Annotated in this window: 142 protein-coding genes and 1 other RNA gene (1 of these 143 only partly in view); 139 read left to right on the top strand and 4 right to left on the bottom strand. The window is 33.0% G+C overall.

Annotated features, from left to right (window positions below; genetic code table 11):
* From B7E07_RS09215 to B7E07_RS09455, 51 genes are all read left to right on the top strand, one after another.
* Window positions 1–317: the 3' portion of a M23 family metallopeptidase gene (locus B7E07_RS09215; protein WP_080845582.1), read on the top strand. The gene continues 265 nt to the left of window position 1, outside the view; only the last 317 of its 582 coding nucleotides appear in the window; the start codon falls outside the window, past its left edge; it ends in the stop codon at window positions 315–317.
* 230 nt (window positions 318–547) lie between these two features.
* Window positions 548–979 (top strand): helix-turn-helix domain-containing protein, encoded by a 432-nt coding sequence (locus tag B7E07_RS09220; RefSeq protein WP_176215141.1) that lies wholly within the window; start codon window positions 548–550, stop codon window positions 977–979.
* Window positions 980–1,062: 83 nt separating this feature from the next.
* Complete coding sequence (locus B7E07_RS09225) at window positions 1,063–1,245, top strand: DUF7394 family protein (protein ID WP_080845584.1); 183 nt, start codon at window positions 1,063–1,065, stop codon at window positions 1,243–1,245.
* Between the two features lie 345 nt (window positions 1,246–1,590).
* On the top strand, window positions 1,591–2,865 hold the full coding sequence (locus tag B7E07_RS09230) for a hypothetical protein (protein WP_080845585.1): 1,275 nt from the start codon (window positions 1,591–1,593) through the stop codon (window positions 2,863–2,865).
* A gap of 11 nt (window positions 2,866–2,876) precedes the next feature.
* Window positions 2,877–5,096, top strand: coding sequence for an FtsK/SpoIIIE domain-containing protein (locus B7E07_RS09235; RefSeq protein ID WP_080845586.1), 2,220 nt, complete (start codon window positions 2,877–2,879; stop codon window positions 5,094–5,096).
* On the top strand, window positions 5,097–5,246 hold the full coding sequence (locus B7E07_RS23620; protein ID WP_176215142.1) for a hypothetical protein: 150 nt from the start codon (window positions 5,097–5,099) through the stop codon (window positions 5,244–5,246). It abuts the gene before it with no gap.
* Window positions 5,247–5,356: 110 nt separating this feature from the next.
* A complete protein-coding gene (locus B7E07_RS09240; RefSeq protein WP_080845587.1) occupies window positions 5,357–5,545 on the top strand; it encodes a helix-turn-helix domain-containing protein in 189 nt (62 codons plus the stop codon).
* Window positions 5,546–5,556: 11 nt separating this feature from the next.
* Window positions 5,557–7,779 (top strand): AAA family ATPase, encoded by a 2,223-nt coding sequence (locus tag B7E07_RS09245; protein ID WP_080845588.1) that lies wholly within the window; start codon window positions 5,557–5,559, stop codon window positions 7,777–7,779.
* A complete protein-coding gene (locus B7E07_RS09250) occupies window positions 7,769–8,680 on the top strand; it encodes a hypothetical protein (protein WP_080845589.1) in 912 nt (303 codons plus the stop codon). Before B7E07_RS09245 ends, B7E07_RS09250 begins: the two co-directional genes overlap by 11 nt.
* 176 nt (window positions 8,681–8,856) lie before the next feature.
* Window positions 8,857–9,606: a hypothetical protein gene (locus B7E07_RS09255; RefSeq protein ID WP_080845590.1), complete on the top strand. Its 750-nt coding sequence runs from the start codon at window positions 8,857–8,859 to the stop codon at window positions 9,604–9,606.
* 1,495 nt (window positions 9,607–11,101) lie between these two features.
* Window positions 11,102–11,323, top strand: coding sequence for a hypothetical protein (locus B7E07_RS09260; protein WP_080845591.1), 222 nt, complete (start codon window positions 11,102–11,104; stop codon window positions 11,321–11,323).
* On the top strand, window positions 11,320–11,607 hold the full coding sequence (locus B7E07_RS09265; RefSeq protein ID WP_080845592.1) for a hypothetical protein: 288 nt from the start codon (window positions 11,320–11,322) through the stop codon (window positions 11,605–11,607). The genes B7E07_RS09260 and B7E07_RS09265 overlap by 4 nt, the downstream gene beginning before the upstream one ends.
* Window positions 11,608–11,690: 83 nt before the next feature.
* Window positions 11,691–12,074: a hypothetical protein gene (locus B7E07_RS09270; RefSeq protein WP_080845593.1), complete on the top strand. Its 384-nt coding sequence runs from the start codon at window positions 11,691–11,693 to the stop codon at window positions 12,072–12,074.
* Window positions 12,075–13,172: 1,098 nt separating this feature from the next.
* A complete protein-coding gene (locus B7E07_RS09280) occupies window positions 13,173–13,373 on the top strand; it encodes a hypothetical protein (RefSeq protein WP_080845595.1) in 201 nt (66 codons plus the stop codon).
* A gap of 62 nt (window positions 13,374–13,435) precedes the next feature.
* Window positions 13,436–14,959: a TOTE conflict system archaeo-eukaryotic primase domain-containing protein gene (locus B7E07_RS09285; RefSeq protein WP_080845596.1), complete on the top strand. Its 1,524-nt coding sequence runs from the start codon at window positions 13,436–13,438 to the stop codon at window positions 14,957–14,959.
* A gap of 295 nt (window positions 14,960–15,254) precedes the next feature.
* The gene (locus B7E07_RS09290; RefSeq protein WP_080845597.1) at window positions 15,255–15,500 is read left to right on the top strand and encodes a hypothetical protein; all 246 of its coding nucleotides are present in this window, start codon (window positions 15,255–15,257) and stop codon (window positions 15,498–15,500) included.
* 48 nt (window positions 15,501–15,548) lie between these two features.
* Window positions 15,549–15,746, top strand: a complete 198-nt coding sequence (locus tag B7E07_RS09295; protein WP_080845598.1) for a hypothetical protein — start codon at window positions 15,549–15,551, stop codon at window positions 15,744–15,746.
* A gap of 137 nt (window positions 15,747–15,883) precedes the next feature.
* Window positions 15,884–16,195, top strand: coding sequence for a hypothetical protein (locus B7E07_RS09300; RefSeq protein ID WP_080845599.1), 312 nt, complete (start codon window positions 15,884–15,886; stop codon window positions 16,193–16,195).
* A gap of 139 nt (window positions 16,196–16,334) precedes the next feature.
* Window positions 16,335–16,568: a hypothetical protein gene (locus tag B7E07_RS09305; protein WP_080845600.1), complete on the top strand. Its 234-nt coding sequence runs from the start codon at window positions 16,335–16,337 to the stop codon at window positions 16,566–16,568.
* Between the two features lie 138 nt (window positions 16,569–16,706).
* Window positions 16,707–16,892, top strand: coding sequence for a hypothetical protein (locus tag B7E07_RS09310; protein ID WP_080845601.1), 186 nt, complete (start codon window positions 16,707–16,709; stop codon window positions 16,890–16,892).
* 165 nt (window positions 16,893–17,057) lie between these two features.
* Entirely contained in the window at window positions 17,058–17,237 is a 180-nt protein-coding gene (locus B7E07_RS09315) for a hypothetical protein (RefSeq protein WP_080845602.1), read from the top strand.
* Window positions 17,226–17,292: hammerhead ribozyme type II (locus tag B7E07_RS09320), an RNA gene on the top strand. Before B7E07_RS09315 ends, B7E07_RS09320 begins: the two co-directional genes overlap by 12 nt.
* A gap of 32 nt (window positions 17,293–17,324) precedes the next feature.
* Window positions 17,325–17,522: a hypothetical protein gene (locus B7E07_RS09325; RefSeq protein WP_080845603.1), complete on the top strand. Its 198-nt coding sequence runs from the start codon at window positions 17,325–17,327 to the stop codon at window positions 17,520–17,522.
* 62 nt (window positions 17,523–17,584) lie between these two features.
* Window positions 17,585–17,725 (top strand): hypothetical protein, encoded by a 141-nt coding sequence (locus B7E07_RS23625; protein ID WP_176215143.1) that lies wholly within the window; start codon window positions 17,585–17,587, stop codon window positions 17,723–17,725.
* Window positions 17,726–17,937: 212 nt separating this feature from the next.
* Window positions 17,938–19,812, top strand: coding sequence for an LPD29 domain-containing protein (locus B7E07_RS09330; protein WP_080845604.1), 1,875 nt, complete (start codon window positions 17,938–17,940; stop codon window positions 19,810–19,812).
* Between the two features lie 67 nt (window positions 19,813–19,879).
* Window positions 19,880–21,481: a DUF4942 domain-containing protein gene (locus B7E07_RS09335; protein WP_080845605.1), complete on the top strand. Its 1,602-nt coding sequence runs from the start codon at window positions 19,880–19,882 to the stop codon at window positions 21,479–21,481.
* Window positions 21,482–21,825: 344 nt separating this feature from the next.
* Complete coding sequence (locus B7E07_RS09345) at window positions 21,826–22,023, top strand: hypothetical protein (protein WP_080845607.1); 198 nt, start codon at window positions 21,826–21,828, stop codon at window positions 22,021–22,023.
* A 127-nt stretch (window positions 22,024–22,150) separates the two neighbouring features.
* A complete protein-coding gene (locus B7E07_RS09350; protein ID WP_080845608.1) occupies window positions 22,151–22,984 on the top strand; it encodes a hypothetical protein in 834 nt (277 codons plus the stop codon).
* A 222-nt stretch (window positions 22,985–23,206) separates the two neighbouring features.
* The gene (locus tag B7E07_RS09355) at window positions 23,207–23,404 is read left to right on the top strand and encodes a hypothetical protein (RefSeq protein ID WP_080845609.1); all 198 of its coding nucleotides are present in this window, start codon (window positions 23,207–23,209) and stop codon (window positions 23,402–23,404) included.
* 38 nt (window positions 23,405–23,442) lie between these two features.
* The gene (locus B7E07_RS09360) at window positions 23,443–23,688 is read left to right on the top strand and encodes a hypothetical protein (RefSeq protein ID WP_080845610.1); all 246 of its coding nucleotides are present in this window, start codon (window positions 23,443–23,445) and stop codon (window positions 23,686–23,688) included.
* 46 nt (window positions 23,689–23,734) lie between these two features.
* Window positions 23,735–24,178 (top strand): hypothetical protein, encoded by a 444-nt coding sequence (locus tag B7E07_RS09365; RefSeq protein WP_080845611.1) that lies wholly within the window; start codon window positions 23,735–23,737, stop codon window positions 24,176–24,178.
* Between the two features lie 32 nt (window positions 24,179–24,210).
* Window positions 24,211–24,588 carry a beta barrel domain-containing protein gene (locus tag B7E07_RS09370; RefSeq protein WP_080845612.1) on the top strand — a complete coding sequence of 126 codons (378 nt, stop codon included), beginning with the start codon at window positions 24,211–24,213 and terminating at the stop codon, window positions 24,586–24,588.
* Window positions 24,589–24,699: 111 nt separating this feature from the next.
* Window positions 24,700–24,891: a hypothetical protein gene (locus tag B7E07_RS09375; protein WP_080845613.1), complete on the top strand. Its 192-nt coding sequence runs from the start codon at window positions 24,700–24,702 to the stop codon at window positions 24,889–24,891.
* Between the two features lie 42 nt (window positions 24,892–24,933).
* Entirely contained in the window at window positions 24,934–25,152 is a 219-nt protein-coding gene (locus tag B7E07_RS09380) for a hypothetical protein (RefSeq protein WP_080845614.1), read from the top strand.
* Between the two features lie 31 nt (window positions 25,153–25,183).
* On the top strand, window positions 25,184–25,333 hold the full coding sequence (locus B7E07_RS23630) for a hypothetical protein (protein WP_176215144.1): 150 nt from the start codon (window positions 25,184–25,186) through the stop codon (window positions 25,331–25,333).
* 41 nt (window positions 25,334–25,374) lie between these two features.
* A complete protein-coding gene (locus tag B7E07_RS09385; protein ID WP_080845615.1) occupies window positions 25,375–25,572 on the top strand; it encodes a hypothetical protein in 198 nt (65 codons plus the stop codon).
* A 239-nt stretch (window positions 25,573–25,811) separates the two neighbouring features.
* On the top strand, window positions 25,812–26,162 hold the full coding sequence (locus tag B7E07_RS09390; protein WP_080845616.1) for a hypothetical protein: 351 nt from the start codon (window positions 25,812–25,814) through the stop codon (window positions 26,160–26,162).
* A 46-nt stretch (window positions 26,163–26,208) separates the two neighbouring features.
* On the top strand, window positions 26,209–26,505 hold the full coding sequence (locus B7E07_RS09395) for a hypothetical protein (RefSeq protein WP_080845617.1): 297 nt from the start codon (window positions 26,209–26,211) through the stop codon (window positions 26,503–26,505).
* A gap of 35 nt (window positions 26,506–26,540) precedes the next feature.
* Window positions 26,541–26,735: a hypothetical protein gene (locus tag B7E07_RS09400; RefSeq protein WP_080845618.1), complete on the top strand. Its 195-nt coding sequence runs from the start codon at window positions 26,541–26,543 to the stop codon at window positions 26,733–26,735.
* A gap of 43 nt (window positions 26,736–26,778) precedes the next feature.
* Window positions 26,779–27,054: a hypothetical protein gene (locus tag B7E07_RS09405; protein ID WP_080845619.1), complete on the top strand. Its 276-nt coding sequence runs from the start codon at window positions 26,779–26,781 to the stop codon at window positions 27,052–27,054.
* Between the two features lie 39 nt (window positions 27,055–27,093).
* Window positions 27,094–27,594 (top strand): hypothetical protein, encoded by a 501-nt coding sequence (locus B7E07_RS09410; RefSeq protein WP_080845620.1) that lies wholly within the window; start codon window positions 27,094–27,096, stop codon window positions 27,592–27,594.
* Window positions 27,595–27,646: 52 nt separating this feature from the next.
* The gene (locus tag B7E07_RS09415) at window positions 27,647–27,832 is read left to right on the top strand and encodes a hypothetical protein (protein ID WP_080845621.1); all 186 of its coding nucleotides are present in this window, start codon (window positions 27,647–27,649) and stop codon (window positions 27,830–27,832) included.
* A gap of 14 nt (window positions 27,833–27,846) precedes the next feature.
* A complete protein-coding gene (locus B7E07_RS09420) occupies window positions 27,847–27,954 on the top strand; it encodes an anti-repressor SinI family protein (RefSeq protein ID WP_080845622.1) in 108 nt (35 codons plus the stop codon).
* A gap of 28 nt (window positions 27,955–27,982) precedes the next feature.
* A complete protein-coding gene (locus tag B7E07_RS09425; RefSeq protein ID WP_080845623.1) occupies window positions 27,983–28,348 on the top strand; it encodes a hypothetical protein in 366 nt (121 codons plus the stop codon).
* Window positions 28,349–28,393: 45 nt separating this feature from the next.
* Window positions 28,394–29,500 carry a DUF5677 domain-containing protein gene (locus B7E07_RS09430; protein ID WP_080845624.1) on the top strand — a complete coding sequence of 369 codons (1,107 nt, stop codon included), beginning with the start codon at window positions 28,394–28,396 and terminating at the stop codon, window positions 29,498–29,500.
* A 63-nt stretch (window positions 29,501–29,563) separates the two neighbouring features.
* Window positions 29,564–29,899: a hypothetical protein gene (locus tag B7E07_RS09435; RefSeq protein WP_080845625.1), complete on the top strand. Its 336-nt coding sequence runs from the start codon at window positions 29,564–29,566 to the stop codon at window positions 29,897–29,899.
* A 30-nt stretch (window positions 29,900–29,929) separates the two neighbouring features.
* Window positions 29,930–30,118 (top strand): hypothetical protein, encoded by a 189-nt coding sequence (locus tag B7E07_RS23635; protein WP_218970408.1) that lies wholly within the window; start codon window positions 29,930–29,932, stop codon window positions 30,116–30,118.
* The gene (locus B7E07_RS09440; protein ID WP_080845626.1) at window positions 30,115–30,300 is read left to right on the top strand and encodes a hypothetical protein; all 186 of its coding nucleotides are present in this window, start codon (window positions 30,115–30,117) and stop codon (window positions 30,298–30,300) included. The genes B7E07_RS23635 and B7E07_RS09440 overlap by 4 nt, the downstream gene beginning before the upstream one ends.
* Before the next feature lie 34 nt (window positions 30,301–30,334).
* Window positions 30,335–31,060 carry an HNH endonuclease gene (locus B7E07_RS09445; RefSeq protein WP_080845627.1) on the top strand — a complete coding sequence of 242 codons (726 nt, stop codon included), beginning with the start codon at window positions 30,335–30,337 and terminating at the stop codon, window positions 31,058–31,060.
* A 256-nt stretch (window positions 31,061–31,316) separates the two neighbouring features.
* A complete protein-coding gene (locus tag B7E07_RS09450; protein ID WP_080845628.1) occupies window positions 31,317–31,640 on the top strand; it encodes a hypothetical protein in 324 nt (107 codons plus the stop codon).
* Window positions 31,641–31,655: 15 nt separating this feature from the next.
* Window positions 31,656–31,847 carry a hypothetical protein gene (locus B7E07_RS09455; RefSeq protein WP_080845629.1) on the top strand — a complete coding sequence of 64 codons (192 nt, stop codon included), beginning with the start codon at window positions 31,656–31,658 and terminating at the stop codon, window positions 31,845–31,847.
* Between the two features lie 100 nt (window positions 31,848–31,947).
* On the opposite strand, the gene B7E07_RS23640 is transcribed toward B7E07_RS09455, so the two are convergent.
* Window positions 31,948–32,109 carry a hypothetical protein gene (locus B7E07_RS23640; RefSeq protein ID WP_176215146.1) on the bottom strand — a complete coding sequence of 54 codons (162 nt, stop codon included), beginning with the start codon at window positions 32,107–32,109 and terminating at the stop codon, window positions 31,948–31,950.
* Window positions 32,110–32,254: 145 nt separating this feature from the next.
* Between B7E07_RS23640 and B7E07_RS09460 the strand changes: the two genes are divergently transcribed.
* From B7E07_RS09460 to B7E07_RS09525, 17 genes are all read left to right on the top strand, one after another.
* On the top strand, window positions 32,255–32,947 hold the full coding sequence (locus B7E07_RS09460) for an XRE family transcriptional regulator (RefSeq protein ID WP_176215147.1): 693 nt from the start codon (window positions 32,255–32,257) through the stop codon (window positions 32,945–32,947).
* Window positions 32,948–33,053: 106 nt separating this feature from the next.
* On the top strand, window positions 33,054–33,212 hold the full coding sequence (locus B7E07_RS23320; protein ID WP_218970409.1) for a DUF503 domain-containing protein: 159 nt from the start codon (window positions 33,054–33,056) through the stop codon (window positions 33,210–33,212).
* 111 nt (window positions 33,213–33,323) lie between these two features.
* Window positions 33,324–34,469 carry an AimR family lysis-lysogeny pheromone receptor gene (locus B7E07_RS09465; protein WP_080845631.1) on the top strand — a complete coding sequence of 382 codons (1,146 nt, stop codon included), beginning with the start codon at window positions 33,324–33,326 and terminating at the stop codon, window positions 34,467–34,469.
* A 30-nt stretch (window positions 34,470–34,499) separates the two neighbouring features.
* Window positions 34,500–34,655, top strand: coding sequence for a hypothetical protein (locus tag B7E07_RS23645; RefSeq protein WP_176215148.1), 156 nt, complete (start codon window positions 34,500–34,502; stop codon window positions 34,653–34,655).
* A gap of 129 nt (window positions 34,656–34,784) precedes the next feature.
* The gene (locus B7E07_RS09470; RefSeq protein WP_080845632.1) at window positions 34,785–34,973 is read left to right on the top strand and encodes a hypothetical protein; all 189 of its coding nucleotides are present in this window, start codon (window positions 34,785–34,787) and stop codon (window positions 34,971–34,973) included.
* Window positions 34,974–35,320: 347 nt separating this feature from the next.
* Complete coding sequence (locus B7E07_RS23650) at window positions 35,321–35,497, top strand: hypothetical protein (RefSeq protein WP_176215149.1); 177 nt, start codon at window positions 35,321–35,323, stop codon at window positions 35,495–35,497.
* Between the two features lie 30 nt (window positions 35,498–35,527).
* Entirely contained in the window at window positions 35,528–36,106 is a 579-nt protein-coding gene (locus B7E07_RS09480) for a sigma-70 family RNA polymerase sigma factor (RefSeq protein ID WP_080845634.1), read from the top strand.
* 41 nt (window positions 36,107–36,147) lie between these two features.
* Window positions 36,148–36,870 carry a DNA polymerase beta superfamily protein gene (locus tag B7E07_RS09485; RefSeq protein WP_080845635.1) on the top strand — a complete coding sequence of 241 codons (723 nt, stop codon included), beginning with the start codon at window positions 36,148–36,150 and terminating at the stop codon, window positions 36,868–36,870.
* Between the two features lie 19 nt (window positions 36,871–36,889).
* Window positions 36,890–37,663 (top strand): Rha family transcriptional regulator, encoded by a 774-nt coding sequence (locus B7E07_RS09490; RefSeq protein WP_176215150.1) that lies wholly within the window; start codon window positions 36,890–36,892, stop codon window positions 37,661–37,663.
* Between the two features lie 33 nt (window positions 37,664–37,696).
* Window positions 37,697–38,083, top strand: a complete 387-nt coding sequence (locus B7E07_RS09495; protein WP_080845637.1) for a hypothetical protein — start codon at window positions 37,697–37,699, stop codon at window positions 38,081–38,083.
* A 40-nt stretch (window positions 38,084–38,123) separates the two neighbouring features.
* Window positions 38,124–38,384 (top strand): hypothetical protein, encoded by a 261-nt coding sequence (locus B7E07_RS09500; protein WP_080845638.1) that lies wholly within the window; start codon window positions 38,124–38,126, stop codon window positions 38,382–38,384.
* Window positions 38,385–38,431: 47 nt separating this feature from the next.
* Window positions 38,432–38,626 (top strand): hypothetical protein, encoded by a 195-nt coding sequence (locus B7E07_RS09505; RefSeq protein ID WP_080845639.1) that lies wholly within the window; start codon window positions 38,432–38,434, stop codon window positions 38,624–38,626.
* Window positions 38,627–38,821, top strand: a complete 195-nt coding sequence (locus tag B7E07_RS09510) for a hypothetical protein (RefSeq protein WP_080845640.1) — start codon at window positions 38,627–38,629, stop codon at window positions 38,819–38,821.
* A 190-nt stretch (window positions 38,822–39,011) separates the two neighbouring features.
* Window positions 39,012–39,173 (top strand): hypothetical protein, encoded by a 162-nt coding sequence (locus tag B7E07_RS23655; protein ID WP_176215151.1) that lies wholly within the window; start codon window positions 39,012–39,014, stop codon window positions 39,171–39,173.
* The gene (locus tag B7E07_RS09515; protein ID WP_080845641.1) at window positions 39,163–40,236 is read left to right on the top strand and encodes a tyrosine-type recombinase/integrase; all 1,074 of its coding nucleotides are present in this window, start codon (window positions 39,163–39,165) and stop codon (window positions 40,234–40,236) included. The genes B7E07_RS23655 and B7E07_RS09515 overlap by 11 nt, the downstream gene beginning before the upstream one ends.
* Before the next feature lie 83 nt (window positions 40,237–40,319).
* The gene (locus B7E07_RS09520) at window positions 40,320–41,654 is read left to right on the top strand and encodes a DNA sulfur modification protein DndB (RefSeq protein ID WP_080845642.1); all 1,335 of its coding nucleotides are present in this window, start codon (window positions 40,320–40,322) and stop codon (window positions 41,652–41,654) included.
* Between the two features lie 34 nt (window positions 41,655–41,688).
* A complete protein-coding gene (locus tag B7E07_RS09525; RefSeq protein WP_080845643.1) occupies window positions 41,689–42,648 on the top strand; it encodes a site-specific integrase in 960 nt (319 codons plus the stop codon).
* Window positions 42,649–42,951: 303 nt separating this feature from the next.
* Here the strand turns inward: B7E07_RS09525 and B7E07_RS09530 are convergent, their stop codons facing one another.
* Window positions 42,952–43,167, bottom strand: a complete 216-nt coding sequence (locus tag B7E07_RS09530) for a helix-turn-helix domain-containing protein (RefSeq protein WP_080845644.1) — start codon at window positions 43,165–43,167, stop codon at window positions 42,952–42,954.
* Between the two features lie 217 nt (window positions 43,168–43,384).
* Here B7E07_RS09530 and B7E07_RS09535 point away from each other — a divergent pair, with 217 nt between their 5' ends.
* The 42 genes from B7E07_RS09535 to B7E07_RS09720 all read left to right on the top strand — a co-directional run bounded on the left by B7E07_RS09535 (window position 43,385) and on the right by B7E07_RS09720 (window position 69,664).
* Window positions 43,385–43,627, top strand: a complete 243-nt coding sequence (locus tag B7E07_RS09535; RefSeq protein WP_080845645.1) for a hypothetical protein — start codon at window positions 43,385–43,387, stop codon at window positions 43,625–43,627.
* A 278-nt stretch (window positions 43,628–43,905) separates the two neighbouring features.
* Window positions 43,906–44,112, top strand: coding sequence for a hypothetical protein (locus tag B7E07_RS09540; RefSeq protein WP_080845646.1), 207 nt, complete (start codon window positions 43,906–43,908; stop codon window positions 44,110–44,112).
* Window positions 44,109–44,285, top strand: a complete 177-nt coding sequence (locus tag B7E07_RS23660) for a hypothetical protein (protein ID WP_176215152.1) — start codon at window positions 44,109–44,111, stop codon at window positions 44,283–44,285. Before B7E07_RS09540 ends, B7E07_RS23660 begins: the two co-directional genes overlap by 4 nt.
* Before the next feature lie 13 nt (window positions 44,286–44,298).
* Window positions 44,299–44,742, top strand: a complete 444-nt coding sequence (locus B7E07_RS09545) for a hypothetical protein (protein ID WP_080845647.1) — start codon at window positions 44,299–44,301, stop codon at window positions 44,740–44,742.
* Between the two features lie 49 nt (window positions 44,743–44,791).
* On the top strand, window positions 44,792–45,424 hold the full coding sequence (locus B7E07_RS09550) for a hypothetical protein (protein ID WP_080845648.1): 633 nt from the start codon (window positions 44,792–44,794) through the stop codon (window positions 45,422–45,424).
* Window positions 45,425–45,470: 46 nt separating this feature from the next.
* Complete coding sequence (locus tag B7E07_RS09555) at window positions 45,471–46,556, top strand: hypothetical protein (RefSeq protein WP_080845649.1); 1,086 nt, start codon at window positions 45,471–45,473, stop codon at window positions 46,554–46,556.
* Window positions 46,557–46,600: 44 nt separating this feature from the next.
* Window positions 46,601–46,939 (top strand): hypothetical protein, encoded by a 339-nt coding sequence (locus tag B7E07_RS09560; RefSeq protein ID WP_080845650.1) that lies wholly within the window; start codon window positions 46,601–46,603, stop codon window positions 46,937–46,939.
* A gap of 28 nt (window positions 46,940–46,967) precedes the next feature.
* Entirely contained in the window at window positions 46,968–47,516 is a 549-nt protein-coding gene (locus B7E07_RS09565) for a hypothetical protein (RefSeq protein ID WP_080845651.1), read from the top strand.
* 53 nt (window positions 47,517–47,569) lie between these two features.
* Window positions 47,570–48,028: a DUF5662 family protein gene (locus B7E07_RS09570; protein ID WP_080845652.1), complete on the top strand. Its 459-nt coding sequence runs from the start codon at window positions 47,570–47,572 to the stop codon at window positions 48,026–48,028.
* A gap of 11 nt (window positions 48,029–48,039) precedes the next feature.
* Window positions 48,040–48,327 (top strand): hypothetical protein, encoded by a 288-nt coding sequence (locus B7E07_RS09575; protein ID WP_080845653.1) that lies wholly within the window; start codon window positions 48,040–48,042, stop codon window positions 48,325–48,327.
* A 16-nt stretch (window positions 48,328–48,343) separates the two neighbouring features.
* Window positions 48,344–48,679, top strand: a complete 336-nt coding sequence (locus B7E07_RS23665) for a hypothetical protein (protein WP_218970410.1) — start codon at window positions 48,344–48,346, stop codon at window positions 48,677–48,679.
* Window positions 48,680–48,725: 46 nt separating this feature from the next.
* The gene (locus B7E07_RS09580; RefSeq protein ID WP_080845654.1) at window positions 48,726–48,932 is read left to right on the top strand and encodes a hypothetical protein; all 207 of its coding nucleotides are present in this window, start codon (window positions 48,726–48,728) and stop codon (window positions 48,930–48,932) included.
* Between the two features lie 13 nt (window positions 48,933–48,945).
* Window positions 48,946–49,191: a hypothetical protein gene (locus tag B7E07_RS09585; protein WP_080845655.1), complete on the top strand. Its 246-nt coding sequence runs from the start codon at window positions 48,946–48,948 to the stop codon at window positions 49,189–49,191.
* Window positions 49,192–49,221: 30 nt separating this feature from the next.
* The gene (locus B7E07_RS09590; RefSeq protein WP_080845656.1) at window positions 49,222–49,467 is read left to right on the top strand and encodes a hypothetical protein; all 246 of its coding nucleotides are present in this window, start codon (window positions 49,222–49,224) and stop codon (window positions 49,465–49,467) included.
* 110 nt (window positions 49,468–49,577) lie between these two features.
* Complete coding sequence (locus B7E07_RS09595) at window positions 49,578–50,066, top strand: metallophosphoesterase family protein (protein WP_218970411.1); 489 nt, start codon at window positions 49,578–49,580, stop codon at window positions 50,064–50,066.
* Between the two features lie 58 nt (window positions 50,067–50,124).
* On the top strand, window positions 50,125–50,508 hold the full coding sequence (locus tag B7E07_RS09600) for a hypothetical protein (RefSeq protein ID WP_080845658.1): 384 nt from the start codon (window positions 50,125–50,127) through the stop codon (window positions 50,506–50,508).
* A 19-nt stretch (window positions 50,509–50,527) separates the two neighbouring features.
* Entirely contained in the window at window positions 50,528–50,917 is a 390-nt protein-coding gene (locus B7E07_RS09605; protein WP_080845659.1) for a hypothetical protein, read from the top strand.
* Between the two features lie 38 nt (window positions 50,918–50,955).
* Complete coding sequence (locus B7E07_RS09610) at window positions 50,956–51,408, top strand: macro domain-containing protein (RefSeq protein ID WP_080845660.1); 453 nt, start codon at window positions 50,956–50,958, stop codon at window positions 51,406–51,408.
* A gap of 32 nt (window positions 51,409–51,440) precedes the next feature.
* Window positions 51,441–51,587, top strand: a complete 147-nt coding sequence (locus tag B7E07_RS23670) for a hypothetical protein (protein WP_176215154.1) — start codon at window positions 51,441–51,443, stop codon at window positions 51,585–51,587.
* Between the two features lie 27 nt (window positions 51,588–51,614).
* The gene (locus tag B7E07_RS09615) at window positions 51,615–51,995 is read left to right on the top strand and encodes a hypothetical protein (protein ID WP_080845661.1); all 381 of its coding nucleotides are present in this window, start codon (window positions 51,615–51,617) and stop codon (window positions 51,993–51,995) included.
* 43 nt (window positions 51,996–52,038) lie between these two features.
* A complete protein-coding gene (locus tag B7E07_RS09620; protein ID WP_080845662.1) occupies window positions 52,039–52,500 on the top strand; it encodes a hypothetical protein in 462 nt (153 codons plus the stop codon).
* A 330-nt stretch (window positions 52,501–52,830) separates the two neighbouring features.
* Entirely contained in the window at window positions 52,831–53,172 is a 342-nt protein-coding gene (locus B7E07_RS09625; protein ID WP_080845663.1) for a hypothetical protein, read from the top strand.
* A 125-nt stretch (window positions 53,173–53,297) separates the two neighbouring features.
* The gene (locus B7E07_RS09630) at window positions 53,298–54,641 is read left to right on the top strand and encodes a hypothetical protein (protein WP_080845664.1); all 1,344 of its coding nucleotides are present in this window, start codon (window positions 53,298–53,300) and stop codon (window positions 54,639–54,641) included.
* A 57-nt stretch (window positions 54,642–54,698) separates the two neighbouring features.
* Complete coding sequence (locus tag B7E07_RS09635; RefSeq protein ID WP_080845665.1) at window positions 54,699–55,856, top strand: AAA family ATPase; 1,158 nt, start codon at window positions 54,699–54,701, stop codon at window positions 55,854–55,856.
* Window positions 55,857–55,925: 69 nt separating this feature from the next.
* The gene (locus tag B7E07_RS09640; RefSeq protein WP_080845666.1) at window positions 55,926–56,522 is read left to right on the top strand and encodes a hypothetical protein; all 597 of its coding nucleotides are present in this window, start codon (window positions 55,926–55,928) and stop codon (window positions 56,520–56,522) included.
* A gap of 12 nt (window positions 56,523–56,534) precedes the next feature.
* Entirely contained in the window at window positions 56,535–58,037 is a 1,503-nt protein-coding gene (locus tag B7E07_RS09645; RefSeq protein ID WP_080845667.1) for a DnaB-like helicase C-terminal domain-containing protein, read from the top strand.
* A 13-nt stretch (window positions 58,038–58,050) separates the two neighbouring features.
* On the top strand, window positions 58,051–59,112 hold the full coding sequence (locus B7E07_RS09650; RefSeq protein ID WP_080845668.1) for a DNA primase: 1,062 nt from the start codon (window positions 58,051–58,053) through the stop codon (window positions 59,110–59,112).
* 16 nt (window positions 59,113–59,128) lie between these two features.
* Window positions 59,129–60,820 carry a DHH family phosphoesterase gene (locus B7E07_RS09655; RefSeq protein WP_080845669.1) on the top strand — a complete coding sequence of 564 codons (1,692 nt, stop codon included), beginning with the start codon at window positions 59,129–59,131 and terminating at the stop codon, window positions 60,818–60,820.
* Window positions 60,821–60,838: 18 nt separating this feature from the next.
* On the top strand, window positions 60,839–63,139 hold the full coding sequence (locus B7E07_RS09660) for a DNA polymerase (protein ID WP_080845670.1): 2,301 nt from the start codon (window positions 60,839–60,841) through the stop codon (window positions 63,137–63,139).
* A gap of 187 nt (window positions 63,140–63,326) precedes the next feature.
* Window positions 63,327–63,641 carry a hypothetical protein gene (locus B7E07_RS09665; protein ID WP_080845671.1) on the top strand — a complete coding sequence of 105 codons (315 nt, stop codon included), beginning with the start codon at window positions 63,327–63,329 and terminating at the stop codon, window positions 63,639–63,641.
* Between the two features lie 46 nt (window positions 63,642–63,687).
* Window positions 63,688–63,996 carry a 3D domain-containing protein gene (locus B7E07_RS09670; protein WP_176215155.1) on the top strand — a complete coding sequence of 103 codons (309 nt, stop codon included), beginning with the start codon at window positions 63,688–63,690 and terminating at the stop codon, window positions 63,994–63,996.
* Between the two features lie 10 nt (window positions 63,997–64,006).
* Window positions 64,007–64,783 carry a deoxycytidylate deaminase gene (locus tag B7E07_RS24430; RefSeq protein ID WP_257391540.1) on the top strand — a complete coding sequence of 259 codons (777 nt, stop codon included), beginning with the start codon at window positions 64,007–64,009 and terminating at the stop codon, window positions 64,781–64,783.
* Window positions 64,780–65,298 carry a deoxynucleotide monophosphate kinase family protein gene (locus tag B7E07_RS09680; RefSeq protein ID WP_257391424.1) on the top strand — a complete coding sequence of 173 codons (519 nt, stop codon included), beginning with the start codon at window positions 64,780–64,782 and terminating at the stop codon, window positions 65,296–65,298. The genes B7E07_RS24430 and B7E07_RS09680 overlap by 4 nt, the downstream gene beginning before the upstream one ends.
* Before the next feature lie 26 nt (window positions 65,299–65,324).
* Complete coding sequence (locus tag B7E07_RS09685) at window positions 65,325–65,717, top strand: beta-sandwich lipoprotein (protein WP_257391425.1); 393 nt, start codon at window positions 65,325–65,327, stop codon at window positions 65,715–65,717.
* Between the two features lie 42 nt (window positions 65,718–65,759).
* Window positions 65,760–65,915, top strand: coding sequence for a hypothetical protein (locus B7E07_RS23675; RefSeq protein WP_176215156.1), 156 nt, complete (start codon window positions 65,760–65,762; stop codon window positions 65,913–65,915).
* A gap of 28 nt (window positions 65,916–65,943) precedes the next feature.
* Window positions 65,944–66,270: a hypothetical protein gene (locus B7E07_RS09690; protein WP_080845674.1), complete on the top strand. Its 327-nt coding sequence runs from the start codon at window positions 65,944–65,946 to the stop codon at window positions 66,268–66,270.
* Between the two features lie 178 nt (window positions 66,271–66,448).
* The gene (locus tag B7E07_RS09695) at window positions 66,449–66,661 is read left to right on the top strand and encodes a hypothetical protein (protein ID WP_080845675.1); all 213 of its coding nucleotides are present in this window, start codon (window positions 66,449–66,451) and stop codon (window positions 66,659–66,661) included.
* Between the two features lie 564 nt (window positions 66,662–67,225).
* Window positions 67,226–67,561, top strand: a complete 336-nt coding sequence (locus B7E07_RS09705; protein ID WP_080845677.1) for a hypothetical protein — start codon at window positions 67,226–67,228, stop codon at window positions 67,559–67,561.
* A gap of 19 nt (window positions 67,562–67,580) precedes the next feature.
* Entirely contained in the window at window positions 67,581–67,742 is a 162-nt protein-coding gene (locus B7E07_RS23680; protein ID WP_176215157.1) for a hypothetical protein, read from the top strand.
* A 58-nt stretch (window positions 67,743–67,800) separates the two neighbouring features.
* Window positions 67,801–68,247, top strand: coding sequence for a hypothetical protein (locus tag B7E07_RS09710; protein ID WP_080845678.1), 447 nt, complete (start codon window positions 67,801–67,803; stop codon window positions 68,245–68,247).
* 32 nt (window positions 68,248–68,279) lie between these two features.
* The gene (locus B7E07_RS09715) at window positions 68,280–68,735 is read left to right on the top strand and encodes a DNA N-6-adenine-methyltransferase (protein ID WP_080845679.1); all 456 of its coding nucleotides are present in this window, start codon (window positions 68,280–68,282) and stop codon (window positions 68,733–68,735) included.
* A gap of 101 nt (window positions 68,736–68,836) precedes the next feature.
* Window positions 68,837–69,664: a DNA adenine methylase gene (locus tag B7E07_RS09720; RefSeq protein ID WP_080845680.1), complete on the top strand. Its 828-nt coding sequence runs from the start codon at window positions 68,837–68,839 to the stop codon at window positions 69,662–69,664.
* Window positions 69,665–69,698: 34 nt separating this feature from the next.
* Here B7E07_RS09720 and B7E07_RS09725 read toward each other — a convergent pair whose 3' ends face one another.
* Window positions 69,699–69,995: a hypothetical protein gene (locus tag B7E07_RS09725; protein WP_080845681.1), complete on the bottom strand. Its 297-nt coding sequence runs from the start codon at window positions 69,993–69,995 to the stop codon at window positions 69,699–69,701.
* A 91-nt stretch (window positions 69,996–70,086) separates the two neighbouring features.
* Here B7E07_RS09725 and B7E07_RS23685 point away from each other — a divergent pair, with 91 nt between their 5' ends.
* The 25 genes from B7E07_RS23685 (at window position 70,087) to B7E07_RS09845 (ending at window position 84,408) form a co-directional block, all read left to right on the top strand.
* Window positions 70,087–70,248 (top strand): hypothetical protein, encoded by a 162-nt coding sequence (locus B7E07_RS23685; protein WP_176215158.1) that lies wholly within the window; start codon window positions 70,087–70,089, stop codon window positions 70,246–70,248.
* A gap of 53 nt (window positions 70,249–70,301) precedes the next feature.
* Complete coding sequence (locus tag B7E07_RS09730) at window positions 70,302–71,420, top strand: DNA cytosine methyltransferase (RefSeq protein ID WP_080845682.1); 1,119 nt, start codon at window positions 70,302–70,304, stop codon at window positions 71,418–71,420.
* A gap of 255 nt (window positions 71,421–71,675) precedes the next feature.
* Complete coding sequence (locus B7E07_RS09740; protein WP_080845684.1) at window positions 71,676–71,876, top strand: hypothetical protein; 201 nt, start codon at window positions 71,676–71,678, stop codon at window positions 71,874–71,876.
* Window positions 71,877–72,337: 461 nt separating this feature from the next.
* A complete protein-coding gene (locus B7E07_RS09745) occupies window positions 72,338–72,724 on the top strand; it encodes a hypothetical protein (RefSeq protein ID WP_080845685.1) in 387 nt (128 codons plus the stop codon).
* 4 nt (window positions 72,725–72,728) lie between these two features.
* Window positions 72,729–72,947, top strand: coding sequence for a hypothetical protein (locus tag B7E07_RS09750; protein WP_080845686.1), 219 nt, complete (start codon window positions 72,729–72,731; stop codon window positions 72,945–72,947).
* Window positions 72,948–72,949: 2 nt separating this feature from the next.
* Window positions 72,950–73,132 carry a hypothetical protein gene (locus B7E07_RS09755; RefSeq protein WP_080845687.1) on the top strand — a complete coding sequence of 61 codons (183 nt, stop codon included), beginning with the start codon at window positions 72,950–72,952 and terminating at the stop codon, window positions 73,130–73,132.
* 62 nt (window positions 73,133–73,194) lie between these two features.
* A complete protein-coding gene (locus B7E07_RS09760) occupies window positions 73,195–73,584 on the top strand; it encodes a hypothetical protein (RefSeq protein ID WP_080845688.1) in 390 nt (129 codons plus the stop codon).
* Between the two features lie 38 nt (window positions 73,585–73,622).
* Window positions 73,623–73,769 carry a hypothetical protein gene (locus B7E07_RS23690; protein ID WP_176215159.1) on the top strand — a complete coding sequence of 49 codons (147 nt, stop codon included), beginning with the start codon at window positions 73,623–73,625 and terminating at the stop codon, window positions 73,767–73,769.
* A gap of 40 nt (window positions 73,770–73,809) precedes the next feature.
* Entirely contained in the window at window positions 73,810–74,040 is a 231-nt protein-coding gene (locus B7E07_RS09765) for a hypothetical protein (protein ID WP_080845689.1), read from the top strand.
* Between the two features lie 26 nt (window positions 74,041–74,066).
* Window positions 74,067–74,414, top strand: a complete 348-nt coding sequence (locus B7E07_RS09770; protein WP_080845690.1) for a hypothetical protein — start codon at window positions 74,067–74,069, stop codon at window positions 74,412–74,414.
* Window positions 74,415–74,479: 65 nt separating this feature from the next.
* Window positions 74,480–76,768, top strand: coding sequence for a ribonucleoside-diphosphate reductase subunit alpha (locus B7E07_RS09775; protein ID WP_139785611.1), 2,289 nt, complete (start codon window positions 74,480–74,482; stop codon window positions 76,766–76,768).
* Window positions 76,752–77,207: a flavodoxin family protein gene (locus B7E07_RS09780; protein ID WP_218970412.1), complete on the top strand. Its 456-nt coding sequence runs from the start codon at window positions 76,752–76,754 to the stop codon at window positions 77,205–77,207. Before B7E07_RS09775 ends, B7E07_RS09780 begins: the two co-directional genes overlap by 17 nt.
* Before the next feature lie 2 nt (window positions 77,208–77,209).
* Window positions 77,210–78,262: a ribonucleotide-diphosphate reductase subunit beta gene (locus B7E07_RS09785; RefSeq protein WP_176215161.1), complete on the top strand. Its 1,053-nt coding sequence runs from the start codon at window positions 77,210–77,212 to the stop codon at window positions 78,260–78,262.
* A gap of 17 nt (window positions 78,263–78,279) precedes the next feature.
* Window positions 78,280–78,519: a thioredoxin family protein gene (locus B7E07_RS09790; RefSeq protein ID WP_080845693.1), complete on the top strand. Its 240-nt coding sequence runs from the start codon at window positions 78,280–78,282 to the stop codon at window positions 78,517–78,519.
* 17 nt (window positions 78,520–78,536) lie between these two features.
* Window positions 78,537–79,055: a pyrophosphohydrolase domain-containing protein gene (locus B7E07_RS09795; RefSeq protein ID WP_176215162.1), complete on the top strand. Its 519-nt coding sequence runs from the start codon at window positions 78,537–78,539 to the stop codon at window positions 79,053–79,055.
* A gap of 60 nt (window positions 79,056–79,115) precedes the next feature.
* Window positions 79,116–79,703, top strand: a complete 588-nt coding sequence (locus B7E07_RS09800) for a sigma-70 family RNA polymerase sigma factor (protein ID WP_080845694.1) — start codon at window positions 79,116–79,118, stop codon at window positions 79,701–79,703.
* On the top strand, window positions 79,704–80,552 hold the full coding sequence (locus B7E07_RS09805) for a thymidylate synthase (RefSeq protein WP_080845695.1): 849 nt from the start codon (window positions 79,704–79,706) through the stop codon (window positions 80,550–80,552).
* Between the two features lie 2 nt (window positions 80,553–80,554).
* Window positions 80,555–81,061 carry a dihydrofolate reductase gene (locus B7E07_RS09810; RefSeq protein WP_176215163.1) on the top strand — a complete coding sequence of 169 codons (507 nt, stop codon included), beginning with the start codon at window positions 80,555–80,557 and terminating at the stop codon, window positions 81,059–81,061.
* A gap of 125 nt (window positions 81,062–81,186) precedes the next feature.
* The gene (locus B7E07_RS09815; protein WP_080845697.1) at window positions 81,187–81,570 is read left to right on the top strand and encodes a hypothetical protein; all 384 of its coding nucleotides are present in this window, start codon (window positions 81,187–81,189) and stop codon (window positions 81,568–81,570) included.
* Window positions 81,571–81,600: 30 nt separating this feature from the next.
* On the top strand, window positions 81,601–82,050 hold the full coding sequence (locus tag B7E07_RS09820; RefSeq protein ID WP_218970413.1) for a hypothetical protein: 450 nt from the start codon (window positions 81,601–81,603) through the stop codon (window positions 82,048–82,050).
* A 37-nt stretch (window positions 82,051–82,087) separates the two neighbouring features.
* A complete protein-coding gene (locus B7E07_RS09825) occupies window positions 82,088–82,333 on the top strand; it encodes a hypothetical protein (protein WP_080845699.1) in 246 nt (81 codons plus the stop codon).
* A 311-nt stretch (window positions 82,334–82,644) separates the two neighbouring features.
* A complete protein-coding gene (locus B7E07_RS09830; protein ID WP_080845700.1) occupies window positions 82,645–83,013 on the top strand; it encodes a hypothetical protein in 369 nt (122 codons plus the stop codon).
* Between the two features lie 23 nt (window positions 83,014–83,036).
* Window positions 83,037–83,327, top strand: a complete 291-nt coding sequence (locus B7E07_RS09835; protein WP_080845701.1) for a hypothetical protein — start codon at window positions 83,037–83,039, stop codon at window positions 83,325–83,327.
* A gap of 60 nt (window positions 83,328–83,387) precedes the next feature.
* Window positions 83,388–83,795: a hypothetical protein gene (locus tag B7E07_RS09840; RefSeq protein ID WP_080845702.1), complete on the top strand. Its 408-nt coding sequence runs from the start codon at window positions 83,388–83,390 to the stop codon at window positions 83,793–83,795.
* 88 nt (window positions 83,796–83,883) lie between these two features.
* Window positions 83,884–84,408 carry a hypothetical protein gene (locus B7E07_RS09845; protein WP_080849155.1) on the top strand — a complete coding sequence of 175 codons (525 nt, stop codon included), beginning with the start codon at window positions 83,884–83,886 and terminating at the stop codon, window positions 84,406–84,408.
* A gap of 311 nt (window positions 84,409–84,719) precedes the next feature.
* Here B7E07_RS09845 and metA read toward each other — a convergent pair whose 3' ends face one another.
* The gene (gene metA, locus B7E07_RS09850) at window positions 84,720–85,628 is read right to left on the bottom strand and encodes a homoserine O-acetyltransferase MetA (protein ID WP_080845703.1); all 909 of its coding nucleotides are present in this window, start codon (window positions 85,626–85,628) and stop codon (window positions 84,720–84,722) included.
* A 216-nt stretch (window positions 85,629–85,844) separates the two neighbouring features.
* Between metA and B7E07_RS09855 the strand changes: the two genes are divergently transcribed.
* From B7E07_RS09855 to B7E07_RS09870, 4 genes are all read left to right on the top strand, one after another.
* Complete coding sequence (locus B7E07_RS09855) at window positions 85,845–87,533, top strand: formate--tetrahydrofolate ligase (protein ID WP_080845704.1); 1,689 nt, start codon at window positions 85,845–85,847, stop codon at window positions 87,531–87,533.
* 1 nt (window position 87,534) lies between these two features.
* Entirely contained in the window at window positions 87,535–88,068 is a 534-nt protein-coding gene (locus B7E07_RS09860) for a hypothetical protein (protein WP_080845705.1), read from the top strand.
* A 271-nt stretch (window positions 88,069–88,339) separates the two neighbouring features.
* Window positions 88,340–89,791: an IS1182 family transposase gene (locus tag B7E07_RS09865; protein WP_080843532.1), complete on the top strand. Its 1,452-nt coding sequence runs from the start codon at window positions 88,340–88,342 to the stop codon at window positions 89,789–89,791.
* 472 nt (window positions 89,792–90,263) lie between these two features.
* Window positions 90,264–91,099, top strand: an 836-nt coding sequence (locus B7E07_RS09870; protein ID WP_139785715.1) for a GNAT family N-acetyltransferase, incomplete at its 3' end; no start/stop codon positions are given.

The raw sequence follows: 91,099 nt of genomic DNA on the forward strand, positions 1-91,099 counted from the left end.
GTGGCAACAGTGGCTTTGTACAAGGGGCTAATGGCGGCTACCATCTTCACTTCGGATTAAAGGAGAACGGACAATTCATTGACCCTTCTCCTTATGTATCCGATATTCAGAACATGAATAGCAAAGGTGAAATTTTGCAACAGGTAGCCGAAACAAAGATTAACTTTATGGATTACTTTCAGCAACATATGGATTTAATCGGAAATCAGCTCATCGACCTGAAAGCCAATTTTATAAACTTCCTAATATTATCTGATTATTCTCCAATCATACAGTTGCTGAAGAATATTGTACAATTTATCTTTTTCAATATTTAAACGTTCAAAGTCTATATACTGCAACTTATCGAATTCAATCTCCCAAGACTGCTTTTCTTCGACCCACCAGTGTTTCAAGCAAATCACCCCTGAGTTAATTTATTTATTTCTATTTGAACTATCACAAATTTCATCAATAAGACGATCTCCATCATTACGTTTAGTCATTTTTAAGTTCCTCCAGTAGTAATAATGGTAATATCATGTCCTTTGTAGAGGAGATTTATACTATGACTTATAAAAAGGTAAACCTATATCTAAAAGAGGAAATCATGGAAGAAATTGAAGACATACTCAAATACAGGAGAACTAGATATGCTTTATATAATCCTATAGAGCTAGAAGAAATTACTGCAGAGGATTTTGTAGCAGGCTGTGTGATTTTCTATATTGATCAGATTAAATCAATACACGACTTGTCCAATATCAATGAGCTAAACGAAGACTCCCAATTGCAAAACAAACTAGATGAATTATTAAAGCAAAAGAACATTAGTCAAAGAGAGCTTTCTGAAATGACAGGTATTGTGCCAAGTAACATTAACAACTATGTAAAAAATAGAAATCAACCAACACTTGATCATTTTTTAAGAATATGGATTTCTCTTGATTGCCCTCCGTTAACTTGGTTATTGCACCGGATTCCAGTTTTGAAAAAATAATTCTATATATGGAATAGGACAATTTTCTAGGCGAATATCCTATGAATACAATAAAGTATAAAAACATCAAGGAGTGAGACATCATGATTACTTCACTATTTATCATTGGTAGTGCAATTAAAATAGCAGCCGTTTGTGGTGCAGGAATTGCTGGTTCAGAAATGTTGAAATTTTTACATGAATTCAACCCAAAAACTAAAAAGAAAGGTGATAAAAATGACGATATCGGTCAACTTCTGCGTGAAAAATCCAAAGAGTTATCTTAATTATCACCTTTCTAGTTTTAAGGTAAACGAAAATTTTACAGACCGAATCTTAAAGGAGGTGAAACAGCTAACGCAAAAAGAAGCGAAGAAATACGGCAAAATAGCAAAGAGTTTCATAGCAACATCAATCAGTTTCCTGACATTATCATCAAGATCAATGGCAGCAACTACAGTTACAACAAACACAACTCAACAAGCAATCAACATGGGGTTACCAGCAGAGCTAACAGAGCCATTAATGGAATTAATAAAATTAGCAATGGGAGGCTCGCTACTTCTAACCATCTTACTTCTAATCGCAGCAGGTGTAATGATTCAATTCAAGAAGAAAAAAGAAGGTATAGAGTGGAACAATCTAATAATCAAAGGTTTCATCCAAATACTTATCAGCACACCTCTCGTATTCCTTCTCTACTACATCGTGACAACGATTTTAGGAAGCAATTTCATTCAATTCTTAAATCCATTCTAAATAAACCAATATTTAAAGTAGCACCAGTAACCGTTTTTTCTTCAGCATTCTTAGGATCATCATTTGCTAGTGCATCAACATGGGATACAATCACTCGCAAGAAAGGCATTCTAACTCATGATTATTCAGGTAATGAAGAAACTACCTTACTAGGCTTAGGAGAGATTATTAAGAACATATCTGCAGCTATTGAATGGCTAAAGGACATTAAGACTCACATCTATGAATTTTCAATTGACATTTTTGCATTTGTTTTTGAAATGTTAATGGTAGTAGGATTACAGACTCCAAGTTTTATATTTAACAATAGTTTCACCATCAGCACGACACAGATATTTTCGATCATTTCAATTACTATTATCATTTTACTTACAATCTTTGAATCTCTTGTGCAAATGGGCAGCAAAGTCACAAAACAACAATATACAAAATTTACAGATATTATAAAGAGGTTGCCTATTGCAGTAGGTGTTGCTGGATTTGCTCCATTCCTGTTTGAATTTTGCTTTAAGATGATAAATAAATTAACAAGAGGTATCTCCAAAATTGGAGGAGATATTCTAAGTGGCAGCTCTTTAAAAGAAATAGTAAGCCTAAGTGGGGTAGATGTTCTAGGGATGCTTTTGTTTGACTTTGTAGCTTTAGGTTTACTCATTCCTATTCTTTTGCAATCAGGCAGACGTTGGTGGGATTTATTTACTTTATCTGCAGTTAGTCCTTTAGCTTTCACAGCATGGATATTTGACCGACACAGACATTTACATTCTCAATGGTGGAATACAATCAAACGATTATCAATGGTTCAATTAGTATTTGCAACATTTATCACATTAATGGGGGTATTTCTTTACAGTGCGAGATTCATCTCTGCAGATATGTGGGTGTATAAAATTCTAATCATACTAGGGGGCTTATACCGCATTGCAAATCCTCCTCAGTTTGTTAAAGCTTATAGCAGAGGTGAGGACACTGCAGGTATATTTGATGCATACACTAAAACTTTCAAAGGAGTATATGATACTGTTACTTTTAAAAAATTTGCACCATTGAATTATTACAGAAAACAAAAAGGGTTGAATTTGCAGCGTAACGTTTTGAGAGCAAAGCATGGTAAACGATTTGTGGACGATTTAATTAAGGGTAAATAGGAGGGGAAAAGTTGCTTAATTGGCTATTGCAGAAAGAGAATAAAATCACCTATAAGAATACAACCTATTCGATTGATCAGTTTGACTCCAGCCTGTTAGAAAGGATTATTAAATCACGATTTGCATCAGAAGGTACATTTGCAATTGAACAGTTAACCAATGAAGGGGAATCCCATCTGACACTCACAACCCCTTCATTGGAAAAATTTGATTTTCAAACAACCGATAGGAGTGTTGAAGAATATATCCTTGAAGGGAAAATATATCAATTATCTCTAAGTAAGCATTATTATCTTCCGCTCTTCACTGGTGTCACAGTTGATATATTAAATGTACTAGAGGAAACACAATGCGATACATTTACTCAAATACTAATAACAAAATCATCGAACTGGAGAGAAGAGGCAATAGTTAGATATGAAAATTATTTGAATGGTATTGATTCTCCTATTGGAGTAAAAGTTTTAGACAAAATACAGTCTAAATTAGTGGGAGCATTAGGAAAAATCAGCAACACAGAATTCAAAAGGCAGCAGTTTGAAGAAATTGAACAAAAAATACTTCAAAATGGCTATCAAATGGAAATTAGAATTGTGCTTTTAGATGGTTCGGAGACAGAATTAGAAAGATTCATAACAAATAAATTATCCAAAACGGATATGTTTAATTCATTGGAATTAGTAACAGCAGAAGAATCAATTTCAAAGCATATTCAAGATATGACATTTCAACCTACGATGAAGCAAATATTTTCTGAACAAGAAGTTTGCTCGATCTTATCAAATGTAGAAAGTATTACAGTACCAGTTGAAACCATGAAGCTTAACGAATCGCCTGTTTCTGCCAATACAAACGAATTACTGAATAGAGCAATAGACTTCCTACCTTCATATCCAAGAAAAGAAGAGAAAATAACCGAGGATACTATTGTAAGCCTTCAATCAGCATTCAAACGAGTCAAGATCACAGATACAGATATCAAGATACTGTCATCATTCCAAGGGGCAACATTGAATAGGTTTCAAATCGAGATACCGGAAAACGTTAATTACTCCAATATACAGAAAAATTTAACAAACCTACAAGCTGCAATGGGAGATGAAAGTGTTAGTATTGAAATTGGAGATCAGCCAAATACTTTTAACCTTTATATGCCAAGGATTAACAGAGATATTATTTGGCTGAAGGATATTTTACAATCTGATGTATTCAAAAATCATCTTTCTAAGTCAGAGTTGCCGATAATATTAGGTGAGAAAACATCTGGTGAGATTGAGCTTGCTTGTTTGGCTGACTTAAAGCATCTTCTTATTGCAGGAGCAACAGGTTCAGGGAAATCAGTATTCCTAAACATCTTAATTATTGTATTGTTGTTAAGTGTTGACCCTGAATTACTAAATGTCATCCTTATTGACCCAAAGCAAGTTGAATTTGAACAGTACAAAGACTTTCCGCAAGTGAGTAATGTGATTACAGATCCAGAAGAAGCAGTATCTATGGTTGAGTCCCTTTGTGTAGAAATGGAAATGAGGTATAAGGAGTTTACTAGGCTTAAAGTTAAGAATATTCAGCAGTATAACCGTAAGTCCAATGTAAAAATGCCGTATATAGTAACCGTGATTGATGAATATGCTGATTTAATGATGCAAAATAAAGATGTAGAAGATCATGTGGTACGATTAAGTCAAAAATCTCGTGCTGCCGGAATACATGTCGTATTAGCAACACAGAAACCTTTGAGTACAATTGTAACTTCTGTATTGAAAAGCAATTTACCATCTGCCATTAGCTTTAGATTGAAAACATCGTCTGATTATAAAACAGTTTTCGGTGGCGGTGTTCCGTTTAATCTACTAGGCAAAGGAGATGGAGTGGCTAAATTAGAAGGTCAGATTAAGGAGTTTGAACGTTTCCAGTCACCAGTTATCACTCTTGACGAAAATGAGGAGGAATTGATTTACGGTAATTTGCTAGAACATTTTAAAGATGCGAAAAAACAAGTACCTGTAGACATTGTTGAAGAGGAAAAACCTATTGAAAAGTTAAAGAAAATAATTGCTAATACAGGCGAAACTAAGCTAGGTGTGTTGAGGGAGCAAATGAAAATTAGAATGAACGATGTGACTGATTTAATAAAGGAATTAGTGGAAGAAGGTTGGTTAGAAAAGCAAGGGAAAGGTTATGTAGTCGTAGCTGAAGAAAATGAATTATCAAAATGGAGGGATCATTAAATGAAAATAAATGTTAATAAGATTAAGGAAACTTGGGAAATGGATTGGGATGTTGATAATGTGTATTATAAGGTTGAGGAAGATAAAATAATTAAGATTAATATAGAAACAGGAGAAGTTTTTAGCTATAAATTTGCGACAGTGCATTAAATTGCGCTGTTTTTTCTTTATTTTATCAATTTATTTACAATACGTCACTTGATTATTAGTCATAAATAAATTAATATTAAACTATCAACTTATTGAAAGGAGGACGGAGTGTGCTAACAGGGAAGCAACTGAAGATAAAACGCATTGAATTAGACATAAAAGCAAAGGAAATTGCAGAGTTTTTAGGCATTTGTAAGACTTATGTAAGTAAAATGGAGCGAGAAGTGCAAGGAATACCAATACATATGTATGAAAAGTGGTACGGTTATTTGCTTAGTATTAAAAATAAATTGATATAAGGAGAGGCTATATGAGCGAAGATATTGAATTGAAGGTTAAAGTTGATAGGAAAATGTTTTACAATAGTGAATCATCTTGGGGAGTATTTGCTTTAAAGCCAGTCACAAATAAGGATTTAGTGAAACTGAATGATTATAATAACTTTGTTGTTAATGGAAACATGCCTGAATTGTTTGTTGATAAGGAATACGATATAAAAATACGCCCCTCCACTCATCCAAAGTATGGAGATGGCTATTCTATTGTTCATGTTACGTACCAAAAGCCTACATCAATTAGCGAGCAGCAGGAATACATAAGAATCATGCTTACAGAGAAACAGTCAAGTGCCATTCTTGAAAAATACCCTAATCATTTAATACTTGATATGATGAAAGACGGTACGTTTGATTACAATGGAGTAAAGAATATTGGTGAGAAAAATTATAAGAAGATCAAAGGATACTTACTGGACAACTTGGATATTCAAGAATCACTTGTTGAGTTGAAGGATCTAAATATTACATTTGCATCAATGAAAAAGTTAGTTGAGCACTTTGGTACACCAGAAGTTGTAGTAAAGAGAGTGCAAGCGAATATCTACTCTTTATGCGAGGTTAAAGGGTTTGGTTTCTTAAAGGTTGATGCTTATGCATTGAACAGGGGAGATGACAAAGAAAATCCTAACCGGATTATTGCAGCCATTAATTTTGTATTAGCATCAGAAGAATCTAACGGAAACACATGGATTAGCCGTTCAGCATTACATAATAAATTAATTGAATTATTACAGGTTGGCGAGGATGTTGTTAATTCGGTGGTAAATGGATTAGCAAATAATAAACAATTCTACTTAGATGAAAACAGAGTAGCTTTATATAAGAACTATTTCTATGAACGAGAAATAAAGAAACGTTTATACAGGTTACATAATGCTAAATCTAAATTGCATATTAAAGATGTCGAGAAGAAGATAGCTGAAGCTGAGAAGTTAGCAGGAATTATATACTCAGATGAACAGCGAGAAGCTATTCAGATGGCAGTTGAAAACAATGTCTTTATTTTGAACGGTAAAGGTGGAGTAGGGAAAACAAGTGTCTTGAAAGCTATATTGAGTGTACACAATAATTATAAACATGCTTGCTGTGCATTGTCTGGTAAGGCAAGTAAGATAATGTCCTCATTAGGGTTAAATGCTTTTACAATACATAGATTGCTAGGGTTTGATCCGAAGTTAGGATTTAAACATAACGAGAAAGAGAAATTGCCTTATCATGTAGTGGTTATTGATGAAGCAAGTATGAGCAATGTGTATTTAATGTATTCAATTATTTGTGCAATTGAGGAAGGTATGAAGTTAATTATTGTGGGCGATGGTGGACAACTTGAAGCCATTGGAGCCGGAGCTGTATTTAGTGATTTACTTAAATCGGAAGTATTCCCACAGAAAGAATTAACACAGGTTCACAGACAAGCTGCTAAATCAGGAATATTGTCTTCAGCAAATGAGATCCGTGAGGGCAGACAAATTGTTGATACTTCAACTTTAGGTAAACAAGTGTATGGAGAGTTAAAGGATTTTGTTTTGTTTCCATTAGCAGATAAGCAAGCCATAAAAGAGTTAACTCTAGATGTCTGCAGAACCTTTTTGAATAAGAACATAGATGATTTTCAAGTCATTACTGCACTAAAGGCTAGAGGCGATATATCTGTAAAGACACTTAATAATGAAATTCAAGCAATATTTAATGATTTGAATAAGCCTTCTGTTAAGCGTGGAGCATATGAGTACAGGGAAGGTGACAGAGTAATTCAAAGTGGAAACAATTATGAAGCTGGTGAAAACTTTGACATAAGTGTGTTCAATGGAACCATTGGTAAGATTGTAGATTTAGAGAAAGCAAGAAATGATAAGGAAAAGGATAAGTTATATATCAAGTTTGAGGGAATTGATGAAGTTATTTGCTACATGAAAGAGCAGATTGACCAAATTGAATTAGCTTATGCAATTACTTGTCACCGTTCACAGGGTTCAACAATTCCATATACACTATTTGTATTTGATTATAGCGCTTATACTTTGCTCAACAGACAATTCGTGTATACGGGACTCACAAGGGCAAGTAAAGGATGTGTAGTAGTTTGTGAGGGTAGAGCTTTAAGACATGCCGTTAGGACTGATTCTGCTGGTAGACGGAACACATTTTTATTGGATATGCTTATGGAGGAGGAAGTTGATTTGAGTGTCAGATAATATTAGAAATAAATTGATTTACAACGAGAAAGAATCTAAGTTATTCTTGCCCAATGAAATATTCGAAGATTTACAGGCGAGTGGGATTAAAAATAAGCACATTCCACTTGCTTATTCCTATTATTGCTTAGTCAGTTGGCTATACAGATATGCGAAGTATGGAGTTATTAATGGACTAGACAATAAAGTTATCAAACAAATATTAGGATACAGTCCAACATATCCAGAGATTGATTACATAATTAAGAAGAATGGTTTGCTTGATACTTTAGGGTATACAGAAACAACAAAGAATTTCCCTATATTGTGGACATATGAGGATAAGATTTTAAATTTTGATTTACTTAGTGACTTTGAAGAAGATGTACAGAAAATGATTAAGCAGCAACATAGTAGGAAGTATACAGTCAAATATCCGGTTAAAGCATTTTACAGAAGCAAAGAGTCGGAAGAAGATAACTATGAAGATGGGACATTCTTTGAAGTAGACAACACTCACCTTGTTCCATTTGAAGTGTTTATGTTCTGTATGAGTAAAAAGGAGTTAGGATGTACTGGCTTCTACTTGTGGAGTTATTTGCAGATGCAGAATCAGAAGTTTTCTGGAGGATATGATGTAAGTTTGGATGATTTAGCTAGTGAGGTGAAGATTGCTAGAAGCACAATGTGTGAATATCTTGGCTCACTTAGAGAATATGAAATGATTAAATGTCAGCACAATCAGGATTACTTTTGCTTGGCATTGAGCAATGACGAGAAAAAGGCTAATACATATGTGACTTGTGATTGGACTAGCTTCAGTGAGCAAAAGTGTAAGGTTAGTAGAATGAAGGTAATTAGTGTAAAAGAATATGAGAAGATCAAGGAAAACAGGGAAGAGCTGAGTGAGTTATTTATATGAAATTGAATAATATAGGAATCTGGACTAAATATAATATAGAAACAATTGAATATTACATAATTAAATTAATAAATAAAAGTAGAAAGTGTATGTATATATTATATGTAGTACAGAAACCTATATTATTCGGAATTAGATTAAGTCTGATGTTGAAAATAAATTGAAGGAGAGATTGAATGAAGAAACTAGATAGAACAGGAGAGAAGAAAGTAAATAAAAATGGATCGCCTATGGAAATTGTCAAATATACTAATAATAAAGATATATTAGTTAAGTTTACTGATTCAGGGAATGTTGTAAGGTGCGCATATAGTTCATTTAGCAAAGGGTCATTATTAGACCCGAGCGATAAAACGGTGTACGGAGTAGGATATTATGGAGTCGGTCAACATATATCAAGTGAAAATCACAAAATGTCACACAAGTATAAAACTTGGCACGGTATGATGAGGAGATGCTACGACAAGGAATTTCATAAAAGATCCCCCATCTATGCTGACTGTGCAGTTGCGGAAGTATGGCATAACTACCAAAATTTTGGAGATTGGTATGATGAAAATTATTATTCTATTGACGGTCATATGATGCACTTGGATAAAGATATTTTAGTTAAGGGGAATAAGATTTATAGTCCAGATACTTGTATCTTTGTTCCTGCAGCTATAAATAGCCTGTTTATCAAGGTTCATGATGAAAAGAGGAAACTATATACCTGTGTTTACTATAACCCTAAAAGGTTAGAATACAAATACACCGCTAGAACGAAAGATAAATTCATAGGATCTTTCAAGACTCATGAAGAAGCAGCGAATGCTTATGTAAAATATAAGAATTTACTGTTTAGAGATAAAGCTTATGAGTATAAAGATTTAATTCCAAATAAATTGTATGAAGCGATGTTAAATTATAAAGTTGAAATAGTTTAATCTGTAAAATTTATACATATTTTTGTTAATCGTAAGCCTGTTTTGTACATATTCATATAAAAATTAGACGATAACATGGAAAATGATGTTATCGTTTTTTAATGTTCAGTTGATTGAAAGTATTGATTTAAAAGGGTTTCTAGCGTTTAGAGAGAGTAGATATGACAATGTTATCGTTCAAGCCTTGTGTACCAAGGGTTTGAGGGTTATTTTAGAGGAAAATGCGCAAATTAGAGAATTAAGGTAAAAACGAAAACGTTGATTTGATGCATGATGCATTCGTCCTTTTACGATTGCAGGACGATAGCAATTTAGGTGAAAATGGAGCGAAGATGGAAAAGTTTGGATAATTGTACAGTTGAGTGTGAAAATTTGAATGGGAAAATGGAAAAATAACTGTGCGGTGGAAATGGAAGTGCTAGGGATTTATTTCCATATTTATAACTGGTATTAAATGTAAATATAGCCCCCTATATTCTTCCATTTATTACTCATTTTCCATCTAGTCCACCTAAGCCTACCAAAAACCGCATCAAATCAAGCTTTCTGAAACTTTCCTCTAATATACATTAGGGGTAAGTTAATACAATTATTTCCATATATCCTTATTTTATCCTGTTTTGCTACCATATAACCAGCAGCTCAAACCTACATACAATCAGCCGTAATTTATCCTATAATATAAAACTTTGCTTTTATCATGAAATATTTATGTTTAAGCTATTGATCAGGCAAGTTGTATAAAATGTAAAAAATTTTACAATTAAGTTGTGTAAACTGTTGTACGATTTGTGTTTACTTATTGCAATCGAAGCTATAACATAACCGACTGGCTGCAACACTTTTTATATTCAACTATTAGTATCTGGTACTATATTTATACCTACTCAACTCACACTATTATCCATTCTGCATATTCAACTCTACCCTTAATCACTCACAATTCTTTATATATCAGCATTCCAGCACACTATACACACTATTCATAATCTACATATGTCATCTACTAGTATAACCTACTACTAATTATATTATGACTAGGTACTAATTTATTTCACTACTTACTCACATTATAATCCACACAATGTTGATAACTATTACTACTCAACTCATATCAGCAAACTTAATCAATGGATCACCTAACGCTACTATCACCTAATCAATCACACTCACTTACACGCACACAATCAACCTACACCAACCATGCACTCACTAGCTAACCTTACCTATACTTTGCTCCTTATCAATCAACACAACCAATCCTATACACTCTCAATTTATCATACTGTACACTAACCAACGGAAGGCAAGCAGCACACACAAACTGTATAATATAATTATTTATATATTAGAAATAAATTAACAAAACGGTATACAAACAACCTAATCTATGATACAATTTAGTTAAGTTAAAGAGAGCAACAAGCTTACATACTCAACGCATTTACTCACCAATTAATTAAAAATAAATTGCCATATTAGGAGGAATATTAAAATGAAGAAAATCGAATTCACTCACTTACAATTAGCAGTTAATCACGGAGAACAGTTTGGAGGATGGATCTTCCACAATGAGCAAGAGAACATTACTATCTGGTATGATGCAGCAGACTACACATTAACAAGTATCTTGCATGATTCGCCTACAAGTGGATCAATTAAACCTTGGAGACATTATCAAGAGGTATTACAAATTAAGGAGGAGGATGCAGCATGATTAAATTAAATCCTAACTTAACTAAATCACAGCAACTTAAAAGTATTGCACTAGATAGCTATAAGTCTAGTCAAAGTTTAATAGGCAAGCAGGTAAAGTATATCGGAGAGGATTATATTAAGAAGCAACTTACCACAGGCGATACCTACACTATATCTGATATCAGCAGTGGAAATTATGATTCATTTATTAAGCTAAAAGAATTAGCAGATACAAGATACTCGGAATACTCCAGGACAACAGTGCAGAACACATACAATATTGAAGAGTTTGAATTAGCTTAAATAGCAACCAAAAACAATTGAATAGATTATAATAAGGATAATTAAAACTACACATGTATCAGCAAAATAAGGAGTTGATAAACATGAAAAAGAATTTAAACAGAATTCAACTTGAATTAAACGAATATAATCATTTAACAATTAAGACGAACAATGGAGAAGTCACATTAACAAGATTCGAGATAGATCAAATTGTAAAAGCATATGATCAAATGAAGCAGGAAAAGGTAGCAGCAAAGCCGACAATTAGCATAGAAGATAAGATAAAAGAATGTAAGGAACATGGATTTAAAGTTAGAAAAGATAGAGAATGGCTTTGGTTAAGTGAAACCGATGGACGATACAATGTACAAGTTACAACTACAACAGGAGAAGTATTGACAAATAAAGATAAGGAAACGGAAGTATTAGAATCACTAGGTTTTCAATATTCATCTAACAAAATGAATTTTTATTGGATTAGTTAAATAGGAAGTGGAGATAGTTTTTCTTCACTTCCATATAAAAATAAATTATCAAAAAGGAGTCCGTCCAACATGAAATCACAATACATATCACAGTTACCACAATCAACTCAACAAGCCATAGCATCCGATTTAACACTCACACTATCACAGTTAGACTTAACACCAGCTGAACAAACAGAAGCCTTACAGGATGCTTTAAACAGTCGCTTATCTGATCTATCTGACCTAATCATTATAAAGAAATACATACACTAAAATAAACCTAAAGGAGACCTTAACCCATGCTCAAACTATCCATCTACAACTCACCAACTCACCGAACCACACAGACCTAACACTATTCGACCTATCACCTGAAGCAGAAGAAGCAACCGAACTATTTCACGCATTCAAACTATCCAAGGAAATCATACCAGATGCAGTATACGAGCTTATCACACAACACATGCAACCTACAGACCGTATTGTAAGCTACTACTTTGATCAAGATGATAACATGCAGCACATGGACAGGAAAACAGTGTTTGAATATCAGAGTCAATCATTGCAATTAAATTGAAATTGTAAACTATATAAATCAACGTAAGGAGGATATAAACAATGATTAACCTAACTAAACGCAATATCATTAACTTGAAGAAAGCTCCATTTGCTAACCTAACCAAAAGGGAAATCATCTAATAATACATTTACAATTGACTAGTGATAAGCTAGTCTTTTTCTTTATTTAGCAATCAAAAATAAATCACAAAAATATCAATCATTTCACTATTAAATTGGTATACTTATAATGAGGGATTCTTTAATTTATTTCCTCAATTCCATTTGCCAAATAGCATAATATAGATAAAATAAAGAGTAGAAGGTTTTATATTAAAAATAAATTAATTCACAAAAAAAGTGAAACCATTTACCTGTCTCATTCGTCTATATTATGTACGGAATTTTTCTGTGCAATTTTAAGGAGGTGCAAGCATGATAGATTTATATTGTTACTGGTTTGGGTAGTTTGTTTTCAGTTACATATCATAAATAAATTACATAATAATTTATATTTTAACAGTATTTCAAAATTTATTTTAAAAGGGGAATTAGTAAATGGTGAACTTAGACCAATTAGAACTAACAAACGATGACTTTTACTATTGCTATTCTAAACGAGTATCAAGCTTTCTAAGTTACAAAGGAATCAAATACATAAACAAAGGATTGAATCCGAAAAGCGGCAGACTGTACACACTATATTTAAAAAATTCAGCATTGCAAAAAGCCTTAAAGCAATTTGCTGAAGCTGAGTAAGTAAAAATAAATTAATTTAAAAGTTATTTTAACACGGGAATTTAAAGGGGAATTTATACAAAATGAATAAATTAGATGATGAGCTTTTAGAGCAATTAGTAAGTAAATTTAACCAGTTATTTATCACAAAAAGAGGTAAGTATCTCATACTTAATAAAAAGGGTAACTACTTACAGATAAACAAGAGCAGCAGTAAATTTGTAGCTTTAAACGATTTTCACGTAAAGAATCATTTAAAAGGTATACAGACGTTAGGAGTCTTTTCAGGTGACTTCCTAACAAAGTTTATATGTTTTGATGTAGATTATCATGATAATAGTTTAGCAAAATGGTATACATATAAAGTTGTAGATACATTAATCAATATTGGCATTCCGTCCGAATTTATCTATATTTCTACGAGTGGGAACAAGGGTTATCATGTAGACATCTATTTTAATGAAATGATAAGCCTTCAACTTCAGAAACGGCTTTTTGATCTAGTAATTGAATCAGGAGAGTTACAAAAGACTGAACAAGGACAAATAGAACTCAGACCAACTCAACAAGGTTTAAAGCTGCCTTTGGGTGTTCACTTTGGCAATAAGAATACTAAAACAAATAAATGTTGGTATGTTGATTACAATAAGAAATTAGAGCCAATTAAAAGCTATACATACTTATTAGAAATAAATCAAATTGATATTAGTATAATCAAAAATGTTCTTGGAGAAATTGAGGATTTAACTCTAGAAAGTATTCCAGTTAAAACAGATAAAGGCATGGAAATTGAATCTAATAAAGATTACTTTGACATAAATCATAATGAATTAGATATTTATAAAATTAACATTGATCCTGATGCAACAGTAGAAGCTGCCATTAAGCTAGAGGAAAACGGATTAACTTATAAAGGCACTAGACATAAAAGTATTATGCTATTAAGCCGTTATTATAGATATCTTGGACACACTCAGGAAGAATCCGAAGCGTTACTCATTGATTGGATGAAAAATCAAGACAAAGAAACATATACAACTCCAATAGAAGAATGTATAAAGGATATTAAAAGGGTTAATAATTACATATTTGATAATGATATTGGTTTAACAGTTGCAGACAAAGAAATTATAATTACATATCCAGATGTATTGAATATACTTAAAGCAAAAAATATGAATGATAAATTAATAGCTTATGCTTTATTAGTACATAGCAAAAGGTATGAAAGTAAAAATGGTGTATTCTATATGTCATATAAACAAATGGCAAAGACAACAGGATTAAGCGAGAGAACTGCAAATAGGACGATAAATAAATTAGAGGAATTAGGGATAATTGAAATTATAGAAAGAAATATTAAATCAGGAAATAGTAAAAATAATTTCAAGAAACCTAATAAATATAGAATGAATAAAATAGAAGCAGAAATAAGATATGAGTTAACATTAGAAGATGAATATATAAACGATGCTACTAAGTTTCATTTATTATTAGATGCTTCAGTTATGATACTATTCACTGTTGAGGAATTAAAGGATTTACTACCTAAGAATCAATACTTATCATATAGGAAGGCTATACAATCAGCTACTCATATGTACTAACCTTTTATATTATATAAATAATTCTATTATACGACAGTTGAGTGCCGTTTTAGATTAGGTGTGATTGGGAAAGGGTAGAGCGGAAAAGTTAAGAAAAGGGTGATAGATATATAAGTCTACACATCCAAAAAAGTTACACTTCCATCAAAAATAAATTAACTTTTCCCTTTACACCTATTCCGCTATCAATTATAATTAAATTAATTGAACTACTACTCATTTACCATTAATACTAATACATACCAACTAAACTAAACGAAAACCACAATCTCACTTAATCGGAGGTAAATATAATATGCAAACTCAACCTAACTATTCTGACGGAATCCTTAACACTCAGCGCATGATGATACTTACTGAATTTATTCTAGCTAATGATCTAGAGGATTTATATGTTCAGCACTTAAAGCAGCTAAACCAACAAGCCGAATGGGATCATTTTAAGCCAGTTATTCAGGAGACAATTGCAGAGTTTGAAATCACTGAGGAAGAAATTCAGGAGACAATGAAAGAATTATTCAAAGTTCCTGTAGCAATCTAGAAAATTGAGATATTATTAAAATAAAACCAAAATAAAGGAGTGTTTTTCATGGTAATCAAAATTAAAAGTACATATACTCATTCTCTAACAGTAGGTAAAGAATATAAGGTAGAAGATTTTAGAGTTAACACAAATGACGAAAATGAATTTGCTATGCTAATCGGCTGTGACGTAATTGACGATGATGGAGATCTTTATACTATTGTAAATTTTGATGAAGCTGAATACGAGGTTGTAAAGATGTAATCAAACTAAGAGGTTGCCAATGTGCAGCCTTTTTATTTTGATCATTAATTATAAATAAATTAAAACCGAAAACAATAACATACTTATTTCCTCTCCATCATATACTCTAACAAACAGCCACACAGGAGGTATACTAAATGAATTTAACTCAAAACGCTGCATATCAAGCTTTATCTAATTTCTTAAAGCAACACAAAGGTAAAAAGATGAAAGTTGCCGTACATGCTTATAATATCTGCTTTGAGACTAATCTTATCAACTGGGATTATCAAGACACAGGAGGTATTATTTGTATAGTGGACGACACTAACGCTATTGAAGTATACAACGGTAACAATGAAGAGATTACCGGATATACAACAGATCCAAGCGATATGTCTGTTTTCCCATATGTCGGTAATTTTGAATTGAAAACTGAGTATTCTTCGATTGCCTTTAGGCTACTTTAGGGAATTACTTTGCTCCTTTACTTTGTGTAAGGGAGTTTTTATATATTAAAAATAAATTGAAATATATGTAGACAGATGAAATTAACCTGTGATACAATCTAATTAATAAATCAGTTACATATCTAAAGGAGTGTTCTTAATGACTAAGCAAGTCGATCTATATGGAATCATTCTTAAACTTAATAAACTAGACAAACTGAAACAGCAGAAATTTGATGAAATCACTCAGCTTTCTAAAACTCATAAGTTTACTAATAAAGAAGTACAACAGGAACAAATAATGAATGTGGTCGCAGAGTTAAGGGATATTGAGGGCGAAATCAGTAGAATTCACGGCATTACAGTTGAATTGCCAGAAGACTTTAACATCTAACCGAGCCAGCCTAGTAAGCTGGTTTTTCTTATGTCTATAAGGCGATAAAACAGCAATTTCATAGTAGTATTCACAAAACCGTCACAAGGACATGTTACAATTATAGCCAATTGTATAGGCATAAAGGAGTGACGCTCAATGACCAATAAACGAACACCAGTAACATTCACCACAGACGGCTACAAATACACCATATACGCAACAGATAAACTTGTAGAGGTACATGTATCAAAAGGGAATAGCGGCTTTATAGGCAAAGGAAAAACATTTCATGAGGCATTGCGGCAGGTGAAAGAGGGAATGGAAGAAAACTCTTCTCAGTGAATGGGAAGGGTTTTTTATTCTAATTAATATATTAAAAATAAATTGAAATTAAGTATTGTAATTTGATTGAATAGGGATTATAATTAAGACAGTTAGAAATTACATAAAAATTGATTAAAGCAACGAATGTATTAAAAATAAATTACCTAATTGGAGGAAGTTAAAATGAAGGTTACAATTAACTCAGTAAACAGATACGAGGCTGCAATGGATGAAATTTTTGAGCAATTTGCAGAGGTTGAAATTGAAATGACTGCAGAAAGAGAAGCTCAAGAAATTGAAGAGTTTTCAGATATGATCTTTGAAGAATTAAACAGAGATCTTAACCCACCAAGTCGAAACTAGGATATATTCCTAGTCTGTCAGAGATGACCTTCTGGCACTGATGAGACAGGTTACATAAAAATAAATTAACTAAAAGGAGATTATAAAATGAGTCTATATACGCTAGGGCAAGAATTACTAAAAGCAAAACAAGTACACTTTGCTAACTTTCACGGTGATAATGACAAGCTTGACCGTGATTTATCTGAAGAAGCCATATTAGAAATGGAAGATTACTATATAGCACAATGCAAGCTTTACAATGATTGTGATGAAAATGATCCAGTATTAAATTGGAGGAACTGATCAGTTTCACGGCTGTTTTTTCCTTTATAGGTATTTAGTAAAAGGATAAGGAGGTTCATATAATGAAAGTATATGAGTTAATCGAACAACTAAAACAAATGCCTCAGTTCAATGTTGTAAAGTTAGACGATGGGCAGTATGTGAATGACATTAGTGAAGTAGAATCAGACGATAGAGGCTATGTAATCATTAGACCATTATAAACACCAGATCAGCAACGTTCCTTCACCTAGGAGGAGCGTTTTTCTTTATATAAAAGAAGGATTTTATATTCAAAAAACGTTTGACTAATTGAAAATAAATTGAAAAATAACTAGACAAATGGTAAAACTTCCTGTAAAATTGTAATTAGTTAAGGGACATTACATACAGAACATTAATTAAAAATAAATTAATATTAAAAGGAGAGATTATCATGTCAGTAGCTATGAAAATCAATGAGGAATTAAACGGAATCGAGTTATACTTTGATGGAAAGCCAGAAGCTGCAGTAAGAAATGATCTTAAGTCACACGGATATAGATTCAGCTCTTATAAGTCTTGCTGGTATGCTAAACAATCCGAGAAAGCTTTCAAAGTTGCTGACAAACTTACAAATAACAATGTAACGGAAATTGCCGCACTAGTTAATGAGAAAGCAGTTAAAAAGCAAGTTAAGAAGGAAACTTTAAGCCTTTGGGATGCTACACAGTGGGAAGGGTTAGAAGTTTCTCAAAGTGTTAAAGATCAAGACGCAAAGGAAATTGCAAAAGAGATCCGAGCACATGTAAGAAAAAGATTCCCTAACATTAAGTTTTCTGTAAGAGTGCCTTACTATGGAAGAATCAGTTTTGATATTAAATCTAGTCCATTTGAAAAAGGTTCTACATACTTAAACGCTGTTAAAACTTATTGCGTGAATTTATTAGACGCTTACAGGCATTGCTATAGTGCTGCAGATTCTTATACTGATTATGCTGGAAGTTATAATTTTAACGGATGGGTTGAGATTTGCTGGGAGTACACACAAACAGAAGTAACAGAAGAAGTTAAAAAAGATATGGCTGACTTTGATGCAAAATTAGCAGTACACGAACAAGCAGAAGAGGAAAGAAAAGAAGCTGAGTTTCAGGAGTACATGAAGCAACAAGAAATAAGAAACGCTGAATATAAAAAGCAACAAGAGGAAGAAAAGAAACAAGTTGAAAACATCTATAGCAGCATTGAAGTTAAAGAGCTAGAAGAAAATGAGCAATATTTTGTTATCGGTTCAGAGTTTGCAGACCTAAACAAAAATTGCACACTTGATCAGTACAAGGAAGAAGTTGAAAAAGGTGCTTATTCATTAGAAGACGTAAGAATAGAAAAAGAAATCCATTTTAACAGCCTAGAAGCATTAGAAAACTTCTCAAACATGTTACTAAATGACTTTGATTTCCTAGCTAACACAGGCGGCAGCTATACAGAAGATACTCGTATTAACTCAATGACTGACTTTTATAATATGAGCGACTATATTAGAACATCCGTTAAATGGTTCTTAAAAGGTGTAGCAATCTATTTTAACAATGAATTGCAGTTTGTTGTTGATTGTCAGGGATACGACTATGCAAGATATGTCGGACTAACTTCAAACGCTAAAATTGAAAAATCTGTAACAGTTGAGCAAGTGCAGAGCCAAGAGGAAAACACAGAATATAAGTTACAAGCTGACACACTGGCAGACATTTCAACAAGTGTAATTGATGAGCTAGACATTAGAACAACATGGAGCACTGACAACTGGAACGAATATAAAGAAGCTATGAAAGATAAGTTAAAAAATAAATTAAAGTTAACAAAAGAAATTATACAACAACTAGACATTGAAGAGCTAAAAGCAGCAATGTACAGACTACTACAAGAAGTTGACGGCATACAAGATCAATTTACTAATGCAGACATTCAGCAAGGTGAAAAGCTTACATTAATCTACATTTCCGATTTTGGAAGCATTGTAACAAACAGAATCACCTTTGACAGTGTAACTAATAGCAAGTATGCACAGTATGACAATGCAATTAAATTAACATTCACACCAGAGAAAAAGCGTAAATTACACTACAAATATTTCTATTCTACAATGTTAGTTTATAAAGGTTGGGTTTCACTTCCTAAATCAGTATTACATGAAGAGGAGCAGAGAAACGGCTTCACAATCACTAAGAGTAAATACCATTCTTGCGATAACAGACAGTATGACGAGATCCTATACTATTTTGAGCAGCAGGATATAGTACCTGTTATAAACACCTACAAACCGAGATTCTAATAGATTAGCAGTTTAACAGGTTTCTGCTATAACAAAAAGCCTGTAATATTCCAAGGAGGTTATAACAATGTTTAATGAGAATCCTGATTTTTTCCCGACTCCGATACAGTTAATTCATAAAATGCTAAATAAAATAGACTGGAAATCAGGCATTAAGTCAATTCTTGAACCCAGTGGAGGTAAGGGCGACTTAATAGAAGCAATTCATAACAGATTTAAAAATAGTCAATATCACCATAACAGAAAGAAATATGATATTGATACCTGTGAGATTGATCCTAATTTGCAAGCGATACTGAAATCAAAGGGACATAGGCTTGTACATGATGACTTTTTATCCTATGAGACATACAAGAAGTATGATGCTATAATTGCAAATTTCCCCTTTTCTGATGGCGATAAGCATTTACTTAAAAGCATTGAAATGCAGAGTCAAGGCGGTGAAATCGTTGCCTTAATTAATGCAGATACTATCCGCAATACTTACAGTAACACACGAAAAGACCTTATAAGAAAGCTAGAAGAGTTAAACGCAGAAGTTGAATTCATAGAAAATGCTTTTATAACAGCAGAGAGAAAAACCGGTGTAACAGTCGCATTAATACATATAGCAGTGCCTAAAATTGAAAATAACAGCATCCTTTTAGACGAACTGAAAAAAGAAGAGTTACATGAAACTAAAAACGAGTATAACAGCCGTACATTAATAGAGTCGGACTTTATACGAGGAATTGTTCAGCAATATAACTTTGAGATTAAAGCCGGATTGAAGCTAATTGAAGAGTATGACAAGCTTAAACCGTTAATGCTAACAAGTTTTAACGATAACAGTAACCCAGTATTAAAGTTGTCATTAGAATATGAGGATAAAGACGGTAGCAGCCTAGAGAATGCATACATTAAGCAGATTCGCTCTAAGTATTGGAAAACCTTATTCAGTAATGATCAGTTTATGTCATTATTTACGAGCAATCTGAAACAGAAATATTTGCAGAAGGTTGATGAGTTAAGGGATTATGATTTTTCATTCTATAACATTTATACATTAAGGATTGAATTGAGTAAGGAAATGACTCAAGGTGTCGAGGATACTATCATGGAACTGTTTGAGGAGCTTACAAATAAATATCATTACTATGATGAAACATCTAAGAATATCCATTACTTTAATGGCTGGGCTACAAATAAATGTTACAAAATCAATAAGCGTGTAATTATTCCATTGAACGCATATGACAGTTGGTCAGGTAGATTTGAACCGAATGGCTATAAGATTAAAGACAAATTAACTGACATAGAGAAGGCATTTAATTACTTGGACGGAGGAAGAACGGAAGAAATTGATATAACAGAAGCGTTAAAGATGGCACAGCATTATCAAGAAACAAAGAAAATTGATCTAAAGTTCTATACAATCTCCTTTTTCAAGAAAGGCACGGCACATCTGGAGTTTAAAGATATGGAATTGCTCCACAAACTGAATTTACATGCTGCAAGATCTAAGAACTGGTTGCCTCCTACATATGGAAAAACAAAATACAAAGACATGACAGCAGAAGAAAAGCAGACTATTGATGAATTCGAAGGTGAAAACTCATATAACAAAGTCATGAATAACAAGCAGTATTATTTCATTGAAACGAGTAAATTATTGCAGCTAACATCATAACATTAAAAATAAATTGATATAACAGGATATGAGGGAGAGTTTGCTGGCTTTCCCTTTTTTAAAAAATCGCTATAACAGAAACACTGGAGAATCACTGGATTTTTATTTATCTCAAAACTGCTATAACAGCCAAGCTAAAATATCACGGGCACTTTTTCAGAAAGGAGAAAATACAATGAAAACATTCATCCACAATAACAGTTATGTAATTTTAATTTGCGTATTATCTGCACTTGGTACATTTTTAGTCGGCACAACTTTATAGGAAAACTGATATAACACAAACTGTATTTTATCACCAGCCTTTTTTAACTACAAAATAGCACCTAGAGAGGAGTAACAGTATGAACCGTATAACAGAGATGAAAGTAACGCTATTCGGCATAGAATACACGCTAGGATACATAGAACAGACTGCTGCAGGTTACTTTGCTTATGACTATAACAATGAAATAATAACAGATAAAATGCTCATTTCAAATGCCGATGCTAGGCGGTTGGTTGTGGGGAAGTTTAATGAGGATCATGGAACGAGGTTTTAGTTAATAATTAAATTAAAAACAGATTAATCCTTAGAAAAATCTATATGCTAAAAATTTTTATTTTGGTAATATAGAACTATCAAGCTAAATGAAGGTAATACTTAAACAGAAATAAGGAGCAATCATTTTGTTTATATTGTTTATTTTAGTGTCTTTATCACTGTTAATTTTCACATCAATTGCAACTCTTAACTTACTTGGATTTCTTGGTGTTATTGTAATAATTATTACTTTGGTAATTCCTATTTGGTACTTTTTCAAAAAATATAATGATATTGATTTAAATAATCCTAGTAATTATGTGATCATGTTTTTTGGATTAATAGGTTTAATTATACTTACTATACTAGTTGCTCAAATAGTATTTAGTATTACAGGTATAGAGAGTAAAGAAATTAAAAGAGAAGTTGAAGAGGATATGCAAAGAAATGATTATAACAGCGCTATACGCTCGATAGAGAATCTTGAAGATGTGAATCATAAAGAAGCCGATAAAATGGAAAAAGTCGTCATAGCAGATTGGATAAATTATTGCATAGAAGAAAACGACTCAGGATGTAAAGAGGATTTTCTTAAGTATTATAATGATGATTACAGTGCTGAGTATGTAGCACATGAGATATTAGGCGCAGATGGTTTACAAAAGTGGATTGACGAAGTGGATATATACAAATATGACAGAGCAACAAGAGAGATTGAGAGTAAAAGAGATTCACCTCCATACGAAGGAATGGATGAGAAATATATTTCCGAAACAAGCTGGGGCAAGTACACAGAGAAGAAGACTAGCGAAAATAACCCTAGAGGAAATACCTATACGTACATTTGGATTAAGTGTGAATCAGGAACGCAAATATCGAGATATGCATCAGTTGTAGATGGAAAAGTTCTCAATGTAGACGAAAGCGAAGTAGCCGTTGAGGATATTAGTCCTCATATGAGATCTTGTTTAAAGAACTAGTAAAACAATGTTTTATAATAAGAAGTTTGTGAAAGGTGATTATGAATACCTATGTAATAAGGGTTTCTAGTCAGTATGATTCACAAACTTTTTGTTGTTTATGGATCGTAAATATTTTCTTATATATTGAAAATAAATTGAAATAACAGTTGAATATATGGGTTGTTTAGTCTATAATGTTAATTAGATAAAGGAAATACATACCAATAAGGGAGTGGGTAAATGAAGACATATGTTATCAATTACATTGGCTTTCAGGATGAGATCAAAACAGCTAAACTAGAAGCTGAATCTTATGGTAAAGCATTACAGAGGGCAGAGCATGTTATAGGTGCAATTAATGAAACATTTGAAACTGGCAAATGTAGGTTGCTGGGTGTTGCTGCAATTAATGGATTAGAAGATTGGACAGATGATTAAATGAAATTTCCCTCTCATGGGATTAAGGAGAGAAAAAAATGTGGTTAAGATTCATTAAAGAGTTTATTTCGGATGATATATTATATAAGCAAAATTCATTGGAATATGTTGAAGATATATTTCTTGCCGAATGGTTAGTGACAAATGAATATGTATTGCCTCAAAGCATACCAATGAATGAATATATTCCAGAAAGCGAATGTTGTATGCAGTGTGGTAAAGAGACAGATCGTGACGACAGCTTTTGTAGCAATTCCTGCAAAAAATATTATCTTATCGGGTGATTTATTCCCGTAAAACTTCTCTTTCATGAGAATGTAGGTGGTGAAAATGGTGTTTAAAAATAAAGATAGAGTTTATATGAATGGTAAAGGATATGGGACATTTATTTCTTATGGAATCAATAGCAATGATGAAGCTATTGTAAAATTCGATAGTCAAAACTCAGAAGAAAATGAATTTGGTTACAATGTAATTCCTTCAATTCTACTTAAACATGAAGAAAATGCCTATATTCAATTAAAATTATCTAAGATAACAGATGGAATTACCGGAGAAGTTATTAATATTAAGAATATGACTGGCAGGTGGTTTAGTTTTCAGAATAAGGATTTAAAACTTGGCAAGAGTTTAATTTTTAAAATTGTTGATGAGACGTTTGGCTACTGTAAAGTTGGCACAATCTTATCGATTGAAAGCAAGGTTATTAGGAAAAGGGATTACATATTTGTTACTACTGAAGATAGAGTGTATCAATTATTAAAAAGACAATAAATCAGGTATTTCATTTAGAAAGGAGTATGTTAATGTTATTAACTAAAAATGATTTTAAAATCGATCAAATTGTAGCTTGCAAGCACGCAGGAAACAAAGCCAGATATGATAAAGGTTACACTTTAGGTAAAGTGAAAAGCGTTGGTAAAAAATATGTTACAGTTTCATTCAGCGATGTAGGTAAGGGTATCCAGTTTACTTTGGAGGATAGTTTTGAAAGAGATTATTTAATACAGAAGTCTAACACTATAGGGGATTATGAATTATTCCCAAGTGAACAAGCTTATTTAGATTATGAAGAGAAGAATAGAAAGATAGATGAAATTGAAACGAAAGCATTTCCAAGATACGGTCAGTCAAACCTAACTATTGATCAAGTAAGAAGAATATATGAAATTGTTAATGAATAAAAATGAGAATTCTTATTAGAAATGCAGTTGGTTAAGTAATTGAGAAACTATTTATATCGAATTAGAAACACTAAGAAGAAATAAAATGAACATTTTAAAGGAGGATGCAATATGAAATTTGAAATTAGAATCCAATGTGCATGTGGGAATCAAGAGACAATTGAAATAAAAAGATATATTGATGATGAGTTTTCGTTACAAGACAGTATCAATGAGTCTGTATACTTTAAAGCAGACCAAAGTTATCCTGATGCAATCATGGTCGAGTGTGACTGTGGGAAAAGAGAAATTTTAGGTACTTAATAAAGTAACAACTTGAATCAGAAATTTAAGAGGAGTGTAGAAATGGAATATATGAATGATAAAGAATTAGCTGAAGTTTTTGCTAATCACTTACCTATTGGAATCGAAGAAACTGAAAGGCTAATTGAGGGAATCAAGAAAGGATATATGGTTGGGAAGGTGGATTATGTCATAGCTCTAGAGTCCAGAGACAGGGCTTTGAATGAGTTAATCAGGGAGAACAGATGGTTAAGGAATAAATTAGGATACCCAACAAAATAACTATATTAATGGAATATGAGGAGTGAAAACAATGAATGACGATAAATATTTAGTAGCACTAAGGGAAATTGACACTCATATAAGATCGACTAAAGATCCTATAGAGCTTATTGTCGATACATTGCTTAGGACTTTACCAGAATATGAGGTCGATGAGGAAGACATTAAAGATTGGATTTGAAAATAAATTGATTAAATTAGATTAGATTGGAGTTAATCAACATGAGAGATTGGTTACTAAATCCTTGGATTTGGACAACAAAAGCAGAAGAACATAACAATTCATTTGTAGCCGGAGAAAGTGTTCCTTCTGAGTTAATGGCTAAAGGAGAATCAGAATACTTACCAAAGCAAGAATGGATCAATAAAGGTTATGTAAAACGTCAGGAGTTAGTCATGTTTGCAACAGAATTAGTATAGGAGGGTTAAGAGTGGGATACCTTGTAGCGGCTGCTATATTACTTGCTGGATTGATTGTTGTAGGATGTGGAGTTAAGGTGTATCAGGATGAAGTTGAAGGTTTTCTTAATAAGTATATATTGTAAATAAATTGATTTAACAATTGATAAAATTAATGGGATTTAGTATGATTTACATATGGAAGAAGTTGCATAAAACAATGAATTTCAAATTTTATAATGGCAAGGAGAGAGGTACTCATGATTAAAGATAAAGTTATCAAATTTGGTTATGGAACAGTTTTAGTAGGGTCAAATGAATTGCTACGGACTGTAGAATTGGGCTTTATAGAGCTTCCAAATGAAATAGGAATGATATATAAGCAAAGTGATCTTGGTGACACTGTAACAGTGGATTCAGTAAAATTTAAGTATGATGCTGATATGCCAGACTTTTATAAAGAGTTGGAGAATTTATCTGAAAATAACCCGATAGTTGAATTTAGAGGATTTACTTTTGATTTCACTAAATACAATGAGGAATCAGTTAAAGTAGTTAGGAATGGATTTAAAAATGCAATCATAGGGTTTAGATTGGCTTTAGCTTTTTAATAAATTGTGATTTTTATAAAAATAAATTTAAAGGAGAGAGTATAAGATGAAAACTTATGTTGTAATTGGAGAATATGGGAAATATGAAGAGAAAAGACAAGAAATACTATATGCCGGAACAGACGATGCGAAAGCTAACTCTGCTGTTGAAGGTATGGAGTGGGATTATATTGAGATGCAAGTATGGCTAGATGGATATGTTATTAAATCATTTGAGCGAACAGATAATAATTGGGTCAAATTTTTCGACAAGAAAGAAGAAATTAAAAAGACGGTAGAGAGACTTAGAGAAGATCTGGTGAGCAATGAATTGTTATTAAGTAAGTTAGAATCAGATAATTAATTATCATAAAATACGAGTTTTAAGGAGAGATTAATATGTTTAATGAGGAATTAAATTATGAGATTAGTATTTATGATGATGAAAATGATCTTATTGAAAGGTTCAATGTGAAAACTGAGGCTGAGAAGGAAACAATCATTCTAAATCATTACACACTTAGTAAAGAAGCTTGGTTTTACGAAGTTAGAGAAAGTAAAATTGTTCAAACTGATAAAAAAGGAAAGTATTAATAAAAGGCTGATTTTACAAAAATAAATTAAAGCAGGTGATAAAATGAATATACACAGAGGGGAAATAATACTACATAAATTCGACTATGAAGATGGTGGACACTCAATCAATTATAGTTTTGACGGCAACAAAGACTTCAATTGGAAAACTAAGGCTTTTCGTATATTTAAAAATCAATGTGTTGGACATCCGAACATGACCATCTTTAAATGTAAGACAGTTAGAGATGAACGTTATGAGAAAGCCAAGCAAATTCTAATTACTGCAGGTTATGAAGCAATAGAAGGCTGGGAGAATTATTTATCAAGGTTCAAATGAAATATCCATTTTAACCACTAATTTAGAGGAGGAAAACTAATGAAACAAATATATAAAGCAAATGACGGAACAATATTTGAAAATAAAAAAGATTGTTTGAAACATGAATTTAAGATTAAGGGAGGAGCAAAACAATTTACCTTAGAAGTGCTTGAGGCTGCAAAGGATTTTGAAAAACTTACTGGACTTGAGGTATTAGTAAAGCAAGCTGATGCAAGTATTGGATGGGATGGAGACCCAAACACTGATGTACAAAATTATGTTGAATGGCAAAAGGTTAATTTAGTTATAAGCAAAGACGGCAAACAGATTGGTGAGAATTATAGTAGAGGTTCACAAGGAGGATTTACAAAGAAAAGTATTATTGAAGAACTTACTAGAGAATTTTATGCTCCATATCAGAAAGTCCACGAAGGCGTTCTGAAAGAAAGCGAACATCAATCCTATTATGGTGAAGAGTATGAAGTCAATGGGGTCAATGTTAATGATATTCTGAGAGCTAATTTTGGAAAGAAAATTAGAATAGAAGTATTTGAATAGGGATGATTTTGTCAGAATATCGCAACAATTAAACTGAACAGAGGGTGATACAATGATTAAAACGCTATTTGTTCTTAACGGCACAGAAGGCTGGGAATTCACTGTAGGAGAAGAGTTTCCCCGTAATAAACAAGTAATTAGAGAAATCTATGAGTGCAAAGAAAGGTATGTTGTTGCTTTTCGAAATAACTCAAGATTAATAGTAAAAACACCTCATGTCATGACTTTAAGTGAATAAATAGTTGAAGGGGAATGACTGTGACAGTTGATGAAGAGTGGTATTTGTTGATACTAGAAGCTAAAGAGATTGGATTGACAGTGGAAGAGGTTAGGGAGTTTATTGAAGGCTTTAAGAAATAATTAATGATATTTAGATAAGGAGAATATTATGCTAACTGAAACAGTACTGCATTTTGATAAAGGTGAAATTACAGATGAACAAATTAAGGCGCATGTGCAGCATTATGTTAATTTAGCTGATGAAGGAATGAAACATCTCAATAATAATAACAGACAAGAGGCTATGAGGTGTCTAAAAGAAATTAGGAAGACAATGAAAGAAGAATATAGGTATTATGATAAATTAAAAGTACAAAAGGTAATGTGGAAAAACGAAAAATACAATATGTACTATAGTTTTATTAGAGATGCTTTTGTAAAACAAAACACTCCAAATGCTTATTCAACACTTAGCAGTAATCTTTATGATGTATGGGACTATGGATTAATACATTGTTCAACTTTTATTAAATAATCGATAAAAATTATATTTTAATACAATCTTAAAAAGGAGAATATAATGTTTGGCATTAATATTCAAACAGAATTTAAGGAAATTTTCAATCAAAAGACAGCAGAATTATCTGGCAATAGGGATGAGTTAGACGTTCTTCTCGAAGGGTTACCTCATATAATGGATAGAGTTATAAATGAGTCAGCAGACTTGCTGTATAACTCTATTATGGAAGGTATAAATGAAATCGATGAACATGAAGAAAAATTGATTAATTATTATCAAGAAAATGTAACTAAGGATTGGAAAGAAGCATTAAAGCTTCTGAAGGCTATTATAAGAATCAGCGAGGAAGCTTCTGAAGAAATATTAAATGAGTTAAAACGTGGAGAATACGAAGATCAAAATAACTTAATTTACTTTGTTTTATTCAAAATTCACTCCAGAAGTATATCGATATCAAAAGAAATAAATCTTCTACTTAGCAATGGTTATGCGGATGGAGCCTTAGCTAGATGGAGGAGCTTACATGAAAGTGCAATAGTATTCATACTATTGACAAGCAACTTCAACAATAAGGATTTCACTTACAATATTATAGAACGTTATATAGACTATTCAGCAATTGAAGTTGCAAAAGAAGTAAAAAAGCTAAGCTTAATACAGAGTAGTGAAATGGACAATGATTACTTTAAAAAGATAGAGAAACGAAAGAGAGAATTGTTAAGTAAATATGGAAAGGACTTCTATTATGATAATTTTTGGGCTGCACCTTTATTTGGCAACAAGAAAGGAAAAATTCATTTTTATGAATTAGCAAGAAAGGCTGGAATGGGTAAGCTAAATCAATATTACATGAAAGCAAGCCAGCAAGTTCACTTAAGTCCTAAGGGACTAGTCGAAAATTTGTCGATACCGGCAGACTTAGACAGTAGCAAATACTTATTATACGGAAGTTCGCTGTATGGTCTCTCAGTGCCTTTACAATTAACAGCGGATTCCCTTATACAAATTACTACCAACTTTATTTTACTCCAAGAGAGTCTTGATAGGGTGGTTTTTTCAAAGTTCTTATCAAGATTGGCAAAAGAGTGCAAAATAATCACAAGTAGAATCAATACTGAGTTGTTGAGTAAAGTTAACAAAACTAATTCGACACGAGAAGAAGGATAATAAAATGAAATTTTTATAAGCATTGGGTTATAATGGTCTAAAAAAACTTAGGAGTTGTTTCTCATGTCAGATAAGAATGTTAAATCATTTGCAGAGCACAAATTAAGTAAATTACCACAAGATAGACAGGATTTCATTAAAAGAACTTTAGAAGAAGATGATGGTTTTGAATTATCTGATTTCGTTAATGAAAACCAAATTGACACTGATGAGCAAGGTCTGGTTATCAATAATGAATATAGAATTGACGAAAACAGATTTTACATGCTCATTGGTCATAAAGTATCTGAGAAGAAAATTGAGTTAAATTTCTCAGACAACATTGTAGATGTAAAGAGGATATTAGAAATATCTATTAATGAAGACGGTGATCTGGTTGTTAGGAATAAGGAAAGCTAATAGGTTTTCCTTTCTTATAATATAAATAAATTGAAATATCATGAGGTGTTCAGTGTGAAACGAGTCCAAGTAACTGATGAAGATAGTCCATTTTACGGCAGAAAGGGAACTATCCTACAGACTAAGAGATACTTTAACGTTGTGCAGCTAGACGACTATCCTTATGAGGTTAATTTTCCAGACGATGAAATTGAAATTATTGAGGAGGAAGAAGAATGATTGCAGTAATTAAACAGCAGGGAGCAGGTAGTTTTGAATTGCAGCATAAGCATAATATTGATTCAAAGATCGTTTCATTTGCTATGAGAAATAGTGATCCAGAGGTTTTGAAATCATCTGCAGAATTGGATTGGGTTAAGTCAGACAGAGGGAATGTGTTGTGGACTGCTCAGTTAGTTTAGTTGTTAGAAATAAATTATAGAAAGAGGTGGCAAATTGACGAGTTATTGTAACCTAAATACTAAAAAAGAATGTAAAATGAGAACCTCCTATGTGGTTAATCATAGGATTATTAATGGAATAGAGCATAAACTTTGTTCCGATTGCAAAATTTGGCATCCCTTAACTGAAGAACACTTCTATAAAAATAAATCATCTGCTGACGGTTACAATCCTTACTGTAAACAAAGAACAATTGAGAGAACATTAGAGCACAGGAACAGCAACAGAGAAGAAAATCTAGCGAAAATGAGGGTTTATGGAAGAGAGTACATGAGAAGACCAGAAAGAAAAATACCACAAAGAGAAAACGCTAGAAGGATGAGAGAAAAGGGACAATTAAGAAAGTGGCAAAACGACAACCCAGAGAGAATTAGGGAGTATAACAAAAGGAGAGTGGAATCAAAAAAGCATGATATAACGGAAGATGAATGGTTCGCATGCTTGGAATTTTTTAATTACAGTTGCGCATATTGCGGTACTTCTGATGATACTCACTATATACTCTACAAAGAACAGTTGCATAAAGAACATGTTGATCACAATGGGAGCAATTACATAGACAATTGTGTGCCTTCTTGTAAGTTATGCAACAGCAACAAACATGAAAAGGAGTTTAGAGATTGGTATACTCCTGATAATGAAAAGTTTTCCAAAGAAAGGTATAATAAAATTATAGAATGGCTCACTAAAGAATGTTTTATAGCGTTAAACTTAGTCTAACAATGAAGAAGCTGACCACTTAGATCAGCTTCTTCATTCCACAATTGCTACACTCACGAAGGAATTTACCATCGCCAACTTTACTTATGAAATGGCTACGTCCGCAGTTATCGCATTGTCCCGAGTTCTTATCAGGGAAGTCTTTATAATCATATGTGATAGATAGGTCTATGTTATTATAATCTGGTTTCATGACGTTCACCTCAGATAACAATATAGCATGTCTTTTAACTCAATAAAAGTAGGGGATAATAAAATGGCAGATAAGGTAATATTTGAATTTCTGATTGAAGAATATGATAAATTTGGAGTATCATGCATTACTGCAAGTGTTATTGACAATAAAGAAGAATTGTTAAGCAATTTAAACACTGAAAGGGAAGATCTAATTGCTTTATCAGATGAAAATGATATCGCTCTTTATGACTCAGCAAGAGTAGATGTTGATGAGTATCGAGCAAGATTATCGGATTTTAACCTACCATTAATTACGCTTCTAGGAATTGTTCGAGATATTAAAAGAATGTCTAGTGAATTGAATAGTAGTGAGGATCGAGTGATTAATACATTGCTTTTATAAGGAGGGATATTAAAAATGAAAATCTACAAAGCGGACGGCACATCAGTGGACATTGCTGATGACAAAATAGAAGTTATAGAAATCAAACCTGAAAACATTAAAGAAATCATACAATCTTCCACAGGTGTTGATATACTCATGTATGATGGATCAGCCAAGCATTTTTATGGAGCTAAAACAGACGGTCATTCGATACTGTTTGATTAAAACAATCATTTCAATATTGAAATGTAATTGCAACAAAATATTTGTTTTATAGATAAAAACAGCCTGCCGATAAACTAAATCAGCAGGCTTTAATTATGTATTAAGCTATATCTTCATACCAGTCTTTGTTGATAATATCCAAAACATCTAAAACAATTACTTGTCCATCCGGCATTACAATCACAATTTTACCACCACAAGCTAAATCTACTTCAAAATCTAAACCTGCTGCAACTAGAGTAATTTCGCCAACTTTTTTCATTGATAAAACCTCCTAAATTATATTATGATACACATGTAGAGTAATAGAAACACTGTCTATGGATATTATATAATTCTTATAAGAATAAAACAAACACAAAATTGCTTTTTAATACACACAAATTGTGTGCGTGGAGATGATCTTAATGGAAGTGCTAGCTAAAAGATTAAAGTGGTTAAGAAATAACAAGGGATATGCCCAAAAAGAAGTTGCAAAAATGATAGGTATGACAACTAGTGCCTATCAAAAATTTGAGCTGAATGAAAGGCAGCCTAAATTAGACATATTGTTGAAGTTTTGTGATATTTACGATGTAACGTCCGATTTTCTGCTTGGAAGAGAAATAGATAATATTGAATTGGAAAGATTGAGAGTAATGTTGAAGCAAATGAGTCATCGAGTGTCTGTGTTGACCAGTAAGCACAAGGAATTTTTAACGAAAATCAGCAATATGAGAGCAATGATGATTGAAGTAGCAGCAGAAAAAGGTTTTAACCATTCAGAAACAGCTGAAATTTCTAAAGAGTTAGATGCACTCCTATCACAGGTTACCGCATTACAACAAGAATTGGTTCATCAAAGCTCTAGAAAAAATGATATAGTAAAAATGTACATCGAAGTATTTCTAGAAATACCATTTTCTAATGCTAAGTACGATAGCCTAATAAGTGAGTTTGCACCTTACACACTTCATGAACAAGCCACTCTATTTGAAACGTTTGACTTAATACTAACTAGTAATACTCTAGGCAGTTTAGGATCAATTAAAACTGATGTTCCATATGAAGAGATTGATGAGATAAAGAAAGATGTAGCTAAAAGGATTAATGGGTTTTAAAACACTGATTTTATTGTTTGAAAAAAGTTACGAGAATATCAATCTTTTTGATATTCTCGGTATTCAATTATAAATAAATTGGTATACTGTATAATAAGAGGTGAAAATGATGGATAAATTAGAAATATTTGGAGTAATTCCGTTTAATAGTTTAAAAGAGAAGCGAAAAGCAGTACATAAGCTAAAGTCTGAATTTGGTCAAAATTTCTCATATACTGTAGATAATAGCATGATTGCTTACAAATCCTCCGTTTTTCAATATTAATATTCTTTCGTGAATAAACAGGTTTGTATTGTAAATAAATTAATAAATTATATTGACTACCATATCTTTACCAAGTAAAATAAAGTTATAAATTGGTGAAGGATGAAGAACATGTCAAAGCTTACATTGAAACAAATGATGTTGAACGAGATCGAAGCTGCACCAAGAGGACTAGCTGAAGAATTGGCTAAGATTGCGGGATATTCAAGTGGTACAAACTTTACAAGAACCTTAAAAGACCCAGACAAGGACATTGAGAAACTAGATGGATTTTTCAAAGTAGCTCTTCACCTTTTTCCTAATGAATATGAAGAGTTACTGAAGAACTTTGTTGATGAAATAAACCCAAAAAGAATAACAGCTAGATTGTGTTTAGAGTATCTTACTTTGTATCATATGTATGAATTGAAAGAGGCACTTCTTAATAGAATGTTAACTTCTAATAGTAGAGACGTGATTGATTTCGCCAGTGTGTACCATGTACAGCATCTTTATGAAATGAAAAAACTAGATTTCTCAGATGCGATTTGTAAGCTGAACTCATACTCCAATTCAAAACCAGAAGTTAAATCATTTGCTAAGATCTCTCAAATATATTGTTATTATGCAATTAGAGATATTACAATGTTAAAACTCCAATTGGACGAGTTAGAGAGTGAGATAAGTAATATTAAAAATGCTTTTATTAGAAACTCATATATGGGAAGATTGTTTCGTATAAAGGTTGATATCAGTTTTCATAGCGGAAACATTGGAGACCTATTGGAGCAAATATTTATTCTTGATAAAGCATTAGATCCTACTAAGTCCATGACATACCTCCAAATAGGTAACTCTTACATGTTAAAAAGCTTTGATAAAGCAATGGAGTTTTACAAAAAAGCTTTAGAGTGTAAAAACAATAAGACAGAACAACAGATTAAACAAAGCATAAATTTCATTTCCTGTCTTTGGAATAAAGTTGACAATTTTTGTAGCGATGGAACAATGAGCAATGATTTATTTTACTATGCGAGAACCAACAACAAAGCAATGGCTGAAGATATATTAGATAATATTGATTTTGAGAAATTAAACAATCACCAAAAAGCGTTTAATCATTATTATCGAGGTATTCTTGAAAATAACAAGTATCATTTTTACAAATCTATAGAATTCTTTAACAAAGCTGGAGAAAAGTTTTACAAATTGATCCCAATAATGGAATTGAAAAAGCTAGGTGAAAATGAAGTTATTCTTGAAGCGTTGTCAGCATAAGCTTAAAACTTGAAAGGAGGTGAAATACAAATGAAGAAGCTAATTTTAAAATTAACCTTGGCTGCATCTCTACTTTTCGCAGGTGCAAGTGCAGTTTCAGCAGACGAAGGAAAACAATCTGCAGAAAATGAAGTTTATAGTACTTTTACTACTAAACAACTTGATCCGGGCGGCGGCGGAAGCTAAACATTAAATGCATTTATACATAGATGGACACTTGTTGCTAATTGCAACGGTGTCCATTTGTATTTTAGGCGAAAAAGTCCAATTTATAAAAATATAAAAATCGGAACGAAACTGGGGAGGAAGATGGGAATGAAAAAGCAAGCTTCAGCATTACAGCAATTAAAAATGGGATACTTTGTAGCAAGGATGGAGAGATTTGAGCGTGAATCAAATAAGTGTGTACATTGTTGGCAGGGAAATTGTGGCTGCAATACAAAATCAACTGTATCAGATAGTGCATTTATCAATTATGAAGGTAATGAATTACAATATGTATAAGATAAAGCGTAGGTGATTAGAGACAATCTAACGATACCTACGCTTTTTTATTGTAAATAAATTGATTTTATTATTTACAGATTAGATAAATGTGGTAGAATAGTAGTATAGAAATAAAGTATTGAAGGAGTGTGTCTCAGAATGTCAAGTAAACTTGCTAACATCAATGAGCAACGCTACAAGAATTACTATCAGGCTACTGGATCAGATAATTGCTGCATAGAGAAAATAAACTACATAGACATATTCCCAGTACAGCCCGATAAAGCAAAGGAGATGAGAAAAGGTTACATGAAGATGCTTTCAGATATACATAAAAAATAAATTAATAATAGGAGGTGAAGAGGTTGGGATTGAAAGTTTACTCAATTGAAGGAAAACTGTCAGTGCCGGATAATTTAACACATCAAGAAATGTTAAGTTTGTTTTATGATGCATTAAAAGAAAAGGGAATTCATTTTGCGGGAGCTACAAAAGAGGTTGGGCACGTACATAATGAATTAGATAGATATAGTTGCTTATGAAAATAAATTATTATAGGGAGATTATCTGAGATGTATAAAGGGTTTAGCAACGAAGAATTAATTAAATTGTATAGAGAGAATCAAGATGAAAATATTAAAGATTACTTTTTTGGAGTTAATAAAAATTTAGCGTTCAGCATTTGTAATAAATACATAAAGCGACATGATAAACTAAGAGAAGATGTGGAATCTGAAGCATTAGTGGGATTAGTAAAGGCATTTAATACTTTTAATTTAGATAAAGGATATAAATTTACTACTTATGCCGGAATGGTCATTAGAAATGAAGTTTTAAAATTTTTACACCAAGTAAACAAAATCAACAAATTAAATACCTGCAGTCTATTTGCAAAATTGAATTCTGACGATGAGTCTCTGATGATGATTGATTTAATTTCAACAGGGGAAATTGGGATAGAGGAACTAGTTATCTTAGATGAAGCTTCTGTAAATTTCTTAAGCAGAGCAACGGAAAGAGAAAGAGATATATTCATATTAACTTACTTTGAGGATGATCTAAGTCAGCGTAAGATAGCTGAAAGGCTGGGTGTTAGTCAAAGGACTGTATGCAAAACGTTAGGAAGAATAAATAAATTGCTAAGTGCGTGATTATATGAAGAAAAAATTCTATTTTATATGGAGGGGACAAAATGAGAGAAAATGCATTTAAAGTGCTAGTCGGATCACATAATTACAATTTAAACACAGCCAATTCAGATAAGGATTATAAAATGTTCTTCTATCCATCATTTGAAGATTTGTATTCTGGAGAGAAGTATTCAAAAGCTACAACAGGAGAAACAGAAGATGTGGAATTACACGATATTAGAAAGCTGCCAGATATGTTATGGAAAAGCAATGTAAACTTTCTTGAAGTTTTATTTAGCAAAGAGGTAGAAGAGTACAGAGCTTATTTTAATTTATATAAAGAATTACATAGTAAACGTGAAGAAATCGCCAGCATGAATCTGCCTTACTTGTATGATGCTTGTATGGGCATGTTCCATAAAAAGAAAAAAGAATTTGAGAGAGATATTGAGAAGAGTGTTGATTGGTCAAAGGTTTCGAAACATACAATGTCTGTAACTAGAATTGTTGATTTCTTACATAGATATGAAGCAAACAATTGGTCATTTGAGAATGCTATTTACTATAGTGAGAACGAACATATGAGAAATACTTTACTCGATATTAGGAATGGTAAATATGAGACTGAAACTGAGTTAAGAGTGTTTATTGATGGATCTGAAAGGTTACTACAAGCAATTAAACCAGTGTATAAGAGCAAGCAAACCAATGAAGAGGTTAAAGAATGGATGTATAAAACAGTTAAGTGGGAAGTTGAAGAAAAGATTTTTACGGAATTACAATAAAAATAAATGGAGGAAGTTAATGAGTGAAATAATTGTAACTTATGAGAAAGATAGAAATGTTATTGTCAAAGGAGAAAGTTGGGTTTACACTGACAGTCTAAATCTGGCAGATGTTTTAGATGTTGAACATAAGGAGGTAATGAGAAAGATACGTCAAATACTGACTGATTATAAAATTGAGGAGGGTGGAGAATCTCCACCGTCATCAGACAACAGGGATTACATTAGGAAACATACTGATTTCACATATGGCATCTCTTATTACAAAAATAAACAAAATAAATTACAGCCTTTTTATAAATTAACCAAAGACTTATTAATGCTTACGATTTTTGGATTTAATAAACAGAAAGCACAAGACATGCAGCTTACATATATAGCAAAATTTAATGAAATGGAAAAAGAGTTACACTATTGGAGGGCAAGATATTTAGGTATAATATCAAGAAATAAATTTACATTAGCAATTAAAGATTACATAGAAAATCCAACGACTAAAGTTTATGCTCAATATACAGATTTAGTTTATCAAACACTTTTTGGGTTAAGAGCTAGGCAAATTAGGAAAATGTATGGAATTAAGCCAAATGCAAATGTGAGACCTTTTTTAGAAGCTGAGAGTACAGAAGTGGTAGATGCATTAGAAAAAGAATTGCAGATGTTCTTATCATACGGACTAACCTTTGAGAAAATCGAACAGTTAACTCAAGAAAAATATAAAGAACCATATGAATTAAGGATGGATATGAAAAAAGTAAACAAGCATATAAGCAGACAAAAGAAAATAAAATGATCCTTTTAAGGGATTAAACTAGGAGGAAATAAAATGGATTTAGAACAATTGCGTAACTGGTTTGCTTCTGAAGAAGGTAAACAATCAGTTGAAAAACTTATTGATGAATTAAAACTAGAAGAATCTGAAGCGATAAAGGCAGAGGAGAATAGCAAATTGACTTACCCAGATGGTCAAAAAGTTAAAAGAGGGGATTTGTTCATTGACACTGAGGCAAAAAGAAGATGTGAGAGTGATCCATCATCAGAGGTGTTCGGTTATTACAACTATGTATATCGTATAAATGAAGATGAAACTGTGGATTTGTGCATTGATGGAAACTTTGCCCTTAAACTTAATAGCACACCGTTTAACTTTGACAATGCAGAGCTTATTGAAAGAGATGCAAATCTATATAGTCCATTAGAGGAAATTATTTAAATAGAAAGCAGAATTTATAAGGAATTAGGAGGAAATATTGATGAGTATGACAGTTAGATATGCAGTAAAAATGAAGAATGGTGAATATTTAAGGCAAGACTTTGATGAGCAGCGTATTGAAACAGTAAGATTATGGTCTGTAGAAAATGCTATTGATGCTGATTTGTTCAGATCAGAAAGTGAAGCGCAAAGATTAATCAAAGAAGTGTTAACTGGAAATACAAATTTGCTGGTATTGTACGATGACGAAAACCCACCCAATGAAGTTGTTAAATTGACAATAGGCTTTAAGATTGATTAAAAGAACACATTTATTGAAAATAAATTACATATCAAGGCGGTGATTTAATGAACATGATTGATAAAAATAAAGTAGTTACTCACATGGAAAGACGTTTAGCAGCACTACAAGACCGTAGAATGCGTGACTTCTCAGGTGGAACACAATCGGATATCTTTGCAATTAGGGAGCTTGAATACTGGTTATCGTGCTTTAAACGAGGAGTTTATGATATGAAGCTATGGGAAAACGAGGGAATGTGAATGAAATTAGATGAGTTATCAACCAAGGAACTGACAATATTACAAGATCTACTAAGTGAAGAAATAGAAACAATTAGAGAGTTAAATAGTAAATACAATTTACATAAAGGGATTATTGCTACTAGGGAAGAAAGAGTAAGATATTATGAATTAATTAAAGTAAAGATAAATAACGCGCTAGGGGTATACAAATAAATATACATAAAGCATGGACTTTTGAGATCTACAACTTGTAGGTCTTTTTTATTTGTAAATTTTTCTTGACAATAGGCAAATATTCCAATTTTTCTATTGCTAAAAATCGGAATGATATGGTAAGATTAATACATATTATAAATAAATTAAAAATATAGATAGAGATAAAGAGACTATGGAGGAGATTATAATGGATTTAGCTAAGTGGGATATTTACAATTGGGTAGAAAGAGCGTCTAGAACTGCAGAGATTAGAGAAATGGAAAAGAATTTGAATGAAATCAACAAGATCAGGTACTTACTGGAGAAGCGAATAAGCAAAAGAAGAGGAGGTTATACAAATGCAATCTAATGTAATTAAATTAGAAAATGAACATATGAAGTCGTTGGATATTATAAATCATTACTTTAGTCAATTAACCTCTTCTCATCGAGACTTTGAAGGGGAAAGAACAGATAGAACTAAATGTGAATATGAATCGGATCTTAGACAATTTTTCTTATTGATGAGAAACAAACAAAAAGGTAAAGAGTTGGAGTTTTTGTATTTAGATGAACTAAGTATCCAGGAAGATGAATTTAAAGAGTATATAGAAACCCTACAAGCCATAAAGAAACCAGATGATACTTATCTGTATACTAATAAAACGATAAATAGAAAAATCTCAGCACTAAAAAAGTATGTTAGATTTCTAAAAGATAAAAAGTACATTAAAGATGATGTTTCTTACCTAATAGCAATTAAAGGAACAAAAGAAAGGTCGCTAAGTTACGGTGCTTTAGAAGCACATGAGGTCTTAAAGATGGCTGAACTGGCAAGACTAGAGACACATTATCCAAGAGAAAAGAGACTAATGCTGCTACTTTCATTCAAAACTGGATTAAGAAGAGATGAAATATTTAACTTAACTTGGGATTCATTTGTAGAAAGAGAAGATGGAGTAGAAATTCAGTTTGTAGGTAAAGGATATGAAGACTTTCAAATCAAAATATCCAAAGAGTTTTACCAAGAGATTAGGGAAACCTTAAATGATAAAGAAGCTTTGTTTGAAATGGATAAAAAGACTGTAACAAATATGATGAATAAATTTACTAAGAAATTAGGTATTTCACCAAAGAGAAGAATAGTTTTCCATAGTGTAAGAAAAGCCTTTGGAAGCTGGATTTTTGAGACTACTGGAGATATCAATCAGGCTAGAAAAGCTTTAAGACATAAATCAATTGTAACTACTCAACTATATTTGAATGCAAAAGACTTACAATTACACAATACTCTATTTGGTATTGAGAAATTAGATGAAGATTTATACAAGGAAACTGATCATGAAGTACTACTAAGGGCAATTAGTGAATTACCTAAAAGTCATATACTCATGTTGAATTCCAAAATAAGTGAAATAAATAAATTAAATTAGTCCTTAATTGTTTACTTAGTACTAATATCTAATATAAAATAAATTACAGGAGAACCTGTCTAAATAGAAGAGGTGTATATTTATTGTTACAAGATAGAGAATTACTAGAACAGAATTTAATTAAACCTACACTAGAGATTAAAAGAAAAAGAAAAGTTGTAAGAGAAATTAAAGATAATTTAGCAACTAGTCATGCAATTTACGATGGTACAGTTCAAGAATGGATTAATAATCCTGCTGAAGAATTGTCTGGTTTGGATGAAAGATTACTGTATTTATTTGCAGAACAAGTTTTCAATGAAACTAAGGACTTATCAGTAGATCCTGAAGAGTTTTTCACAGAGTATGAAATTAAAACAGCTAAACAGTACTCAGGAAAGATGTTTATTAAAGATGATTTGAAACTTCCAATTACATTTGAACCACCTGTTATTGAGTATTCTCACAATGTTTGGACTATGAGAATTCATATTAAGTTATTGGTTGATATGCTAAAGTCTAAATTATTAAATTGGAATCCAGAGTCTCAACGTGAAGCTACCTATAGAAGAGTCAATGGAGAAATGGTTGAAGAAGCAACTGTATATTTAGATAATGTTATTGAAATGAAAAATTTAATTAAAGTTAATAAATTAGAAATCACACAAATTATTCTCAATGCTTCTGCTGGTAGTGCTGATAATGGTGAAGAAGTAACATATAACAGTGATACTTATGAGTTACAAGTAAACAAAGGTACAAAGCTAGATGTTGTAGATGGTTATCACAGAATATTAGCAGCAGCTAGAGCAATGGATGAGAAACCAAATATTGATATGTATTTCGATTTAAAATTGCTTAACATGACTGTAGACAGAGCTGCTGCATACCTTGCTCAGATTTCTAAAGGTGAGAGAATTTCTGAAACTAAAAGAAAAATTATGAGTAAAGATACAGATGCAATCAAAGTAGTGGAAGAGTTAAATAGTAGATCAGAATTAGCAGGTAGGATTTCAAAGAAAGAAGGATTAACTCCATCTATAGGAGAAATTGTTACTTATAATACCTTACTGAATTCTATAGAGAAAAACTTTGAATTTAAAAATAAAAAAGATATGTATGATGTTTCTGATTACCTAACTGAATTTTTTGATGTGTTTTTAAGCTATTATGAGGAAGAATTTAATGAGAAGTATCAAGAGACAAAGAAAGTATCATTAATTAATTCTAATTTTATGTTTTCAGGATATGTTAGGTTAGCATCTAGAATGATGGAAGAAGAAATAGATTCTAGAGATGTACGGAAGTATATCAATAAGATTAACTTTAATAAAGACAATCCAGAATGGAAACAAAGAGGAATTCTCGATAATAAAGGAAACTTAACTAGAGGAAGTGTAAAATTTATTGAGAATTATTTCGATGAGATAAATTTATAATTGAATAACTAGGGAATTGAAGGGATTGTGAATCATGGAATTTTATAATCAGACAGTTAAAGAGAGATACTTGAATTCAATTGAAAATGAGGATTCTAGAAATACTGTAAAATATACTTTTCAATACTCTAAAAATACAGAGATAATTCACGAAAAAGATTTGTATAATTTTAGCATGAACGAGATAACTGAAGTAATGAAGAATGCCCCTAGTACGGAAAATACTTTAAAATTAACATTGTCTAATATGAGAGCGTATTTATCTTGGTGCATTAAAAATGGATATAGAAGCGATAATATTAATCCTTTAACAACTGTGCCAAATTCTTGGGCAGAAGAGTTTGTAGATAGAGTGAAAAAGACTCATTTCTCATTTGATGAAATTCAAACAATAATAGATAATCTACGTAACGAAAGAGAGAAGGCAATTGTTCAATGCTGGTTTGAAGGTGTTGGGGGAAAACAGTTTAGCGAACTAATAAATTTAACTTACAACGACATAGATTGGACAAATAATACATTAAGACTAACAAACGAGAATGGTGAAATTAGAGAAATTAAAGTATCTGAATTGTGCTTGCAAAGAATTCAGGAAGCACATGATCAAACAGTTTACAAAATGTTAAATAGAGTTGGAAATGAGAGACCTATTGACCTTATACATTCCGATCACGTATTTAGACCAACTGCAACAAAAAGAAGCACTGGAGATTCTCTAGGCGTTTCCGCAATATATGCAGTAATTTTGCAAATTAAAGAAGATCAGTCTTTAGATATTTTTAGTTATAATTCAATTCGTCAGAGCGGTCAAATATATGAAGCTTATCAAGTGTATGATAAAAAAGGGAAAATAGTGGGCGAAGACTTAGATGCTATAGGGGAGAAATATCAAGCAGCTAAAAATTCATTTGGTAGTCCAAATAGAAATTTAATGAAGAGATATATAAATAGCAAAAACCTAAAAGAATTGTATAATGTGGATGTAGAAATTTAACCCTGTATTTTAGCAGGGTTAAGATTTACTTATATATTAAAAATAAATTAACTCACTAAAATAAGTTTGAAGAAGGGTTAATTCATTCCAATTTTTCAAAAAATAAAAATCGGAATATTTAATAGCATATTCACCATTTTGTCAATAATTATTTTTATAATGTGCAATGTTTCGACAAAACTAGACAAGGACAAAACTGTTTTTATGTTGTAAAATGTATTTATCAGATAATTTTAATCATGTAAAAAAGTTCATTACTTACGAACCGAGAGGTAGGTGAAAGAACTTCACCCGTACCTACCCTCAATCATTCCATTCGTATAGGTCTTCTATCCTACACTTCAATGTCCTAGATATAACTCTTGCTGTACTCAAACTCATGATATTTTTATTGTTTATGTAAGCTGATATCTGAGATTTGGCAATTCCCGTTTTAGAGATTAAGTCTGCTTGAGTCATATATCTAGAATTTAATAGATCTAAGAGTAGGCACTTTCCGACAGAGTATTCTGGTGGCATCGGAAAGTTACCTCCTTTATGTAACCTAGGTAAATCATACCAAAATGCTCAGTTTTAAACAAGAAATATTTTCTAACGATAATTCTTGTTAACGAACGTTATACAGTTTATAATAGAAATACGAACAAAGTACGAACATAAGTTCTCTTTAAGGAGGCGGATCATAAATAATATTAGGAGGTTGCTATATTATTAAACATAAAAAGGAGATTAATAGATGAAAAAGAATGTTGCTCACGTATCTGTCAATTTGGACTTGATTATCAAGACGTATTTAAGTGAACAGGGATTCTTAGATGAATTTTCTGAGGGTGCAATTAATGATATAGAATTAAAATTCAATCTGGATGATGGCAGCGTACATAGAGTGAACTTTGCTGCATTAACTGGACTTGAAGTGTTGAAGTTTGAGGATAATAGTAAAGAAGACGAAGAAAAAGCCACTGACGGCAATCAGTGACTCAGAAATGTCTATGTAGACAAAGAACAAATTTGCGACTTGTTCTGTCAATATAATAATACCACAATTTGAGACAGAAATGAAACAAAAAATCATTCAATTATGAATCTAAATTCAGTCACCTACGATCAAACATGATGAAATACGGTCAAAGGTGACTATTTATTTTGATTAAAATGGGGATTTTATATTGTAAATAAATTGATAATATATGTTGACTTATTAAAAATAAATTGATAATATCGTAGATAAGAAGGAAAGAATTGGAGGAGATAAGAATGATGGCGAGGAATCACCTAGAAAAACTTAGAGAAGCAGCACAACTAGCGACAATACATATAGGAAAGCCAGAAGAAGAGTTGACAGAGCTGGATATTAAGAAGTCATTGGGAAGTTTAGATGAGGTGTTGTATCAGTATGAAGCTGCTGTGATTTTACTTAGGGAAAAGATTTATGAAATCAGGGAGAAAGAGGGGAAGAAATGAACGTTCAAAGCGAAAAGGGGAATAAGATTGGCAAAAAGATTGAGGATCTTATGGAAGCTTTAATTTGTGGTTTTGAAGAAGATGAAAAAATGTTAGAACGTGAAATTGATAAATTGCAAGAAGAGTATTTTGTTATTGAGGGAGTTTACTTTAGATCAGTTTTAGAAAATTAATGGAGTGATTGAAATGAAAACATGTCCAAAACTAATTCACACGGCAAAGGATAGAGTAAAAGCATTAAGTCACACAAAAGATTTAACTGATTTAAATTCACCTGAAGAGCATACATACAAACTGTTTCACTATTATGATGAGAAGCCTTTAGATGTTTACGTTAAAACAAATATCAATCCGGTTGCATTTGAATTATTACTGGCTAGAATTCAATTTGAAGCTGCTGAAATTGATGATCACTATGCTTTAGGTCAGGAAGAGATTGCTGAAACTATTTTGAGAGATTTATATGGTGTTAATCTTATTGATGAAGCGCAGGTAGTTGATCAAGAGTTTGACATGTATTATGTATGGGAGAAATGGTGCGGATTGTATAGTGAGGTAATGGAATTAAATATATTTGATAATGATCAACTTAGAGCAGAATTAGAAAAGATTTTGCCAGTTGGAGTTTAAATAATACATGCATTTTAATTAAAAATAAATTTCTAAAAGGAGTGTTAAAATGAACATCAAGAACATTGTTTTAGGTGAACCTATCGAGAACTTTCTCAAGATTCGTCAGCTCGATAGATATATGACAGGACATAACGGTTACATAGCAGGTGGAGTCTTCAAGAATATTTTTAACAACGAGAAAATTAAGGACGTAGACATTTTCTTTGAAAAGAGTAAAGACTTCATTGAAGCAGATGAAGAGTTTAAAAAGAATGAGAATTATAAATTTAAGTATAAAAATAAGAAAGTCACTGCATACATAAATATCAAAACTGGAGTAATAGTTGAATTAATCAAACATAAATTTAAGAAGCCATTGGATATGATTGCTGAATTTGATTTTACAATCACTAAGTTTGTCTATTACAAGGTTGATAATTCAGAAGATGAAGAGTTTAGTTGGGAGATTGCATATCATAATAAGTTCTTTGAACACTTACATATGAAACGATTAGTTATTGATGAAGAAGTAGAGAACATTATATTGCCAGTAAATACATTTAATCGTATGTTCAGGTATGCAAGATACGGATACTTTCCATGCAGAGAATCGAAAGCAAAGATTATTCAAGCAATGAGAAGGCTGCCTTCATTTTCTGAAGAATTACTAGGCATTGAATTGTATAACGGTTTAGATTGATCATATGAAATGAGAATTTTAAATGGAATAAAGGAGGAATATTTTCATGAGCGAAAATACATTTGTAGCCAATAAAGACAGTTCTACAATAGCAGTACAAAACGGCAACAAAGAAACTCTTGATAAGGTTTTTGATTTATTAGAAACTAGAGGATTTACCATTCAAACAGATCAGGAAATACTAAAAGAATACCCTTTGTTAGCAAATACACATTGGGAAGGTTTTAAAGGTAAATTGTTATTTAAAGCAAACATATATCCAGCAGGATTTAAGCTGGAATTCTATCAAGAAGTAGTTACGCAAAATAGACACGGTGGGTATTATGATTCTGACAAATTTAAGAAAATGCCATATTTGACTAGGTGTGAATATATTCTTAATCGCAAACACATTTGTGAGTTACTAGAATCAGAAGGATTTATAAATGAAACTAAGCCTGTATTCAAATACGCATTTGATGAAGTAATCAATCGAATTAAAACATGCTGGCATTATGAGGAAGGGAAAGAACTACCCGACCATAAGTTACCAACTTATAATGCAGAAGACAGAGATAATAAACGTATTTACAATGGGCAGGTTAAATATTTTCGAGATCACAAAGGGCGCTTAAAACGTGGGACTGTTTATCATAACATTAATAATATGTGGTGGGTAGTCTTAAATAAGCGTGAATTTACCAATGTTGCATCTTTTCATCTGTTTGATATATCCAAAGAAGATGATCTTGTACCAAAAAAATATAGCAAGAGAATACCGGAGAGAATAAAAGTAGAAAAGGCAAGGAAGCGTTTCAATGAGGAATTTAGCTACTCTATGCTGCAAGAAATACATATTAACCATTTAAGATTAATGATTTCTGAGAAATTGATTAACCATGATAAAGAAATAAATATGTCGGTTAAAGTTCCACGCAAAAAAGATACTGTAGCATTGAAGACAAAAGGACTTAGATATGCGGCAATAAACGTTTCAGGATCTTATTTTGATAATAGAGAAGGTATTACATTTAATGAAAATGGATTTATTGGTTTCGCTGGATGGGCATCCGATTATAATGTCAAACCTTTTGTAGAGGCATTTGTCGATTGGATGGACTGGTTTGATAAAGTGAATAAACAAGTAGCTTGAAATACGATCAAATTCCGAATTTATTTTAATTAAGGAGGACTAAGATGATTAAAGCCGATATTGTAATGATGGATGAGACAATTTTAAATGATGTAATGCTTTTTAGAGATAGAAATCTTGGCGATGCTCAAATTTTGACTAGAGAAGAAGCTGAGAAGCATTTAAATTTTGATAGTGATAGAATAGTTTATTTTAGCGGCAAGTTTGTACAAGGCGGTTTGATTCCTAAGCAGATTATGGAGTATAAGCTTAAAGAGGACTCAGAGACAATTAAGAACAGAATTAAGGAGTTTGTTAAGAACAATAATTCAATATATGATACCAACGACACTGCAGAATACATAATTGAATATAGAGAACAGTTACTGAAATTATTAAAGTGAAAATTAAACTAATAGAAAGGAGAATTAGATGAACACATATTACGCAGGGATCGGCTCTAGAGAAACACCTAAGGAGATATTAGAGTATTTTGCACGAGTAGCAGCATATTTGGCAACAAAAGGTTTTACATTGCGTTCAGGTGGTGCTGAAGGCGCAGATAAGGTTTTTGAAATAGGTTGCGATAAAGTGAATGGAGAGAAGGAAATTTACTTACCGTGGAAGGGATTTGAAAAATCAACTTCAAATCTAATCGTTTGGAAGCCTAAAGCTTTTGAGATAGCAGAAGAATTTCATCCAAATTGGGAACGCTTATCTCAAGGTGCAAGAAAGCTACAAGCCAGAAACACTCATCAAGTTTTAGGAAATGATCTTGAAACACCGTCAAAGTTTATAATTTGCTGGACTAAGAATGGAAAAGGACAAGGTGGAACAGGTCAAGCATTGAGAATGGCTAGACATTATGAGATTCCGATATTTGATGCTGGGAGTTTTGCAAGTATTGATGAGATAAAGATCAGCCTAAAAGAGTTTTTGTTGAGCAATGAATTTTTAAGCGAAGAAGATATTGATAAATAATACAATAAATCTGAAATTTTATAGTGAAAATAAATTGACAAAGGAGTTATAAAATGACATATACAAGAGAAGATTGTATTAGAGATACTAAGGAACATATTGCACAAGTTCGTGAATTTATGCTTGTATTTGCTCAAGAGTTAATTAATCGAGCTTTGGTACACGATAAATCAAAATTAGAGCAACCAGAGGTAGACATTTTTACAGAATATACACCAAAGCTAAAACACAGTACATATGGATCTGATGAGTACAAAGGGTTTCTTAAAGAAATGCAAGTTGCACTAAAGCATCATTATGCAAATAACAGTCATCATCCTGAGCATTATGATAACGGAATTCGAGGAATGGACTTAGCAGATATTGTAGAAATGATATGCGACTGGAAAGCGGCAACAATGAGACATGAAGATGGAGACATTAGAAAGTCAATTGACTTGAATCAATCTAGATTTACATACTCAAATGACTTAAAGGATATTTTCTTAAACACTGTAAAATTATTCGATTAGGAGGCGTTAATTTGAGAATTAGTGATAGTTGTGTAAGTGCAGAAGATGTTAAATTGGAGTGTGGAGCAGACAGTCTAATAGGATACATGCAAATAGGATTCGGAATCATGATTGTTAAGGAAAGAAAATTTAAAAAGCCAGAATGGATTGGTTATATAGATTATCATTGTGAGTATTTAGGTGATGATTTGCTTATTTCTAAAGTCGTTATCTATGAAGACGAAAAGGAATCAAGAAGGTTAACTGACTTATTCAAAGGTAAAATTTTGATCACGTCTAAAAGAGACAATATCACTTAAAAGTCTAGATTTATGATTGGAAAGGAGAGAGGTATTAGAGTGCTTAAGTGGATTAAACGACTTATCTGTGAATATAGAGGGCATATTTGGGAAACTTACACTGTCAGCACGGGATATTGGGGCAATGACATTGAACAAGCAGGTTACTGTAAAAGATGCCAATGGGACACGCACGGAGAATATTCTAGGGGTTGATACGGTGTTTAAGAAATATCAAAGGATAGTTGATTTATTGTGGAATTTAGAAAGAAAAGGTTTATATGGAGAAGAAATGATTGAGCTAAAAGAAGAATTAGAAAAACTTCAGGACGAATTAAAAGAGGATTTTAGGCAAATAGATTTACTAAAGTAGCATTGAAATGCAGATAAAACAGTTCTTTTAAAAGGAGAGAATAGAAATGAAAAATACAAACTTTAACAATACAAGTGAATATGCTTATCTTAGTGCGCTTATAAGTCTTCAGGATACGTTATTTAACATGATGAATAATGGTGATTTCACAAGTGATCAAGTAAAAAAGCTAATACCAACTTTGGATTATTCAAATGAAATTACAAACCTTCCAATCACAGAATTTAATAAGACTCATGATACTTTAAATTGAAGGAGGAACTAGAGTGGCTGAATTAATCAATCGGAAAACTGTCTTAGAGTACAAGTATGAAAGTGAAAGAGATATGCTGCTACATGAAAAGATTATGAAGCAAGATGGCTGGTATGTTGAACCCATGCAAAAACAACTTAAATATTTCTTAGGTGATTTGTATAAAGCGTATAGTAAAGTAGCTTCTCAAGGAGCATTTTTAAGCAGCAATACTCGTAATAGTGAGCGAGTTACATTCACTTTGAACAATCGAACATAAAATAAATCAAATACAAGGGAGAGGGTTGAAATGGAACTATTAAATGAAATGTTTGAAAAATATCATCACACTGGCAGATTAGCTGTTAAAGAAAGTAAGAATGAAGACTGTATTGTCTATGTCGTGTGGGAAATTGATGAACAAAATAATAGTGTTAGGCTTGTAGAGTTGGATAATCCCTTAGATGGAGATAAAGATTTCGTAGACTTAAATGTTGTGAATGTTTACTTACTTGATCCTCTAGAGGTAATAGAAAGAGTCATTGAATTGAAATAAAATTTTCAATAAATTCGCTATATTATTATAAATAAATTAATAAGGAGTAAATTATGAGAAGAATTTGGTTTACAGTAGACACTCACTTTGGTAGTAAAAGAACATTAGAGTTGTCGAAAAGACCGTTTAGCAGCGTAAAAGAAATGGATGAAACCGTGATTAATAACTGGAATAGCGTTGTAAGATATGATGACATTGTTTATCATCTAGGCGATTTCGGTGATTATAATAATTCCAGTAGGTTAAACGGGAAAATACATCTTCTATTTGGGAACTATGAGAGAAAGGATATTGAAGAAGCTGAAGTGACAGGTATTTCAATTAAGGGTTTAAGGAAAAGATTCTATACAGTTGATGACAGACTTAATTATAGTATTTCATTTGATGATCACATTATCGCTTTGGCTCACGAACCGAGCAACATGATAGGAACTGTATTTAATCTATTTGGACACATACATAAACTGCAAATGGTAAGACGTAATGGATTGAATGTCGGAGTGGATTGTCATAACTTTACACCTATTGACTTGGAAACTGTTTTGTTCTATAAGAACGCAATTGAAAATCATTATGATGATGAGGTATTTGGTAAATAAAATCCGACTTTTATTAGAAATAAATTGAATTATTATACATATAAAAGGAGCAATGAGCATGAAAAAAGGACTTAAAATTGGCGCAGCAGTTTTAGGAATGGGATTAATTTTTGGTGTAGGTGGGATTGTAGGAGCAAATAGTGACTGGAAAACTGTAGTCATTAACGATGCAAGTAAACAAATTGGTCAAGCTGGATATGAGAAGAAGGAAGAATTACTGAGCCAAGATGTATCCGGTCAGATGAAGATGGCAGCTAATCCTACAATTGAGGAAGAAATGGCAGATTTACAGAGAATGCTAGATGAGTATTATCAGATGAAGTTAGACGGATTGACAAATACCGCTGAGTTTCAAGCGTTGGAACAACAGATTACTCAAATAAAGCAAAATGTATTTGAGCGTTATCGCAAAGAGATCGACCAAGCGTTTGGAGGACAGTAAGATTTTGGAGGTGTAGAAAATGGAAGTATTAGCTACTGCTAGACTTGAATACAATATCGGTGAATCAATCGGTAGTGGTTGGGAAGGCTTATACCTGAATGTTAAGTTTAAAGAGAAGGGGAAGTACTTTAAGACTAGATTAAACGAATGTTTGGCATCTACTTTTAATGTAGTTAACTCACATCTAGTTCCCTCAGAAGAAGACAGATATGCGTCCTTTGATGAATACTATGAAGATGTTGAATACATAATTTCTAATGAAGATCTAGTAAAGAAAGTAGCTGAGAAAATGATAAAAGAATACTATAGCAAATTAAGCGAAAGAGATATCAAAAACAACCAAACAGCAAAGATGGCTGACTTAGTAAACAAATCACCTAAGATTGAAGTCAAAGTAACAATAGATTAATGAAATCGAGTTTTCATAATGAATTTGGAGGTGGAAGAATGATCAAACAAGTTAACGGAAACATTTTGAATGCTTCAGAGAATATTATTGCCCATCAAGTAAACTGTCATTCTGTCATGGGAGCAGGACTAGCAAAACAACTTAGAAGTAAATATCCTGACCTTTTTGAATCTTATAAGACTTATTGTGATTCATTCAGCCATGATAGACAAAGTTTATTAGGTAAATGCTTCTTTGTACTAACTAACGGTAAAATGATTGCTAATGTCTTTGGGCAGTATAGATACGGAAGAGGACAAAGACACACGAACTACATAGCGCTTGAAAAAGGGTTGGAATCCTTGAAGGAAGCTGCTGAAGAGTTAGAATTATCTGTTGCCATTCCATACGGCATTGGATGCGGTCTAGCTGGAGGGGATTGGGAAGTAGTTTATGAGATTATTGTGAGAGTATTTGACGATTATGATGTGACAATTTATAAGTATCAATAAAATAATGGATTGATTGGAAAAGAGGTGAACTAATGAAAGCAACTACTGCTTATGCATTTGTTTGGATTTCAACTGGACTTGCTGTTACGGCTGCAGTATGGGTAACTAAGTCTGCTAGTCCGTTATGGGCATTATTAATCCCCACACTTATATCGTTCAGTGGAAAACAAGAAGATTAATAAAAATAAATTAAAGGAGGATAAAAAATGAACGTAGGTTTTAGTATTCCAATCCATGCTGATAGCAAAAAGTATATTGATGAAACACTAGGATCTTATGAAGAAGTCAAGTCAATCCAAACAATAAGCAATCCAATTATACATATGTACGCTAAAAGAGACACTTTAGACTTAAACACTGGTGAATTGTACGGGTATACTGATGCACTGTTTAGTGAACATCATGTTTATGACACAAAGTTAAGCAAAGTATATAAATCAAAAGGTTTACATGATGCAATTTACTTCGGCTACGGCGCTGAGGTATCCAATGTCAAAGTGTTTAAAGACGGCAGTACATTGGTTCACTTAAGAAACGGTGAGTATGAAATGAGTTTTGGAACAGCAGTTCACGTATATAAAAAATAATAAAACTCACCTTTTATGAGGAGAAGGAGGACTAGGATTTTTCATGATTAACAAAAACACAATTGAATTTGTAGGCATTGGTCAAATGTATAATCACAAAGACAGGAAATACACTGATGTTAAATTGGAATTTAAGTCTTCAGATATTAATTTTGATGTTTCTAATGGAGAACACTTTATTAATATGAAAGTTGATTTTGATAAAACAAAAGGTAAGTATTGGGTAATTGAAACTATTGATAAAAATGAAGAGGTGGTAATTATGAACAAAACACTACTAGAAGCTAAGAAAAAATTAGAGGAACAATTAGATGGATATTATCATTCAGTTCAAGGTCATGACGATAGAATTAAAGCGCTAGAAGAGGAGATAAAAGAGATTGGTGGGAAGAGAGCAAAGGCTTTCCAGTTTATTGCAGAAGCTGAAGCAGAAATTTTGCAAATTGAAGAGTATTTAAAATGGAAAGAGATCCAAGAAGTGAAACTTTGTGAAAATGAGGGTTGATATACCAACGTTTGAAAGGTGATTTCACAATCTCTTTTATCATAAAATGTAGTTTTTATTGGAGGTGAAAAACATTCTGTTCACATTGGTTTCATTAATGAGTATCTTTTTCATATATGCAATTATCTCAGTAATTTGGCAGCAGTTAGAAATCAGTATGTGCAGCAAATATACAACTAAAACAATTGATACGATAGTAGCTATTGCGTTTGCTATCTCAATTTATTTAAATATTTTACTCATTAATTAAAAATAAATTAAAAAATTACTTTACATATTAAAAATAAATTGATATTATAAGTATACAGTCAACGAAAGGAGGTCGAGAGATTGAAAGTGTACGAGGTTTCAAAAAAGGCATTAGATCAATACAGACAGACGGTTAAAGGGAATGAAAAAACGAGCAGGTCACAAGTTGTTCTAAAGCTGAGTAGAAACATTCAACTGGTTAAGAAAGAAGCACCTGAGAGAATTGAAAAGAAGTTGTTTACTACAACTTATAAATACGGAAACTTACATATTGCAACAAGGTTTGGTCGAATTGTTTCTGTAGTAAACCATACTGGAAAGCCAGTAGATTGGACGTTTCCTCAAAAGCGATACATACAGTTAAACAGGCAATATGGCATTAAAGATTGTAAGTATACTAGCAGCAAGCGAAATAGACGTTAGGGAGGTGATGAGCTATCGAGCGAAGTCCGCCTAAAAGAAATATTTTATAAGAATGTTAGATGGAAATACATATGATTATGGTTATATATTAAAAATAAATTAATATAATTGGAGGAATTACATATATGGCATTGAAAAATAGAACAGACATTAAGCGTAACAAGAAGCACAGTGGAAAAGAGTTTCGTAACGAGTTCCGATTTATTGGCTTAGTTAAGCCTGTACGAAAGAAAGAACAGGATGGAGATAGCTGGTTCGATGTTCCGTTCTACCAAAATACAATAACCACGACTAAAAAAGATCGTAGAGTATTGCAATTTAATGTTGAAACTGCATATAGAAATGAGTTAAAAGTTGAATTAGCCGGAATGGAAAAGGACACGGCATACATCTACAGCTCAAAACATAAGCAATCAGCACCAATTGCTTGGGAAGATCGTTTAGATAAGACGAAATACCCTGATGAAACTTACCATTATATTGAGCAAGAGTGGGATAAAACTGAAAGCCTAAGCAAAATTATCACTGAAGAAATGTGGGCTGACGTAAGAGGACATTACGAATTTGATGTATTCGTAAATGACGATGAAGAAGAGATTAAAACTGTTAAACGTATCATTGATCAAGTTTACCCTTTACGTAACGGTGAAGTTACTGTTAAAGGTTTAAAAGATGGAGACCAATTCCGAGTTTATGACAGTGAAACAGAAGGAAATCAATTGGGATTCGGTAAGGCTGATAAAGACGGGGTTGCCGTTATTAAAGTAGGTTGGTTAAACCCAGAAGGCGGAACACTGTACCTTTGCAAAGTAGAAGGAGACACAGAAGGAAAGCGAATTGTGCAAGAATATAACGCAGATGTTGTTGAAACAGAAAGAATCACTGTAAAAAATAATGTAACAAATGATATTCAATTAATCGGTAAAGATGGTAAAAAGCAATATGTACCGTATGTAAGAGACTTTAGAGATGAAAATTTCTTTGAAGTAAATGCTTTTGAAATGCAATTAGGTATTAGAAGTACATACCAAAATGAAGAAACTAAGAATACGAAAGTCAATGCTTTTTATCTGGCGTATGGCAAAGAAAAGAGCGCAGTCCGAGATGTTGAGTTAGAAGTATTCTATAAAGAGCCTGCAGAGGGTAAAGACGCAATCGCTTCTGCTTTCTCAAAACTTGAAAAATTGGACTTCTTAGTAGCTGAAGGGGTTGATAATAACCGTGCAGAATTCGCTATGGTTGAAATCCAAGAAACAGAAGACGATAATCCTTTCGCTGACGTAGGTGAAAAAACAACTGCTTATGAGCAAGTCTCTACTGGAACTAAAAAGGGTTTAGAGATCTTAAATTATATCAGTGGTACATTCAAACGAGGGATTTTAACAGAAGAAGATATTGCTGTAGAATCTGCAGATGTCGGAAATCCATTTGCAACAGTTGAAATTTCCGAAGATGATCTTCCATTTTAACAAGCAGCTCAACTATAGATTATAAATAAATTAATTAATATATTAGGAGATGATTGAGTGAGTTTACGTAAAAAAACTAAGAAGAATACCCCTAAAGTTGAATTACAATCAATTATTACACTGGTTGCAGGGGGATATAAGACAGGTAAAACTAGACTATGGAAAGAAGTAACTGAGCTACACTATGCTGATCCAGACGATGTACTATTAATGGCATTTGAAGATGGCTACGAAACATGGGAGTTAGACAACATTGTCCCATTGCATGAAGAAGGTACAGATAAGAACCTTTGGAAAGTATGGGAATACTTTAAGAAATCTGCCGTTCCTGAACTGGTACAAGAAGCTAAGGATGGACGAATTACTAAACTAATCGGTGTAGATACTGCAGACCGAGCAATCGACACTTGTACAGCATGGGTAATTCGTGATAGATCACAGAAATACGGTAAAGAATTTGTGTCATTACAAGATATCTCTGATAAAACCAACGAAAACGGATGGACAGCTTTGTTTGAGGAACTGCGCAAACCTTTTGACACTCTAAAAAATGCAGGGTATGGCTTGTTCTATATTTGCTGGACAAAAGAAAAGGAAACCACATTACATAATGGCTTAAAGTACAACTCAATTCAGTTAATGATGAATAATTCAGCTAAGAAAGTATTTGAATCACAGGCAAGTTTAATCTGCTGCTTATTTAACGAAACAACTGTTTATGACCGTAGTGGTAATGAGTTAGAAGATAACCTAAAGGATAAGAAGAAGCGTGATGTAGCAAGTAACTTCCATGAAACAAAAACAATGATGTACTTCAGACCTTCCGAATTTGTTGAAATTGCTGGTGGACGTTATACAGAATTACCAGAGAAGGTTGAGTACAGTGCAGAAAACTTCTTAAAAGTCTTTGAAGATGCCGTAAATGGACAATTAAAAAAGACAAAGAAAACTGTGGACGAGTTAAAAGTAGATGAAGAAACAACTCGACAAGTTAAAGCTAACGAAGTGGCTGACCGACTAGAAGCAGAAGAGAACAGTTCTGAGAGCCTCATGGAACAAATTAACGACATTATTGTAAAAATGACATCTAAACAGAAACAAGATGCAGCTACTGGTTTTGAGAAGGAATTCGGTGTTAAGAACTACAAACAAGAAGAAGGTAATGTAGAAAAGTTGAAAAAGGCTTTAGAAATCGTTTCAAAGATCACAAATTAAATAATTTAATATCAAGGGCAGATTCGTGTTTATCTGCCCTTGATTTATAAACGGTGGTGAATGTAGGTAATGAGGCTCGTAAAGTGTAACTGGTGTAAAGAAAAAGAAAATAAAGAGTCGATGTTTGCAGAAGAAAAGGTTACAGAGCAGTTAAATAAAGACGGTTCTCCAAGGATAACACGTAAATACTTCCATAATGATTGCCATTCACTGTACTTACAGGATAAAGAACAAAAGGAAAAAGAACTAAAAGCACTTGATCAACTGTATCAATATCTAATTAAATTACATAACTTAGATGTTCTTGATGGAAGAATGATGGAGAAAATTCAAGACTTACGAAACGGTTCAATTAAGGTAAAGGCAAAGAAGATTAAGAGATATAAAGAAGGTGTTCCTTATGAATTAATGCTGGAAACCTACAAATTTATTGAAGACCGTGCCGACTATATTAAAAAAACTAATGAATTTAAGACAGAGTGGAACGAGTTTTCATATATTTTTGGAACGATGGTTAATAACATCAACGCTATAAAAGACGCAGCAGTAAAGCGAAAAACGGCTGAACGTATGAATAAAGCAATAAAAATAAACCAAGAAACAGTCGAAGTACAGGTTAAAAATTCGACTAAAAAAGATGAGTTAGATATCTCAGATTTTTTGTAAAGGACGGATTGAATGAAATATTTAAAGGAGTTTGTAGAACCCTCTTACATCCACGAATCCCTCCTTGTTGGCTATTTGTGGGCTAATCCAAGTTTATTCCAAAAATATAAAACACACAGAGTAACTCAGGATACATTCACTGAATCAGTTTGGCTATTCTACTTTACAGTTGGTAAACAAATGTTTGAAAATGGTATTCGAGAATTTGACGATAAGACTGTATATTCTTTCTTAGTTTCCCGTCCAAAAGAGAAAAACAAAAAATCATATATAGATGCTTATAATGATTTTGGAGGATATGAAACTATTTCAGAGTTGATGGATGCTTGTAAAAAAGACACCCAGAATGATGAATACCATTTCAGTGAAGTGCAGAAGTTTGAGAGTTTGCGTAAGTTACAGAAAGATTCCCTTATAAATGTTGAAGACAGGGATTTAATTGAAAAAGTATTAAAGATGACTCTAAAGCAAGTTCAATTATACATAACTGTTAAACATAAAGAAGCCTTTTCACACGTTAACTCTGGTGATGTAATTGAGCATGATTTAGTCGATAACCTGCAAGATACGATAGATGATTTAAACTCTGGTGAATCAATGGGATCTCCTTTACATGATGCTCCAAGACTAAATAGGAAAATTAAAGGTTGGAAAAACGGTTCACTTTATTATCTTGTTCTTTCTTCGGGTGTTGGTAAATCATCATTAGCGATGGAAAAGTTCGTTCTTAGTTTGTTTGAGAATAAGGAGAAGGCTTTACTTGCTATAAATGAAGAAAGTGTTAAAAAATGGAGGTCACTGTTACTCGCTACAATTAGTTCAAAAATCAATAAAAAGCCTATTAACCGTGAAAAAATGTTTGAGGGAAACTTCAAACAAGAAATGTTGGATAAATTAGAGGCGGCTAAAGAATGGGCGTGGAAACATGGGCAAGGTTTGGTCAAAACACTTGAGTTAAAAAAGTATAGAGTAGAAGATATCTTAAGCCGTGTTGAGTTGTACCGACCAAAAGGTTATACAAAATTAATCATTGACACATTCAAGCCAGACAGATCCACATCTGATTTAGCAAGATGGGAATCCTTTTCAAACTCTGCTCAAGAATTACATGATTTGATTAAAGAGGACAATTACAATGTCGGCACTTTAGCTACTGTACAATTGAAGCTTGGTAAAGAAACACGTTATTTAGATTTAGATAGTACAGGTAAATCAATGGAAATTAACGAAGTTGCAGCAGTAGTAATGATGGGACGTTTGCTGTTTGCTGACGAGTATCAAGAAGAAAAGGGTAAATTTAAATTACATCCGTACAACTATAAAAAAGATGAGTTAACAGGAGAATGGTATACGGAGGAATACGCACTAGACCCTAATAAGACTTACCTAGTGTTATTCTTAGCAAAGAATAGATTTGGAAGTGAAGAAGAGCAAATTATTTACGAAGTTAACTATGAAATCAATTCATTTAAAGAAGTAGCGTTTGTAAAAGTACCACGTTACGGAGGAATGTGATGTAGGTGATACCATGTCGGAGTTCCAAGAAATAAAGAAAAGAATACATAAAGAAGAAAAAATTGAGGATTTGCTCGATTTACTTGAATGCTGGGACATTACAAAAGAACAAAGTGGAAAGCTAATTGTGGCTGGTTTGCCCGATGGGGATAATCCAAGAAGTGTTCAAGTTAAAAATAATGAAAATCTAACCAGTAATATCAGATCGAAAGGGATCGATGGAGATGTATTTTTCTTAGTATCTTATATCATTTATGGTTCAGATACAAAAGAAAAGTTTCAAAACACCTTACATAAAAGTAAATTCTGGATATGCCAAAAGCTCGGATATGTAGAATACATTGATGAGTTTTACAAAGTAACATCTTCGCAGCACATTGAAAAACCTACATATAACTCATGGTTAAAGAAATTGAAAAGCCAAAGCGCAGTCAATGTTAATGAAAATAAAGTTCATCCTTATAAAGTTTACAATTCCTTTGGTATTATCCCATACAAAGGCTGGATTGACGAAGGCTTATACCCTTCTACTCAAAAGGAGTTTGAAGTAGGGATTGATGTGAACAGCGAGAGAATAACATTTACTGTTCATAATAGAAAGGGAGAGTTAATCGGTATTAAAGGTAGGTATTGCGGTAACGATGAGAAAATTAAAAACCAATACAAATATATTTACCTGTTACCTTGTAATAAATCTATTGAGTTCTTTAATTTCCACCGTGCTTTACCTTATATCGAGGAGAAAAAAGAAGTAATAATAGTTGAAGGTGGCAAAACAACAATGTTCCTCCATCAATGGGGATTTAAAAACTCCATAAGTATAGAAGGAGATAGTTTATCAGACTATCAGATTAAAATTCTTAAAGAGTTAGGGTTAGACATCAGGTTTATATTTGCTTATGACAAAGGCAAAGATGCCGAATTTGTAGTTAAGGAAGCTTCTAAGCTGCACGGTAGATTGAGATATGGAATTTACGATGTTGAAAATTTGCTTGAAGATAAAGATTCGCCTACAGACAAAGGTAAAGAAGTATGGGAACACCTCTACTTAAACAATCAATACAAAATAAATTAGTAAATGGAGGGATAAAGTGCATTTTAAATTACTGGGAAGCAATGACTATGAACTTGATCCTGTTGGAGTGATATTTCAAAATAGAGGAGTCAAGGACTACAATCGATTAATTAATTTAGATGAAAAGGCAGAAATTCATTTCTCTAAGTTAAAAAATATAGATAAAGCTGTAAACCTGTTATTAAAGCATATTGAAGCGAATAGTATAATTTACATTCAACCGGACAGCGATTGCGACGGATACTGTTCATTCGCAATGTTATTACTTTACTTAAACAAAGTCTTTCCTAATATTCAAATTAAATGGAAATTACATGACGGTAAGCAACATGGCATTAATTTAAAGGATATAACTGATGATATTCGACTTGTAATTATCCCTGATGCCGGAACAAATCAATACAAAGAGCATGCGGCATTGAGCAATAAAGGGATTGACGTTATTGTACTTGACCATCATGAATGTGAAAAGGAATCAAAACATGCAATAGTTGTTAACAGTCAACTTTCCCCAGACTATTCTAATAAGAATATTTCTGGGGCAGGTATTGTTTATAAATTTTGTCAGGCTTTAGATGAAAAATTAGGATTATCTCTTTCTCAGAACTATTTAGATTTAGTGGCGATTGGAAATATTGGTGACATTATGGATCTAAGAGAAATCGAGACTCGGTATTTAGTTAAAAAGGGTTTGGATAATATAAAGAATCCATTGATTAAGGCTATTATTGAAAAACAGGATTACTCAATGAACAGCATTATCAATATACATAATGTAGCATTTTTTGTAGTTCCTTTAATAAATGCAGCAGTTAGAGCAGCTACTGAAGATGAAAAAATTCAAATGGTAAAGTCCTTTCTAGAGAGTGACGAAAAAGTATACTATAAGCGCAAAAATGAGTTTGTAGACATACATACTGACACTGCTCGAATGCTAGGTAATATTAGAAATAGGCAGAACAAATTAAAATCATCGAATACCGAAGTTATTAAATCTGATGACGAATTAGTAAAAAACGTTTTAGAGGACAAGGTACTTGTAATTGATGTTACTGAAAAACTAGATAAAAAACTAACTGGTCTGGTTGCAAATGAATTATCTAAAGCATATAGAAGACCAGTGCTGTTGTATAGAAGAAGTAAAGGGCTTCTTAAAGGTTCTGCCAGAGGCTATGAGAATGGAGAAGTTAAAGACTTTCGTGAGTTTCTACTTACTTCAAAGCTATTTAATTTCTGTGAGGGACACGGTAATGCATTTGGTTTTGAAATAAAGGAAGAGAATCTACTTAAGTTAAAAGATTATTTCGAAATAAATTTAAAAGATGAAATAGACATTGACTCAATCGAGGTAGATTTTATTATAAACTTTAGCGAAATAACTAGAGAAACTGTTGAAAGTATAAGCGCTTTAAGAGATGAATGGGGATCAACACTTTTTGAGCCAAAAATAGCTATAACTCGTATCCCAGTTCAAAGAGGCGAGGTTTACCTAAAAGGAAAGAAAAATAACACCTTAAAATTTGTTCATAATGATATTGAATTTATTAAATTTTACTTTAATCAAACAAAATTTGAAGAGTTGTTTGATGAAGGAGAAACCTATTATGTTGACGTATTAGGAAAATGCCGTACAAACGAATGGGAAGGCAGAAAGACACCTCAAATAGAAATAGAGCAAATTGAAGTAGTTGACCGCCTATACTTTTAGAGAAAGGAGAGTTCTAGTTTGTTAATTACTCCTAAGTTAGAAACAGAAGTAACTAAAAAATATAAGAAATATTGGGCAAATACATTTGAAGAGATAGAAGAAAGTTTTCTAAAAGATAAGCCGAAATTAGGTGTATTTGACTCTGAAACAACTGGTTTACATATCAAAAAAGATAAACCTTTTATGTGGGTTTTCGGCTGGATGCTTCCAAAAGATAAGCAAAGTGAAGACGTAAAAGGAAGAGTTTTCGCTTTTGAACATAATGAAGATATATTAAATAAGATTATTGAATTGACCAAACAGCTCACAATGGTAGTTGGACATAATGTTAAGTACGATTTACATATGGTTATAAATGGAGGAATAAAAGATAGTAAAGTTTATTCAATGAAAAATGTATCCGATACAATGGGTATCTGCAGAATGTCATTTGATGCTGTTTCAGCAAGAGATGGAGGAGACGTACTAGCGCTTAAAAAAATTGCGGAAAAGTACATTGATCCAAGAGCTGCTGAATTTGAAAAAGAGGTTAAGAAAGAGTTAAAGAAAATTAACGATGCAAAAAGAGGTATCTTAAAAGAACTCCTCCAACCATACAAAGAGATTGGATGGAAACTCGGTACAATTAAAGAGGCTTACAAAGTTAAAAAACGAAATGACATGGACTTGTTTACTAAAGAAAGAAAGCAGCGGTGGATAGAAGTTCCTAAAGAAATCGAAGAGTTGTATTTTAAATGGATGGAAGATCATCCTTTTGCGGACTATTCTGAAGTCGATAGAAATATCATGATGGAATATGTACATGGTGATGGCATTTACACGCTTGAAATTGTTGAGAAATTTTACCCTACAGTGCTCCAACGTAATCAAAAGGCTTTATTTGAAAAAGAAAATAAATTGATTATAGAGTTATTGAAAATGGAACGTGTAGGTATGAAAGTCGATATGAAGTATCTACAAGACTGTTTTATAAAGTGTGACAATGAAATTCAGAAACTTTATGAGGAATTGTGGGAGATTGTAGGAGAAAATTTCACGGTTTCACAGGAAAAGATTATTGCAGGTTATTTTGAAGCAGTTTTAGGTGAAAGACCGTCCTCAACAGATAAGTCATTCCTAAAGAAACATAAAGATATCCGTGTGGCTCAATTAATCACTAGGCTAAGACGTTTAGAAAAATGGCAGTCTACGTATATCTCAAGGATTATTGAAGTAGCAAGCTATGATGGTAATTTCTATACGCAATACGGACAATTTAATACAGTGTCCGGCAGATTAGGATCTGATGCACAGCAATTTCCAAAAGAGCGCATTCTCACTGAGGAAGGAGAAGCTTACGAAAAAGAAAACGGTGAAGGGAAAGCTCCTGTAGAAATGGAAATATTCTCACCTCGGAGAGCATTCATAGTTGAAGGAGGAGAGTATGATAAAATCGCATACTTTGACCTATCACAAATTGAACTAAGAGCACAAGCAAATTATACTATGCTGCTAGGGAGACCTGATCTAAATTTATGTCGTGCTTACATGCCTTATAAATGTTTCCACTATAAAACTGGTGAAGAGTACAAATTTGAAACTAAAAAAGACAGGCTTCGATGGAGAGAAAAACAAGAAAATGGAGATTCGGTTTGGTTGATGGAAAATAAAACTCCTTGGGTTCCGACTGATGTACATAGTGAGACGAGTCATAATACATTGATTGCGCTTGGATACAAAACCGATAATAAGTATAAGTCTTACCAGCATGTTAAAGATTCTCCTGTTGATGAAAAGTCATTTAAGAAATTCTGGCGGTATATTGGTAAGATGTTTAACTTTATGAGGAACTATGGTGGAGGCGCTAAAAAAGCATCTGAGGCGTTAGAGGTGTCAATGGAAATTGCTAATGCATTAGTTTCAGGTTGGTCAAACACTTTCCCAGAAGTATCTTATTATCAGAAAATGGTCAGTAGTAAAGTACAGTCTACGCACCATGCAACAAATATGTATGGTCGAGTGTATTTTCTAACTAATACGGATAAAGCTTACAAAGTAGGAAACTACTTAGTACAAGGCTCTTGCGCAGATATGTTGAAAGATTACGTTGTTCAGATAGGTAGATTCTTGGATGAAAACAACTGTAAAACAAAGTTTCTTGCTAATATTCATGACGAGCTGCAGTTCCTAGTTCATAAAGGGGAAGAATGGATTTTCCCACATATTAAAAGAATCATGGAAGATGTAGAGTGGATGAAAGTTCCAGTAGTTGTTGACTTAGAAATTACGGAAACGACTTGGGCAGAGAAAAAAGAGGTTGAGTTGGAAATTGTGGCTTAGAAACCTTGCTATATCAACGTTTTCAGAGCCTATTTTTCCAATAAAATAAGACTTTCATAAGAAGTGATTATTTTAGTGAAAATTTAACAAATTACACTATACATTGTAAATAAATTGATTTATAATGATAAATATAAAGAAGAAAGAGAGGTGATGAAGTCTAACCCTTTGAGGTTGGACAATCACTATGATCAAAAAACAACTGGTTTACACAGGGGCAATTGGAGTTTTAGCTTTAACAAATGTAGTTGCTGCAAGTCTTACATACAAAGAATTGAATATTAAAGAACAAGAGATTATTAACTTACAAGAGGAAAACAGTCAGCTCAGGGGAGACATATTCAGCAAGAACAACCTATTAGAAAAACAACAAGGTGAGATTGATACATATGAAGAAGAATTACCGATTAAAAATAAATTGATAACAAAACAATCAGATGAGATTGAGAAGCTTAAAAAGGAATTAAATCAGGTTAAGGGTGAGAATAAGGAATTACCCTAGTGAGATGCCGAGTAGAGGGGAATCTACAAAGCGAAGAAGTATTTATATGCAAGCAACAGCTTATACAGCTAATTGCAATGGATGTTCTGGGATTACATACAGCGAGTATAATGTGAAGAATACGATTTACTACAACGGATACAGAATCATTGCTGCAGACTTTAATAAGATTCCTCTTTACTCAATTGTTAGAGTTAAGACTGATACAGAAACATTTGAAGCGATTGTTCTTGATACTGGGGGAGCTATCAGAGGAAGCAATGTAATTGATTTACTAGTTGGATCTTATGATGAAGCTATTCAATTTGGGAGGCAAAATGTTAATGTGACAATTCTAAAAGAAGGAGGGGAATAAATTGACTAAAGTGTTTAAGTTTAATATTGAAAATAAATTGATACTAAACACGAAGAGAAAAGACTTATCCAAATACAATGGGGAACTAGTTGAAGTTGTTGAAATAATTGATGATGCAATTACATATGACTACATAATTAAAATTCCCAACCAGCCAAAAGTAAGGGTAAGAGAAAATGAACTTCAAGAGGTAAAGGATGAGAACATATTGCAACTTAGAACAGGACAAAGAGTAATTTACACTCCATTAGATGTAACGGTAACAGTTGAACAATTAAATCTATTATACGGTCAGATTTCAGTTAGATTTCCTGATGGTGGAGTACAGGTTGTAGGACTTGAATTAATAAAAGTAGAGGAAATACCTCAAAGGAAAAGTTGGGACGAATATTTCATGGATATTGCAATAAAGGTATCCACTAGAGCAACATGCGACAGACTTCATGTCGGTTGCGTGATAGTTAAAGATAAGCAAATTGTTTCAACCGGATACAACGGTAGCGTTTCAGGTGAAAAACATTGTGACGAGATTGGGCATTTATATAATGATCAAAATAGATGTATTAGGACAATTCATGCTGAGCAAAATGCAATATTATTTGCAGATAGAAACTCATTAAAAGGTGCAACTGCGTATGTAACGCATAAGCCATGTGAGAATTGTGCCAAATTGCTTGTTCAAGCAGGAATAGTTAGATTGATATATCTTCACGAATATGAAAATACATACAGTGATTACTTTTTAAAAATGATAGAAAGCGAACATATGAAAGGAGCATTGGTTTGAATATAGCTCTGGTTGCAAAAATGAGAAGTGGAAAAGATACGCTTGCAGACTATGTTATTAAAAAATATGGATATACTCGCTTTGCTTTTGGTGATGGGATTAGGGAAGTGGCAAGAGAGCTTTTCCCAGAGCAAATGAAAGATGGAAATAAACCAAGAGCATTGCTCCAAGGAATAGGGCAATCAATGAGGAAGTTTGATAATGATGTTTGGGTGAACCGTTGTTTTACGGAGATTAAAAAGAGTGAAAAGGATCGAATTATTATTACTGACTTAAGGCAGCCTAATGAATTTGCACGAGTTAAGGAAGAGGGATACATAACTATTAAGATTGTCTGTGATGATGAGATTAGGATTAATCGAATATTAGAAAGTAACGATAACTTTAATAAAGCAGACTTATATCATGAAACGGAAATGCACATTGATACATACGATTGTGACCACGTTATTTACAATAATGACAGTTTAGAGAGTTTGTTTGATCAGTTTAATAAAGTAATGAGAGTTATTTAAAAAATTAAATTGAAGGGTTGATGAAAATGAAGAAACTTTTAACAATTCTAACTGGGTTCATGGTAATTATTATACTAGCAGGATGCGAAACAGAAGCAGACACAGTAAATCACAATTTAAGCAAGTCTGCAGATTCTTTTGAAGTGCAGCGTAGAATAGTATTTTTTAACGGGATAACAGACAAATATCTATTAACTGTCGAAGGCTTATGTTCGTTAAATGTTGAAGATGCTAAGAATTTGCGAGTAACTTGTAAAGTTGGAGATGATCAATACAAAAGACATTATCTTGGTCTGAGCGACAATGTAAGCTACTTCGTTGAGCAAACTGATGCTAAGACAGAAGATCCATTCAGATACAAGGTAATATTTAGACCTGAATCAATTATTCCAGATATTGATTTACAGACAAGTAATTAATTGAGGTAAAAGGATAATTTCAATGGAAGTTGAGGTGGAAACATGGAGAAATTGCCAATATTGTTTGCTATTGCGATAGTGTTAATCCTTTTATTTATCTTAGGACTAGGATTTGCTATAGCGAAGATAGGATTGATTGCTATCGTGTGGGCATTAGCAATAGTTGGAGTGTTATTCTTACTGGCACAAATATTGTAATGAAATGAATAATTTATGAGGTGATAATATGATAAGAAGCTTTCAGTTTGATGGGTTGACAGTTTATGCGGATGATTTAGAACACGCAAAAACAATTATAAGAGAGTATTATGAAAATATACTAGAAGAGCGATTAGCAAAAGGTAAAGAAACTGACTATAACGAGGTTTATACATATTTTCCTATAAGTGAAATTATAGAGGAAGATATTCCTTTTATATACGATTATAAAAGAAAAGGTACGGATGATGAAATAGCTTCATTACCTTTGAGTAGAGCGTTTAAATATGAAAGTTACAGAAAAAAAGCTGAAAAGAAATGGGAAGGTTATCCTATTAGTTTTTGGATGATTTGATAAAATAATTCATTTATATCGAAAAGGAGAGTGAGAGCTTGAGTCCATTAGTTTTCATTTTATGTTTAGCAGCTAGCTTTGCAGTAGGATATAGTTTGGGAAACTCAAAGGGTTACTGGACTGCGTTTGAGTCATTCAAAAAATAAACCAGTCTATCTTATTAAAAGAGGTGGTATAAATGTCATTAAAAATAGGAAATAAAGTACGCAACATTCACAACAACACAGAAGGAAACCTTGTTTATTCTTCATCTGGTGCAAGTATTGCTGGATTTAAAGAAGAAAATGGGGAGAAATGCCACTTTCAAACCCTTGGGCAACCGATTCATATGTATGAAAAGGACTGGAAAAGAGTTTATAAATTTAAGTTTAATATGAAAGATTATAATTAAATTAAAATTCGAATTTCTTTCATTGATTAGAAAGGAGGAGATGCTTTGGTTACAAATTTCATTTTCTTAGTGTTGTATGTGCTAACGGCGCATGTGGCTGTTACAGTTTCACATAAAGTCTTAAAATATACACGAGAAGAGGCGATGTTGGGAGTCCTAATAAGTTTAGCGTGTGTGATCTTAGTTTATGTAGATTAAAAATACATATAAATCATAAGTTTTATTGTAAATAAATTAATAAACTAAGGAGAATTGATATGGGTAAATTTAAAAGCTTTTTATTTAGGAGTAGGTTCTTATTCTACGGTTTGTTCTGCGGTTCGATAACCAATTATCTATGGTTACCAGTGGCTCAATTATCAGTAGGATTATCAGTTATACTTTCGATTGCTACTCTATTGTTATTAATAACTGCAGCATTTTACCTAGACTATAGGTTTATTAGCAAGAAACAAATTAAGGGAAGTGAAAACAATAGATAAAATATTAAATCATATCGTTCCTTCGAGTCATCAAGTAGTCAGGTATGGAATAGTCGATGAGAAGATTTTCAAGGAAGTAGAAATGACAACATCTTTGTATGAGCACATAGAGATTGTAACAAACTTTTACGATGATGAAAGAAATCCATTTCGCTGCAACTGGACTGATGTGGAGGGCATGGGCTACGGATGGGTTTGGATGCAATATGAAGAAAAAGATTGGCACAAGATGATGGGGAAACTCGTTCAGCATGAAACAAAATCTTTATTGAAGGTAATGGATGATACGCTTTACTTTGTTTATGAGAAGAAGAAGGCTAAAACATATCACTTTGTAACAATGGGTCGTTTTGTAACAAAGGGAGGTTGGCGAGAAGACACTATAATAACATTATCGAATGAAGAATTATTTTATTAAAAGAAGGAGGGTGAACCAAATGAAGAAAAGTGCTCGACATTCAATGCTAATATACATTTCATTTTTTGTGGCTGCGGTTTTATTGGGAGCATTCATTGACGAAGTTAATGTTTCACATGTTCCTTTATTGATTTTATTTTACTTAGGCGGACTAGTGGCTGGTATAAGATTTGTTAAATAAGAAGAACAAAAATGATTATCATTGCAAATAAGTTGATGTATAAAAAGGAGATGTTGGGATGTTGTTTCTAAGTTTATTATTCTTATTGTTTAGTATTTATGGACTTATTAACGGAAGATTGTTTCACAAGTTTCAGCTAGAGAATGCAAAATATACGGTTAAGCATAAGAAAGGAGAAATAAAAGATATTCCCAGTGAGCACATTGTAAAAGGATTATTCTTTTTCGGATACGCAGTAGTTATGCTTATTCTTCAAATAATTTTAGTAATAAATGCAATCAAAATTGATCCACTTCTGTATCCAACGCTGGCTTTCATTGTAGTAATGTTTATTAACTTTATTGTCGCTCAGAAGTCCTCGAAAGCAGATTTAGATACTGAAATTGGAATTGCACAGTATTTATCTAAAGCAGCAAGAAAGAGAAGCTTTAAGGGACTAGTTTTCGGAATATTAAATGTAGCATATTTTACATATTTGTTTGCTGTATTGCTTGGACTGGTTTAATAAAAAATAAATTAATACAAAGGGGATACTTAATGTCTATTACCGAGAATAAAGGAATGTTTTCATCAAATACGGACATGTGGGCAACACCAAAAGATTTTTATGATGAATTAAATAAGGAATTTGGATTTCAAACTGATGTTTGCGCAATACCTGATAATGCTAAATGTGAAAATTACTTCACTCCTGATTTAGACGGACTAAAGCAAGACTGGGAGGGTGTCTGTTGGATGAATCCTCCTTACGGTAGAGTAATTGGTCAATGGGTGAAGAAAGCATTTGAAGAAAGTGAAAAGCACGGGTCAGTAGTAGTATGTCTGCTACCAGCTAGAACAGATACTAAGTGGTGGCATGAATACTGTATGAAAGGTGAAATTCGACTAGTAAAAGGTCGTTTAAAGTTTGGAGATAGTAAGAATTCAGCACCGTTTCCAAGTGCAGTTGTTATCTTTGGCAATCATCGCAGAGGCGAATTGTCAGCAATATAATTGAAATACATAGATTAATTGGTTAACCCTTATATACATAATTAAGAGCTAATAAAAACGAGATTTTATATTAAAAATAAATTAATATTAGGAGTGTTAAATTGGTTAAATTTCAACCAGTAATTAAATGGAGCGGAAGTAAAAGAAGTCAATCAGAAAGAATCATATCTTTATTCCCAAAGGAAATTGAAACATATTATGAGCCATTTGTTGGTGGCGCAAGTGTTCTATTTCAGTTATTACATAGCGATATAAAAGTCAATAGTTACATATGCAGTGATATAAATGGAGACTTAATTAGTCTGTGGAATGAGATTAAGAGTAATCCATTAGACATTATTGAGACTTACTTTAAATTATGGAAAGAACTAAATGCAGATGAAGATATTGAACGCAAGAAACAATATTTTTATAGTGTTAGAGAAAGGTTTAATAAAACAAGGAATCCTCACGATTTTCTATTCTTGTCAAGAACCTGCACCAATGGATTAATAAGGTTTAATTCCAGTGGCAATTTCAACACATCTTTTCATTTTAGTAGAAATGGAATTGTTCCTGAGTCATTGCAAAAAATCATTATTGATTGGTCAAATAAATTAAACGAAAATGATGTTCAATTTATACATAGGAGTTATGAATTAATTAATACATTGGAAGGGGATTTATTATATCTTGATCCTCCCTATGCAAACACTAAAGGAATGTATTATGGAAAATTAGATTATGATTTATTTTGGAATTGGCTAAAGGGGCAAAGAGGGAGATACCTTCTAAGCTTTGATGGTAAGCGAGCAGATGTTGATAATACATATGCAGTACCAGAATACATATACAACGAGCACATCTATTTACATAGTGGAAGAAGCAGCTTTAAAGATTTAAAGAATCAAGTAGTTGAGCAAGTACAAGAGAGCTTATACATAAAGTAGTAATTAAAATCTGGGTTTTATAAAAAAAGAGCCCTTAATATAAGGACTCAGATTTATCAGTTTCTCTTTTATAAATAGCATAAGGAGTAGACAGCTTTCCATCAATATAATCTTGAGGATCTGCAGTTGATATTTCACCTTGGTCACGAACGTATTGAGTAATAACCATATTATACATGTGAGCGACACGGCACAGTCCATCTATTACATTGTAAAGCTGATGATCATCTGTACGCTGCGTAGTTGCCCATAATTGTATGTCTAGAAGTTGTTTCTTAGTTTGTTCAAGAGAATTAAGATCAAACTTGTCAGTTAATTTACTTGATCCCATTAACTTCATTCCTTTCAGTTAGGATAATATACGACATTGTATTAAGGAGTGAAGAAATTTAGAACTAAAATAAATTAAAGGAGATGATGATATGAGTATGCAATACGGAGCTAAAACAGTTCAAGAGTTGTTGAAGGTGATTGATCATTTAGGAGAACAAATGTATAAATTTGGAGATTGTAATAATGGTATTAAGGAGATTTTGATCACCAGAGATGAAGATGACGGTAGTTTTACTATTACTAGTGATTGAGATAAAAGCTGAATTTTATATTATAAATAAATTAAAATATTAGGAGTGTTTGAGTGGAGAAGATTAAAGTATTATCATTATTTAGTGGCATTGGTGCATTTGAAAAGGCACTAACAAATTTGAAGTTAGAATTTGAACTTGTTGGGTTTAGTGAAATAGACAAATATGCGATTGAATCATATGCTGCAATACATAACGTTGATAAAAGTTTAAATTTAGGGGATGTAAGTAAGATTGAAACTGAGAGTATTCCAGATTTTGATTTAATGACATATGGATTTCCATGTCAGGATATATCAGTTGCAGGCAGACAGAAAGGTTTCTCAGAAAATAGTGAGACAAGATCAAGTTTACTTTGGGAAGCAATGAAGATAGCGAAAGTGAAGCAACCCAAATATATGATTGCTGAAAATGTTAAGAATCTAATCGGGAAAAAGTTCAAAGATGACTTTGACAAATGGCTAAATGACTTAGATGACTTAGGGTACAATACATATTATGAGGTACTAAACTCAAAAGATTTCGGTGTCCCGCAAAATAGAGAAAGGGTATTTGTTGTTAGCATTCGTAAGGATATTGACAATAAGGAATTTAAATTCCCCAAAGGTGAAACCACAGGAGTTAAATTAAAAGATGTTCTTGAAGACACCATCAACGAAAAATATTACTTGAGTGAACAAGTGCAAAAACGATTTAAGTTTAATGAAAAATACCATCATAGTTTAATAGGAACAACTGCCCCTGAGTTTAGAACAATTGGACAGCGAGATTTAGTTTATAAGGAAGAAGGAGTTATGGGAGCTTTGGTTGCTACTGATTATAAGCAACCGAAGCAGATACTTGAAGTAGTAGGCAATTTGGATATAAACGGTATGGATTGTATCAAAAGAGTGTATTCAACAAATGGATTGAGTCCCACATTAACGACTATGGAAGGTGGCAATAGGCAACCAAAGGTATATGAAGGCGAATATAAGATTCGAAAATTAACTCCATTAGAATGTTGGCGATTAATGAGTTTCAGTGATGAGGATTTTAATATAGCAAAAGAAACATTAAATAATACATATCATAAAGGAAAAGATAGATCGGATTCACAATTGTACAAGCAATCAGGCAATTCAATTGTTGTGAAAGTCGCAGAAGAGTTGCTCAGAAAATTATTTAATTAAAAATAAATTACATAATACATATCTAATTGAAAATCTCTAAAGGAGTGAGTTAAAATGAACTCGGAATTAACACCTGAGAATGCGCTACAAAAAGTAAACAACGCATACATGTTACTGGATGATATTTTCCATAAACTAGACAATAAGAAATTAGATTGCGCACATTTGTCATCTGCTAATGAAAATTTGACACAAATCAACAAATTATTATATCAAATATCTACAATATTTGAGCTATAAGGAGGGTTTTCGACAGTGAAACCAGCCATAAATGAAGATAAAAGAGTTGTTTTATTAGAACATATAGATGACATAGAATCAGAGATTTATAAGCTTGTCGGTGACTTAGAAAATGATCCAGAGGTAAGCGAAGAACTGTGGAAAAAGATTGATCAGCAAGACAAAGTAATTAATAAAAAGATACGGAAATTAAAAGATGAGGTTTATTATACATAATATTTGCAAAAGGAGGTTGGAAAATGGATAGTGTAAAAATGCTTATCAGAATAATTATACATGGTTGGAAGCTGGACTATCACTTAAAGAAGCGACATTTATTCAACAATCTTAATCATCCCACCGTCTTTAGATATCATTTTGAAATGGCTCAGTATTATTATGAAAAGATACATGGGGAAAGCCACAAAAAATAGATATCTATATTGAAAATAAATTGAAAAACATATTGACCTATTGAAAATAAATTGATATGATAAATACAAGTTGATAGAGTGGTTGAAAGGCTGCTCTATCTTTATAAGAGAGGTGAGAACAATGCCGAATATGTTAAGGCTGAAAAAGTTAAACATGCTAATTGAATCACTAGAAAAGAAACTGAATCAGCTTAAATTGGAAAGGGAACGGATGTTTGCTAACTGTTAATCATCTGATATAATTATCGTGAGGTGAATTAAACCATGCGTGCAAATATCAGTGATGAGTTACTTAACGCAATTGACGAAAAAATATTTATCGACTTAGAAATCAATGCACTAAATAGTAAGTTACATAAAGCTGAAAAAGAAGGCAATAAAGGATTTGCTGAACATTTGAATCAAATCATATTGAAAGTAATTAATGACAGAAAGAACATTAACGAATATCTCAAGAAGCAAGGTGTAAAAGTATTTGAACCGGAACACTTTTATGATAGAGAAGGTGAAGATCCAATCTTTGTTGATTACCGTTATTATCAGAGAATCAATGGAGGATACAAAGAAGGTGTGCAGCGTTACTGGATAAGCGGTATCAAGTATAAGCTTAAAACAAGGTTAAATAAGCACTTTGCTCAAGTTAGGAAGTAGATAAATGGATAACATTTGTATGGTCTGTGGAGAGGTTTTTGAAGGAGCCAGTCAGACGATTGAACTGAGAGATAGTAATGACAGAGATAAGTTTCATATTACGGGACATATCTCCTGCACTGATTCTGTAATGGACAAGATTAAGAGAATGAAAGATTTCAAGAAGATGAAGTTGGATAAGGTTTTGGAGGAATTGGGATTTAATAATAAAGGAGGAAAGTAAAAATGAACATTGAAAATAAAGATAAAATAATTGATGGACTAAAAAAGACCTTAGAAGTTTATAGTCAAGCACTAGATGATATTAAGAACGTCTCCACACTTGACGAGTACCAAGGTTCTAATGCTTCCTTACTGTTGAAAGCTTGTTATGATATCGCAAAAACTGCGAAACCGCAACTAGGTTGAGATTAATTAAAAGATTCATTTTATATGTTATAAATAAATTGATATAAAAGGAAGGTGGTTTAGTGAAGAGGATTAACCTAAGTGTTGATATTGAAGATAATGATGTACTAGGAGAAAGTATAAAAAATGCAATTGCAGCACAAGCAAAACAGATTGCACGACAAGAATTAGAGAAAGAGTTAGTTTCAGAAATGGAAAGGATCGTAACTGCGAAAGTGAACGAAATCAAAAGTTCTTCATACTGGAATTCAATCACGAGCCGTCTTACTGACTTGGTGGTACAGAAGCTTGATAAAGAAATTCGCTTAAATACAGAAGAAATCAATAGCATGGTTGAAGATAAAGTTTCCACATTCTTAGATCAGAAATTGAATAGCGCAAAAGGCTTAGATGGATTTATTCAAAGTTATGTGGATCAATCATTATCAAAGATATTAGCTAGAAAATTATAAAATATGATTTTCATTGACATTTGAAAGGGGTGAGAACAATGACTAGCGGTGATAAAGAGGCATTAACACAATACATCAGTGACCTACACCTTAGAGGTGAACTTTACGATAAAGCTGGAGAATCCAGAGAAGCTAATCAGATATTCAAAATAGCAGCAGAGTTGCAACAAATGATTAATCAATAACATACATTAAAAATAAATTGATATACTTGGAGGAAATTTGATGTTCAAGCGTAAAACTAACAAGAATGAAATGGTACGTACAGTATTTGAAAACACAGTAGAAAAGAAATTCAGTCCTGTACGCAAATTCTATGCAATCTTAACTGTTGATGGCGCAGAAAAGCTTACTACATACGAAAGTATCTCACGAACAGATGCAAAAGAACAGTTTGAATTTGAAGCTAAGTCACTTCATGGTTCATTTGATGGGAAGGTTTATAGCTTTAATTAAAATAAATTGAATATAGGGGTGGAGAAGTGGGGAACTTGTATGCTTTTAAGTCATGGTTGGTGAGCGTGAATGAAGCAGATGAAGATGGAGTTTTGCACACGATTGAGGCTGATTTGTATCCCAGAAAGGGAGATTTGATTGCTACAGATCAGAATGGAAGAACTTCTCTCATTAGTCGGGAATTATTAGAGAATGAATTGATTCCTGTAGAGAAAGTACAATCACTCGTTGAAAAACCTAAAAAGAAAAATCCATTTGAAAGCATGAGTGAAGAACAGTTATCTGAAGCATATGGACAATCTTGGGTAAACAATGATGTAGACGAATCCGACTTGGCGATGCTGGCGGAGTATAGAATGAATAAAGCCTTTTAATAACATTAGATATACATATAGAGTTTATATATTAAAAATAAATTGATATGAAAGTGGGTAATTGAGTGACGTTAATTACAAAGGACAAAGGAAGAAGAAAATTACCTTTTGATAAGGAACGGTTAGAGCGTTCAGTTGATAAAGCGTTGGAAGACTTTCCACATTTAAATTCAGACAAGTACAAACAACGTATCATTCGCTTTGTTTCTGACAATGAAGAGTTTCGTGCAGCTAAGATTACAGACAAGTTAATTCTAAATGCATTAGACAATATCACACGTGAGGAGCCTGAATGGACATTTGTAGCTGCTCAGACATTCTTAAATAAACTCTATAAAGAAGCTTCTTATAACCGTTCATACGATTATTCAGATAAGTACGGTAGTCTATACGGATTACTGAAGCACCTAGGTGAAAAGGGAGTTTATTCAGAATTAATCCTAAAAGAGTATACGAGAGAAGAGATTAAAGAAGCTGAGTCATTAATTGATCCAGAAAAAGATAAACTGTTTAACTACATCGGCTTAAAAACTCTTTATGACCGTTACTTGGCAAAAGATAAAGATAGGCGGACTTTTGAATTACCGCAGGAACGTTGGATGATTATTTCAATGGTTCTTATGGTTAATGAACCGAAATCACAGCGAATGCAGCTTGTCAGTGAAGCATATTGGGCATTATCCAACCTTTATATGACGGTTGCAACTCCTACATTATCTAATGCTGGTAAGGCTTTTGGACAATTATCTAGCTGTTTTATTGCTACAACTGATGACAGTCTACAGTCTATTTATGATGATAATACGGATATCGCCAACCTGTCTAAAGGTGGAGGCGGAATTGGAATCTACTTAGGTAAAATTAGAAGTCGTGGTAGCGATATTAAAGGATTTAAAGGTATCTCTTCAGGCGTTCTGCCATGGATGAAGCAATTAAATAATACTGCAGTCAGTGTTGACCAACTGGGTCAAAGACAAGGTAGTATTAGCGTAACTCTTGATGCGTGGCATAAAGATATCTTCTTATTCCTAGAGAGCAAACTAAACAATGGGGACGAGCGACTAAAGGCTCACGACTTATTCCCTGCTGTTAGTATCCCAGATTTATTTATGGAAAAGGTAAATGCTCGAACTGATTGGTATTTGTTTGATCCTCATGAAGTTAGGGAAGTGATGGGTTGGTCGCTTGAAGATTCATATGATGAAAAAGAAGGTAGCGGAACATTTAGAGATCGTTATGAACAATGCGTAAACAATAATGATTTATCTAAAGTGAAAGTTCCGGCTATTGACATCATGAAAGCAATTATGAAATCAATGCTTGAATCAGGTACACCGTTCTTATTCTTCCGTGATGAAGTTAACAGAAAGAATCCAAATAAACACGCAGGAATGATTTATTGTACTAACCTCTGCGTTGAAGTGGTTCAGAACCAATCTCCTACAAGACTTATAAACCAATACATACAGGGTAATAAAATTATCACTGAAAAAGAAATTGGCGACTTTGTAACTTGTAATCTCTCTTCGATTAACTTAGGTAGAGCAATTACTGATGAAGAGTTAGAAAGACTTATCATGATTCAAATTAGAATGTTAGATAATGTAATAGACATTAACTCAATTCCTGTTCTACAGTCTCAATCAACAAACCAGAAATATAGAGCAATTGGACTTGGAACATTCTCTTGGCATCATCTTTTAGCTTTGAAGGGCATTAAGTGGGAAAGTGAAGAAGCCGTTGAATTTGCGGATAAACTTTATGAAAAAATAGCTTATTTAACAATTAAGGCTTCAAATGAGTTAGCGATTGAAAAAGAAAAATATCCGGTATTTGAAGGTTCTCAGTGGTCAACTGGGGAGTATTTTGACATTAGAGGTTATGGAGAGCAAGATGACACTACTCGCTTTGTAACTAATGAACAGTGGTTGCAGCTGAAGCAGAGTGTACAAGAACATGGAATGCGCAATGGATATTTGATGGCTGTGGCTCCAAATGGCAGTACGAGTGTTATTGCAAATGGTTCTGCTTCAATTGATCCTATCTTTGCTCAGTTATATTTTGAGGAGAAGAAGAATTATAAGATCCCTGTAACTGCTCCAGACCTTAATCCTAAGACAGTTTGGTTCTATGACGGTGCTTATAATATTGACCAAAAGTGGAGCGTAAGGCAAAACGCAGCAAGACAAAAACACATTGACCAGTCGCAAAGTTTCAATCTATACGTTAGAAATAATATTAAAGCGAAAGACCTACTGGACTTAATTGATATGGCATGGGAAGAAAAATGCAAAACAACTTATTATATCCGTTCAACTACAGGGGAGTATGATGAGTGTGAAACATGTACATAAGATTTTAGTAGTTGTATATTCTGCTAGTGGTTACACAAAAAGATCAGCGAGTATAATTGAAAATAAATTAATCGGAATGGGATATGAGGTTTATCTTCATATCCTTTCTAAAGAAAGTAAAGATATAAATGTGGCAAACTATGATTTTATGTTTATTGGTTCGCCTACATATGATAGAGGAAAGACACCTAAACCGATGTTGAACTTTTTAAAGAAGACTTTAAAGGAAGATAAAGTTACTGGAATGACTTGTGCGGTATTTGGCAACGGTGAAACGCAATGGGGTAATTATTGTAAAGCAGTTGATGAAATCACATATCACCTAAAGAAGTATGGAAATAGAATAGTTAATCAAGTAAGGATTGAGCAAAATCCAGTAAACGATTATCAGATTGAAGCAATAGAAAATTTTGTTGTAGAAGCATTAAGGAGGAATTAAATTTGAGATTAGAACTAGATACGGTACTACAATCAACAGACTTTTTAGTTCCAGAGAATCCTAACCGTTCAAACAGTGTGTTAAATGGTGACAGCAGCGGTATCTTAACTTGGAATGATATTGCTAAAGAGCTTGTTTATAAAAGATACAAAGAAGCATTAGGTAACTTTTGGACACCTTTTGAAATCAACTTAGGATCAGATGTTAAGCAGTACAAAGACCTATCAGAAGAGGACAGAGAGCGGTTCAGAAAAGTAAATGCTTTAGTGGCTATTTTAGATTCAGTTCAGCCAGTATGGTTCAACTTAATGGGACAATACATTACTGATAGCTCTATACAACACTTACTTACAATCTTATCTCAGCAGGAAGTTGTACATAATCATTCATATTCCTATGTTTTGTCTACTCTAGAAGAGTATAAAAATCAAAATAAGGCATTTGAAATTGCAAGAACAGATGAAGTTGTATACTTTAGAAATAAATTAATATTTGATGTGTATCGAGATTTTAAAAAGCATCCTACTGTTAGAAACTTTATTAGAGGTATGATTGCTTCAATGCTATTGGAAGGAATTAATTTTTATTCTGCATTTGCTTATTTCTATAATCTTGCTAGAAATCAGAAGCTCGTTGCTACTTCAACAATGATAGCGTATATCAATAGAGATGAGCAACTTCACACGAAAGTAGCTGCAGATATCTTAAATTTTATATTGGAAGATCAACCGCACTTACAAGACTATGCCAAAGAGTTTGCTTTAGAGTTCTTCCCTCAAGTAGTAGATAAAGAGATTGAATGGTCAGAGTATATTCTTAAAGGCGAAGAAGATATTGATATGTTTGAAATGAAACGTTATATTCAGTATCGTGCAAACAAAGTATTGTCCCTATTGAATATGAAAGAAATTTACAAAGGAATTGAATCTAATCCTATGCCTTGGATTCGTGCTTTTGACGAGGAAAATGCTAATCTAGGTAAGTCAGATTTCTTTGAGCAAAAGTCAAGACAATACACTAAAGTTGATGAAGATAATGGATTCGATGAATTGTAAAAAAGGAGACTGAAAATATGAAATTGCTAAAACTATATCAAGATGATTGCCCATCATGCGTGCGAGTAGATAATTTGTTGAATAACCTTGAAGTGGAGTATGAATCAGTTAATGTTCAAGAAAACTTAGATGCTGCTGTGCAATACGGTATCATGTCTACTCCAGTTACTATTTTGCTTGATAATGAAGGTAATGAAGTTCAGCGTTCAGCAGGTTTCAATCCAGAAGAATTAGAAGAATTAATTAGCAAACTTTAAGAAGGGAAGGTAACTAAATGACAAATAAAACTCAAAACGAAATGTATTACATGGTTAAAGAATTTCATAAAGCTTTCAATCACTTACATAATGATAAACCAACTCCTATTGATGAAGAGACCGCATTAAATCGTGCTGTATGGACAGGCGAAGAGCTAGTTGAATTTCTATACGCTTCGGTTGGTGGAGATCAGGATAGATTCAAAAATATCTACACTGAGTTTACAAAAGGTTTAGATAGAGCCTTTAATAAGATTGTAGAAAAGAATGATCCAATTGATGATATTATTGTTGCTCAGGCAGATGCGCTTACAGATGTTGAATACTTTAACCAAGGTACATTTACTATTTTAGGAGTAGAGCCATTTGAACTATTTAAAATTGTTCAAGCTGCAAACATGGGGAAACTTTGGGAAGATGGAAAGCCTCGTTTCCGTGAAGGTGATGGAAAGATTGTTAAGCCACCAAACTGGGAAAAGGACTTTGCACCTGAGCCTAAGCTAAAAGAAGAGATTGAACGTCAGAAGAATAAGTAAAAACTAATGAGGAAGAGATTAATTTCTCTTCCTTAACTAATATATAAAAGGGAGATTTTAATGGATGCTTATGAGTTATACGAAAAACATGAACACATAGCCAAGGAAACACTTTATAGAATGTTCACTCATCCTAAAGGGATAGCAAGAAAGCATAAAATTGAATTTGCAGACTTACTTCAATATGCACGGCTAGGCTTATGGATTGCTGCTACTACATACGATCAGAGCAAAGCTAAGTTCATTACACATGCGATAAATCATATAAAGTGGAAAGTAACTACAAGTTTAGAACGTGAATGTATGCCAATGAAAGTTAACCCTAATAACCGTGTATGGGTCGATAATATGTACACCTTTGTTTCAATGGAGGCGGACATTAACTCTTCAGACAGTTATGATGTTAAAACATATCATGACATTATCGCTTCAGATATGGATACAGTTGAGGAAGCATTCGATAATATTTACAGCAGTCGTATCACTAGTAATCTAGATGAAACTCAACTAGAGATACTAAAGTTGAAAGAAGAAGGCTTGTCCTATGATAAGATTGGCGACTTGTGGAATATGACAGGTGCAAATGTACAAGCAAAGATATATAAAGCTAGAAAGAAAGTTAGAGAATGTTTAGAGGAGGCAATGTGATTGTACAAAGCAAATAAATACTTCTTAGACAATTTAAGAAAGATTAAAGAAGAAGGTGTTACTGATTTATCAGGTGAAGTAAGACCGAGATATGAAGATGGTACTCCAGCACATACAAGATATATCACATTTGTTCATGAAGAATATGATTTAGCAAAAGGTGAGTTTCCTATTCCTAATTTAAGACCAGTAGCAGCTAAGTCAGCAATCGGTGAGATGTTGGCTTTTTATCAGGATCAGACAAATGATTTAACTGTTATGAAAGAGAAATATAATCTTGGTTGGTGGAAAGACTGGCAAGTTGATGATACTAATACAATTGGATTAAGATATGGAGCTACTGTTAGACGCTATGATTTGATGAATAAACTGCTTGATACATTGAATAATGACATGTTTAGCAGAAGAAAACTTATGTCTCTGTGGCAGGAGCAAGACTTCATTGATGAACCAAAAGGATTGAAACCATGTTTCTACATGACTAACTGGGAAGTAAGAGTTATTGAGGATGATATTTATTTAGACTTGCATCTCACATCTAGATCCTCTGACTACGGGGTAGCTGGGACAATCAATAGACTTCAATATGTTGCTCTCCAAATGATGGTAGCAAATCATTTTGGATTCAAGCTAGGCAAATTCAGCATATTCACATCCAACTTACATTATTATTTACGTCATGAAGAACAAGTTGAAGAGTTACTGTCACGTAAACCTGTAGATAAGCAGCCGTATTTAAAGTTAAATGTTCCAGTGAAAACTAACTTCTATGACATCAAAGTAACTGATTTTGAATTAGTTGACTTTGAATGTCCATATCCTCAACTTAAATTTGAACTAGGGGTGTAATTTTGTCCGTTAATATAATTGTTGCATATTCACAAAGTTTGCAAATAGGCTATCAGAATGAACTTTTATGTAAGTTGCCAAATGATTTAAAAAGGTTTAAAGAAATGACTCAGAATAACTACGTGGTAATGGGAAGGAGGACGCTAGAAAGTTTGCCCTCTGTCCTATCAAATAGACACAATATTATCCTAACACGTAACAAGAATTATAAATCTCCTACTGGTACATTCGTTTACCATTCACTTGAGGAAGTAATCGAAAAGTATCACAATCATAATGCCGATAAACAAGAATTGTGGATCATAGGCGGTTCTGAAATTTATAATCAAGCAATGCAATATGCCGACAAACTCTACATAACTCGTATTGAGCATCAATTTGAACACGCAGATACATACTTCCCAAAGATTGATTTATCACAGTGGAGAAAAATTGAAACAGTCTACAATTGGGCAGATAAAGATCATGAGCATGACTATACATATCTAACTTATGAAAGAAAAAACTAATTAAAAATAAATTGAAAAGTATATTGACTAATTAGAAATAAATTGATATTATGAGTACAAGCTAATAAATAGTTTGTACTCTTTTTTTTATAAGAATAATAGAATGAAAGGTGATTAAAGTGTGTTTGGCAAGTAGGAGAGTAAGAGAAATCGAGAGTGTGCTAAATGGGATTGAGGATGATTTAAACAAACTGAGTAAAGCAGTCTCTAATTATGATAAGGAAATTAATAATCTCTATCATAAACTAGAAGTTTCTAAGTTTAATGCTTGCGAAGGATATTATTTCTCAAAGCAACTTCAAGGTCTTTTACAAAAGAGAAGGCTGGTAAAGACTGAAATGAAACGATTGAGAATTCTCAGCAAGAGCTTAGGTAAATCAATTACAGATCGAATCGAGAATGTGCAAAAGCAATTACATAAACATTTGCACGAAGATAATGGTGTAATGGCTTATCAAGTCAATTTCGATATGTCATTCAATGATATTGAGTCAGAAGTTTTTCACTAATAAAAATAAATTAATAAACAAGGAGGAAAGATGTTGATTACAGCAACAAAAGAAAACACATTAGATAAGGAGTTACTCGTTGATCTATTACAGAAAAGGTTAAAGTGGGCTGAGGGTCACTTGCAAGCTTTCTCACCTGAATCACTAAAGTATATTTATAAGAATGTTTTACAAGGGCATATGGTCGCTAAAGCCAAAGCGAATACTGATGGATACATAATTAAGTTTACAGTACCAAAGCAGATTGTAGAAGCTATGGGGTACAGATATGGAGATTACTTTGACATTAAAGTTAATTTGGATAGAAGGGAGGTTGTACTGCTTACCGAAGGAGAGAATAAAGTTAGATTAGGTAGAAGTAACTTGGTAACATTGAAATACTCATTTGCTGAGAAACGATTGTTAAAGGGTAATGATGATATGTTACTCATATTGAAAGGTGATAAGCTGATACTTAAGTCATTTAGTTATATGCAGTAATACATATACGTTGTAAATAAATTGAGGTGATAAATAAGTGTTTGCTAATATTTATTTGGAAATAGAGGCAAAGGTTATTGAAGAGATTAATTCTAAGTTTCTGCAGTATGGATTAGAGAAAGGCTATTTTAGCTTACATGACATTGGAATTGATCTAATAGAGTCAGAAGTTGAGATTTACGGTTTTGACAAGATGAAAGGTGAGTATTTTATTATTAATTACAATTATCAAAGTAATAGTGGAAAACTTCATTACCTCAATGGTGAAATCATAAATTTTTAATAATCCTATAAAAATAGAGGGAGTTTGTGAATTTTAAATACTGATATATCAACGTTTATAGATGTATTTCACAAGACAGTTTAAGATAAAAGTTAAATTTTATTAGAAACATAGAAAGGAGATGCAAGATGGAGTTTTACATAAGTCCTCTGTTGGATAAAAATAATACAAGTTTTGTAGTAGGGATTGCACATCACAGTGATAACAAAGAAGTACAACTGTATTTAGGATTGATTGCATTAATATTTAAGTACAAGTAAAATGTCGATTTTATATTAAAAATAAATTGATTTAAATATATTTGAAAGGAGGTGAGGGGTATCGAAGCGGATAAACAACAAAACTTAATAAGGCGATTATACAACAAGAATATTGAAATATTAGAAACAGACAAGAAGATTGCTAAGTTAAAATACCAAGACAAACTGTTGGATCTAAAGTGGGTTTGCGAAAGAGGAATAATACTTGCTGACTTCCTTGGTGCTATTGTAAATAAGGAATATGTAAGCAGGAAAACAATGAAGAAGTTGATTAGTAAGGATTTAAAACTGGTTACAACGTTTGAAGTGATAGATGACAAAGCCTACATAAAACCAGACAAGTTTAAACAGTTGCATGATGAATATGTTGCACTGGAAGCAGCATTAGTAAAGGAAGAAGAATACTTAAATAAAAAATAAATTGATATTAAGGTGGGGTTAAAGTGGTAGATCGGGAATATGCGGACTTAGAAAAAGAGTTGATTGAAAGAACAAAGTTGGACACTGATTATATTAGAAGAACATTACTTCTAATTATAAAACATGCGCAGTCACAGGGTTATGAAGATTTATTAAAAGTCTATTCAACATTTTACAGTTTAGCTAGTGAGCAAGAGAAGAAAGAGTTTGCAGAAAAGATTGCAGGAAAATATAATTTAGGACTATTTATAGCTTTTATGGAAACATTTCATGAAGGGATGCTAGGGACTATATGGAAAAGCAATAAAGCTTAGTTTGGTAGATAGTTAATAAAAAAATATAGGGTGACGACCAATCGTCATAGGAGAATAATAATGGAAGCTATATTAAAGAACATGGATACAGTTCTATTGAAAATGGAAAATGAATTAAAACGTAATAATAGTCCTGCGGTAAAAACACTCGTTAACACTTATAAAGAGTTATTTAATGTAGTTGATTTAATTGATGATAGAAGCTCAGAGGTAGAGGATAAACTTAATGAGCAACTAGTGATTATTAAACAATTGGCTGATGTTACAAACTCTGAGATATCAGGTGGTCTTAATAGAGGAGACTACAAACACGCACATTCTCTTGCTTTCGTGTATGAGACACTTGTCAGACTTCAAGGACAAATTAAAGGATTTATAAATAAATATGCAGTCTATGCTCCTAATTTTAGAAAAAAGAACCTTATGCAAATAATAGAGGAAGTAGAAGAGTCGCTTAAAAATAATTAATTACATAACGGGTGAGATGGATATTTCATCTTACCCTCAACTTTACTTATGAGGTGATTGGTTGGTTAAAAAGCAAAACGAAGGAAAAATGTTCGAGGAAGATGTTGAGCAAAGTTGCAAGGATCAAAAACTATTCTACTACAGGATTAAGGATACTTTTATTCCTCCTGATTTGAGGACAAGAGTAAGAGTAACTAAGAATAAATACGATTCATTTATATACAGGAAACCTAATCTGTTTCCCATTGAGTTCAAATCCACAAAGGATAAGAAGTTTAGTTTTAGCGAATCAATCATTAAGCAGCACCAAATTGATTCATTACAAGAAGCAGTTACATACGATGGATTGATTGCCGGATTTATTTTTAACTTTAGGGTTGAAGGGAATCCTACATACTTTGTACATATTGATGACTTTTTGAAATACAAACATATTGCTGAGAATCAAATTAAAGAACATACATATAAAGCGAAAGTAAATAAAGCAAGTATAAGTTTAGACATATGCAAGGAAATTGGAATTGAAGTAAGTAATGCTAAGAAGAAGGTTAGATATAGATATTACATAAATAAATTGGTAGATGAATTGATTAAGAGATACGGAGAGTCATAGGACAAGTTGACAATTGAATATATACATATTGAGGTGAGACAACATGAAACAGATTGAGAAAAAATTTATCACCTCCATTCAGAAATCTAATTACACCCTAAACATATTTGTAAACGAGATATTGGAGGATGAGAAGGTTTACGAAAGTAACGCTAAGCAATTACTTAAATTAATGGTATCATAAGGCTACAAAGCCTTTTCTTTTTAAGTGAAAATTGTTGTACATGTATACAATCCTTCGAGGAAGTTTACTACAGTCAGCAATCATAAAAATAAGCCTGGATGATTCGTCATCCAGGCTTGCTAATGTTTTATGACCAATGATACGGTGTCTCCTGATACACATAATAATTCAGCCAGTTCGAAAAAAACAGAAATGCATGTGAACGCCAAATATTAGCTGGAGCTTTTTGGGGATTATCTTCTGGAAAGTAATGAACCGGAATTTTTATATCAAGACCTCTTGAAGCATCTCGCTCATATTCTTCTAAAAGAGTATTAGCTTCATATTCTAAATGTCCTGTTATCATAATTTGTTTCCCTCTATTGGCCGACATGATGAAAGCACCCGCCTCCTCTGATGAAGACAGCAGTGTAATTTCTTGATGAGCAAGCACTTCGTCTAAAGACACATCTGTATGACGGGAATGCGGTGCCCAAAAATGATCATTAAAGCCGCTGAGGAGCTTTTCAGCTGATTCATATACGGTGTGAGGGAAGACTCCAAAACATTTGCCTTCTAAATCATATTTTCCGATCCCATAATGATAATATAAAGCTGCTTGTGCTCCCCAGCATATATGTAATGTCGATGTTACATTTGATTTTGTCCATTGCATGATGTCTTTTAATTCCTGCCAATAATCGACCTCTTCAAAGGGAAGCTGTTCAACAGGGGCACCAGTTATGATCATTCCATCAAACTTCCGGTCTTTAATATCTTGAAAGGTTGAATAAAATTGATCGAGATGCAGCTGGCTTGTATTTTTGGATGTGTGTGTTTTTGTTTTTAAGAATGTAATATGCGTTTGCAGTGGTGTATTGCCTAGAAGACGAAGCAGATGTGTTTCCGTTTTTTCTTTTTGAGGCATCAAATTTAGAATAAGTATATTAAGCGGACGAATATCCTGATGCAAGGCCTTATCATCATCCATAATAAAAATATGCTCTTTTTCTAATATTTCGCGGGCAGGCAGATTTTTCGGTATGTTAATAGGCAAAAGATCAACTCCCATGTTTCTTCATTTTGAAAGGCGATATACATATATAACAATATGCACTATTATCCATTTTATTAAGATCATTATATAAACGATTGCAATAGTCAGCAATGATAATGTGTTTTAATTTGCTAAGTTTTTTAAATATTATCTCACTGTGATGGTACAATAAAAAGTGGCTAATACATATCACACCATGTTGCAGGGGGAAGATGCATGAACGCTAAACTTGAAGTCAAGTCAGATATAGAAATTGCTCAGCAGGCAAAAATGAAACTGATTACAGAAATTGCTGCTTCAATCGGTTTACAGGAAGATGATATTGAATTATATGGCAGATATAAAGCAAAACTCTCCGCAGAGACATTAGAGAGATTAAAGACGAACGAATCTGGAAAAGTCATTTTGGTTACAGCGATCAATCCAACTCCAGCAGGAGAAGGGAAATCGACAGTAACAGTCGGTCTCGGTGATGCGCTGAATGCCATTGGCAAAAAAACAATGATTGCCATCAGAGAACCATCCCTAGGACCAACAATGGGAATTAAAGGCGGTGCAGCTGGCGGCGGGTTTTCACAGGTGCTTCCAATGGAGGATATTAATCTTCATTTTACGGGAGATATCCATGCCATAACATCTGCTAACAATGCGCTGGCTGCCTTAATTGATAATCATATCCAGCAGGGAAATGAGCTGAGAATAGATCAGCGACGCATTGTCTGGAAGCGGGCGCTCGATTTAAATGACCGCTCGTTAAGAAAAGTTATCATAGGCTTGGGCGGTGCAATGCAAGGCGTTCCAAGGGAAGATGGTTTTGACATAACCGTTGCATCCGAAATTATGGCGGTGTTATGCCTCTCTGAAGATATAAAGGACTTGAAAAACAGACTTGGAAAAATGGTCATTGCTTACAATATGGACAAGCAGCCAATATCCGTATCACAGCTTGGTGCAGAAGGTGTGTTAACACTGCTTTTAAAAGAAGCCATCAAGCCAAACCTCGTTCAAACGATCGCCCATACACCTGCACTCATTCACGGTGGGCCATTTGCTAATATCGCTCATGGCTGCAATAGCGTTATTGCCACAAAAGCTGCTGCAAAGCTCGCTGATTTTGTTGTAACAGAGGCAGGGTTCGGGGCTGATCTTGGAGCAGAAAAATTCCTGCATATAAAAGCAAGAACCTCAGGGATTAAGCCAGAGGCCGTCGTGGTCGTAGCGACAATTCGAGCTTTAAAAATGCATGGAGGAGTAGCAAAGGACCACTTAAAAAAAGAAAATATCGAAGCGCTTCGCATAGGGTTCGCGAATCTGCAAAAACATGCCGAAACACTGAAGAGCTTTGGGCTTCCGTATGTCATTGCGATCAACAAGTTTATAACAGATACAGAGGCAGAGATGAATACATTGCTGGAGTTATGTGCTGCTAATGGAATGGAAGCAGCTGTTACAGAGGTATGGGAAAAAGGCGGAGACGGAGGAGTAGAGTTAGCTCAAAAATTGGTTGAAGTCATCGAAAAGCATGAAGAAAGCTTTTCCCCTTTATATGAGCTTTCTGATTCTCTCGAAAATAAGATAGCGGCGATTGCGGAAAAGGTATATGGAGCTGGAAAAGTTGAGTATTCTCAAAAAGCCAAAAAGCAAATCACCCAGTTTGAAGAACTTGGCTGGGGGAACCTGCCGATTTGTATGGCGAAAACACAATATTCATTATCGGACGATCCTGCCAAACTCGGCAGACCAGCAGATTTTTCAATTACCATTCGTGAACTAAAGCCATCCATTGGCGCTGGTTTTATCGTCGCATTAACAGGTGAAGTCATGACCATGCCAGGTCTTCCTAAAAATCCGGCAGCATTGCGGATGGATGTTGACGAACAAGGTCAGGCAGTTGGACTCTTTTAATATGTTTGATCCTACAGCATTTGAAAATATGAAGGTCGTAATAGAGGGCTGTCTCTACGATTACGACCTGGATGGTGAAATCATTATTACTGACCGTAATGATTGGGTAAACTTGGCAAAGCTTTCCCGCAAATTTGAAATGACACTCAGAAAGAATTCAAGCAGCAAGGTATTCTGTACATTTATTTTGCAAGCTGACCTTGCTAATTTAACAGCTGAACTGCTGCCTCTTTCAAATGTGGTACAGCAAAGTGGAGCATCTGTTTTTATTAAAACAACTCTTGAACATCTTGAAAACGAAGAATTATATAAAAAATCGGCTGAGCGATTAAGAAAGATTTGGGGAGCCAATCATTCAGTTCAGCAGCATATTAGAAAAAATGCTCTAAATGAACATGCCCACGTGGAAAATGAACTAACCATATCTTTCAATCGCCTCATCCAGGAAGATCAAATTGATGACCTTCAAAACATGGCAGAATACATGGTCAAAACCGTAAAAGAAATGGATCATCTTACAAGAACGTTTACCTGAGGGCGAGACTGAAGCGTAAATATTCAGTTTTGCTGTATTTCCGAATGATTGGGTGTTTATATATCCCGATCATTCGGTTTTTTGGTATAAACATGAGTGAAATGGAGCGGAGGACACTCGACTCCAGCGGGTAATAGAGGAAAAGTTGAGACCCCGCAGGAGCTTTTGCGAGGGCACTGAAAAAGTCCATTTAAGTCAGTGAAACATTTACTGTTTCACTGGCTTTTTGTTTTATAATAGAGGTATTAACTTATCGCAGGTGGTATATAAAATGATCTCCAACCAACAATCCCTTAGTTTCAGCCCCTATTTACAGATATACGATCTTGTTGTTCCACAAGATAATATGCTTCGTCAAATCAATGATCTTGTGGACTTCAGCTTTATTCTAGAAGAGTTAGAATCAAAGTACTGTCTAGATAACGGTCGTAATGCCGTTCACCCGATCCGTATGTTCAAATATCTCTTGCTTAAATCCATTTTTAATTTATCAGATGTAGATGTGGTCGAACGATCAAAGTATGATATGTCCTTTAAATACTTCCTTGAAATGGCGCCAGAAGATCCTGTTATTGACCCCAGTTCCCTAACGAAGTTTCGTAGGCTTCGTCTAAAAGATGTGGATTTATTAGATATGCTTATAAATAAAAGTGTTGAAATCGCATTAGAGAAAGACATCATTAAAAGTAAAACGATTATTGTTGACTCAACTCACACAAAATCCCGTTATAATCAAAAGTCCGTTAAAGAATTTTTACAGGAAAAATCAAAGAATGTACGTCGGTCTGTCTACCAAATCGATGAATCGATGAAAGAGAATTTACCGGCCAAAACAACAACGAATAGTGTTGAAGATGAATTACAGTACTGCGAAGATCTTATTACCGCCATCGAATCAGAGCCAAGAATTTCAGAATTACCTGCGGTGAAAGAAAAGTTAAATGTATTAAAAGAAGTCGTTGAGGATTGTACAGAACAGTTGAGTTTTTCCATGGATCCAGATGCCAAAGTAGGACATAAATCGGCAGACTCCTCTTTTTTTGGATACAAAACACATTTGGCAATGGCTAACGAACGGATTATTACGGCAGCGGTGATCACAACTGGAGAGAAAAGTGATGGAAAATATCTTCAAGAATTAGTTGAAAAAAGCATCAAAACAGGAATGGAAATTAAAACGGTTATTGGAGATACGGCCTATTCTGAGAAAGAAAATATTCGTTATATAAAAGAAGAAAATTTGGAACTTGTTTCAAAATTGCATCCACATGTAACGCATGGTACGCGAAAAAAAGAGGACGAATTCACGTTTAATAAAGATGCAGGAATATATGTGTGTAAGGCTGGCCATTTGGCGATCCAAAAGAAATTTGAAGAAAGAAAAGGTCAAGATCGAAATCCAAGAATTAAATATTTATTTGATACGAATAAATGCAACACTTGTCCCTTACAAGAGGGCTGTTATAAAAAAGGAGCGAAAACAAAATCCTATTCTGTCACAATAAAATCGACAGAGCATAAAGATCAGGAAGCATTTCAAAAGACGGTTAAATTTAAAGAGCTATCTCGAAATCGATATAAGATTGAGGCTAAGAATAGCGAATTAAAACATGCACACGAGTATGAAACAGCGAAATCCTCGGGTTTATTTGGCATGCAAATTCAAGGGGCAACCACCATATTTGCGGTAAATATAAAACGAATTCTAAAGTTAATAAAGTAAGAAAATGGACAACATAGTCCAAAATTAAGGGATTCAGACAAAAATAAAGCCAATTTCTTTCTAATAATAGACAGAAATTGGCTTTTTTATCTTTATAAGATTTTACCAGGTTAAAGAAAAACGAAAAACCTTAAGAAAATCAGTGCCCTCAGCTTTTGCTCCGAGGAGGCTCAACTCTGTGATCCCGAGAAAAAACAGGGTTCGCAGCGCAGGTGGAACGGGCTCATCTAATATCAGAACGAAAACTGTAATTATTCGCATTTAGGGGAAATATTTTTATTATGTAGTAGCCGTTTGTAATTGTGTAATAATCAGAATAATGTTTACAATTTTAATGTGAACAGCTAGTATGAAATAGGGAAATCATTCCTATTATTAAGAAGGAGGAGAAGCTGATGAATATTTCATCTGTTCAAAAATCGGAAAATGAGGAGAAAAGACAAGAAGTCACCTAGCTTAGGAGGATAAGAGAATGAACGTGAAAACAAATGAGATTGTGATTACCGAATATAGAGAAGAGCATGCTGCCCAAGTAGCGAAAATGTGGAATCTGAGCAGAGATAGCTGGGGCGGAGATTCAAGAGTTACAACTGCGGAAGATGTCAAAACAAAAGAAGAAAACTCCGGCAATATTACACTTTATATAGCGATGGACCAGAATGAGGTTGTTGGATATTGCGGACTCTCTAAATACAGGGAAGATACCGGTGCTCTTTATATACCTCTTTTAAATGTACGTCCAGATTATCATGGCAAAAAAATCGGTAAAATGCTATTAATGAAAGCCATTGATAAAACGATAGAATTAGATTATCCCCGGGTCGACTTATTTACATGGCCGGGAAATTTGAAGGCAGTTCCACTTTATAAAAAATGCGGGTTTTTTTGGGAAGATCGGGATGATACTACACATTTAATGAACTTTATTCCTTCCGTACTTAAAATACCGGTTTTAAAGCCATACTTCGCAGAAACAGATTGGTATGAAGCGAGTACGAGAGTAATAGAAGTGAAGCCGGATGGAGTTAAGAGAAACGGATTTTCTTTTTATGAATATGTATGGAATAGTAATGGTAAAAACGTGCGTGTAACTTTTGAGAGAACAGGTAGAGGGATTTCTGCAATTGATACAGAAGATTTTTCGGTTGAAATTGTATTGCCATCACATGAAATCATAGAAGGGCAGTCTGAACAAGTGGAGATACATCTGAAAAACAAAAGTGGAAACTCTTTAGAGGTTCAGGCAGAAGGCATCAAAAGTGAACGTTCAGCCATTCAATTATCTTCAAATGTAAATGTAGCCGATGA

Source organism: Cytobacillus gottheilii (assembly GCF_900166665.1).
Taxonomy (GTDB): Bacteria; Bacillota; Bacilli; order Bacillales; family Cytobacillaceae; genus Cytobacillus; species Cytobacillus gottheilii_A.

Excerpts from the sequence above, each read along its gene's own strand:
- B7E07_RS09220 (WP_176215141.1), top strand. The coding sequence starts at position 548 with ATGACTTATAAAAAGGTAAACCTATATCTAAAAGAGGAAATCATGGAA.
- B7E07_RS09225 (WP_080845584.1), top strand. The coding sequence starts at position 1,063 with ATGATTACTTCACTATTTATCATTGGTAGTGCAATTAAAATAGCAGCC.
- B7E07_RS23620 (WP_176215142.1), top strand. The coding sequence starts at position 5,097 with ATGAAAATAAATGTTAATAAGATTAAGGAAACTTGGGAAATGGATTGG.
- B7E07_RS09245 (WP_080845588.1), top strand. The coding sequence starts at position 5,557 with ATGAGCGAAGATATTGAATTGAAGGTTAAAGTTGATAGGAAAATGTTT.
- B7E07_RS09255 (WP_080845590.1), top strand. The coding sequence starts at position 8,857 with ATGAAGAAACTAGATAGAACAGGAGAGAAGAAAGTAAATAAAAATGGA.
- B7E07_RS09260 (WP_080845591.1), top strand. The coding sequence starts at position 11,102 with ATGAAGAAAATCGAATTCACTCACTTACAATTAGCAGTTAATCACGGA.
- B7E07_RS09265 (WP_080845592.1), top strand. The coding sequence starts at position 11,320 with ATGATTAAATTAAATCCTAACTTAACTAAATCACAGCAACTTAAAAGT.
- B7E07_RS09270 (WP_080845593.1), top strand. The coding sequence starts at position 11,691 with ATGAAAAAGAATTTAAACAGAATTCAACTTGAATTAAACGAATATAAT.
- B7E07_RS09280 (WP_080845595.1), top strand. The coding sequence starts at position 13,173 with ATGGTGAACTTAGACCAATTAGAACTAACAAACGATGACTTTTACTAT.
- B7E07_RS09285 (WP_080845596.1), top strand. The coding sequence starts at position 13,436 with ATGAATAAATTAGATGATGAGCTTTTAGAGCAATTAGTAAGTAAATTT.
- B7E07_RS09290 (WP_080845597.1), top strand. The coding sequence starts at position 15,255 with ATGCAAACTCAACCTAACTATTCTGACGGAATCCTTAACACTCAGCGC.
- B7E07_RS09295 (WP_080845598.1), top strand. The coding sequence starts at position 15,549 with ATGGTAATCAAAATTAAAAGTACATATACTCATTCTCTAACAGTAGGT.
- B7E07_RS09300 (WP_080845599.1), top strand. The coding sequence starts at position 15,884 with ATGAATTTAACTCAAAACGCTGCATATCAAGCTTTATCTAATTTCTTA.
- B7E07_RS09305 (WP_080845600.1), top strand. The coding sequence starts at position 16,335 with ATGACTAAGCAAGTCGATCTATATGGAATCATTCTTAAACTTAATAAA.
- B7E07_RS09310 (WP_080845601.1), top strand. The coding sequence starts at position 16,707 with ATGACCAATAAACGAACACCAGTAACATTCACCACAGACGGCTACAAA.
- B7E07_RS09315 (WP_080845602.1), top strand. The coding sequence starts at position 17,058 with ATGAAGGTTACAATTAACTCAGTAAACAGATACGAGGCTGCAATGGAT.
- B7E07_RS09325 (WP_080845603.1), top strand. The coding sequence starts at position 17,325 with ATGAGTCTATATACGCTAGGGCAAGAATTACTAAAAGCAAAACAAGTA.
- B7E07_RS23625 (WP_176215143.1), top strand. The coding sequence starts at position 17,585 with ATGAAAGTATATGAGTTAATCGAACAACTAAAACAAATGCCTCAGTTC.
- B7E07_RS09330 (WP_080845604.1), top strand. The coding sequence starts at position 17,938 with ATGTCAGTAGCTATGAAAATCAATGAGGAATTAAACGGAATCGAGTTA.
- B7E07_RS09335 (WP_080845605.1), top strand. The coding sequence starts at position 19,880 with ATGTTTAATGAGAATCCTGATTTTTTCCCGACTCCGATACAGTTAATT.
- B7E07_RS09345 (WP_080845607.1), top strand. The coding sequence starts at position 21,826 with ATGAACCGTATAACAGAGATGAAAGTAACGCTATTCGGCATAGAATAC.
- B7E07_RS09355 (WP_080845609.1), top strand. The coding sequence starts at position 23,207 with ATGAAGACATATGTTATCAATTACATTGGCTTTCAGGATGAGATCAAA.
- B7E07_RS09360 (WP_080845610.1), top strand. The coding sequence starts at position 23,443 with ATGTGGTTAAGATTCATTAAAGAGTTTATTTCGGATGATATATTATAT.
- B7E07_RS09365 (WP_080845611.1), top strand. The coding sequence starts at position 23,735 with ATGGTGTTTAAAAATAAAGATAGAGTTTATATGAATGGTAAAGGATAT.
- B7E07_RS09370 (WP_080845612.1), top strand. The coding sequence starts at position 24,211 with ATGTTATTAACTAAAAATGATTTTAAAATCGATCAAATTGTAGCTTGC.
- B7E07_RS09375 (WP_080845613.1), top strand. The coding sequence starts at position 24,700 with ATGAAATTTGAAATTAGAATCCAATGTGCATGTGGGAATCAAGAGACA.
- B7E07_RS09380 (WP_080845614.1), top strand. The coding sequence starts at position 24,934 with ATGGAATATATGAATGATAAAGAATTAGCTGAAGTTTTTGCTAATCAC.
- B7E07_RS23630 (WP_176215144.1), top strand. The coding sequence starts at position 25,184 with ATGAATGACGATAAATATTTAGTAGCACTAAGGGAAATTGACACTCAT.
- B7E07_RS09385 (WP_080845615.1), top strand. The coding sequence starts at position 25,375 with ATGAGAGATTGGTTACTAAATCCTTGGATTTGGACAACAAAAGCAGAA.
- B7E07_RS09390 (WP_080845616.1), top strand. The coding sequence starts at position 25,812 with ATGATTAAAGATAAAGTTATCAAATTTGGTTATGGAACAGTTTTAGTA.
- B7E07_RS09395 (WP_080845617.1), top strand. The coding sequence starts at position 26,209 with ATGAAAACTTATGTTGTAATTGGAGAATATGGGAAATATGAAGAGAAA.
- B7E07_RS09400 (WP_080845618.1), top strand. The coding sequence starts at position 26,541 with ATGTTTAATGAGGAATTAAATTATGAGATTAGTATTTATGATGATGAA.
- B7E07_RS09405 (WP_080845619.1), top strand. The coding sequence starts at position 26,779 with ATGAATATACACAGAGGGGAAATAATACTACATAAATTCGACTATGAA.
- B7E07_RS09410 (WP_080845620.1), top strand. The coding sequence starts at position 27,094 with ATGAAACAAATATATAAAGCAAATGACGGAACAATATTTGAAAATAAA.
- B7E07_RS09415 (WP_080845621.1), top strand. The coding sequence starts at position 27,647 with ATGATTAAAACGCTATTTGTTCTTAACGGCACAGAAGGCTGGGAATTC.
- B7E07_RS09420 (WP_080845622.1), top strand. The coding sequence starts at position 27,847 with ATGACTGTGACAGTTGATGAAGAGTGGTATTTGTTGATACTAGAAGCT.
- B7E07_RS09425 (WP_080845623.1), top strand. The coding sequence starts at position 27,983 with ATGCTAACTGAAACAGTACTGCATTTTGATAAAGGTGAAATTACAGAT.
- B7E07_RS09430 (WP_080845624.1), top strand. The coding sequence starts at position 28,394 with ATGTTTGGCATTAATATTCAAACAGAATTTAAGGAAATTTTCAATCAA.
- B7E07_RS09435 (WP_080845625.1), top strand. The coding sequence starts at position 29,564 with ATGTCAGATAAGAATGTTAAATCATTTGCAGAGCACAAATTAAGTAAA.
- B7E07_RS09440 (WP_080845626.1), top strand. The coding sequence starts at position 30,115 with ATGATTGCAGTAATTAAACAGCAGGGAGCAGGTAGTTTTGAATTGCAG.
- B7E07_RS09450 (WP_080845628.1), top strand. The coding sequence starts at position 31,317 with ATGGCAGATAAGGTAATATTTGAATTTCTGATTGAAGAATATGATAAA.
- B7E07_RS09455 (WP_080845629.1), top strand. The coding sequence starts at position 31,656 with ATGAAAATCTACAAAGCGGACGGCACATCAGTGGACATTGCTGATGAC.
- B7E07_RS23640 (WP_176215146.1), bottom strand. The coding sequence starts at position 32,109 with ATGAAAAAAGTTGGCGAAATTACTCTAGTTGCAGCAGGTTTAGATTTT.
- B7E07_RS09460 (WP_176215147.1), top strand. The coding sequence starts at position 32,255 with ATGGAAGTGCTAGCTAAAAGATTAAAGTGGTTAAGAAATAACAAGGGA.
- B7E07_RS23320 (WP_218970409.1), top strand. The coding sequence starts at position 33,054 with ATGATGGATAAATTAGAAATATTTGGAGTAATTCCGTTTAATAGTTTA.
- B7E07_RS09465 (WP_080845631.1), top strand. The coding sequence starts at position 33,324 with ATGTCAAAGCTTACATTGAAACAAATGATGTTGAACGAGATCGAAGCT.
- B7E07_RS23645 (WP_176215148.1), top strand. The coding sequence starts at position 34,500 with ATGAAGAAGCTAATTTTAAAATTAACCTTGGCTGCATCTCTACTTTTC.
- B7E07_RS09470 (WP_080845632.1), top strand. The coding sequence starts at position 34,785 with ATGAAAAAGCAAGCTTCAGCATTACAGCAATTAAAAATGGGATACTTT.
- B7E07_RS09480 (WP_080845634.1), top strand. The coding sequence starts at position 35,528 with ATGTATAAAGGGTTTAGCAACGAAGAATTAATTAAATTGTATAGAGAG.
- B7E07_RS09485 (WP_080845635.1), top strand. The coding sequence starts at position 36,148 with ATGAGAGAAAATGCATTTAAAGTGCTAGTCGGATCACATAATTACAAT.
- B7E07_RS09490 (WP_176215150.1), top strand. The coding sequence starts at position 36,890 with ATGAGTGAAATAATTGTAACTTATGAGAAAGATAGAAATGTTATTGTC.
- B7E07_RS09495 (WP_080845637.1), top strand. The coding sequence starts at position 37,697 with ATGGATTTAGAACAATTGCGTAACTGGTTTGCTTCTGAAGAAGGTAAA.
- B7E07_RS09500 (WP_080845638.1), top strand. The coding sequence starts at position 38,124 with ATGAGTATGACAGTTAGATATGCAGTAAAAATGAAGAATGGTGAATAT.
- B7E07_RS09505 (WP_080845639.1), top strand. The coding sequence starts at position 38,432 with ATGAACATGATTGATAAAAATAAAGTAGTTACTCACATGGAAAGACGT.
- B7E07_RS09510 (WP_080845640.1), top strand. The coding sequence starts at position 38,627 with ATGAAATTAGATGAGTTATCAACCAAGGAACTGACAATATTACAAGAT.
- B7E07_RS23655 (WP_176215151.1), top strand. The coding sequence starts at position 39,012 with ATGGATTTAGCTAAGTGGGATATTTACAATTGGGTAGAAAGAGCGTCT.
- B7E07_RS09515 (WP_080845641.1), top strand. The coding sequence starts at position 39,163 with ATGCAATCTAATGTAATTAAATTAGAAAATGAACATATGAAGTCGTTG.
- B7E07_RS09525 (WP_080845643.1), top strand. The coding sequence starts at position 41,689 with ATGGAATTTTATAATCAGACAGTTAAAGAGAGATACTTGAATTCAATT.
- B7E07_RS09530 (WP_080845644.1), bottom strand. The coding sequence starts at position 43,167 with ATGCCACCAGAATACTCTGTCGGAAAGTGCCTACTCTTAGATCTATTA.
- B7E07_RS09535 (WP_080845645.1), top strand. The coding sequence starts at position 43,385 with ATGAAAAAGAATGTTGCTCACGTATCTGTCAATTTGGACTTGATTATC.
- B7E07_RS09540 (WP_080845646.1), top strand. The coding sequence starts at position 43,906 with ATGATGGCGAGGAATCACCTAGAAAAACTTAGAGAAGCAGCACAACTA.
- B7E07_RS23660 (WP_176215152.1), top strand. The coding sequence starts at position 44,109 with ATGAACGTTCAAAGCGAAAAGGGGAATAAGATTGGCAAAAAGATTGAG.
- B7E07_RS09545 (WP_080845647.1), top strand. The coding sequence starts at position 44,299 with ATGAAAACATGTCCAAAACTAATTCACACGGCAAAGGATAGAGTAAAA.
- B7E07_RS09550 (WP_080845648.1), top strand. The coding sequence starts at position 44,792 with ATGAACATCAAGAACATTGTTTTAGGTGAACCTATCGAGAACTTTCTC.
- B7E07_RS09555 (WP_080845649.1), top strand. The coding sequence starts at position 45,471 with ATGAGCGAAAATACATTTGTAGCCAATAAAGACAGTTCTACAATAGCA.
- B7E07_RS09560 (WP_080845650.1), top strand. The coding sequence starts at position 46,601 with ATGATTAAAGCCGATATTGTAATGATGGATGAGACAATTTTAAATGAT.
- B7E07_RS09565 (WP_080845651.1), top strand. The coding sequence starts at position 46,968 with ATGAACACATATTACGCAGGGATCGGCTCTAGAGAAACACCTAAGGAG.
- B7E07_RS09570 (WP_080845652.1), top strand. The coding sequence starts at position 47,570 with ATGACATATACAAGAGAAGATTGTATTAGAGATACTAAGGAACATATT.
- B7E07_RS09580 (WP_080845654.1), top strand. The coding sequence starts at position 48,726 with ATGAAAAATACAAACTTTAACAATACAAGTGAATATGCTTATCTTAGT.
- B7E07_RS09590 (WP_080845656.1), top strand. The coding sequence starts at position 49,222 with ATGGAACTATTAAATGAAATGTTTGAAAAATATCATCACACTGGCAGA.
- B7E07_RS09600 (WP_080845658.1), top strand. The coding sequence starts at position 50,125 with ATGAAAAAAGGACTTAAAATTGGCGCAGCAGTTTTAGGAATGGGATTA.
- B7E07_RS09605 (WP_080845659.1), top strand. The coding sequence starts at position 50,528 with ATGGAAGTATTAGCTACTGCTAGACTTGAATACAATATCGGTGAATCA.
- B7E07_RS09610 (WP_080845660.1), top strand. The coding sequence starts at position 50,956 with ATGATCAAACAAGTTAACGGAAACATTTTGAATGCTTCAGAGAATATT.
- B7E07_RS23670 (WP_176215154.1), top strand. The coding sequence starts at position 51,441 with ATGAAAGCAACTACTGCTTATGCATTTGTTTGGATTTCAACTGGACTT.
- B7E07_RS09615 (WP_080845661.1), top strand. The coding sequence starts at position 51,615 with ATGAACGTAGGTTTTAGTATTCCAATCCATGCTGATAGCAAAAAGTAT.
- B7E07_RS09620 (WP_080845662.1), top strand. The coding sequence starts at position 52,039 with ATGATTAACAAAAACACAATTGAATTTGTAGGCATTGGTCAAATGTAT.
- B7E07_RS09630 (WP_080845664.1), top strand. The coding sequence starts at position 53,298 with ATGGCATTGAAAAATAGAACAGACATTAAGCGTAACAAGAAGCACAGT.
- B7E07_RS09640 (WP_080845666.1), top strand. The coding sequence starts at position 55,926 with ATGAGGCTCGTAAAGTGTAACTGGTGTAAAGAAAAAGAAAATAAAGAG.
- B7E07_RS09645 (WP_080845667.1), top strand. The coding sequence starts at position 56,535 with ATGAAATATTTAAAGGAGTTTGTAGAACCCTCTTACATCCACGAATCC.
- B7E07_RS09650 (WP_080845668.1), top strand. The coding sequence starts at position 58,051 with ATGTCGGAGTTCCAAGAAATAAAGAAAAGAATACATAAAGAAGAAAAA.
- B7E07_RS09665 (WP_080845671.1), top strand. The coding sequence starts at position 63,327 with ATGATCAAAAAACAACTGGTTTACACAGGGGCAATTGGAGTTTTAGCT.
- B7E07_RS09670 (WP_176215155.1), top strand. The coding sequence starts at position 63,688 with ATGCAAGCAACAGCTTATACAGCTAATTGCAATGGATGTTCTGGGATT.
- B7E07_RS09685 (WP_257391425.1), top strand. The coding sequence starts at position 65,325 with ATGAAGAAACTTTTAACAATTCTAACTGGGTTCATGGTAATTATTATA.
- B7E07_RS23675 (WP_176215156.1), top strand. The coding sequence starts at position 65,760 with ATGGAGAAATTGCCAATATTGTTTGCTATTGCGATAGTGTTAATCCTT.
- B7E07_RS09690 (WP_080845674.1), top strand. The coding sequence starts at position 65,944 with ATGATAAGAAGCTTTCAGTTTGATGGGTTGACAGTTTATGCGGATGAT.
- B7E07_RS09695 (WP_080845675.1), top strand. The coding sequence starts at position 66,449 with ATGTCATTAAAAATAGGAAATAAAGTACGCAACATTCACAACAACACA.
- B7E07_RS09705 (WP_080845677.1), top strand. The coding sequence starts at position 67,226 with ATGACAACATCTTTGTATGAGCACATAGAGATTGTAACAAACTTTTAC.
- B7E07_RS23680 (WP_176215157.1), top strand. The coding sequence starts at position 67,581 with ATGAAGAAAAGTGCTCGACATTCAATGCTAATATACATTTCATTTTTT.
- B7E07_RS09710 (WP_080845678.1), top strand. The coding sequence starts at position 67,801 with ATGTTGTTTCTAAGTTTATTATTCTTATTGTTTAGTATTTATGGACTT.
- B7E07_RS09715 (WP_080845679.1), top strand. The coding sequence starts at position 68,280 with ATGTCTATTACCGAGAATAAAGGAATGTTTTCATCAAATACGGACATG.
- B7E07_RS09725 (WP_080845681.1), bottom strand. The coding sequence starts at position 69,995 with ATGGGATCAAGTAAATTAACTGACAAGTTTGATCTTAATTCTCTTGAA.
- B7E07_RS23685 (WP_176215158.1), top strand. The coding sequence starts at position 70,087 with ATGAGTATGCAATACGGAGCTAAAACAGTTCAAGAGTTGTTGAAGGTG.
- B7E07_RS09745 (WP_080845685.1), top strand. The coding sequence starts at position 72,338 with ATGCGTGCAAATATCAGTGATGAGTTACTTAACGCAATTGACGAAAAA.
- B7E07_RS09750 (WP_080845686.1), top strand. The coding sequence starts at position 72,729 with ATGGATAACATTTGTATGGTCTGTGGAGAGGTTTTTGAAGGAGCCAGT.
- B7E07_RS09755 (WP_080845687.1), top strand. The coding sequence starts at position 72,950 with ATGAACATTGAAAATAAAGATAAAATAATTGATGGACTAAAAAAGACC.
- B7E07_RS23690 (WP_176215159.1), top strand. The coding sequence starts at position 73,623 with ATGACTAGCGGTGATAAAGAGGCATTAACACAATACATCAGTGACCTA.
- B7E07_RS09765 (WP_080845689.1), top strand. The coding sequence starts at position 73,810 with ATGTTCAAGCGTAAAACTAACAAGAATGAAATGGTACGTACAGTATTT.
- B7E07_RS09790 (WP_080845693.1), top strand. The coding sequence starts at position 78,280 with ATGAAATTGCTAAAACTATATCAAGATGATTGCCCATCATGCGTGCGA.
- B7E07_RS09795 (WP_176215162.1), top strand. The coding sequence starts at position 78,537 with ATGACAAATAAAACTCAAAACGAAATGTATTACATGGTTAAAGAATTT.
- B7E07_RS09800 (WP_080845694.1), top strand. The coding sequence starts at position 79,116 with ATGGATGCTTATGAGTTATACGAAAAACATGAACACATAGCCAAGGAA.
- B7E07_RS09820 (WP_218970413.1), top strand. The coding sequence starts at position 81,601 with ATGTTGATTACAGCAACAAAAGAAAACACATTAGATAAGGAGTTACTC.
- B7E07_RS09840 (WP_080845702.1), top strand. The coding sequence starts at position 83,388 with ATGGAAGCTATATTAAAGAACATGGATACAGTTCTATTGAAAATGGAA.
- B7E07_RS09845 (WP_080849155.1), top strand. The coding sequence starts at position 83,884 with ATGTTCGAGGAAGATGTTGAGCAAAGTTGCAAGGATCAAAAACTATTC.
- B7E07_RS09855 (WP_080845704.1), top strand. The coding sequence starts at position 85,845 with ATGAACGCTAAACTTGAAGTCAAGTCAGATATAGAAATTGCTCAGCAG.
- B7E07_RS09860 (WP_080845705.1), top strand. The coding sequence starts at position 87,535 with ATGTTTGATCCTACAGCATTTGAAAATATGAAGGTCGTAATAGAGGGC.
- B7E07_RS09865 (WP_080843532.1), top strand. The coding sequence starts at position 88,340 with ATGATCTCCAACCAACAATCCCTTAGTTTCAGCCCCTATTTACAGATA.